Origin of the sequence: Pseudomonas citronellolis (assembly GCF_001586155.1) — a bacterium.
Classification (GTDB): Bacteria; Pseudomonadota; Gammaproteobacteria; order Pseudomonadales; family Pseudomonadaceae; genus Pseudomonas; species Pseudomonas citronellolis.
In genome coordinates, this window is the sequence record NZ_CP014158.1 from 1,575,973 (window position 1) to 1,685,770 (window position 109,798).

Genomic DNA, 109,798 nt, shown 5'->3' on the forward strand with positions numbered 1-109,798 from the left:
TGTTGTTCTACCTGCTGCACAGCACCTGGGTGGTGGGCGGGCTGTTCCTGCTCGCCGACCTGATCGCCCGCCAGCGCGGCGACAAGGCCGGGCAACTGGTGCAGGGCCCGGCGTTGCTGCAGCCGCAGCTGCTGGGCGCGCTGTTCTTCGTCGGCGCCATCGCGGTGGCCGGCCTGCCGCCGTTCTCCGGCTTCTTCGCCAAGCTGCTGATCCTGCGTTCGGCCAGCGGCGGCGAGGCGCTGGCGCTGTGGGCTGTGGTGCTGGGCAGCGGCCTGCTGGTCACCGTGACCCTCAGCCGCGCCGGCAGCGCGTTGTTCTGGAACACCGGGCGCAGCGTCCTCGGCAACGCCGAGCGTGACCCGCTGCGCCTGCTGGCTGCGGTGGCGCTACTGGCCTCGGCGGTGCTGCTGGTGTTGTTCGCCAAGCCGCTGCAGGCCTACCTGCAGGCCACCGCCGAGCAGTTGCTGGATGTCGACCTCTATCGCCGGGCGATCCTGGCCGGAGGTGGCGCATGATCCGCCGCCTGCTGCCGCATCCGCTGCTCAGCCTGTGCCTGCTGCTGGGCTGGGTGCTGCTGGTCGACGACTTCTCCTTCGGCCACTGGCTGCTCGGCGCCATGCTCGGCCTGGCCTTGCCGCTGCTGTGCCGCGACATGCTGCTGGCGCCGCTGCGCATCCGCCGCCCGGGCCTGCTGCTGCGCTTCATCGGCCTGGTGCTGTACGACATCGTCATGGCCAACCTGCAGGTCGCGCGCCTGGTGCTCGGGCCCACCGGCAAGCTGCAGCCGGGCTTCGTCGAGGTGCCGCTGGAGCTGCGCGAGGACTTGCCCATCGCCATCCTCGCCAGCGTCATCACCCTGACCCCCGGCACCGTCTCCGCCGACCTCAGCGCCGACCGCCGCAGCCTGCTGGTGCACGGCCTGGACGTGCCCGACCCGCAGGCCCTGGTGGCGGACATCAAGGCGCGCTACGAGGCGCCGCTGAAGGAGGTGTTCGAATGCTCGCCTACGTGATCCCGCTGTGCCTGGCGCTGATCGCCCTGGCCCTGCTGCTGACGGTGGCGCGCCTGGTGCGCGGGCCGAGCGCGGCCGACCGTATCCTGGCGCTGGACACCCTCTCGGTGGAGGCCATCGCGCTGATCCTGCTGTACGGCCTGTGGAGCGGCAGCCGCCTGTACTTCGAGGCGGCGCTGCTGATCGCGGTGATGGGCTTCGTCAGCACCGTGGCGCTGTGCAAGTTCCTGCTGCGTGGAGACATCATCGAATGAACCTGTTCGTGGAAATCCTCGTCAGCGTGCTGTTGCTGGGCGGCAGCCTGTTCGCCCTGCTCGGCGCCGTGGGCCTGTACCGCCTGCCGGACTTCTACACGCGCCTGCACGCGCCGACCAAGGCCTCGACCCTCGGCGTGGGCGGCGTGGCGCTGGGTTCGCTGCTGTACTTCAGCACCAGCGGCAACGGTGTGAGCCTGCACGAGGTGCTGATCACCCTGTTCCTGTTCATCACCGCGCCGGTCAGCGCCCACCTGCTGGCCAAGGCCGCCATGCAGGCGCGCCTGCCGCGCACCCCGCGTACCCGCGGGGAGCCCTGGGAGTAGGGCTTCGGCTGCGCCGGGGTGCTCTTCGTAGGATGGGTTGAGCCTTGGCGAAACCCATGCGGTTGCGCTGATGGGTATCGCTTCGCTCAACACCATCCTACGGGTCTCGTGCTTGCCGGAGAGGGTAGGAGCGGACCTTGTCCGCGATAGCCGGAGGTTCCGGCGATGAGATCCGCCTACGCTGCCCCACCCACGCCATTCCCTGTAGGAGCGCGCCCTGCGCGCGAAATCGCGGACGGAGTCCGCGCCTACGGGCGGGAGAGACGCTGGCGCAGGCCATTACAGTTTTCCCCCGGCGCTGTGCCTGTCGGCTACCCGCGGCGCGCTTCTATACTGCGGGGATTCATTTCCTGGAGCGTCCCGTGCAGCAGTCCCGGCCCTTCGCCCTGGCATGCCTGGTCCTGGCCATGGCGCTGTGGGGCAGTTCCTTCATCGCGCTGAAACTGGCCTTCGCCGAATGGCCGGCGATGTGGGTGATCTTCGCGCGCATGGCCATCGGCAGCCTGATCTTCCTGGCCGCCTGGCGCTGGCGCGGGCGGATGGACTACCAGGCGGGCGACTGGAAGTACCTGGTGGGCCTGGCGGTGTGCGAGCCGTGCCTGTACTTCGTCTGTGAATCCTTCGCGCTGCAGTACACCAGCGCCGCCCAGGCCGGGATGATCACCGCGCTGCTGCCGTTGCTGGTGGCGGTCGGCGCCTTCCTCCTGCTGCACGAGCGCATCGCCCGCAACACCTGGGCCGGCTTCGCCCTGGCGGTGCTCGGCGCGCTCTGGCTGACCCTCGCCGGCGAGCCCGACCGGCATGCGCCGCAGCCGCTGCTGGGCAACTTCTTCGAGCTGCTGGCGATGGTCTGCGCCACCGGCTACACCCTGCTGCTCAAGCACCTGTCGGCGCGCTACTCGCCGTTCATCCTGACCGCCATGCAGGCCTTCATCGGCTCGGTGTTCTTCCTGCCCCTGGCTGCCCTCAGCTCCGGCGTGCCGCCGGCGCCCAGCGGCCAGGGGCTGTTCGCCCTGGTCTACCTGGGCAGCGTGGTCACCGTCGGCGCCTACGGCCTGTACAACTTCGGCGTCAGCCGGCTGCCGGCGAGCCAGGCCACCGGCTTCATCAACCTGATCCCGGTGTTCACCCTGGTGTTCGCCTGGCTGCTGCTGGGCGAGCGCCTGAACGGCCAGCAGTTGCTGGCCGCCGGCCTGGTATTCGCCGGCGTCGCCCTCAGCCAGTGGCGCAGCGCCACGCCCGCGCCCGCCGGGGTGCTCGACTGACCGAACGAGGAACCGCCCCATGTCCATCGACATCCGTGACTGGACCCGCGAAGCCATCCGCATCATCGAGGCGGACTTCCAGCGCAGCGCCGACACCCACCTGATCCCCCTGGAGGCGCCGGGCCTGCCCGGCATCGACCTGTACTTCAAGGACGAGTCCAGCCACCCCACCGGCAGCCTCAAGCACCGCCTGGCGCGCTCGCTGTTCCTCTACGCGCTGTGCAACGGCTGGCTGAAGCCGGGGGCGCCGGTGATCGAGGCTTCCAGCGGCTCCACGGCGATCTCCGAGGCCTACTTCGCGCGCCTGCTGGGGCTGCCCTTCATCGCCGTGGTGCCGGCCAGCACCTCGAAGGAGAAGATCGCCCAGATCGCCTTCTACGGCGGCCGCAGCCACCTGGTGGACGACCCCACGCAGATCTACGCCGAATCCGAGCGCCTGGCCCGCGAGAGCGGCGGGCACTTCATGGACCAGTTCACCTACGCCGAGCGCGCCACCGACTGGCGGGCGAACAACAACATCGCCGAATCGATCTTCCAGCAGCTGCGCCACGAGCGCTTTCCCGAGCCGGCCTGGCTGGTCTCCAGCCCCGGCACCGGCGGCACCCTGGCCACCCTCGGGCGCTTCGCCCGCTACCGTCGGCACCAGACCCGCGTGCTTTGCGCCGACGCCGAGCGCTCGGTGTTCTTCGATGCCTACCGCACCGGCGACCGCAGCCTGACCCTGGACTGCGGCTCGCGCATCGAGGGCATCGGCCGGCCACGGGTGGAGGCGTCCTTCCTGCCGGCGGTGCTCGACGCCATGGTCAAGGTGCCCGACGCCTGGTCGCTGGCGGCCATGCACTACCTGGCGCAGCGCCTGGGCCGGCGCGTCGGCGGCTCCAGCGGGACCAACCTGGTGGGCGCGCTGCTGGCGGCGCGGAGCATGCTCGCGCGCGGCGAGTCCGGCTCGATCGTGGCGATCCTCTGCGATGGCGGCGAACGCTACGCGACCAGCTACTACGAGCCGCTGTGGCTGATCCAGCAGGGCTTCCAGCTGGAGCCGCTGATCGACGCGGTGCGCGCCTGCGTGGAGCAGGGCAGCGCACTGCCGGAGGCGTTGCCGGCGCTGGGCTTGTGACGGGCCGGTTTATTCCTGGTAGGCGGCGCCGGGGTAGGCGCAGCCCCGCATGACCTTGTCGTCCAGGCGCAGCTCGGCGGTGAGGTTGTTCACCGCGCCGCTCATGCTGTTGACGCAGCGCGCCGGGGCCACCCACAGCTCCAGCCTCTCGCCGTTGGCCTCGGTGGAATAGCTGCTGCTGCCGCCGGGCACGCTTTCCACCACGTAGGGCAGCACCTGGTCCGGCTGCCCCGGGCGCTGCAGCAGCAGGCCCTGGGCGTTGACCATCACGCTCCAGCCCGGCTCGTTGCCGCCGGCCTGGACGATGGTCTGCCTGAAGTTGGGGTCGTCGCAGCCGTGGCCCTCGTTCTGCAGGCGGTACAGCGAGCGCACCTCGAACTTGCCGTCGGTGTTGCTGGCCTGGCCGCCGGAATAGGCGCCGCGGGCGTCGATGAACAGCTTGCCGGCGCCGTCGGCGAACAGGTCGCGGGACTCGCGGGCCACGGCGCTGTCGGCGCCGTCCACCAGGTTGAAGCGGCGCTGCTCGTTGCACGGCCGCAGCACCAGGCCGCCGTCCTCGCGGGTGACTTCGCCCTGTACCCGCGTCGGCGCATCCAGGCGGGTGGGCTCGGGCTTCCACACCTGGCAGGCGGCGAACAGGGGCAGCAGGGCATAGAGGAAGAGGCGGGCTTGACGCATGAGATAGGGCTCCCGGAAAAATGCGCCCACGTTACCGAGCCAATGGCACCGGCTCAAGGGCTACAGTGGTAGGGACAGTCGCAAAAGGAGGCATCCGATGATTCGCTACAAGCGCGCCTACGAGGCCCCGGCCGCGGAGGACGGCTACCGGGTCCTGGTGGACCGGCTCTGGCCCAGGGGCATCAGCAAGGAAGAACTGCACATGGACGAATGGCTCAAGGATGTGGCGCCGTCCACCGAGCTGCGCCAGCGCTTCCACCACGATCCCGGCCTGTTCGAGGAATTCCGCCGCGCCTACCACGCCGAACTGGCGGCGCACCCGGAGCACTGGTGGAAGCTGCTGGGGATCGCCGGCAAGGGCGACCTGACGTTGCTCTATGGCGCGAAGGATACCGAGCACAACAATGCGCGGGTGTTGGCGGAGTTTCTGGAGGACGAGATGGAAAGGGTGGGGGAGGGGAGTTCGCCGGTTTGCTATGCGGGGAAGAAGGAGTGAGGGGGTTGGCTTTTCGTAGGAACGAGCTTGCTCGCGAACGGAGTTATCCGGTGGCTTCGGTGTTTGGGGTTGACGCCGTCCCCTCTCCCCAACCCTCTCCCTGAAGGGAGAGGGGGCTTGTCCGTGCCGAGAGAGGGTCAGGTTTCAGCCGGTAGCTTTCGGTGTTACCGGCTAACTCCAGAACATCCGTGTCTGCCCAACGGTCCCCTCTCCCTTTAGGGAGAGGGCTAGGGAGAGGGCGCTCTTGAGGATTCGCGAGCAAGAACTAGGCGTCCCCCTCGCTCCTACAAGTAGCAAGTAGCCAGCCGCCCCACACTCACCAAACCTTGTAGACCCGCCCCGTCTCCGCCCCTTCCACACTCCGCGCGAACCCCAGCGCCGCATCCGCCGCCGGCACCGGCTTGAAGCCGCGGAAGAACGGCCCGTAGCCAGCCATCGACTCCACCAGCACATTCGGGCTCACCGCATTGATCCGCTGCCCGCGCGGCAGTTCGATGGCGGCGCTGCGCACGAAGCCTTCCACCGCCGCGTTGACCAGGGTCGCCGAGCTGCCCTGGCGGATCGGCTCCTCGCTGAGGATGCCGGTGGTCAGGGTGAAGGATGCGCCGTCGTTGGCGTAGCGGCTGCCGATCAGCACCAGGTTGACCTGGCCCATCAGCTTGTCCTTCAGGCCGACGGCGTACTCGGCTTCGCCCATCTCGGCGAGCGGGGCGAAGTGCACCTTGCCGGTGGCGCTGACCAGGGCGTCGAAGGGACCCACCTGCTCGAACAGGGTGCGGATCGAGGCGCTGTCGGTGATGTCCACCCGCAGGTCGCCGCTGCTGCGGCCGACGCGGACGATTTCATGGCGCTGGCCCAGTTCGCTGGCCACGGCCTGGCCGAGGGTGCCGCTGGCGCCGACGAGGATGATCTTCATGCTGACTCCGGGAGTGGGTGGGTGACGGAGCCAGTCTAGGGACGTATTTTGTTGGGATAACCGGGGTAATCGGCAACCCGGCGTTTTCGTGGGGAAACAATCATGGGCGAACTGGAAGATCTCTCGGCTTTCGCCGTGTTGCTGGAATGCGGCAGCTTCACCCGCGCCGCCGAGCGCCTGGGTTGCAGCAAGGGGCAGTTGTCCAAGCGCATCAGCGCCCTGGAGCAGGCCCTGGGCGTGACCCTGCTGCACCGCACGACGCGGAGCCTGGCGCTGACCGCCGCCGGCCAGGCCCTGCTGCCCGAGGCCCAGGCGCTCAACGCCCAGGCGGCGCGGGCGCGGCAGGCGGTGGCGCGGTTGCAGGAGGAGGCGCGCGGCACGGTGCGCATGAGCGTGCCGGTGTCCCTCGGCGAGACCTTCTTCGACGCCTGGCTGGTGGAGTTCTCCCGCAGCCATCCGGGCATCCGCCTGGAACTGGACCTGGCCAACGAGCGCCGCGACCTGGTGGCCGACGGCTTCGACCTGGCGATCCGCTCCGGCGTCGGCGGCGACGAGCGCCTGGTGGCGCATCCGTTGTTCGCCCTGCAGGAGCTGACCTGCGCCACCCCGGCATACCTCGCCGCCCACGGCGAGCCGCAGCGGCCGGCGGACCTGGCCGGGCACAACTGCCTGCTCAACACCCACTACCCGGGCCCTGGCCCGTGGCTGTACCAGCGCCAGCACGAGCTGTTCCGCGTGGAGGTCGGCGGGGTGCTGGCGAGCAACCACTACACCCTGCTGAAGAAGGCGGCGCTGGCCGGCGTCGGCATCGCCCGGCTGCCGTCCTACATGCTACAGGACGAACTGGCCGACGGCCGCCTGCGCTGGCTGCTGCGCGACTACCAGACGCGCAGCACGCCGGTGTTCCTGGTGCACCCGTACCAGGGCGGGCTGCCGCGGCGCACGCAGTTGCTGGTGGACTATCTGCTGGCCTGGTTCGAGCGCGCCCGCCAGCGCCTGCTGCAATTGCAGGGCTGAAAACGGCTTCGTTCAGCTTCGTTCAGTGCGGGTTCAGCTGGGGTTCAGGGGGGGTTCAGTGACGAGGGAATAGGCTTTGTCCATTCCCTTAGTGACCGTCCGCGAGGACCTGAGCATGAAAACCCCGACCCCGAAAGCCTCCCGCTCCCTGCTGCTCGCCGCCTTCGTCGGCAGCGCCCTGGTGCTGTCCGGCTGTGCCTCGAACCTGTCCGGCAGCAGCTATTCCCGCGCCGATGCCCGCGCGGTGCAGAGCGTGCGCATGGGCACCATCGAATCCCTGCGCGCGGTGCAGATCGAAGGTACCAGGACACCGATCGGCACCCTGGCCGGCGCCGCCGTCGGCGGTATCGCCGGCAGCGGCATCGGGGGTGGCCGTGGCGCCGCCATCGCCACCGTCCTCGGCGGCGTCGCCGGTGGGGCCGCCGGCTCGGCGCTGGAAGAGGGCCTGACGCGTACCCAGGGCGTGGAAATCGTGGTCCGCGAGGACGACGGCATGTCCCGCGCCTACGTCCAGGCAGTGGATGCCGGCCAGCGCTTCCGCGTTGGCGACCGCGTTCGCATCATGAGCGTCAACGGCGCCAGCCGCGTGACGCTCTGAGCCGCCGTGCAGGAGGCACAGTCATGAACAAGGCGCTCATCCTGCTGGCGGCGTTGCTGCTGGCGCCCGTCGCCTGGGCCGGCGAGGGCGATTCCTGGTACCTGCAGACCAGCGTGCTCACCCGGCACTGGAACCACGACCCGCAACACAACAACCACCAGGACCTGATCGGTGTCGAGCGCAACCGCGCCGATGGCTGGGTGTGGGGCGGCGCGACCTTCCGCAATTCGTTCCGCCAGCGCTCCAACTACGTCTACGCCGGCAAGCGTTTCGACCTGGACGACTCGCCGTTCTACTTCAAGGTCACCGGCGGCGCCATCCAGGGCTACCGCGGCGAGTACCGCGACAAGATCCCGCTCAACCGCTACGGCGTGGCGCCGGCCGTCATCCCCTCGGTCGGCGCCCAGGTCGGCCGCTTCGCCAGCGAGTTCGTGGTGCTGGGCAACTCGGCCGGGATGCTCAACCTCGGGGTGCACCTGTAGCGGCGCGCCCCGTTCAGCCGGCGGTTTCGGCCAGGGCGGCGTCCAGGGTGTCGATCAGCAGGTCGGCGTGTTCCTGCTCGAAGGCCAGCAGCGGGCGGATCTTGAGGATGTTCTCCTGCGGGCCGGCGGCGCTGATCAGCACGCCGCGCTCGCGCATGGCGTTGACCACCCGGCGCGTCTGCGCGGCGGCCGGGGCCTTGCTGGCGCGGTCGGCGACCAGCTCCACGCCGAGGAACAGCCCGGCGCCGCGCACGTCGCCGATCAGTTCGTGGCGCTGGGCCAGGCGCTGGAAGCCTTCGCGCAGGTAGTTGCCGAGCCGTTCCGAGCGTTGCTGCAGGCCTTCGTCGCGGATCACGTCGAGCACCGCCTGGCCGGCGGCGCAGCTCACCGGGTTGCCGCCGAAGGTGTTGAAGTAGCGCACGCTGCGGCCGAAGCTTTCCAGCACCTCGGGGCGCGCCACCACGCCGGCGATGGGCTGGCCGTTGCCCATGGGCTTGCCCAGGGTGACCAGGTCCGGCTGCACGCCGTGGCGCTGGAAGCCCCACATGCGTTCGCCGGTGCGGGCGAAGCCGCTCTGCACTTCGTCGGCGATGTAGAGCAGGCCTTCGCTGCGGGCCACGGCCACCGCCTCGGCGAGGACGCCGATGGGACCCGCGAACACGCCGTCGCTGGCGAAGATGCCATCCACCAGCAGCGCGGCGGGCTCGATGCCGTTGGCGCGCAGGTCGGCGATAGCGGCGCGCACGTCCTCGGCGAGCAGGCGGGCGACGTTCTCCGCGCCCAGGCGGTAGGCGTCCGGCGCGCGCACGGTGCGCGCGTGGGCGGGCAGGGTGATGCCGCTGCCCAATGCCGGCGAGAGTTCGGAAATGTCGCCGGTGACGCCGTGGTAGGCGAAGCGGGTGACGATCACCCCGCTGCCGCCGGTGTGGTGGCGGGCGATGCGCAGGGCCAGGTCGTTGGCCTCGCTGCCGGTGCAGGTGAACATCACCTGGCCGAGTTCGGCAGGGAAGGTGGACAGCAGGTCCTCGGCGTAGTCGAGGATGCCTTCCTGCAGGTAGCGCGTGTGAGTGTTCAGCACCGCCGCCTGGCGGGCGATGGCCTCGACCACCCGCGGGTGACAGTGGCCGACCGAGGCGACGTTGTTGTAGGCGTCGAGGTAGCGCCGGCCCTGCTCGTCGTAGAGCCACACGCCCTCGCCGCGCACGGTGTGCAGCGGGCGCTCGTAGAACAGCCGGTAGGCCGGGCCGAGCAGGCGCTCGCGGCGCTCGATCAGGCTGCGTTCCTTGTCGCTCAGGCGCTCGGCGTCGGCCGGGCTGTAGCCATTGGTCATGGTCATGCGGGGGACTCCTCGTGGCAGGCGCGGGCGATGCGTTCGCGCGCCTCGGATCGGGACAGCCCGGCCAGGCCCTGCAGGCTGGCGCGGGCCTGGCGGGCGTTGCGCAGGATGTAGTCGCGGTTCTCCGGGTGCAGGCTGGCGCGCCAGGCGGTGATGCCCAGGGTGAGCACCAGGCGGGTGGCCATGAGGTCGCAGAGAATGTCCTGCTCGGCCTCCAGCAGCGGGTTGCGCGCGTGATAGGCGGCGATGAATTCCAGGGCCGGGGCGAGCACGTCACCCTCGCTGCCCAGCTGGTAGGCGGCGGCCACGCCGAGGTCGTTGACCAGCGGGGCGTGGACCATGTCGCCGAAGTCGAGGATGTTGCGCAGCCGCTCGGGGTGCGCGGCGTCGACTATCACGTTGTGCGGGTTGAGGTCGTTGTGGATCACCTGGGCGCGCAGCGTCGGCAGGCGCGGCAGCGCGTGTTCCTCGAAGTTGTCCAGGGCGCGTTCGACCAGGCCGCGCAGCTCGCCGTCGTCGATGTGCCGCAGCAGCGGGCGCAGGCGCTGGGCGTGCTGCAGGTCCCAGAGCAGTTCGTGGCCGGAGGCCGGGTGCTGGTAGCCGTGCAGGGCCAGGTCCAGGCGCGCCAGGGCTTCGCCCAGGTTGCGCCGCAGCGCCGTCGAGCGCTGGGGCACGCGGTGCAGCGGCAGGCCTTCGACGAAGGACATCAGCCGCGCCAGCATGCGCTGGCCGTCCACTTCCACCCAGGTCTGGTACTGGCCGTCGAGGGCCGGATAGACGCGCTGCACCGGCAGGTTCGGGTCGGCCTGCTGGACGCGCAGCAGGGCGCGGTTGTGGAAGTCCACCACCTGCGGGTCCTCCAGCGGGTGGGACAGCTTGAGCAGGCGGCTGGCGCTGTCGTGGGCGCCGATCTGGAAGTTCAGGTCGCGCTCCCCGGCCAGGCGTTGCAGCGGGCCTTCCAGGCCGAAGCAGTCGCGGGCGATGGCCGCGGCCTGGTCCGGCGTGACCTGGGCGGGCGCGGCTTCCAGCAGGGGATCGTGGGCGAGGGCGGTCAGCGGCATGCGCGGGGGCTCCGGTTCTTGTCGTGCTTGTCGTTCTTGTGGGGCTGGCGGCCATTAAAGCATAAAGAAAATATGATGCATCATATTTTATTCGGTGGCCGATTGCGTCATCATCGAACGCACTCCGCAAGCCCGAATGGATGGACACGCACATGAGCGAACCCAGGACCCTGCTGCTCACCGGCGCCAGCCGCGGCATCGGCCACGCCACCGTGAAGCACTTCAACGCCGCCGGCTGGCGCGTGTTCACCGCCTCGCGCCAGGACTGGGTGGCCGAATGCCCCTGGGCCGAGGGGCTGCTCAACCACATCCATCTGGACCTCGAGGACATCGCCAGCGTCGAGGCCGCCCTGCCAGCCATCCGCGAGAAGCTCGGCGGTCGCCTGGACGCCCTGGTGAACAACGCCGGCATTTCGCCCAAGGGCCCGGAAGGCCAGCGCATGGGCGTGCTGGAGAGCGACTACGGCACCTGGCTGAAGGTGTTCAACGTCAACCTGTTCTCCACCGCGCTGCTGGCCCGCGGGCTGTTCGAGGAGCTGAAGGCGGCCCAGGGCAGCATCATCAACGTCACCTCCATCGCCGGCTCGCGGGTGCACCCCTTCGCCGGCGTCGCCTATGCCTCGTCCAAGGCCGCGCTGGCGGCGCTGACCCGCGAGATGGCCTACGACTTCGGCCGCCACGGCGTGCGGGTGAACGCCATTGCGCCGGGGGAAATCGATACTTCGATCCTGTCGTCGGGCACCGAACTGATCGTCGAGCGCGACATCCCCATGCACCGCCTGGGCAAGCCGGAGGAGGTCGCCTCGCTGATCCACTTCCTCTGCACCCAGGGGGCTTCGTACGTGAACGGCGCGGAAATCCACGTCAACGGCGGCCAGCACGTCTGAGCCGGTGGCTGGCAATTCGCCGGCCAGCACCGCATCATCGCGCCCGGAACCTGCGAGGAGCCCATGAACTACCCCATCGACGGCCTCAACCACGCCTACCTGGGCAGCGGCGTCTACGCGCTGCTGCGCGAGGCGCTGATCACCGGACGCTTCCAGCCCGACGACCGCCTGCGCATCCGCGACCTGGCGCAGCAACTGGGCACCAGCGTGACGCCGGTGCGCGACGCCATCCTGCAACTGGCCAAGGAGCAGGCCCTGGTGCTGCGCACGCCGCGGGACATCCGCGTGCCGGTGCTGAGCCGCGAGCAATACCTGGAAATCCGCAGCATCCGCGTGGCCCTGGAGGGCCTGGCCGCCGAGACCGCGGCCAGCCGCGTCACGCCCGCGCAACTGGCGATGCTGGAGAAGAACATCCGCGACAACCTCGCGGCCATCCACGCCGACGACCTGGTGGCGGCGCTCAAGCTCAACCAGGCCTTCCACTTCGCCCTCGCCGAGATCGCCGGCATGCCGCTGCTCAAGGGCTTCCTCGACAGCCTGTGGATGCGCACCGGGCCGCTGATCGCGCGGACCTACGGCAGCTTCAACGAACGCATGGCGGTGGAGCACCACTGGGAAGTGCTGCACGCGCTGCAGCAAGGCGATGGCGTGGCAGCCCGCGCAGCCATCTGCGCCGACCTCACCGACGGCAGCCAGAAGATGCTGGAGTTCCTCGCCCAGCGCGAAGAGGACGAGGCGCGGGCGGCGGGGTGAATCCCCCCATGGGAATGGCGCGGGTGGGGCCGCGTAGGAGCGGATCTCATCCGCGAACCGCGCCGGTGGGGCCGGCTATCGCGGACAAGGTCCGCTCCTACTCGCGAACGGTGTTTACCGGCGGCAACTGTGTTTCGGATTGACTCCGCTCCCTTTCCCCAACCCTCTCCCGCAAGCGGGAGAGGGGGCTGTCCGTGCGACCGGGGAGGGAGGTTTCATCCTGCCGTTTTCGCAGCTCCGCAGAGGGCGCAGTCGTAGGATGGGTTGAGCGAAGCGATACCCATCGCCAGGACTCGACCCATCCTGCGAAGAGCCAAAGAAAAACGGCCCCGAAGGGCCGTTTTCTCTTGCCGCAAGAGGCTCAACCCCCCAGGTAGGCGTCGCGCACCTTGGGGTTGACCAGCAGGTTGGCGCCGGTGTCCTGCATCACGATGTGGCCGTTCTCCAGCACGTAGCCGCGGTCGGCGAGCTTCAGCGCCTGGTTGGCGTTCTGCTCGACGAGGAAGACGGTCACGCCTTCGCTGCGCAGCTGTTCGATGATGTCGAAGATCTGCTGGATGATGATCGGCGCCAGGCCCAGGGATGGCTCGTCGAGCAGCAGCAGCTTGGGCTTGCTCATCAGCGCGCGGCCGATGGCGAGCATCTGCTGCTCGCCGCCGGACATGGTGCCGCCGCGCTGGCTGAAGCGTTCCTTCAGGCGCGGGAACAGGCCCAGGACGCGGTCCATCTGCTCCTGGTAGTCGCCCTTGCTGGTGAAGAAACCGCCCATGGCCAGGTTTTCCTCGACGGTCAGGCGGGCGAACACCCGGCGGCCTTCGGGGACCACCGCGATGCTCTTGCGCATGATGTGCGAAGACTCCTGGCCGACCAGTTCCTCGCCGAGGTACTTGATGCTGCCGGAGGCCGCCCGCGGCGAGCCGCAGAGGGTCATCAGCAGGGTCGACTTGCCGGCGCCGTTGGCGCCGATCAGGGTGACGATCTCGCCCTGCTGCACTTCCAGGCTGACCTCGTGCAGGGCCTGGATCTTGCCGTAGAAGGTGGAGACCTTGTCGAACTTCAGCATGGCTCAGGCCTCCCCCAGATAGGCTTTGATCACGTCCGGATTGTCGCGGATCTGCTCCGGGGTACCGTCGGCCAGGGGCGTGCCCTGGTTGATCACGTAGATGTGGTCGGAAATGCTCATCACCAGCTTCATGTCGTGCTCGATCAGCAGCACGGTCACGCCGTGCTCGGCGCGCAGCATGGCGATCAGCGCCTTGAGGTCCTCGGTCTCGCGCGGGTTGAGGCCGGCGGCCGGCTCGTCGAGCATGAGGATCTGCGGGCGCGTCATCATGCAGCGGGCGATCTCCAGGCGGCGCTGCTGGCCGTAGGCCAGGGTGCCGGCCGGGCGGTTGGCGACGTCCTTGAGGTTGACCACTTCCAGCCAATGCGCCGCGTAGTCCAGCGCCTCGGCCTCGGCGCGGCGGAACCCGGGGGTCTTCAGCAGGCCGGCGAAGAAGTTGGTGTTGATGTGGCGGTGCTGGGCCACCAGCAGGTTCTCCACCGCGGTCATTTCCTTGAACAGGCGGACGTTCTGGAAGGTGCGCACCACGCCGCGGTGGGCGATCTTGTGGCCCGGCAGGCCCTGGATGGGCTCGCCGCGCAGCAGGATCTGCCCGCCGGTGGGCTGGTAGAAGCCGGTCAGGCAGTTGAACACGGTGGTCTTGCCGGCACCGTTGGGGCCGATCATCGAGACCACCTGCTTTTCCTCGACCTTGAGCGCGACGCCGTTGACGGCCAGCAGGCCGCCGAAGCGCATGGTCAGGCCGGATACTTCAAGAATCGGTCGACTCATTTACGCAACTCCAGGTGCGGGCGCTGCATCGGCAGCAGGCCCTGCGGACGCCAGATCATCATCAGCACCATGATGGCGCCGAACATCAACATGCGGTACTCGCTGAACTCGCGCATCAGCTCGGGCAGCAGGATCATCACCACGGCGGCGAGGATCACGCCCAGCTGCGAGCCCATTCCGCCGAGGACGACGATGGCGAGGATAGTGGCCGACTCGATGAAGGTGAACGACTCCGGGGTCACCAGGCCCTGGCGCGCGGCGAAGAAGCTGCCGGCGAACCCGGCGAAGCAGGCGCCGAGGGTGAAGGCGGAGAGCTTGATGATGGTCGGGTTCAGGCCCAGCGCGCGGCAGGCGATCTCGTCTTCGCGCAGCGCTTCCCAGGCGCGGCCCAGGGGCATGCGCAGCAGGCGGTTGATGACGAACAGCACCAGCAGCACCAGCAGCAGCGCCACCAGGTAGAGGAACACGACCTTGTAGTTGGAGTTGTAGGCGATGCCGAAGAACTCGTGGAAGGTCTGCATGCCCTCGGGGGCGCGGCGCTCGAAGGTCAGGCCGAGCAGGGTGGGCTTCTCGATGCTGCTGATGCCGTTGGGGCCGCCGGTCAGGCCGGTGAGGTTGCGCAGCAGCACGCGGATGATCTCGCCGAAGCCCAGGGTCACGATCGCCAGGTAGTCGCCGCGCAGGCGCAGCACCGGGAAACCGAGCAGGAAGCCGAACAGCGCGGCCATCGCCCCGGCGATCGGCAGGCAGGTCCAGAAGCCCAGGCCGTAGTAGTGCGAGAGCAGCGCGTAGCTGTAGGCGCCCACGGCGTAGAAGCCGACGTAGCCCAGGTCGAGCAGGCCGGCGAGGCCCACCACGATGTTCAGGCCCAGGCCCAGCAGCACGTAGATCAGCACCAGGGTGGCGATGTCCACCGCCCCGCGCGAGCCCCAGAAGGGCCAGGCCAGGGCGACCAGGATCATCACGATGATCACCTTGCGCTGCACCGAAGGCTGCGTCAGCGAGCGGTACAGGAAGTTGTTCTCGCCCATGTGCAGGGTACGGCCACGGCTGAAGCTGAAGCGATCGCGCACCAGTTGCCAGACGAACATGGCCACGGCGCACGCGGCGATGGTCCACAGGGTGCTGGGGCTGACGCCTTCCAGCTGCAGGCCGATGCCGATGACGCTGAGTTTCAGGCCGAGGATCGGGTAGGCCACCGCCAGCACCAGCAGGGCGCTGAAGAAAGCCGTCTTGAGTCGCTTGTTCATACCTTCTCCACCTCCGGACGACCGAGCAGACCGGTGGGGCGGAACAGCAGCACCAGGACCAGCAGGCTGAAGGCCACCACGTCCTTGTACTGGTCGCCGAACACGTCGGCGCCGAAGGCTTCGGCGACGCCCAGCACCAGGCCGCCGAGCATGGCGCCCGGGATGCTGCCGATGCCACCGAGCACCGCGGCGGTGAAGGCCTTGATGCCGGCGAGGAAGCCGATGTTCGGGTTGATCACGCCGTACTGCAGGCCCAGCAGCACCGCGGCCACGGCGGCCAGGGTGGCGCCGATGACGAAGGTCAGGGCGATGATGTTGTTGGTGTTGATCCCCAGCAGGTTGGCCATCTTGATGTCCTCGGCGCAGGCGCGGCAGGCGCGGCCCAGGCGGGAACGGGAGATGAACAGGCTGAGGCCGTACATGGCCAGCAGGGTGACGATGAAGATCAGCACCTGCATGTACGAGACGGTCACCCCGTAGGTGGGATCGCCGAAGACGAAGTTCCCCGGCAGCAGGTTGGGGATGGCCTTGTCCTTGGAATCCTGGGCGAGCAGGACCTCGTTCTGCAGGAAGATCGACATGCCGATGGCCGAGATCAGCGGGATCAGCCGGTTGCTGCCGCGCAGCGGGCGGTAGGCGATCCGTTCGATGCTGTAGCCATAGGCGCTGGTGACGATGATGGCGGCGGCGAAGGTGCAGAAGATGACGATCGGCAGGCTGACGATCCCCATCATGGCCAGGCCGGTGATCACGATGAAGGCTACGTACGAGCCGATCATGTAGACCTCGCCATGGGCGAAGTTGATCATGCCGATGATGCCGTAGACCATGGTGTAGCCGATGGCGATCAGGGCATAGGTGCTGCCAACGGTAAGGCCGTTGACCAGCTGTTGCAGGTAGTGATAGAGCTCAGGCATCACCTAACTCCTCGGGCGTCGCGTGAAGCGGCGCTTGTGGCGCGACGGACCCCCGGAATACGCGGAATAAACAAAGCCCACTGCGGGCGCAGTGGGCTCTGGACCTCAGGCGGCAGACCTTATTTGACTTCGGTCTTGGTGCCGTCCTTGTGCCACTGGTAGACCACGAAGTTGAAGTTCTTCAGGTCGCCCTTCTCGTCGAAGGCCAGGGCGCCGGTGGGCGTGTCGAAGGTGTTGCTGCGCAGGGCGGCGGCGACCTTTTCGGTATCTTCGCTGCCGGCTTTCTTGATGCCGTCGGCGATGACCTGCACGGCGGCGTAGGCCGGGAACACGAACGGGCCGCTCGGGTCCTGGTTCTTGGCCTTGAAGGCGGCGACCAGGGCCTGGTTCTTCGGATCCTGGTCGAAGGACTTCGGCAGGGTCACGTACAGGCCTTCGGAAGCGGGGCCTGCGATGGCGGAGATTTCCTTGTTGCCGACGCCTTCCGGGCCCATGAAGCCGACTTTCAGGCCTTTCTCGGAAGTCTGGCGCAGCAGCAGGCCCAGTTCCGGGTGGTAGCCGCCGTAGTAGACGAAGTCGACCTTGGCCTGCTTGAGCTTGGCGATCAGCGAGGAGAAGTCCTTGTCGCCGGCGTTGATGCCTTCGAACAGGGCGACTTTCACGCCGGCGTCTTCCAGGGTCTTCTTGACCGCGGTGGCGATGCCTTCGCCGTACTGCTGCTTGTCGTGGATGACCGCGACGATCTTCGGCTTGACGTGCTCGGCGATGAACTTGCCGGCGGTCGGGCCCTGCATGTTGTCCAGGCCGATGGTGCGGAAGATCAGCTTGTAGCCGCGGCTGGTGATGTCCGGGCTGGTGGAGGCCGGGGAGATCATCAGGACGCCTTCGTCCTCGTAGATGTCCGAGGCCGGCTGAGTGGAGCTGGAGCACAGGTGGCCGACGACGAACTTGACGCCGTCGTTGACGATCTTGTTGGCGACCGCCACGGCCTGCTTCGGATCGCAGGCGTCATCGTAGACCACGCCTTCGAGCTGCTTGCCGTCGACGCCGCCGGCCTTGTTGATCTGTTCGATGGCCATCTTGGCGCCGACGAACTCCATCTCCCCGTACTGGGCGACCGCACCGGTCACCGGACCGGCCAGGGCGATCTTGATGGTATCGGCGGCCATCGAATAGCTGGCGACGCCGGCCAGGGCCATGGCGGTCAACAGTTTGGAAAGACGTTGGGTACCCTTTTTCATAATGCTCCACTCTTTCTTGTGTTTTCGTTCTTGTGGTTCGTGGCCGCGGTTCGACGGGCTTTGCGCCCGGGGGAAGCCGCCGGCAACTGTACCGGTACAGTGTAGAGTGCCGCTTCGCCGCTTGAAAAGCCGCTGGCGGCGGGGCGTTTCGCCCCATGTCGCAAAGACGAAACAAACGTATAGAAAAACGGCGTTGTGCCAGTAGCCCTCCTTTGGTCACATCCACCCCCGCGCAACTCCCGGGAAACTTGCCTGGCGACGACCGGGCGGTATCATGGCGCCGCCTGATTTCCCGGTGAGTACCATGACTGAACAAACTAGCACCCTCTATGCCAAGCTGCTCGGCGAGACCGCGATGATTTCCTGGCAGGAGCTGCAGCCGTTCTTCGCCCGCGGCGCCCTGCTGCAGGTGGGCGAGGCCGTCGACCTGGTGGAGGCCGCGCAGGCCGTGGCCGAGGACGACCGCCAGAAGGTCGCCGCCTGGCTGGCCAGCGGCGACCTGGCGCGGGTCGACGAGGCCCGCGCCCGCGACTTCCTGGAGCGCGACCCGCAGCTGTGGGCGGTGGTGGTGGCGCCCTGGGTGCTGGTTCAGGAGCGTGCGGAAAAAAACACGCTGCATTGACCCGGGGCGGCTTGCGTTGCCCGCAGGCGAGCTAGACTTGCGTGACCACTGCAAGGAGTCACGTCATGTTCGAGCCTGGTCACCTGCATCTTCACGCCCTGCCGGGCCTTGACCAGCAGGCGCTGGATATCAACCTGTACTACGAGATTCGCCACGACGCCGAGAAGGGCGCCTACGTCCACTTCACCATGGACGGCAGCATCGACGGCAATGCCTTCAAGGAAGAGTTCGACATGCCCAAGGACCAGGCCTTCAACTTCGCCAGCGATGCCACCCGCATTGCGCAGAAGCATGGCCTGCACCCGCGCTTCGGGCCGATCGTGCGTATCCACAAGGAATACGATGCGATGTTCGAGGACATCCGCGTCAAGCTGGGCACCCAACCGGGCGACCCGGTGGACCTGGACAAGGTGCTCCATGGCGGCGAGTGAGCCGCGATACGAAGAAGCCCGGCGTGTCAGGCTGTGTGAAAACCCGAGCGGCTCTTCGAAGAGTGCGTTCCTACGTGAAATCTGAAAAGGCTTGGCTATTCAGCCAACCCAGAATCCGCGTAGAAACGCGAAATCCAGGTTGTTTTTTAACCAGCTGGACCGATCCGGAGGTTTTCACACAGCCTGGTGTGCCGGGCTTTTTCATGGGCGCGAAACCGCTGGGTTGCCACCGGTAACCGCGGACGGCGTCTCCCGCAAGGCGCAGGAGAAACACCGTCGTAGGATGGTGTTGAGCGAAGCGATACCCATCACCGCAACCGCATGGGTTTCGCAAGCTCAACACCATCCTACGAAAAGCCATGCTCGCTCATGCGGTAGGAGCGGACTCCGTCCGCGATTCGGCGGATAACGCCGTAGGTTGTCAGGCGCTGACCCACCGCTGCCGCGCCCAGGCGCTGAGGCTGTCGACGCCCAGCACCAGCACCAGCATGGCGAGGATCACCGTGGCCGCCTGGGCCTGCTGGAACAGGCTGAGGCTGAAGTAGAGCATCTGCCCCAGGCCGCCGGCGCCGACGAAGCCGAGCACGCTGGCCATGCGGATGTTGTTCTCCCAGCGGTAGAGGATGTAGGCCACCAGCTGCGGCCAGACCGCCGGCAGGGTGCCGTAGGCGAAGGCGGCGACCCGCCCGCTGCCGCCCAGGCGCAGGGCCTCGGCGGGTTCGGCCGGGGTGTTTTCCAGGGCTTCGGCGAACAGCCGGCCGAGCACGCCGCCGGTGTGCAGGGCCAGGGCCAGGGTGCCGGCGTTGGGGCCCAGGCCCGCGGCCAGCACCATGAGCGCGCCCCATACCAGTTCCGGCACCGCGCGCAGGGCGTTGAGGACGAAGCGCGCCAGGCTCTGCGCGGCGGCGCCGAAGCGGCCGGCGGCCGGCAGGGCGAAGAGCATCCCCAGCAGCGCCGCGAGCAATGTGCCCAGGGCCGACATGGCCAGGGTTTCCAGGGCGCCGCGGCCCACCGCGCTCAGGTGCGTGGCGGACAGGTCCGGCGGGAAGAAGTCGCGGGCGTAGCCGAGCATCTGCCGCAGCCCTTCGCCGCTGAGCAGGCCGTCGCTGTCGACTTGCAGGTAGACGAAGGAGGCCGCCACCGCGAGCAGGATCGCCAGGCTCCAGCCGATGGCGCGCAAGAGGCCGGCGCGGGCGCGGTTCATTCCAGCCTCCGGCGCAGGAAGCGGCTGAGCTGGTCGGCGCCCAGCACCAGCAGCAGGAAGGTCAGCAGGATGCTCGCCACCTCGCCGCCGGCGAACATGCGCAGCGACAGGTCGACCTGCTGGCCGAGCCCGCCGGCGCCGACGAAGCCCATGACCACCGAGGCGCGGATGGCGCACTCCCAGCGGTACACGGTGTAGGAGATCATCTCGCTCGCCGCCTGGGGCAGCAGGCCGTAGGCGAAGGCGCCCAGGCGCGAGCCGCCGCCCAGCAGCAGCGCGCGGGTGGGGCGCGGGTCCACCGATTCGAAGATTTCCGCGTAGACCTTGCCGAGCATGCCGCCGTAGGTGATGGCGATGGCCATGACGCCGGCAGTGGGGCCCAGGCCGACGGCGCGGACGAACAGCAGCGCCCAGACGATTTCCGGGATGCTGCGCAGCACGATCAGCAGCAGCCGCACCGGCCAGCGCAGGGCGCGCGCCCACCAGGCCGGCAGGCCGCCGCGGGGCAGGGCGGACAGCGATAGCGCGCGGGTGGCCAGCAGCGCGGCGGGGAAGGCGATCAGCCAGGCCAGGGCCATGCCGGCGGTGGCGATGGCCAGGGTTTCCAGGGTGGCGCGGCCGAGGATGGCGAGGAATTCGGCGTCGTGGGCCGGCGGCCAGAAGCCGGCGAGGAAGCCGGCCATGGTGCGCGCGTTGTCGCCAGTGAACAGGCCGGGGATGTCCAGTTCGCTCAGGCGCAGGCCGGGCCACAGCAACAGCAGCGCCAGAGCGGTCAGCAGCAGCCGCGGCAGGGCGGCGGGGTCGCGGGGTTTCAGCATCGCGGGATCTGCACCACGTGCAGGGGCTCGACCGGCGCCGGAGCATCCAGGCTCAGTTGCTCGTTGGCGTAGAGCTGCTGCAGGTCGTCCGGGCTGACGCTGGCGGCCGGCTTGTCGAAGACGATGCGGCCGTCGCGGATGCCGACGATGCGCGGGAAGTGCGCCAGGGCCAGGTCCACCGCGTGCAGGCTGGCCAGCAGCGTCAGGCCACGGTTGGCGGCCTCGCGGGTGAGCAGGTCGAGGGTGTGCCCGGCGAGCACCGGGTCCATCGCCGAGACCGGCTCGTCGGCCAGCAGCAGCTGCGGCTGCTGGTACAGCGCGCGGGCGATGCCGACGCGCTGCAGCTGGCCGCCGGAAAGCTGGTCGCAGCGCTGGAACAGCTTGTCGGCCAGGTCCAGGCTGCGCAGGGCCTCGCGGGCGCCGTCGATGTCCAGCGGGTAGAGCAGGCTGGCCAGGCTCTTCCACAGCGGCCACTGGCCGAGGCGCCCGGCCAGCACGGCGTTGACCACCCGCTGGCGCGGCGGCAGCGGCGGCGCCTGGTGGATCAGGCCGATGCGCGCGCGCAGACGCTGGCGGGCCCGGGCGCCCAGGCGCCAGGGCTGGCTGCCGAGCAGTTCGATCTCGCCATGGCTGGGCTTCAGCGCGGTGGCCAGCACGCGCAGCAGGGTGGTCTTGCCGGCGCCCGAGGGGCCGATGATCGCCACCCGCTCGCCGGCCTCGACGCTCAGGTCGATGCCGGCGAGGGCGCGCTGGCCGTTGGCGTGCTGGTGCTCCACGCCGGTCAGGCGCAGGCTCACTTCAACAGGCCGGCGGCTCGGGCCGACTCCTCGATGCCCTTGTAGTTCTCGGGCTTGGTCTCGATGAAGCGGCTGGCCGCCTGCAGGTCGAGGATGGCCTTGTCGCGCGGCTTGCTCGGGTCGAGGTCGAGGAAGGCCTGCTTGATCTTCTCGGCCAGGGCCGGGTCGAGGTTGCCGCGCACGGTCCAGTTGTAGTCGTAGTAGGTCGGGGTGGTGGCGAAGACCTTCACTTTATTGGTGTCGACCTTGCCGGCGTCCACCAGCTTCTGCCACACCGAGGCGTTGAGCACGCCGGCGTCCACCTTGCCGGCCTGGACCCAGGCCACGGTGGCGTCGTGGGCGCCGGAGTAGGCCACGCGGGAGAAGAACTGCTCGGGGACGATGCCGTCCTTCTGCATGAAGTAGCGCGGCATCAGGCTGCCGGAGGTGGAGGATACCGAGCCGAAGGCGAAGGTCTTGCCCTTGAGGTCCTGCAGCGACTTCACGTGCGGGTCGGCGCTGATGAATTTGCTGGTGAACTGCTGGTCCTGCTCGCGCTGCACCAGCGGAATGGCGTTGCCGGTCTTCAGCCGCGCCTGGACGAAGGTGAAGCCGCCCAGCCAGGCCATGTCCAGGCGGTCGGCGGCCAGGGCCTCGACCACGCCGGCATAGTCGGACACCGGGATGAACTTCACCGGCATGCCCAGGCGTTCCTGCAGGTATTCGCCCAGCGGCTTGAACTTGCGCAACAGCTCGGTGGGGGCTTCGTCGGGGATCGCCGAGACCTTGAGTTCCTTCAGGGTTTCGGCCTGGGTGAAGCTGGCGGAAAGGGACAGCGCAAAGCAGGCGGCGAGCGCCAGGGTGCGTTTCAGCATGGGAGCAGTCTCCGGTTCAATAGCGGAAAAAGCCTGGGAAGTATAGTGGCGGTCTGCCGGTGCGCGTGGAAATGACCACGGCGGGCTCGCAGGCTCGGCGAAGGCGGCGGTGGACGGTTAAGATGGCCGTCCCCGTGCCCGCCATTTTGCCCGACAGGAGCCATCCATGTCTGCCTTGCCCTCCATTGCCTTCGCCGGCCTCGGCCTGATGGGCGTGCCCATGAGCCGCCGCCTGCTGGCCGCCGGCTACCCGTTGACCGTGTGGAACCGCTCCGCCGCCAAGCGCGAGCTGCTGGCCGGGGAGGGCGCCCGCGCCGCGCAGAGCCCCGCGCAGCTGTGCGCGGATGCCGGGATCGTCATGCTCTGCCTGGCCGACACCGCCGCCGTGCGCGAGGTGGTGTTCGGCCCCGGCGGCATCGTCGAAGGGGCGAAACCGGGGCAGTTGCTGGTGGACTTCTCCAGCCTGGAACCGGCCGCCACCCGCGAGATGGCCGCCGAGCTGGAAGCCCGCAGCGGCATGCGCTGGATCGATGCGCCGGTTTCCGGCGGCACCCCGGGCGCCGAGGCCGGCAGCCTGGCGATAATGGCCGGCGGCCGGGTGGAGGACATCGAGCGCGTCCGCCCCGTCCTCGCCCACCTCGGCCAGCGCCTGACGCGCATGGGCGAGGTCGGCGCCGGCCAGGTGACCAAGGTGTGCAACCAGATGATCGTCGCCTGCAACGCCCTGGTGATCGCCGAAGTGGTGGCCCTGGCGGAGAGCGCCGGGGTCGACGCCAGCCTGATCGCCCCGGCCCTGGCCGGCGGTTTCGCCGATTCCAAGCCCTTGCAGATCCTCGCCCCGCAGATGGCCGAGAGCCGCTTCGAACCCATCAAGTGGCACGTGCGCACCCTGCTCAAGGACCTGGACACCGCGGTGAAGCTGGCCCGCGAGCAGGGCTCGGCCACGCCCATGAGCGGCCTGGCCGCGCAGCTGATGCGCCTGCACGGCAGCCAGGGCCACCTGGAGCACGACCCGGCCACCCTGGTCGAGCAGTACCGCCAACCCCGCGATTGAGGAAAGCCGCCATGCCGATCTGCGCCAACCTGTCCCTGTTGTTCACCGAACTGCCGCTGATCGAGCGCGTGCGCGCCGCCGCCGAGGCCGGTTTCGCCGGGGTGGAGATCCAGTTTCCCTACGAGGTGCCGGCCGCGGCATTGCAGGCCGAGCTGCAGCGCAGTGGCCTGCCGCTGGTGCTGTTCAATCTGCCGGCCGGCGACCTGATGCAGGGCGGCGCCGGGCTGGCCGCGGTGCCGGGGCGCGAGGTGCAGTTCGCCGCCGGGCTGCGCCAGGCCCTGGAGTACGCCGAGGTGCTGCGGCCGCAGAAGGTCAACGTGCTGGCCGGGCGCCTGGCCGAGGGCGTCGAACGCGAGCAGGCGCTGGCGCTGCTGGCCGAACACCTGCGGCAGACCGCCGAGGCCTTCGCCGGGCGCGGCATCGCGGTGCTGATGGAGGCGATCAACCTGCACGACATGCCCGGCTTCCTGCTCAACACCCCGCAGCATCTGCTGGACATGCTGGCGCGCGTCGGCCACTCGAACCTGGCGGCGCAGCTGGACTTCTACCACATGGCGCGCATGGGCCTGGACCTGGCCGACTGCGTGCGCCAGCTGCAAGGGCATATCGGCCACGTGCAGTTCGCCGACGCCCCCGAGCGCGGCGAGCCGGGCAGCGGCGAACTGGATTTCGAGCCGGCGCTGGCGGCCCTGCGGGCCCAGGGCTACGCCGGTTGGCTGGGCGCCGAATACCGCCCGGTCGGCGCCACCAGCGCTGGCCTGGGCTGGTTGCCGGCTTGGCGGGAACGTCTGAAATCGGCCTGAGCCGACAAACGTTGTATCGATTCAGTGGCAAATTTGACACTTTTTTGACTAACTGATCAGTAGATTCGGCGCGCCCGCCGCGACGGCGGGCGATGCCGTTCTTTCCGCTGCGCCCAGTCAAGGAGTGCCTCGATGTCCGAGGGCAACCGCCGCCTGTTACCCACCATCAGTTCCAACCGCCTGGTCCTGCTGTTTTCCCTGGCCCTGGTGCTGTTCTACAACCTCGCCACCTGGAAGGCCCTGGATGGCCTGGTGCCGCTGCAGGGGGCGTACCGCATCGCCTTCTTCGCTTCCTTCGGCGTCTTCCTCTGGGCCGCCTTCACCCTGTTGCTGACCCTGGTGTCGTTCCGCCCGCTGCTCAAGCCGGCGCTGACCCTGGTAGCGTTGTGCTCGGCCGCCGCGGCCTACTTCATGAACAGCTACGGCATCGCCATCGACACGGTGATGGTGCAGAACGTCTTCGAGACCAACCCGGGCGAGGCCGAGGCGCTGTTCAGCGGCCGGCTGGTGGCCTACCTGCTGCTGCTCGGGGCGCTGCCCTCGGCGCTGGTCTGGGCGCTGCCGGTGGCCTACAAGCCGTTCCTGCGCGGGCTGCTGAACAAGGTGCTGGTGGTGTTCGCCTGCGTGGCCGCGGTGGCGGTGATGGTGGGTAGCTTCTATTCCACCTACGCGCCGATCTTCCGCGAGGAAGACAAGCTGACCCACTTCATCAACCCGACCAACTACATCTACGCCGTGAGCAAGTACGGCAAGCAGCGCCTGGGCATCAAGAAGGCCGACCTGGTGGTGCAGAAGATCGGCGAGGACGCGGTGCAGAGCGCCAAGGCCGCGCAGCGGGCGAAGAAGTCGCTGTTCGTCTTCGTGGTCGGCGAGACCGCGCGGGCCGACCACTTCTCGCTCAATGGCTACGCCCGGCAGACCAACCCGGAGCTGGCGAAGCTGGACATCCTCAACTTCACCCAGGTGCATTCCTGCGGGACTTCCACCGCGGTCTCGGTACCCTGCATGTTCTCCAAGTTCCCCCGCGAGGACTACAGCGACAAGAAGGGCAAGACCTACGAGAGCCTGCTGGACGTGCTGCAGCGCGCCGGCCTGCAGGTGCTCTGGCTGGACAACAACAGCGACTGCAAGGGCACCTGCCTGCGCGTGCCGCACCGCGACATCCCGAAGAACCAGCCCGGGCCGTTCTGCGATGGCAACCGCTGCCTGGACGAGGCCCTGCTGCAGGACCTGCAGGCGTACATCGATGGCCTGAAGGACAACGCCATCATCGTCCTGCACGCCGACGGCAGCCACGGCCCGGAGTACTACGACCGCTACCCGGCGGACATGGAGCGCTTCAAGCCGGTGTGCCGCACCAACCAGTTGGGCAGCTGTTCGAAGGACGAGCTGGTGAACGTCTACGACAACACCATCCTCTACACCGACTTCTTCCTGTCGAAGGTCATCGAGCTGCTGAAGAAGAACAGCGACAGGTACGACACCTCGATGCTCTACGTCTCCGACCATGGCGAGTCGCTGGGCGAGAACGGCGTGTACCTGCACGCCGCGCCCTATGCCATTGCCCCGGCGGCGCAGACCCACGTGCCCATGGTGATGTGGTTCGGCCCCTCGACCCTGCGCGACCTGGGCATCGACCGCGGCTGCCTGGCCGGCAAGCGCGACGAGCAGGACCTGAGCCACGACAACCTGTTCCACTCGGTGCTCGGCCTGCTGGACGTGCGCACCAGCCTGTACCAGCCGGGCCTGGACATCTTCCACTCCTGCCGCGGCAACGCGGTGGCGGCGGGCGAATGACGCCGCTCCTACAGGGCGTTCCAGGTGAAAAAAAAAGGCCGTGCGGGTCACCCCGCACGGCCTTTTTCGTTTCGTGGGTTGCCGTTACTTGTCGCGGACCAGCAGCACCGGGCGGTTGCTGACGCGCAGCAGGCCCTCGGCCACGCTGCCCAGCATCAGCCGGCGCACGCCGCGGCGGCCATGGGTGCCCATGACGATCACGTCGGCCTTGGCGTCCTCGGCCTCCAGCTCGATACGCTCGGCGACTTCCTCGCTGGCGCGCTCCTGGCACACACGGTCGAACTTCGCCTTGACCTTGTCGCCGACCTGCTCGCGGGCCTTGGCCAGCACGTCGTCGGCGGCCTTCAGCGCGGCTTCGCGCAGCGGCTCGGGGTTGTAGTAGACGGCATAGTCGGGCAGGTGGCGCAGCGGGCTGTCGACGATGGTGATGACGCGCAGCTCGCCGCCAGTCAGTTGCGCCAGCTTGACCGCCTCGCCCAGCGCGCGGTCGGAAACCGGGCTGCCGTCCACTGCTACCAGAATGCGCTCGTACATGATGTATCCCTCAATGAGTGGCTTGGTGGGAAAACTCTAGCTCTCCCCGGGGTGGATTCCCTTGCGCAGCGTCAATAGTAGACCGTGAGGGCGGATGTGCCGGCGGTGGGAGGGGAATGCCTGAGTTGTAGGAGCGCGGGCCCTGCCCGCGATTCGCGCGCAGGGCGCGCTCCTACAGGGGAATGGCGGGGGTGGGGCAGCGTAGATCTCATCCGCGAATCGCGCCGGATCGTCCGGCTATCCCGGACAAGGTCCGCTCCTACGGGGAGGCATGCCGTGCTTCCCGGCGACCTGTAAGCGGGCCCTGCCCGCGAAATCGCGCGCAGGGCGCGCTCCTACAGGGGAATGGCGGGGGTGGGGCAGCGTAGGATCTCATCCGCGAATCGCGCCGGATCGTCCGGCTATCGCGGACAAGGTCCGCTACGGGGAGGCATGCCGTGCTTCCCGGCGACCTGTAGGAGCGGGCCCTGCCCGCGATTTCGCGCGCAGGGCGCGCTCCTACATGGGAATGGCGGGGGTGGGGAAGCCCCGTAGGATGGGTTGAGCGAAGCGATACCCATCGCCATGGCAGCATGGGTTTCGCAAGCTCAACCCATCCTACGAAGAGCACCTCGGCGCAGCCGGCAAGACAGTTGCTCCTACGGGGTGACGCCAATTGGGCAGGCATGAAAAAGGCCGCCGCGGTTTCCCGGGGCGGCCTCTTTGGCGTGGCGAGGATCAGCCGGCGACCAGCACGCGGATCGCCTCCAGGCGCAGCGAGGCCTTGTCCAGCAGGGCGACGCTCTCGTCGCGCTGGGTGCGCAGGGCTTCCAGCTCGCTGTCGCGCACGCTGGGGTTGACCTGCTTGAGCGCGGTCAGGCGCGCCAGTTCCTCGTCCAGGCTCGCCACCAGTTGCTGGCGGGCCTTCTCCACGCGCTCGGCGTGGCGCGGGGCGATCTTGGCCTCGCCGATGGCGAACTGCTTGGCCAGTACGTCGCGCTGGGCCTGGACGAACTTGTTGGCGCTGGCGCGCGGTACGCTTTCCAACTGCTCGTGCAGCGTCTCGAAGGCCACCCGGGCGGCCAGGTCGTTGCCGTTGGCGTCGAGCAGGCAGCGCAGCGCCACCGGCGGCAGGAAGCGGCCCAGCTGCAGCTTGCGCGGGGCCACCGCCTCGCTGACGAAGAGCATCTCCAGCAGCACGGTGCCGGGCTTGAGCGCCTTGTTCTTGATGATCGCCACCGAGGTGTTGCCCAGCGAGCCGGACAGCACCAGGTCCATGCCGCCCTGCACCATGGGGTGCTCCCAGGTGAGGAACTGCATGTCCTCGCGGGCCAGGGCCTGGGCGCGGTCGTAGGTGACGGTCACGCCCTCGTCGTCGCCCAGGGGGAAGCTGGCGTCGAGCATCTTCTCGCTGGGCTTGAGGATCAGCGCATTCTCGGAGTGGTCCTCGCTGTCGATGCCGTAGGTGTCGAACAGCTTCTCCATGTAGATCGGCAGGGCGAACTGGTCGTCCTGTTCCTCGATCGCTTCCACCAGCGCCTCGCCCTCGCCGGCGCCGCCGGAGTTCAGCTCCAGCAGGCGGTCGCGGCCGCTGTGCATTTCCGCTTCCAGGGCCAGGCGCGCGGCCTGGCCTTCTTCGAGCAGGGCGGCGAAGGCGTCGTCGTCGCCGTCTTCGAGCAGTTCCACCAGGCGCGGGCCGTAGCGGTGCTGCAGGGCGTTGCCGGTGGGGCAGGTGGCGAGGAAGGCGTTGAGCGCCTGGTGGTACCACTGGAACAGGCGCTCCTGCGGGCTGTTCTCCAGGTGCGGCACGTGGATCTGGATGGTGTGCCGCTGGCCGATGCGGTCCAGGCGGCCGATGCGCTGTTCCAACTGGTCCGGGTGGGCCGGCAGGTCGAACAGCACCAGGTGGTGGGCGAACTGGAAGTTGCGGCCTTCGCTGCCGATTTCCGAGCAGATCAGCACCTGGGCGCCGAATTCCTCGTCGGCGAAGTAGGCCGCGGCGCGGTCGCGCTCGAGGATGCTCATGCCCTCGTGGAACACCGTGGCCGGGATGCCCGAGCGCAGGCGCAGGGCGTCTTCCAGGTCCAGGGCGGTCTCGGCGTGGGCGCAGATCACCAGCACCTTGAACTGCTTGAGCATCTTCAGGGTGTCGATCAGCCATTCCACGCGCGGGTCGAAGCGCCACCAGCGGGCGTTCTCGTCGGTGTTGTCGTCGACTTGCGCCTGGAAGCTCACTTCCGGGTACAGGTCCGGGTGTTCGCCGACCGGCAGTTCCATGTACTCCACCGGGTTGGGCAGCGGGTAGCTGTGCAACTGGCGTTCGGGGAAGCCCTGCACCGCGGCGCGGGTATTGCGGAACAGCACGCGGCCGGTGCCGTGGCGGTCCAGCAGTTCGCGGATCAGGCGCGCGCGGGCATCGTCGTCGCCACTCTCGACGGCGGCCAGCAGCTCGTCGCCGGCTGCGCCGAGGAAGCCATGGATGGCCTCGCGCGCGATGGGGGACAGGCGGCCGTGGTCGATCAGTTCCTGCACCGCCTCGGCGACCGGGCGGTACTGGCTGCTCTCGCGGCGGAAGGCTTCCAGGTCATGGAAGCGGTCCGGGTCGAGCAGGCGCAGGCGCGCGAAGTGGCTGTCCAGGCCCAGCTGTTCCGGGGTGGCGGTGAGCAGCAGCACGCCGGGGATGATCTGCGCCAGGGTTTCCACCAGCTGGTACTCGCGGCTGGCCTGCTCCGGATGCCAGACCAGGTGGTGGGCCTCGTCGACCACCAGCAGGTCCCAGCCGGCGGCGCACAGGGCGTCCTGGGCGCGCTCGTCGGCGCGGATCCACTCCAGCGCCACCAGGGCCAGCTGGCTGTCCTCGAAGGGGTTGCTGGCGTCGCTCTCGGCGAAGCGCTCGCGGTCGAACAGCGCCACTTCCAGGTTGAAGCGCCGGCGCATCTCCACCAGCCACTGGTGCTGCAGGTTCTCCGGCACCAGGATGAGCACGCGGCTGGCGCGCCCGGAGAGCAGCTGGCGGTGGATCACCAAGCCCGCCTCGATGGTCTTGCCCAGGCCCACTTCGTCGGCCAGCAGCACGCGCGGGGCGATGCGGTCGGCGACCTCGCGGGCGATGTGCAGTTGGTGCGCGATGGGCTGGGCGCGGGCGCCGCCCAGACCCCAGAGCGAGGATTGCAGCAGGCGGGTGCGGTGTTCCAGGGTGTGGTAGCGCAGGGCGAACCAGGGCATGGGGTCGATCTGCCCGGCGAACAGGCGGTCGCTGGCCAGGCGGAACTGGATGAAGTTGGACAGCTGGGTTTCCGGGAGTATCTTGGCATCGTTGTGCGAGTTGATGCCGTGGTAGACCAGCAGGCCGTCGACTTCCTCGACCTCGCGGACGGTCATCTTCCAGCCTTCGAAGTGCGTCACCTCGTCGCCCGGGGCGAAGCGCACGCGGGTCAGCGGGGCGTTGCGTTCGGCGTACTGGCGGGTATCCCCGGTGGCCGGATAGAGCACGGTGAGCAGCCGTCCGTCGAGCGCCAGGATGGTGCCCAGCCCCAATTCTGCTTCACTGTCGCTGATCCAGCGTTGACCCGGTTGATACTGCGCCATGGACACCTCCCGCAAAAAGCCGGCTATGGTAACGGAACACGCGGCTTTCAGCGACGCCCGTTCGCACGCAGCGGCCGGGTGGCATCGCCGCTTCGGGGGGCGATGGGCCTGCGCCGGCTCCGCGCCGCCGGCCAGGACCGGGATGGATGCGGATTGTTCCGTGAAGTGTAGCGACGGCCCCGGCGCCTGCCGCTGCCAGCCGACAACCTGAAGCCCGCGAGGAGCCAGCGACAGCCATGATCCCGCCGATCCCCAGCGACGTACTGCCGGTCACCGCGCAGCAGGACCCGGCGCGCTCGCGCCCGGACGTCGCCCCGGTGGCGCCGGTGGTTCCTGCCACGGGCGATGCCGCCGTGGGCCTGGAACGTCGCCCGGCGGAAATGACGCCGGAGGAAGAGTACCCGCAGCACCAGCGGCGCCGGCAGCAGGCGCAGGGCGAGGAGGCTGAGCCCGAGGCGCCGGAGGAGCCCGCCGACGACGGCCTGGGCGAGGCGCCGCGCAAGGGCGTGTGGATCGACATCGAGGTCTGAGCGCGCCGCGTAGTAAGCTGTTCTTTCCGACCTGCCTCCTGTCACCGCCATGCTCTTCGCCGACGCGCCCATCCACCTCGAACACGCCGAGCTGCGCCTGATCCCGCATTGGTGCGATGAAGCCTGCGCCACGGCCTGGTTCGCCGAGCTGGTCGAGAACACTCCCTGGGAACAGCCCAGCGTGCACCTGCACGGCCGCGACTACCCGGTGCCGCGCCTGCTGGCCTGGTACGGCGATGCCGAGGCCAGCTACCGCTATTCCGGCCTGGTCCACCGGCCGCTGCCGTGGACGCCGCTGCTGGCGGAAATCCGCGAGCGCGTGCAGGCCGAGGTCGGCCAGCGCCTGAACGGCGTGCTGCTCAACTATTACCGCGACGGCCAGGATTCCATGGGCTGGCACAGCGACGACGAGCCGGAGCTGGGCCGCAACCCGCTGGTGGCCTCGCTGAACCTCGGCGGCACGCGGCGCTTCGACCTGCGCCGCAAGGGCGGCGCGGCCATCGAGCATTCCCTGCAACTGGATTCCGGCAGCCTGCTGGTCATGTCCGGCGCAACGCAGCATTATTGGCAACATCAGGTGGCCAAGACGCGGCGCCCGGTCGCCCCCCGCCTGAACCTGACCTTCCGCCTGGTGCATGCCTGATCATGAGCAACGACGACAAGCTGATCGACTTCAACGCCGAACGCGACAAGCGCATCCACGACGTCCACGAAAAGCGCCTGCAGGAAGTGCGCAAGGCCTTCGAGCAGGCCCTGCCGCTGGGCAAGGCACGCAAGAAGGGCAAGCCGAAGAAGCGCTGAATCCGCTCCGCCCGTTCCGAACATCCCGCCAGAAGCCGCCCCGCGCGGCCATGCACCGCAGCCCAACCCGCCCCGAACTTGATCTGGATCAGTTATCCGAAGCCCCGTGAACCGGGGCTTTGCGGCCATTGATCCAGGTCAATATCGCGCCCCCGGCCGACGCTAACCTGAGCCCATCTTCAAAACGCACAGGGAATCAGGAGGCCAGCATCATGTTCATCGACGAAGTGGTTCTCGCCGGCATTGTCACCGTTGGTCTGATGGTCCTGTTCTGCGGTGGAGTCGGATATTTCATCTGGAAGGACAGCCACAAGAAGGGCTGATCTCCTTCCCGATCACAGAGCACGCAAGGCACTTGGGGCGACTTCGGTCGCCCGTTTTTTTGCCTGCGATTTTTCATGGGGCCGGGTAGGGCAGGAGAAACGCCATCGTAGGATGGGTTGAGCGAAGCGATACCCATCGCCACGACCGCATGGGTTTCGCAAGCTCAACCCATCCTACGAAAAGCATCTCGGCGCAGTCGGCTACGACCGTGTGTCCCTGGAGAGTAGGGCGCATAACCGTTCGCGGTTATCCGCCGATACGCCGGGGCCACAGTCGATGCCAAGGTTGGCCCCGAAGGTGCCGGAGACCAGGGCCAGGCGGCGGATAACGCCCTAGGCGTTATGCGCCCTACGGTTGGCCAATGAAAAACGCCGCTTCCCCCTCGGGGGAAAGCGGCGTTTTTTTGTGGGCGCGGATCAGCCGATGGTGATCGGCGGCAGCGCCGGCAGTTCGATGTCCAGCTTCTGCTTCGGCGCCAGCACTTCGGCTTCGCCTTCCACCACCGCCTCGCCGTTCTGGTTGAGCACGCGGGTGCCGATGCGCACGCGGTTCTTCGGCAGTTTTTCCAGCACTTCCAGCTCCACGTCGAGCACGTCGCCGATCTTCACCGGGCGGGTGAAGCGCAGGCTCTGGCCCAGGTAGATGGTGCCCGGGCCGGGCAGGGTGGTGGCGATCGCCGCGCTGATCAGCGCGCCGCTGAGCATGCCGTGGGCGATGCGCTCCTTGAACAGGGTGGTGGCGGCGTAGTCGGCGTCCAGGTGGACCGGGTTGCGGTCGCCGGAGACTTCGGCGAAGAGCTGGATGTCGCGCTCGCCGACCGGGCGCTGGAAGCTGGCCTTCTGCCCGACTTCGAGCTCGGCGTAGGGAACGTTCTGCACCTGGGTCATGGCTTTTCCTCGTGGTTCGCGCCTTGGCCTGCGGAAAGGACTCCGTCCAGCCAGGCGATCAGGTTGCGGGTGACCTCGTCGCGGTTGGTCTCGTTGAACAACTCGTGGCGGGCCTCGGGGTAGATCTGCGTCTGCACGTCGCGCAGCCCGGCGCGGCCCAGCGCCCCGGCCAGGTCGCGCAGGCGCCTGCCCTGGCTGACCGGGTCGCGTTCGCCGCCGATGATCAGCAGCGGCAGGGCCTTGTCGATGCGCGCCAGGTGCTGCACCGGGGTGATGTCCTCCAGGCCGCCGAGCAGGTCCAGCCACAGCTGGTTGCTGCAGCGGAAGCCGCACAGCGGGTCGCTGATGTACTTGTCCACCTCGCGGGTGTCGCGGCTGAGCCAGTCGAATTCCGTGCGGTTGGGCTTGAAGGCCTTGTTGAACGAGCCGAAGGAGAGGAACTCGATCAGCGCGCTGCGCCCCAGCGGGCCCTGGCGCCAGCGCTCGAAGCGCGCCACCAGGCGCGCGGCGCGGTACAGCGCTATCGGCTGGTAGTTGGAGCCGGAGAGCACCGCGCCTTGCAGCGTGGCGCTGTGCTGCAGCAGGTAGGCGGTGGCGATGTAGCTGCCCATGCTGTGGCCGAGCAGGACCACCGGCAGGCCGGGGTGCTGTTCGCGCGCGTGGCGGTTGAGGCTGAGCAGGTCGCCCACCACCTTGCCCCAGCCGCCCTGGTCGGCGTAGTGGCCCAGGTCGCCGTGCTCGGCGGTGCGGCCGTGGCCGCGCTGGTCGATGGCCAGCAGCGACCAGCCGGCGGCGTTCAGCGCCTCGCCCAGGCGGGCGTAGCGCCCTGCGTGCTCGGCCATGCCATGGGAGAGCATCACCACGCCCTTGGCTGCGTCTGCGGTCCAATGGTGGGTGTACAGCGGGGTCTGGTCGCTGGCGGTCAGCCAGTAGGCGGCGTACGGCATGGGCAATCCTTGTGCCGGCTCGGGGTGGCGGCATTCTAGCAGCGCCTGGCGCCGCGCAGCATCCCGCCGGCGGTGGCGCAAGATTCACGAAGTAAATGGGAACGGCCGAAGTATTTGCGCTGCACCGGGCAACTGCTACTTTGCGACGGATGCCCCTGCGCCGGATGCCCGAGGGAGCCGGCCGGGAACAGCCTTGCAGGTAATAAAGAGGACAACAGCCAATGCAAGCGGAATTCTGGAACGACAAACGTCCCGCCGGCGTGCCCAGCCAGCTCGACCTGGGCGCCTACAAATCGGTGGTGGAAGTGTTCGAGCGCTCCTGCAAGCGCTTCGCCGACCGCCCGGTGTTCAGCAACATGGGCGTGACCCTCACCTACGCCGAGCTGGACCGCCTGTCCGCCGCCTTCGCCGCCTACCTGCAGCGCAACACCGACCTCAAGCCCGGCGAGCGCATCGCCGTGCAGATGCCCAACATCCTGCAATACCCCATCGCCGTGTTCGGCGCCCTGCGCGCCGGCCTGGTGGTGGTCAACACCAACCCGCTGTACACCGCCCGCGAGATGCGCCACCAGTTCAAGGACTCGGGCGCGCGGGCGCTGGTCTACGTCAACCTGTTCGGCAAGCTGGTGCAGGAAGTGCTGCCGGACACCGGCATCGAATACCTGATCGAGGCGCAGATGGGCGACCTGCAGCCGGCGCTCAAGGGCCTGCTGGTCAACGCCGCGGTCAAGTACGTGAAGAAGATGGTCCCGGACTACCGGCTGCCCCAGGCGGTGCCCTTCAAGGAGGTGCTGCGCCAGGGCCGCGGCCATGCGCTGCAGCCGGTCAAGGTCGGCCTGGAGGACCTCGCCGTGCTGCAGTACACCGGCGGCACCACCGGCGTGGCCAAGGGCGCCATGCTCACCCACGGCAACCTGGTGGCGAACATGCTGCAGGTGGACGCCTGCCTGTCGCAGCACGGCCCCGACGGCCGCCCGCTGATGAACGAGGGCGGCGAGGTGATGATCGCGCCGCTGCCGCTGTACCACATCTATGCCTTCACCGCGAATTGCATGTGCATGATGCACAACGGCAACCACAACGTGCTGATCAGCAACCCGCGGGACATCCCCGGCTTCATCAAGGAGCTGAAGAAGTGGCGCTTCTCCTCGCTGCTGGGGCTGAACACCCTGTTCGTGGCGCTGATGGAGCACCCGGAGTTCAAGGACCTGGACTTCTCCAACCTCAAGGTCACCAACTCCGGCGGCACCGCGCTGGTCTCGGCCACCGCCGAGCGCTGGAAGGCCGCCACCGGCTGCACCGTGGTCGAGGGCTACGGCCTCACCGAGACCTCGCCGGTGGTCAGCACCAACCCCTACGGCGAGCTGGCGCGCCTGGGCACCGTGGGCATCCCGGTGCCGGGCACCGCGCTGAAGGTGATCGACGACGAGGGCAACGAGCAGCCCCTGGGCGAACGCGGCGAGCTGTGCGTGAAGGGCCCGCAGGTGATGAAGGGCTACTGGCAGCGCCCGGAGGCCACCGAGGAGGTGCTGGACGCCGAGGGCTGGCTGCGCACCGGCGACATCGCGGTGATCGACGAAGATGGTTTCGTGCGCATCGTCGACCGCAAGAAGGACCTGATCATCGTCTCCGGCTTCAACGTCTACCCCAACGAGATCGAGGACGTGGTCATGGCCCACCCGAAGGTGGCCAACTGCGCCGCGGTCGGGGTGCCGGACGAACGTTCCGGCGAGGCCGTCAAACTCTTCGTCGTGGCCCGTGAGCCGGGTCTGACGGTGGAGGAGCTGAAGGCCTACTGCAAGGAGAACTTCACCGGCTACAAGGTGCCCAAGCAGATCGTCCTCAAGGAGGCCCTGCCGATGACCCCGGTGGGCAAGATCCTGCGCCGCGAGCTGCGCGAAAGCGCCTGACCGCATCAGCCCTCGCAACCCTCCGAACGGAGGCTGGTCCGCCGACCCGCCTCCGTTTTTTTCGTCTCGCTTTCCCCGGTAGTGTCTTTGTCAGACAATCCAACAAGGCCGCAGCCCTTCTGGCACGGGCTTTTCCGACCGATGGGCGGGTTGTGACCGATTTACCTGCTCTTGGTCATTTTTATGACTGGGTAGGCTGTGTTTGGTGCTGGTCGGGTTTTGGCAAAGCTGTTAATCTCGGCCCGCTTTTCGCTCCCCGACCCGGGGAAAGCGGCACAAACACAACAAAGAACCGCGTACGCGGTAAAGATAAGCTGTTGCTTAGGAGTGGGCTTCCATGATCGACAATTTCTGGAAGGACAAATACCCAGCAGGTATCGCTGCCGAGATCAATGCCGACCAGTACCCGAACATCCTCGCGGTGCTCAAGGAGTCCTGCCAACGCTTTGCCAACAAGCCTGCCTTCAGCAACCTTGGCAAGACCCTGACCTACGGCGAGCTGTACCGCCTCTCCGGTGATTTCGCCGCCTACCTGCAGAACGACACCGACCTGCAGCCGGGCGACCGCATCGCGGTGCAGCTGCCCAACGTCCTGCAATACCCCATCGTGGTGTTCGGCGCCATGCGCGCCGGCCTTATCGTGGTCAACACCAACCCGCTGTACACCGCGCGGGAGATGGAGCATCAGTTCAACGACTCCGGCGCCAAGGCGCTGGTGTGCCTGGCCAACATGGCCCACCTGGCCGAGGAAGTGCTGCCGCGCACCGGCATCCGCCACGTGCTCATCACCGAGGTAGCCGACCTGCTGCCGCCGCTCAAGCGCCTGCTGATCAACGCGGTGGTCAAGTACGTCAAGAAGATGGTCCCGGCCTACCACATCGGCAACGCCGTCAAGCTCAACGACGCCCTGGCCAAGGGCCGCGGCAAGAGCGTGCGCGAGTCCTCACCGAAGAGCGACGACGTGGCCGTGCTGCAGTACACCGGCGGCACCACCGGGGTGGCCAAGGGCGCCATGCTGACGCACCGCAACCTGGTGGCCAACATGCTGCAGTGCAAGGCACTGATGGGCGCCAACCTCAACGAAGGCTGCGAGATCCTCATCGCGCCGCTGCCGCTGTACCACATCTACGCCTTCACCTTCCATTGCATGGCGATGATGCTCACCGGCAACCACAACATCCTGGTGACCAACCCGCGCGACCTGAACGCCTTCTCCAAGGAACTGGCGCAGTGGAAGTTCACCGGCTTCGTCGGCCTGAACACCCTGTTCGTCGGCCTGTGCAACAACGAGGCGTTCCGCAAGCTGGACTTCTCCAGCCTGAAGCTGACGCTCTCCGGCGGCATGGCCCTGCAACAGGCCGCGGCCGAGCGCTGGAAGGAAGTCACCGGCTGCTCCATCTGCGAAGGCTACGGCATGACCGAGACCAGCCCGGTGGTGTCGGTGAACCCGTTCCAGAACATCCAGATCGGCACCATCGGCATTCCGGTTCCGTCGACCCTGTGCAAGGTCGTCGACGACGCCGGCAACGAGTTGCCCCTGGGCGAGCGCGGCGAGCTGTGCGTCAAGGGCCCGCAGGTGATGAAGGGCTACTGGCAGCGCCAGGAGGCCACCGACGAGATCCTCGACAAGGACGGCTGGCTGCGCACCGGCGACGTGGCGATCATCCAGGAAGACGGCTACATGCGCATCGTCGACCGCAAGAAGGACATGATCCTGGTCAGCGGCTTCAACGTGTACCCCAACGAGCTGGAAGACGTCCTCGCCACCCTGCCGGGCGTGCTGCAGTGCGCCGCCATCGGCGTGCCGGACGAGCGTTCCGGCGAGGTGATCAAGGTGTTCGTGGTGCCGCGCCCGGGCGTGACCCTGACCAAGGAGCAGGTGGTCAAGCACATGCACGACAACCTGACCGGCTACAAGCGTCCGAAGTACGTGGAGTTCCGCGAGAGCCTGCCGACCACCAACGTCGGCAAGATCCTCCGTCGCGAATTGCGCGACCAGGAGCTAAAGAAGGCCCAGGCCTGAGCCGATAACAAGAAACCCGCCCCACGGCGGGTTTTTTGATGCCGTCGCCCCTGCCTATGGAGGCTGCCACCGTGATTCCCTCCCTGCGCCTGCGCGCCAAGGTCCTGAGCCTGGCGCTGATTCCCATCCTGCTCCTTACCCTGGTGCTCTGCGCCGTGACCCTGGTGGCGCTGCAGCGGCTGTCCGGCCAGCAGGAAGAACAGATCCGCCAGAGCCTGATCGAAGACCGCCAGGTCCAGCTCAAGCAGTTCGTCGACGTCGCCCTGGCGGCGGTCGGCCCGCAGTACCAGGCCGCGGCCGAAGGCGATGCGGCGGCGCGCGAGGCCGGGGTGGCGCTGCTCAAGCGCCTGGCCTACGGCAACGGCGGCTACTTCTGGGGCTACGACACCCGCTCGGTGCGCGTCTTCCAGGGCACCAGCGAAGAGCGCATCGGCGAAGACTTCAGCAGCTTCCGCGACCCCAACGGCGTCTACGCCATCCGCGAGCTGGTGCGCGCCGGCCAGGACGACAGCCACTACGTGCACTACAGCTTCACCCGCCCGGGCAACAGCGCCGTCGTGCCGAAGATCGGCTACGCGCAGTACCTGCCGAAGTGGAACCTGGTGTTCGGCACCTCGCTGAACCTGGACGACATCGAGGAAGACGTGGCCAAGGCCCGCGAACAACTGCACGGGCAGATCAACAGCCTGCTGACGCTGATGATTGGCTCGGCTCTGGCGCTGCTGGTGATCATCGCCCTGGTGGCGGTGCCCACCGGCAACGCCATCGTCCGCCCGTTGCTGCGCGTCAAGGCCAACCTCGACGACATGGCCGCCGGCGACGGCAACCTGACCCACCGCCTGCCGGTGGAAAGCCGCGACGAACTGGGCGAGCTGGCGCAGTCGTTCAACCGCTTCGTCGAGAAGATCCACACCCTGGTGCAGCAGGTGGCCGGCACCACCGGGCAACTGTCCGGGCTGGTCGGCAACGTCGCCCAGCAGGCGCAGCGCTCGGAGCAGGCGATGGCCGGCCAGCGCAGCGAGACCGACCAGGTGGCCACGGCGATCAACGAGATGACCGCCGCTGCCCAGGAAGTGGCGCGCAGCGCCCAGCGCGCCGCCGACGCCGCCCGCGACACCGACCGTGAGGGCCAGGCGGCCAAGCGCGAGGTGGACCTGTGCGTGGCGCAGATCAACGACCTGGCCGGCGAGGTGAGCAGCAGCAGCGAGGCCCTGGACACCCTCAGCCAGGACGTGCGCGGCATCGTCGGCGTGCTGGAAGTGATCCGCTCCATCGCCGAGCAGACCAACCTGCTGGCGCTCAATGCCGCCATCGAGGCGGCGCGGGCCGGCGAGGCCGGGCGCGGCTTCGCGGTGGTCGCCGACGAAGTGCGCGCGCTGGCCAGCCGCACCCAGCAGAGCACCGGCGAGATCCAGCAGATGATCGACCGCCTGCAGGCCACCACCGCCGGTTCCGTGCAGGCCATGCAGCGCGCCAGCGAGATGGCCGGGCGCACCCGCAGCCAGGCCGACCAGGCCGGGCAGTCGCTGGACGCCATGGCCAACCTGATCGGCACCATCAACTCGATGAACGCGCAGATCGCCAGCGCCGCCGAGGAGCAGACCGCGGTGGCCGAGGAGATCAACCGCAGCGTGCACCAGATCGCCGACGGCGTGGACCGGGTGGCCGAGGACGCCGTGCAGGGCGCGCGCACCGCCAGCGAGCTGAGCGGCCTGGGCGAGCGCCTGCGCCAGCTGGTCGGCCAGTTCCGCATCTGATTCGCGCCTGAAACCCCGCCGCCACGCACTGGGCGTGGCGACGCGGGGCGTTACTCTGCGACAATCCCGTCTTTGCCCCTTTCCGGAAGCAGCCGCCGCCAGGCGCGCGGCCGCCTTTCGCACAGACGCCAGCGCAGCCGATGACCGACGTAACGCCCAGCCCCGAACAGCTCCTGCAACGCCTCGACCACGCGTTGATCCGCGACCGCCACCGCCTGCGCCGGCAGTTCCACGAACTGCGCAAGCACCCCGACGACGGCAAGCTGGCGCAGTGGGTGGAGCGCTTCCAGGCCTCCTGCGCCAAGGTCGAGGCGCGCCGCGCCAGCGTCCCGGCGATCCGCTACGACGACAGCCTGCCGATCGCCGCCAAGCGCGACGAGATCAAGGCCGCGCTGCTGAAGAGCCAGGTGGTGGTGATCGCCGGCGAGACCGGCTCGGGCAAGACCACCCAGCTGCCGAAGATCTGCCTGGAGCTGGGCCGCGGCAGCCACGGCCTGATCGGCCACACCCAGCCGCGCCGCCTGGCCGCGCGCAGCGTCGCCACGCGGGTGGCCGAGGAGATCGGCACACCGCTGGGTTCGCTGGTGGGCTACCAGGTGCGCTTCGAGGACCAGAGCGACGACAGCACCCTGGTCAAGCTGATGACCGACGGCATCCTGCTGGCCGAGACCCAGCACGACCGCTACCTGGAGCGCTACGACACCATCATCGTCGACGAGGCCCACGAGCGCAGCCTGAACATCGACTTCCTGCTCGGCTTCCTCAAGACCCTGCTGCCGCGCCGGCCGGACCTGAAGCTGATCATCACCTCGGCGACCATCGACCTGGAGCGCTTCTCGAAGCACTTCGGTGACGCGCCTATCGTCGAGGTTTCCGGGCGCACCTACCCGGTGGAAACCTGGTACCGCCCGCTGGCCGCCGAAGTGGACGAGGACGGCGAGGCGCTGTTCGACGACCTCTCGGTGGACGAGGGCATCCTCCGCGCCCTGGACGAAATCGCCGCCCACGAGCGCGAAGTCGGCAAGCGCCCTGGCGACGTGCTGGTGTTCCTCCCCGGCGAGCGGGAAATCCGCGACGCCGCGGACATGCTGCGCAAGGCCAACCTGCGCCACACCGAGGTGCTGCCGTTGTACGCGCGGCTGACCCCGGCGGAGCAGCAGAAAATCTTCGCGCCCATGCCGGGACGCAAGATCGTCCTGGCCACCAACGTTGCCGAGACCTCGCTGACGGTGCCGGGCATCCGCTACGTGATCGACAGCGGCACCGCGCGCATCAGCCGCTACAGCTACCGCGCCAAGGTCCAGCGGCTGCCCATCGAGGCCATCTCCCAGGCCAGCGCCAACCAGCGCAAGGGCCGCTGCGGGCGGGTCGAGCCGGGCATCTGCGTGCGCCTGTACAGCGAGGAGGATTTCAACGGCCGGCCGGCCTTCACCGACCCGGAAATCCTGCGTACCAACCTGGCGGCGGTGATCCTGCAGATGCTCCACCTGCGCCTGGGCGACATCGAGGCCTTCCCCTTCATCGAGCCGCCGGACGGCAAGGCGATCAAGGACGGCTTCACCCTGCTGCAGGAACTCTCGGCGGTGAACCGCGAGGGCCAGCTGACCCCGCTGGGCCGCCAGCTGGCGCGCCTGCCGGTGGACCCGCGGCTGGGCCGCATGCTGCTGGAAGCGGCCCACCAGGGCAGCCTGAACGAAGTGCTGACGGTGGCCAGCGCGCTCTCCGTGCAGGACCCGCGCGAACGCCCGATCGAACGCCAGCAGGCCGCCGACCAGGCCCATGCCCAATGGAAGGATCCGGATTCGGACTTCGCCGCGCTGATCAACCTCTGGCGCGGCTTCGAGGAACAGCGCCAGGCCCTGGGCTCCAACGCCCTGCGCGCCTGGTGCCGGAAGAACTTCCTGAATTACCTGCGCCTGCGCGAATGGCGCGACGCGCACCGCCAGCTCACCCTGATCTGCCGCGAACTCAAACTCCCCTTCGGCAAGCCGGAAGGCTCTCGTAGGAGCGAGGGGGGCGCCTCAGCCATTGCTCGCGAACAACCCAACGCTGCGAAACCCCAGGCGACCAAAGACGCGAAGAGCGTTCGCGAGCAAGCTCGCTCCTACAAGGAAGTTGAACCGCCCAAGCGCGACATCGACTACGCCGCCGTGCACAAGGCCATCCTCTCCGGCCTGCTCAGCCAGATCGGCCAGAAGTCCGAGGACGGCGACTACCTGGGCGCGCGCCAGAGGCGCTTCTGGGTCCACCCCTCCAGCGTCATCGGGCGCAAGAAGCCGCAGTGGATCATGGCCGCCGAACTGGTGGAGACCACCAAGCTGTTCGCCCGCATGGTCGCCAGGATCGAGCCGGATTGGCTGGAACCCCTGGCCGGCCACCTGGTGAAGAAGAACCACCTGGAACCGCACTGGGAGAAGAAGCGCGGCCAGGTGGTGGCCTACGAGCAGGTGACCCTCTATGGGCTGATCGTCGTCGGCCGCCGCGCCGTGCACTATGGCCCCATCGACCCGCCGGTGGCCCGCGAGCTGTTCATCCGCGAGGCCCTGGTGCGCGGCGAGATCAACAGCCGCTCCAGGTGCCTTGCCGCCAACCGCCAGTTGCTGGAAAAGCTCGACGAGCTGGAAGCCAAGGCGCGCCGCCGCGACATCCTCGCCGACGAGGAAACCCTGTTCGCCTACTACGACGCGCGCCTGCCGGCGGACATCTACCAGACCGCCAGCTTCGAGAAGTGGTACGAGCGCGAGCACAAGCAGCAGCCCGACCTGCTGATCATGCGCGAGGAAGACGTGCTGGCCCGCGACGCCAGCGAAGTCACCGCCGGCCTCTATCCGGACCGCCTGCGCCTGGGCGAGCTGCAGCTGCCGCTGAGCTACCACTTCGAGCCGGGCCACCCGCGCGACGGCGTGACCCTGCGGGTACCGGCGCCGCTGCTGCCGCAACTGCCGGCCGAGCGCCTGGAATGGCTGGTGCCGGGCCTGCTGGAAGCCAAGTGCGTGGCCCTTGTGCGCAACCTGCCCAAGGCCATCCGCAAGAACTTCGTGCCGGTGCCGGACTTCGTCCGTGCCGCGCTGGGCAAGATGACCTTTGCCGAAGGCGCGCTGCCCGAGGCCCTGGGCCGCGAGCTGCAACGCATGACCGGCAGCCGCGTGCCCGAGGAAGCCTGGGCCGAGGCCGAAACCCAGGTGGAAAGCCACCTGCGCATGAACATCGAAGTGGTGGACGCCCGCGGCAAGTTCCTCGGCGAAGGCCGCGACCTCGCCGAACTCACCGCGCGCTTCGCCGAAGCCAGCCAGGCCGCGCTGGCCATCCCCCAGGCCGACAAGCCGCAGAAGCCGGTGGAAGCCAAGGGCTTCGCCGAAGTGGCGGAAAAGGCCCAGCAGAAGATCGCCGGGCTGTCGATGACGGTCTACCCGGCGCTGGTGGAAGAGGGTGGGGTGGTGAAGGAAAACCGCTTCCCGACCCAGGCCGAAGCCGAGTACCAGCACCGCCGCGCCCTGCAGCGCCTGCTCCTGCAACAGCTGGCCGAGCCGGCGAAATTCCTCCGCGGCAAGCTGCCGGGGCAGACCGAGATGGGCCTGCTGTACCGCGAACTGGGCCGCGTCGAGGCGCTGGTGGAAGACATCCTCCTGGCCAGCCTGGACGCCTGCATCCTCGAAGGCGAGGCCAGCCTGCCCCGCGATGGCGCGGCCCTGGCTTCGCTGGCGGAGAAAAAGCGCGGCGCCTGGACCGAACACGCCGAACGCATCGCCCGCCTGGTGCTGGACATCCTCAAGCTCTGGCACGGCCTGCAGAAGCGCTTCAAGGGCAAGGTCGACCTGGCCATGACGGTGCCGCTCAACGACGTGAAGGGGCAACTGGCCAACCTGGTCTACCCCGGCTTCGTCCGCGACACTCCGCTGGAATGGCTGAAGGAATACCCGCGCTACCTCAAGGCCGTGGAACAGCGCCTGGACAAGGTCGCCGGCCAAGTCCAGCGCGACCGCGTGTGGAGCGGCGAGATGGCCGGCTACTGGGACCAGTACAAGGCCCGCCAGGCCAAGCACGCCCAGGAAGGCAAGCGCGACCCGGAACTGGTGCTGTACCGCTGGATGCTGGAGGAATACCGCGTATCGCTGTTCGCCCAGCAACTGGGGACCAAGGTGCCGGTGTCGGACAAGCGGCTGAGCAAGCAGTGGAGCCAGGTCGAGGCCTGACGAGGTTTTTCGTAGGAGCGAGGGGGACGCCTAGTTCTTGCTCGCGAACAGTGTTTCCCGGCTGCTCCGGTGTTCGAGAGGGACTCCGCTCCCTCTCCCTAACCCTCGGCTGCGCGCCCCGCCCTGAAGGGAGAGGGGACCGTTCGGCGTGCTCGGGTGTTTCGGCGTTAGCCGGAAGAGGGGGCGTTGGGCCGAACGGGATGTTTTGGAGTTAGCCGGCAGCACCGAAGGTTTCCGGCTGAAACCATTCCCTCTCTCGGCACGGACAAGCCCCCTCTCCCTTCAGGGAGAGGGCGGGGGGAGAGGGCTGCGGACTTCGACACCGCTCCGTAGCCAAGCTGGACACCATCGTTCGCGAGCAGCCCAACCCCAACCTCAACCCCGCTGCGGAATCCCCAACCCCCGCTGCACCGCCGGCCGCGCCAGGAACGCCTCCAGCACCCGCTTCACATTGCCGAAGCGCTCGAACTGCACCAGGTCACCCGCCTCGTAGAAGCCCACCAGGTTGCGCACCCAGGGGAAGATGGCGATGTCGGCGATGCCGTACTCCTGCCCCATCACCCAGTCGCGCCCTTCCAGGCGCTGGTCGAGCACGCCGAGCAACCGCCGGGACTCCTCCACATAGCGATTCAGCGGCCGCTTGTCCTCGATCTCGCGGCCGGCGAACTTATTGAAGAAGCCCAACTGGCCGAACATCGGCCCGATGCCGCCCATCTGGAACATCAACCACTGGATCGCCTCGTAGCGCCGCGCCGGGTCCTGGGGCAGCAACTGGCCGGTCTTGTCGGCCAGGTAGATGAGGATGGCGCCGGACTCGAACAGCGCCAGCGGCTGGCCGCCGGGGCCGTTGGGGTCGAGGATGGCGGGAATCTTGTTGTTCGGGTTCAGCGAGAGGAATTCCGGGCTGAACTGGTCGTTGCGCTCGAAGCTGACCAGGTGCGGCTCGTAGGCCAGGCCGGTTTCCTCCAGCATGATCGAGACCTTCACCCCGTTGGGCGTGGGCAGCGAGTACAGCTGCAGGACGTCGGGGCGGGTGGCGGGCCATTTGCGGGTGATCGGGAAGTCGGCGAGCGAAGGCATGGGAACTCCGGTCTGAAAGTCGAACGCCCAGCATACGCCGCCGATTGCGCAGGGGGGAGGTGCCAGCGGCGCCGCGAGCCGGTATGGTGCCGTCTCCGATCCACCGCTCAAGGACAGCGCCATGAGCCTGCAAGGCACCTATGACCCGCAGAACATCTTCGCCCAGATCATTCGCGGCGACGCCCCCTGCTACAAGCTGTACGAGGACGATGACGTGCTCGCCTTCCTCGACCTCTTCCCGCAGTCCCACGGCCATGCGCTGGTGGTGCCCAAGCGCAGCGCCGCGCGCAACATCCTCGAAGTCGACTCCGATGCGCTGTGCAAGGTGATGGGCGTGGTGCAGCGCCTGACCCGCGTGATAGTCGAGGAGCTGAACCCCGACGGCGTGCAGGTGGCCCAGTTCAACGGCGCGCCCGCCGGGCAGACGGTGTTCCATATCCACGTGCACATAGTGCCGCGCTACGCCGGCCAGGGCCTGGGCATCCACGCCGCGCAGAAGGCCGACCCCGCCGAGCTGGAGCAGCTGCAGGCGCGCCTGGTGCGACGCATCAACGGGTAAGCCGGGGAGGGGCGGGGCCGTGGCCCCGCCCGGGCGTCAACGCTGGGCCGGGAGGATGTCGAAGCCTTTGTTGGCGTCGCTGAGGATGCGGAACTGCGCGGTCTCGCCGGCGGCGAGGTCCACCAGCAGTTCGCGGCGCAGCAGGCCCTTGCTGCACAGGCCCTCGCCCTGTTCGTCGGCGCCGATGCCGACGATGTGCTGGCCGGGCGGCAGCTGGAAGCTGGCGGCCTCGCCCACGGCGATGCGCGCGGCCAACTGGCGGTCGATCTTGAAGGCGACCATGCAGCCGCCGCCGAGGAAGCCCAGGTCGCGCTCGACCTCGACCTTGGCGTCGCCCTGGGCCTCCTGCTGGAAGCCCAGCAGACGGTCGGCGGGCACCGGGCCGGTTTCCCTGGCCTGGTAGGACGAGCAGCCGGCCAGGGCCAGCAGGGACAGCGAAGCGATCAATGCGCGCATGGGCGCCCTCCGTGGTTGGGGTTCCTCGAAGGCTAGCGCAGCGGCGATGAAGCTGCCGTGAATTCACGGCGTTGGTCGCCATGCTTGCACCGTCCGGCGGGCGACGACCGGCTGTGCTGCCGGGCGGGCGGACTGGCTAGACTCCATCCACGCGGATGGGCGGTCGTTTCGTCCAGCGCTCCGCCATGCCTGGCGGGGCCAGGGAAAGGTAGCCATGCACGACAAGGCCAAAGCCAATGCGCCGGGGGAGCCGGCAGCCAGCACCAGCGGACTGGACCTGGCCGACCAGCGCCTGCTGATGCGCCTGATCTTCTTCTGCACCGGCCTGACCCTGGGGATCTTCTCGGTGCTCCAGTGCCTCAACGGCAACTACCTGCTGGCGGGTCTGGAGGCGCTGGTCTGCGCGCTGCTGCTGTGGGCCACCTGGCGCCTGGCGCGGGTGCGCGACCTGACGCCGTGGATCTACGCCTACCTGCTGCCCACCTTCTGCTTCCTGGTCTACATCATCATCATGCCGCAGGCCTCGGCCACGGCCTTCGTCTGGCTCTACCTGATGCCGGTGATGGCCTACCTGCTGCTGGGCGCGTGGCGCGGCTTCCTGCTCTCGGTGCCCTTCGTCGGCGTGGCCGCGCTGCTCTACCTGCGCCAGCACCCGCTGCGCCTGGACGCCCCGGGCATGATCGACCTGGGCAACGCCATCCTCTGCGGCCTGCTGATCATGGCCTTCGTGCACATCTACGAAACCCGCCGCGCCCAGGCCCAGCAGTTGCTGCAGCGCCTGGCGCTGAGCGACGCGCTGACCGGCGTGGCCAGCCGCGAGGCGTTCCAGCGCGCGGTGCTGCGTTGCCTGGAGGATTCCCACGGCAACGGCCAGCGCTGGGTGCTGGTGCTGCTGGACGTGGACCACTTCAAGGACGTCAACGACCGCTGGGGCCACGACGCCGGCGACAAGGCCCTGCAGTACCTCTGCGCCCGGCTGCGTCTGCACCTGCGCGCCGGCGACATGATCGGCCGCCTGGGCGGCGAGGAATTCGCCCTGCTGCTGCGCAACACCGTTCGCTTCGACGCCGCGCCGCTGGTGGAGCGCCTGCGCACGGACCTGGCGGCCAACCCGCTGCTGTACCGCGGCCATGTCATCCCGCTGTCGGCCACCTTCGGCCTGGCCGAGTGGCCGGTGGACGGCGACGACGCCGAGGCCCTGTACCGTTGCTGCGACCACCGCCTGTACCGCGGCAAGGCCCAGGGGCGCAACCGCCTGGTCTGCAGCGACGGCTAGGCCGTGGCCGGGCGCGGCGCCCAGGCCCGCTTCAGGCGTCGGCCCAGGCGCAGTTCCACCCATTCGTAGCTCAGCCAGGACAGCAGCAGGATAGCCGGCAGGCACAGCGCCAGCGTCTGGTACGGGCCCAGGCCCAGGCGCTGGTGCAGCCAGTAGCTGGCCAGCCACAGCACTATCACGTGGACCAGATACACCGAATAGCTCCAGTCGCCCAGCGCCTTGAGCGGGCGGCAGCCGGCGAACCATGGCTCCAGCGCCACGCAGGCGGCCACCAGCGCCGCGCTGGGCAGGCCCCAGGTCAGCGGGCGCCAGGGATGGTCGGCGGGGAAGTGCAGCAGCACCAGCACCGCGCCCAGCGCCAGCGGCAGTGCCACCGATGCCCGCAGGCGCAGCAGGTCGCGGCGGTACAGCTCGGCCAGCAGCAGGCCGAAGAGGAATTCGCAGACGATGGGGTTGCGGTAGAAATTGCTCAGCCACGGCGCCTTCGCCAGCACGCCGCTGACCAGCGCCAGCAACGCGCCCACCAGCCAGGGGCGCCAGCGTTCGCCCACGGCGAAGGAGAGGGCGAACAGCAGGTAGAAAAGCATCTCGAAGTTCAGCGTCCAGCCCACCGGCAGTATCGGGTAGAAGCCGAAGCCGCCGGGGTTCTGGCTGGGCAGGAAGAGCAGCGACAGCAGCAGCTGCGGCAGGGCCACGCCGTAGACCGGCATCAGGTTGCCGAAGGCGTAGAGGATCAGCGCGGTGATGGCGGTGTACAGCCAGTAGGCCGGAGCGATGCGCGCCAGCCGCTGGGCCAGGAAGGTCAGGCCGGGCACCTGGCGCCCGGCGCAGGACAGCTGGATGACGAAACCGCTGAGGACGAAGAAGATGTCCACCCCGACCTGGCCGCGGGTGGACAGCAGGCGCCCGCCGAGGCTGTCGGCGCGAAAATCGAAGAACACCTGCATGAAGTGATGGAACACCACCAGCCAGGCGGCCAGGGCCCGCAGCGCCTGAAGGGAAACCAGCATCGCTACCTCTGTGCTTGCCAATGAAAAGGGGCGCCGGCGGGCGCCCCTTTCCTCGACAGCGGTTTTCCCGCCGGGGTTCAGCGCAGCTGCCCGGTGGCATGCGGGTATTCGCCCCAAGGGCATTTGCGCAAGAGCGCAGGGCGCTTCCGCCAACTCGCCTGGATGGCCTGGCTATCGGGGCTTTCGGGAATTTCAATCACCGGCCGGTACAAGGTCTGTATGCTGGAAAACTGCGCCGCGGTAGCGGCATTTCCCGGCGATTTGCCGCATAATCGGCGGTTATTCGAGCGCCGCGCAGCGCCGTCGCCGTTGGGCGGTGGAAGATGCCGGCGCGCCACCTTCGATGGCACACTGCCTGGTCATCAGGCCGTGCCCTCAGGCCCATGCGGGCCGAACCCCTTTTGCAGTGCCGGCCCGCGGGCGGGCACATCGATGCCTAACCATGCTGCCGGGGCCGGCAGCCAGATTGAGAAGAGGATTGACCGTGCATAAAGTCGTCATCAGCGGAACCGGTCTCTATACCCCGCCGTTCAGCATCTCCAACGATGAACTGGTGGAGTCCTTCAATGCCTACGTCCGCCAGTACAACGACCAGCACGCCGAAGCCATCGCCAAGGGCGAACTGGAAGCGCTGAGCGAATCCAGCTCGGCGTTCATCGAGAAGGCCTCCGGCATCAAGAGCCGCTTCGTGGTCGACAAGCAAGGCATCCTCGACCCGCAGCGCATGGTCCCGCGCATCCCCGAGCGCAGCAACGACGACTGGGGCATCCTCTGCGAGATGGCCGTGCACGCCGCCAAGGAGGCGTTGCACCGGGCCGGCCGCAGCGCGGGGGACATCGACGGCGTCATCGTCGCCTGCTCCAACCTGCAGCGCGCCTACCCGGCGGTGGCCATCGAGGTCCAGGCCGCCCTCGGCATCCAGGGCTTCGGCTTCGACATGAACGTCGCCTGCTCCTCGGCCACCTTCGGCCTGCAGGCCGCGGCCAACGCCGTGCAACTGGGCCAGGCCCGCGCCATCCTGATGGTCAACCCGGAAATCTGCACCGGCCACCTGAACTTCCGCGACCGCGACAGCCACTTCATCTTCGGCGACGCGGCCACCGCGGTGATCGTCGAGCGCGCCGACCAGGCCATCGGCAAGCAGCAGTTCGACATCGTCAGCACCAAGCTGCTGACGCAGTTCTCCAACAACATCCGCAACAACTTCGGCTTCCTCAACCGCGCCGCGGAAGAGGGCATCGGCCAGCGCGACAAGCTGTTCGTCCAGGAAGGCCGCAAGGTGTTCAAGGACGTCTGCCCGATGGTCGCCGAGCTGATCGGCGAGCACCTGGCGCAGAACGACATCCCGGTCGGCGACGTCAAGCGCTTCTGGCTGCACCAGGCCAACCTCAACATGAACCTGCTGATCACCCGCAAGCTGCTCGGCCGCGACGCCGAGGCCCACGAGGCGCCGGTGATCCTCGACACCTACGCCAACACCAGCTCGGCCGGCTCGGTGATCGCCCTGCACAAGTACCACGAGGACCTGCCCGCCGGTTCCATCGGCGTGCTCAGCTCCTTCGGCGCCGGCTACTCCATCGGCAGCGTGATCCTGCGCAAGCGCTGACCGGGTGGGCGAAGCCGACGGCGAACTGCTGGCGCGCCTGCGCGCCGGCGAGGACGCGGCCTTCCGCGAGATGGTCGCGGCCTACCAGGGCGCCATGCGCGCCGTGGCCCTGGCCATCGTCGGCAGCGCCCACGCCGACGAGGTGGTGCAGGACGCCTGGCTCGCCGTGGTGCGCCACCTGGACGGCTTCCAGGGCCGCTCCAGCCTCAAGACCTGGCTGCTGACCGTTACCGCCAACACCGCCAAGAGCAAGCTGCGCCAGGTGCGCCGGGAAGTCTCCCTGGACGACCTGCCGGCGCCCCACGGCAGCATCGACGACAGCCGCTTCGCCGCCGACGGCCACTGGAGCGCCGCGCCCCTGGCCTGGCATTCGGACTCGCCCGAGGCCCTGCTGGCCGAGGACGAACTGCGCGAATGCCTGGAAAAGACCCTGCTGAGCCTGTCGGACCTGCAGCGCAGTGTGGTCCTGCTGCGCGAGCGCCAGGGCCTGGAATTGCAGGAAATCTGTAATCTTCTGTCGCTTTCCCTCTCCAATGTCCGGGTGCTGCTGCACCGCGGGCGGCTGAAGCTGTTCGCCACCCTGGAGCATTTCGAGGAGACCGGCCAATGCTGACCTGCAAGGAACTGGTGGCCCTCTCCAGCGACCTGCTGGACAGCCAGCTCGGCCTGCGCGAGAAACTCGCGGTGCGCCGCCACCTGCTGCTGTGCCGCCACTGCCGGCGCTTCATCCGCCAGATGCGCCTGACCCAGGCCAGCGTGCGCCGCCTGCCGGAAGACCGCGCCACCGGCCTGGACCTGCTGGCCGCCCGCCTGGCCGAACTGCGCCGGGACCATTCGCGGCGCTGAGTACAATCGCGCCGGGATGACCGGCTATCGCGGACAAGGTCCTCTCCTACGGGGGAGAAATACAGTGCCTCCCGGCTACCTTGTAGGAGCGGGCCCTGCCCGCGATTCGCGCGCAGGGCGCGCTCCTACAATGGGAATGGCGCGGGCGGGGCAGCGTAGGCGCGGATCTCATCCGCGAACCGTGCCGGAGGTTCCGGCTATCGCGGACAAGGTCCGCTCTACATGGGAATGGCGCAGGTAGCACACCGTAGAATGGGTTGAGCGAAGCGATACCCATCACCGTGACCGCATGGGTATCGCAAGCTCAACCCATCCTACGAAAGCCCATCGGCCCGCCCTTGGCTCGCCTGCCATGCCTCCAGCCCGCCGGACAGCGCCCAGGCGCGCGGGTAGCCGTGCTTGCGCAGGCGCTCGGCGAGCATGGCCGCGGAGAGTTCGTTGGGGCAGGCGCAATAGATGACCACGTCGGCCTGGCCGAGGCTGTCGGCCAGGCCATCCAGCGGGGTGTCCAAGGTCATCGGGATGGCGCCGGGGATGCCGTCCTCGCCGGCCTCGGCGCGCACGTCGAGGATCAGCGGGGTGTCGCCCTGGTCCAGGCGTTCGCGCAGTTCCTCGACGCTGATCCTGGGAATCCGCGCGGTGCGTCGCAGCAGGCTGTAGCGCTGCCACAGGCGCCAGGCGATGAACAGCGCGAAGGCCGCCAACAACAACAGCAGGCCGCGGGTGGCGTAGTCGTGCAGCCAGCCCAGCAGGCTGTCGACGGTGTCGCTGAAGACGGCGCCCAGCAGCAGCGCCGAGCCCACCCACAGCGCCGAGCCGGCGAAGTCGTAGCCGAGGAAGCGGCGCAGCGGCGTGCCGGTCATGCCGGCCAGGCTGGTGGACAGTGCGCCGGCGCCGGGCAGGAACTTGCTGATCAGCAGCGCGCGCGGGCCGATGCGCAGGTACAGGCTCTGGCTCTGGCGGATGCAGCTGTCGCGCGACAGCGACACCCTGCAGATGCTGCGCAGCAGGAAGCCGCCGTAGCGGCGGCCAGCGAAGTACCAGGCGGTGTCGGCGATCAGGCAGGCCAGGGTGGCCACCGCCAGCGCCTCGCCCAGGGACACCCCGTGCCCCTGCAGCGCCAGGGCGCCGGCGACGATCAGTGCCGGGTAGGCCGGAATCGGCAGGCCCAGCTGCTCCAGCAGCACATTGAGGAAGAGCAGGGCGGGGCCGTAGCGTTCGATCAGCGGTTGCAGTTCCTGCATGGAATGGGCGCGGTGGCGGAGGGGGGAGGCGACAGCATACTGCCGCTCGTCCGGTGCGTCAGTCCCCGCTGACAGCCGCTGCTGTCAGCCCATGACCGCGTAGTCGAGTTTTTCGGAAAAGTTCGGCTGTAACAAAAAGTTTATATCTATGCAGTCGATCTGAAATAACCCCCCGCCAAGATTCCCCGCAACACAGAAGAGCCGCCAAACGGCTGCGCGAGACCATGGGGGCCGCGCCCTGCATGCCAGGCGCTCAGCGTGTTCAACGCTTAAAACACCATAAGGGGAATCCTGATGATCCGTAAGAACTACGCCGGTTTTGCCATGGGCGGCCTGGCGCAGGCCGTGCTCGGCGCCAGCATTGTCGTACCCGCAGTCGCTCACGCCGACTTCATTGCGGACAGCAAGGCCAACGTTGAACTGCGCAACTTCTACTTCAACCGCGATTTCCGCAGCTCCACCCAGGCGCAGCAGAGCAAGCAGGAAGAGTGGGGCCAGGGCTTCATCCTGAAATTCGAGTCGGGCTACACCGACGGCACCATCGGCGTGGGCGTCGACGGCATCGCCGCGCTGGGCCTGAAGCTGGACTCCAGCGCCGACCGCACCGGCACCGGCCTGCTGCCGAAGACCGCCGATGGCGACGCGCCGGACGACTTCAGCAAGGGCGGCGCGACCCTCAAGCTGCGCTACGAGAAGAACACCCTGAAGATGGGCACCCTGACGCCCAAGCTGCCGGTCGTGGTGACCAACGACAGCCGCCTGCTGCCGCAGCTCTTCGTGGGTAGCGCGGTCAACTCCACCCAGCTCGACGGCCTGAACTTCGACGCCGGCCGCCTGAACCAGACCAACCGCCGCGACTCCTCCAACTACGAGGAAATGACCGTCACCACCGGCGGCAAGAAGAACATCACCGTGCGCAGCGGCAACACCACCAACGAGTTCGACTACGCCGGCGCCACCTACAACTGGACCAAGAACTTCAGCACCGGCTACCACTATGGCCAGCTGGACGACTTCTACAAGCAGCACTACCTGACCCTCGGCTGGACCCTGCCGATCGCCGAAGGCCAGTCGCTGAAGTCCGACGTCCGCTGGGCCAAGTCCACCGACGATGGCGGCAGCAACGTCGACAACAAGGCGTTCAACGCCATGGTCACCTACAACCTGGGCTACCACGCCTTCGGCGTCGGCTACCAGAAGATGAGCGGCGACACCGGCTTTGCCTACATCAACGGTACCGACCCCTACCTGGTGAACTACATCCAGATCCTGGACTTCGCCAACAAGGACGAGAAATCCTGGCAGGCCCGCTACGACTACAACTTCGCCGGCATCGGCATTCCTGGCCTGACCTTCATGACCCGCTACGTGAAGGGCGACAATGTCGACCTGCTGAACGCCAGCGGCGACGACGGCAAGGAATGGGAACGCGACACCGACATCGCCTACGTCGTCCAGGAAGGCGCGCTCAAGGGCTTCGGCATCAAGTGGCGCAACGCGACCACCCGCAGCGACTTCGCCCGCAACAGCGCCTCGTCCAACAAGGCCGACGAGAACCGCCTGATCCTCAGCTACACCATGCCGCTGTGGTAATGGCGGGCTGAAGCAAGACGTCACTCCTATGGTTTGAGCCCCGCCGCCTGGCGGGGCTTTTTTTATCCGCCGAACCGCCCATCGCGGACGGAGTCCTCCTACAGGGGGAACACCGCGATTTTCCAGCTGCGGGCCCTGCCCGCGATTCGCGCGCAGGGCGCGCTCCTACAGGGGAGCGGCGCGGTTGGGGTAGCGTAGCGGATCTCATCCGCGATCCGCGCCGATACATCCGGCTATCGCGGACAAGGTCCGCTCCTACGCCCTCCGGCAAACACAAGACCCGTAGGATGGCGTTGAGCGAAGCGATACCCATCAGCATGGCCCGATGGGTTTCGCACGCTCAACCCATCCTGCGAAGGGCGCCTCGGCGCACCGTCAATGCTGGCTGCCGTCCAGGCATGGCGCCTGACCGAAAGCGTCAATCCAGGCTGAGCGCTGCCGTCATTGAGGCGTGGCGGGGCTGGCACCTAACCTGCCGGCACTTCCACCGACCAGGATTCGCCAGCATGCAGCGCATACACTTCGAGACCGAGCACAACCTGTTCCGCGATGCCTTCGCCGCCTTCCTCGCCAAGGAAGTGGTGCCGCACCAGGAGGCCTGGGAAGAGGCCGGGGTGGTCGACCGCAGCGTCTGGCTGAAGGCCGGCGAGCTGGGCTTCCTGCTGCCCTGGGCCGACGAGGAATACGGCGGCGCCGGGCTGAAGGACTTCCGCTACGAGCAGATCATGTGCGAGGAGCTGGCGCGCATCAACGAGCCGGGCTTCATGATCCCGCTGCACTCGGCGCTGTGCGGGCCCTACATCGCCGAATACGGCAACGCCGAGCAGAAGGCGCGCTTCCTGCCCGGGATCATCCGCGGCGAGACCATCCTCGCGGTGGCCATGACCGAGCCTGCCGCCGGTTCCGACCTGGCCGGCATGCGCACCACCGCCGTGGACAAGGGCGACCACTACGTCCTCAACGGCTCCAAGGTGTTCATCTCCAACGGCCTGCTGGCCGACCTGGTGATAGTCGCGGCCAAGACCGACCCGAACAACAAGCACGCCATGGGCCTGTTCCTGGTCGAGCGCGGCATGCCCGGCTTCGAGCGCGGGCGCAACCTGAAGAAGCTGGGCATGAAGAGCCAGGACACCGCCGAGCTGTTCTTCAACGACGTGAAGGTGCCCAAGGAGAACCTGCTGGGCGACGCCAAGGGCGGCTTCTACTACCTGATGAACATGCTCGCCCAGGAACGCCTGACCAACGCCTGCGGCGCGGTGGCCGGGGCCGAGGCGGCGCTGCAGGCCACCCTCGACTACGTGAAGGAGCGCAAGGCCTTCGACCGGCCCATCGCGCACTTCCAGAACACCCGCTTCAAGCTCGCCGAGATGCGCACCCAGGTGGACGTGGCCCAGGTGTTCACCGACCGTTGCGTGATGGACCACAACCAGAAGAAGCTCAGCCCCGAGGTGGCCGCCGAGGCCAAGCTGTTCACCACCGAACTGCTCGGCAGGGTGGTCGACGAGGGCGTGCAACTGCACGGCGGCTGGGGTTACATGTGGGAATACCCGATCTGCCGGATGTACGCCAACGCGCGCATCCAGCGCATCTTCGCCGGCACCTCGGAGATCATGAAGGAGATCATCAGCCGCGGCATGAAGCTCTGAGGCGCGGCTGCTTCGCTGGGGCCCTGCGAGCGCGGGGCCCCGGAAAACCACACCCAGGAGTTCCCCATGAACGGCCCGCTCGCCTCGCTGAAAGTCCTCGACTTCTCCACCCTGCTGCCGGGGCCCTTCGCCTCGCTGCTGCTGGCCGACATGGGCGCCCAGGTGCTGCGGGTGGAATCGCCCACGCGCATGGACCTGGTGCGCGTGCTGCCGCCCCATGACGACGGCGTCTCGGCCAGCCACGCCTACCTCAACCGCAACAAGCGCAGCATCGCCCTGGACCTGAAGCGGCCCGAGGCGGTGGAGGTGGTGAAGCAACTGGTGCGCGAGTACGACATCGTCCTGGAGCAGTTCCGCCCCGGCGTCATGGACAAGCTGGGCGTCGGCTACGAGGCACTCAAGGCGATCAACCCGAAGCTGATCTACGTCTCCATCACCGGCTACGGCCAGACCGGGCCCTATCGCGACCGCGCCGGGCACGACATCAACTACCTGGCCTTGGCCGGCGTGGCCAGCTACACCGGTCGCCGCGACACCGGCCCGCTGCCCCTGGGCGTGCAACTGGCGGATATCGCCGGCGGCTCGCTGCATGGGGTGATGGGCTTGCTCGCGGCAGTCATTCACCGGCAGCAGACCGGCGAAGGCCAGCAGGTGGACATCAGCATGACCGACTGCGCCTTCAGCCTGAACGGCATGGCCGGCGCCGGCTACCTGGCCTGCGGCGTGGAGCCGGGCATGGAGGCCCAGGCGCTGAACGGCGGCAGCTTCTACGACTACTACCGCACCCGTGACGGCCGCTGGTTCTCGGTCGGCAGCCTGGAGCCGCAGTTCATGCAGCAGTTCTGCGCCGCCATCGGCCGCCCGGAACTGGCCGCCCGCGGCCTGTCGCCCAAGGCCGAGGACCAGCGACTGCTCAAGCGCGAGATCGCCATCGAGTTCGAGAAGCGCGATTTCGCCGACTGGCGCGAACGCTTCGCCGCCGTGGACGCCTGCGTGGAGCCGATGCTGCCGCTGTCCGAGGCGGTGGAGCACCCGCAGATCCAGGCCCGCGGCCTGGTCACCGAAGTGCCCCGCGGCGATGGCCGCAGCCAGCGGCAGATGGCCTGCCCGATCCGCTTCTCCGCCGGCCTGCCGGCGCCGAAGCACATAGGCGTAGCGGCGGGGGCGCACAGCGCCGAGGTCCTGGCCGAACTGGGCTATAGCGACGAGCAGGTGGCGGCGCTGAAAGCCGCGGGCGCGGTGGGCTGAGGCTACTCGCGGACCACTTCCCCGGTGAACACCAGGGTGGTGCGGCAGCGCCGGCAGTAGTAGCGGCGGCCCTGGGCCACCAGGTTGTGGCGCTGGGCGGAGAAGGGGAAGTCGGGGTTCTCGTCGCAGCGGCAGCGGTAGATGTAGCGCGTGGCGCGGCGCCGCTTGATCTCGTAGGTGTGGCAGCGGTCCGGCGGCAGGCCGTAGACGCCGCGCATGATCAGTTGCCACTCCTCGCCATGGGGGCGGATGCGCGGGCCGAACATCTGGTGCGCGATCAGGTGGGCGACCTCGTGGGCCACGGTCTGCTTGAGGAAGTGCTCGCGGTTCTCGCGGTAGAGCTGGGGGTTGAAGCGCAGCAGGTTCTCGTCCAGGTGCGCCACCCCGGCCTTCTGCCCGCGCAGGCGGAAGCTCACTTCCGGACGCGGGAAGCGGCGCTGGAAGAAGCTTTCCGCCAACTGGTAGCAGGCTTCGACACGGGCGTTGAGCTGTTCGGGCATACAGTGTTTTCTCCGACGGCTGCCGATTATGCCGCAGGCGCCGGCGTTGTGCAGGCCGCTCGTCTGCTGTGCAGGTTCGGGCAAGCGGGGTGGAGTTTCAGGCAAGGCTGGCAGGTTGCTCTGCGTAGGAGCGAGCTTGATCGCGAACGGAGTTTGCCGGTGGCGTAGGTGCCAGGTTCAAGAGCGCCCTCTCCCCAGCCCTCGGCTGCGCGCCCCGCCCTGAAGGGAGAGGGGGCTTGTCCGTGCCGAGAGAAGTGATGGTTTCAGCCGGAACCTGCCGGGCTGACCGGCTGACGCCATAACACCAGATTCTGCCCAACGGTCCCCTCTCCCTTCAGGGAGAGGGTTAGGGAGAGGGGCGGACGTCGACAACGCTCTGTGGCCAAGCCAGAAACCGCCCCCCCACAAACGAAAACCGGGCCCCCAGGGCCCGGTCTGCATTTGCCAGTCAAGCCTCAGGTATATTCCGGCCCCACCCCGCTCCCCCAGAGGATCACCGACAGCGCGATCATCGCCACCAGCACCACCAGGCCCACCGCCAGCACCGAGCTGGAGAACAGGAAGCCTTCGTCCTTGGGAATGTTCATGAAGGTCGGGATGCCGACGTAGAGCAGGTAGACCGTGTAGCAGATCGCCGCGGTGCCTATGACCATGCCCAGCCACAGGTGCGGGTAGAGCGCGGCCACGCCGCCGATGAACAGCGGGGTCGCCGTATAGGCGGCGAACACGATGCATTGGGTCATGCTCGGAGTGGCGTCGTAGGTGCGCGCCATCCAGTGGATGAAGGCGCCCATGACGGCGACGCCGGCGAGCATCGCCACGTAGGTGAGCACGGTGAGCTGGATCGCGCTCGCTGGTGTCAACTTGACCGGTCCCGCGCTGCCTAGCACCCAACCCACCTGGGTGGTGCCAATGTAGGCGCAGATGACCGGGATGGCAGCCAATATCAGCACATGGGTCAGGTACATGTGGCTGATGCTTTCTTCTTCGCCGCGGATTTCCTGCCATTCCTGATCGGGATGGGTGAAGAGCCCCCACACATGATGGATCATCTCGGCAACCTCCTCGTTATTATGCAGGCCGCCTCCCAGCGCCGCGCCGGGGACGCATGGCCAGCGCCTTCCGGTGCCCGTCAGACTCGTGCGACCTTGTGTCGCAGTATAGGAAAGCCCCGAAGGCCGCGTCCTGCCTGGGGTTAGAGCAAATCGGAGCTTCATGGGCGGCTGTAATAGCGCTCGAGAATTTCCATCGCCTTGTTGATCGACTGCAGGCGCGTGGTGCTGCCGCCGCGGTCCGGGTGGTGCTGGCTGACCAGTTGGCGGTAGCGCAGCTTGATCAGCGCGTAGTCCACCGGGCCGTCTTCCAGCTCGAACAGGGCCAGCGCGGCGGCCTTCTCGCCGTCGCCCTGCATGCGCGTCCAGAAGCTTTCCAGCAGCTTTTCCACGTCGCGCTCGGTGGTGTCGCGCAGGTTGCTTTCGTCCAGGTAGTAGTCGCGCAGCGGGTCGCTCTCCACCAGGCCCGGCGCGCCGGGTTGCCAGGGCAGCAGGCGGATCTGCAGCGGGCCGATCTGCAGGAAGCCGGCTTCTTCGGCGCAAAGCTGGTCGCGCAGGCGGTAGAGGGCGTTGAACACCAGGAAGTGGGTGCGGAACAGCACCAGCTTGTCCAGCAGCGGCAGGTGCGGGACATGGGTGGAATGCCGCGCCTTCAGTTGCTGGATCAACTGATATTCGGAAAGGCCTTCAGGGGCCTCGCGCAGCAGTTCGAGCAACTGCCCGGCGAGGTCGAGGCGGGCGTCGAGGTCGGGAGTCATGGGCATGAGCCTAGCATCAGGCTACCGATGAAGGCGGGGTGCGCGTAAAATAACCAGCTTTTCGTCTTCCCCCCGGATTCCACAGCACCATGGCCAGCACCCTTTCGGTCAACCAGAACAAACTGCAGAAACGCCTGCGCCGCCAGGTCGGCGAGGCCATCGCCGACTTCAACATGATCGAGGACGGCGACAAGGTCATGGTCTGCCTGTCCGGCGGCAAGGACAGCTACACCCTGCTCGACATCCTGCTGTACCTGCAGAAGGTCGCGCCGATCCAGTTCGAGATCGTCGCGGTGAACATGGACCAGAAGCAGCCCGGCTTCCCCGAGCACGTGTTGCCGGCCTACCTGGAATCCATCGGCGTGCAGTACCACATCATCGAGAAGGACACCTACTCGGTGGTGAAGGAGAAGATCCCCGAGGGCAAGACCACCTGCTCGCTGTGCTCGCGCCTGCGCCGCGGCACCCTCTACACCTACGCCGACGAAATCGGCGCGACCAAGATGGCGCTGGGGCACCACCGCGACGACATCCTCGAGACCTTCTTCCTCAACATGTTCTACGGTGGCACCCTCAAGGCCATGCCGCCCAAGCTGCTGTCCGACGACGGCCGCAACGTGGTGATCCGCCCGCTGGCCTACTGCAACGAGAAGGATATCGAGGCCTACTCGGTGCTCAAGGAATTCCCGATCATCCCCTGCAACCTCTGCGGTTCGCAGGAGAACCTGCAGCGCCAGGTGGTCAAGGAAATGCTGCTGGAATGGGAGCGCAAGACCCCCGGCCGCACCGAGATCATGTTCCGCGCCCTGCAGAACGTGGTGCCCTCGCAACTGGCCGACCGCAACCTGTTCGACTTCGCCAGCCTGCGTATCGACGACACCGCCACGCCGCGCTTCGTCGACGTGATGAACCTGTAATACCTGTAATAAAGGAAGGGCGATGCGCGACTACCCATGGCTGCACGAATACTGCCTGAACCGCTTCGGTTCGGCGGCGGCGCTGGAAGCGCGCCTGCCGCAGCCCAAGAGCCCGGCCGAACTGGCCGCGGTGAGCGATGACCGCTACCTGTCGCTGATCAGCCTGCGCATCTTCCGCGCCGGCCTCAAGCACAGCCTGGTGGACGCCAAGTGGCCGGCCTTCGAGGAAGTGTTCTTCGGCTTCGACCCGCAGAAGGTGGTGCTCATGGGCGGCGAACGCCTGGAGAACCTGATGCAGGACACCCGCCTGATCCGCCACCTGGGCAAGCTCAAGAGCGTGCCGCGCAACGCCCAGATGATCCTCGACATCGCCCATGAGCATGGCAGCTTCGGCAAGCTGCTGGCGGACTGGCCGGTGACCGACATCGTCGGCCTGTGGAAGCTGCTGGCCAAGCGCGGCAACCAGCTCGGCGGGCTGTCGGCGCCGCGCTTCCTGCGCATGGCCGGCAAGGACACCTTCATCCCCAGCGACGACGTGGTCGCCGCGCTCAAGGCCCAGGAAATCGTCGACAAGGCGCCGACCAGCCAGAAGGACCTCGCCGCCGTGCAGGCCGCCTTCAACACCTGGCACGAGCAGAGCGGGCGGCCGCTGTGCCAGCTCTCGATGATGCTGTCGTACACCGTCAACCACTAGAGCCCCAGGCGGCCGCTGCCGACCATCCATAGCGCGATCAGCGCCAGGGCCAGCACCAGCGCGCCCAGCGCCCGCTCCCCGGCGTTGCCGAAGGCCGCCAGGCCGCGCTGGCGCCGGGCGTGGACGAAGAAGCCCAGCCCCGGGGCGTAGAGAATCATCGACAGCAGCAGGTACTTCAGGCCGGCGGCATACAGCAGCCAGACGCCGTAGAGCGTGCCCAGCGTCGCCATCGCCAGCAGCGCCGGGCTCGGCTGCCGCAGCACGCGTTTGAGGCAGAAGCCGGCGCACAACAGGTAGGGGATCAGCGCCATCGAGGTGGCCAGCTGGATCAGCGCGTTGTAGCCGGAGGCGTTGAGGAAGGCGACCAGCAGCAGCGCCGAGATCAGCGCGTTGGTCAGCCACAGCGCCGGGGCCGGCGTATCCACGTCGTTGGTCCTGCCGAACAGCGCCGGCGCGGTGTGCCCTTCGCCGCGGCTGGCCAGGTAGAGCATCTCCACCGCCAGCATGGTCCAGGCCAGCAGGGCGCCGCCCACCGAAACGATCAGGCCGACGTTGATCAGCGTGGCGCCCCAGGGGCCCACGGCCGCGGCCATCACCTGGGCCATCGACGGGTTCTTCATCTGCGCCAGCTCGTGCTGCGGCACCACCCCCAGCGACAGCACCGAGACGCAGACCAGCAACAGCAGAGTGATGACGAAGCCGAGCAGGGTGGCCCGGCTGACGTCGGCCGCGCGCCGCGCGTGGCTGGCATAGACGGTGGCGCTTTCGATGCCGAGGAAGACCCACACGGTGTACAGCATGGTGGTTTCCACCTGGCGGGTGATGCTGCCCAGCGCCGGGCTGCCCCAGAAGTCCAGACGGAACACCTCGACGCGGAAGGCCAGGGCGACGCAGAGGATGAACAGGGCGATGGGCACCACCTTGGCCAGGGTGACGATGGCGTTGGTGATGGCCGCGTTGTGCGCCCCGTGCAGGACGAAGGCGTGCATCAGCCAGAGCACCGCCAGCTCGCCGAGCAGCGCCGGCCAGGTGGCGCCGTCGCCGAAGAAGGCCAGCGCGCCGAACGAACCCAAGGCGCTGAACAGCACGACGAGGTAGCCGGCGTTGCCGACCCAGGCGGAAATCCAGTAACCCCAGGCGGCATTGAAGCCCAGGTACTCGCCGAAGCCCTCGCGGGCGTAGCCGTAGACGCCGTCGTCCAGTTCCGGGCAGGTGGTCGACAGCCACTGAAAGACCCGCGTCAGCGTCAGCATGCCGACGAAGGTGATGCCCCAGGCGATGAGAATGGCCCCGGCGCCGGCGCCTTCGGCCATGTTCTGCGGCAGGCTGAAGATACCGCTGCCAATGATGCCGCCCACCACCAGGGCGGTCAGCGCCGGCAGGCCGAGTTTTCCTTTATCCGAAATCGACATCTTGCGCCTCCGAAACGGCAACCGGTGGCGTGGCGGCACTTGCCGCCACGCATGACGCCGACGAAGGGGAGGGGGCCCGCGCCGGCGCGACGGGCCGGCAGGCCCGCCGCTGGAGCGGCCGTTCAGAAGCGCAGGGACATGCAGCTGACGCCGCCGTCGATCTTGCGGTACTCAGAGGTGTCGACCTCGATCACCCGGTAGCCGAGGTCGGCGATCTTCTGCCGCGTGCGCGGGTAGCCGGCGGGCATGATCACCCGTTCGTTGACCCAGATGCAGTTGGCCGCGTAGGCCTCCTCCTCGGGGATCTCGACGATGTTCAGGTGCTGGAACTCCGGCTTGTCGATGAACTCGCCGGCAGCCAGCAGGTTGCCGTGTTCCAGGTAGGCCAGCCCGGTCTTCAGGTGCAGCACCTTTTCCAGGCGCACCACCGAGCCGGTGAAGCCGTGCTTGGCGAGGAGGGCGATCATCTGCCGGGCGCCCTCGGCGTTGGTCCGCGCCGATTCGCCGATGTAGAAGTGCTCGCCGACCATCATGATGTCGCCGGCCTCCACCGTGCCGGGCGCCTCGATGCGCTCGACCTTGCCCGGATAGAAGCGCTGGATGGTCTCCTCGATGATCGCGGTCTCGCCGCGCCGCGACTCGGCGCCGGGGCGGGTGATGATGGCGCAGCGCGAGGTGCAGAGCACCGGGTCCTCGACGAACACCGAGTCGGGGAAGCGCTCGTCCGGCGGCAGCAGGGTGATGTCCAGGTCGCAGGTCTGCAGCGCGCGGATGTAGGCGTTGTGCTGCTCCAGGGCCCTGGCGAAGTCCGGTTTGCCCAGATGGCTGGAGGTCAGGCCGTCGACCAGGCTGCTGGCCGGGGTGCGGGCGATGATGTGCTTGAACATGGCGTTTCCTCTTGCAGGTGGATGCTTGCCGTGTTGCAAGGCGTGCGCCAGGCGGGTCGGCGCGCAGCGGACGATTTTCCTGGCCTGGCGTTGACCCGCAGCGGGGCGGGCTCGCGCGCTTTCGTCGAAACTGGGACAGTTGTCGAAAACCCGACGGATATAAAAGGCTGGGCTGCCATGGCTGTTGTCGAGAACGCGACGGTTCCTACGGAAAAGGACGAATTGCGCTGGCTGGTGGACAGCCTGGCGCCGATCTTCGATGGGCTGCGGCAACCGGTCACGGTGGTCGATACCCAGGGGCGTTTCGTCTACTACAACCAGGCCAGCGGCCTGCTCGACGGCCTCGACCCGCGGCAGGCGCTGGGCATGCACGTGCTGCAGAGCGCGCCCTGGCTGCAGGCGGAACAGAGCACCTTGCTGCGCTGCCTGGCCCAGGAGCGGCCCTCCATCGATACGCTGCAGGCCTATGTCGGCGCCGGCGGCGAGTTGCTGCAGTACCGGCACCGGGCGATCCCGCTGCACGGCCGCGGCGGCCAGTTGCTCGGGGCGATGGAGGTGGGTGAGGTGGTGGCGGAATGCGCTGCAACGGACGACGAACCGGACTGCCCGCCGATCCTCAGCGTCACCCCCGGCCTGCAGCGGCAGTTGCAGCGCCTGGACATCTTCGCCGCGACCGACCTGCCGCTGCTGATCCATGGCGAGACCGGCACCGGCAAGGAACTCTTCGCCCGCCGCGCCCACGCCCTCAGCCCGCGGCGCAACGGGCCGATGATCAGCCTGAACTGCGCGGCCATCCCCGAGACTCTGCTGGAGAGCACCCTGTTCGGCACCACCCGCGGCGCCTTCACCGGCGCCGAGAACCGCAAGGGCATGTTCGCCCTGGCCGAAGGCGGCACGCTGTTCCTCGACGAGATCAACTCCATGCCCATGGCTCTGCAGAGCAAGCTGCTGCGCGTGCTGCAGGACGGCAGCTACCTGCCGCTGGGCGGCCTGCGGCCGTTGCGCGCGGACGTGCGCCTGGTCGCTGCGAGCAACCAGGCACCGCGCCAGGCGATCGCCGAGGGGCGCTTGCGCGAGGACTTGTATTACCGGCTGGAGGTCGGTTGCCTGAGCATTCCGCCGCTGCGCGAGCGCCCCGCTGACGTCGAATTGCTGGCCCGGGCCTTCGTGCGCCGCGACGCGCGCAGCCTGAACCCGCGGGTGACGGCCCTGGGGCCGCGGGCGCTGGCGCGCCTGCAGGCCTGCGCCTGGCCGGGCAACGTGCGCCAGTTGGAAAACGTGATCCGTCGCAGCCTTCTGCTGCATGGCCGGGGCGGGGCGCTGCTCGACGAAGTGGTCTTCGCCGACGAGGAGCCACGGGACATGGCGGTGGCCGGAGACGAGCCGCCGGCGCTGGGCCTGCGCGAGAGGCTGGCGGAACAGGAGCGCAAGCTGATAGAAGAGGCCTTGCGCCGGGCGCGGGGCAACCTCTCGCAGGCCGCCGCCAGCCTGCGCATCCCACGGACGACGCTGCTGGGGCGCCTGCAGCGCCTGGCCATACAACACCCACCCGCTGGCGACACGCCGGCCTGACAGGAACCCGCCCATGGACCCATCAATGGCCGCGCTCGTCCAAGCCGTGCAGGCCGCCGAACGCATCTTGGTGATCACCGGCGCCGGCCTCTCGGCGGATTCCGGCATGCCCACCTATCGTGGCCTGGGCGGCCTGTACAACGGCGTGACCGAGGAGGGCATCGCCATCGAGCAGGCCATCTCCGGGCCCATGCTGCGGCGTGACCCGGCGCTGTGCTGGAAGTACCTGGCACAACTCGGCCGGGCCTGCCTCGCGGCAGCGCCCAACGCCGGCCACGCGGCCATCGCCGAACTGCAGCGGCGCAAGCCGGAGTGCTGGGTGCTGACGCAGAACATCGACGGCTTCCACCGCCAGGCGGGCTCGCCGCTGGAGCGGCTGATCGAGATCCACGGCGAGCTGCGGCCGCTGTACTGCCAGTCGTGCGGGGCCGAGAGCGATGAGCTGGAGGAACACCTGCAGCGTCCGCTGCCACCGCGATGCGCGGTCTGTAGCGGTGTACTGAGGCCGCCGGTGGTGCTGTTCGAGGAGATGTTGCCGGAGGCGGCGATCGACAGCCTCTACGGCGAACTGCGCAAGGGCTTCGACGTGGTGCTGCTGGTGGGGACCACGGCGAGCTTCCCCTACATCGTCGAGCCGGTGCTGCGCACCCGGGCCGCCGGCGGCTTCGTCGCCGAGGTGAATCCGGCGCCGACCGACCTCAGTTCGAGGGTCGATGTAAAAATTGCAGGACGAGCCTTAGACATTCTGCCGCAACTGATAGGTCACATTTCGCGATAAAAAACTTGCATCGGCTCGATCGAGCGGGCAAATTAGCGCGCTAATGGAACTAATGAGACACGGTCGTGCCCATGCTTAGACGCTTCGCACCCCTCGTGCCCATGAGTTTCGTCTTGCTGCTGGCCGCTTGCGCCAGCCATTCGCCAGAGTCCCAGCCGGGTCAACAGCAGGTCGCCGTAGAGCAGGCCACCCGCAGCTGGGCTCAGATTGACCACCATCAGGCAACGCTGGCGGATGTAGAAGACGAGGGGGCAGGAAATGATAACGGGAACCCGTCAGGGCGGGTTTCCAGCATTCTGGATCGCGCATTCGAACTGATCGGCACGCCGTATCGCTTCGGGGGCCGTTCGGAAAAAACCGGTTTCGATTGCAGCGGCTTCGTCGGCTATCTGTTCCGCGAAGAGGCTGGGATCAAGCTGCCGCGTTCCACGCGGGAGATGATCACCATGGACGTCCCGCTGGTCTCCAAGGAAGACCTGCAACCGGGCGACCTGATCTTCTTCAACAACCGTGGTCGTGGGCGCGTGAGCCACGCCGGCATCTACATCGGCGATGGCCAGTTCATCCACTCCGCCAGCCGCCGTGGCGGTGGTGTGCGGGTGGACAACCTGGACGACAGCTACTGGCGCCTGAGCTACATGGAAGCCAAGCGCGTCCTGGAACCGGGTTACCAGGCGCAACAGACGGTAACGCGCTAATCTTAAAGTTTTACTTTAAGTATTGCGCTTAAGCGTTTGACGGTGCAAAGTGATGGCATTCCTGAACAGGGGATGCCATCACATGCATACCTCCCTCCGCATCATCACCCTCGCACTCGTTTCCCTGCTGGCCGCCTGCGCCAGCCATACGCCGCCCGCGCCGCCTCCGGTGGTCTACGCGCCCTCGAACAACTTCAGCGATTCCCAGGCTGCGGACGACGTGCTGATCCGTGCCATCGGCCTGGTGGGTACGCCCTATCGCTGGGGCGGCAACACCCCGGATGGCGGGTTCGACTGCAGCGGCCTGATCGGCTACGTCTACCGCGACGCCACTGGCCTGCAGCTACCGCGCTCCACCCGCGAGATGATCGGCATGCGCGCCCCCGTGGTCGGCCGCGAAGGTCTGCAGAGCGGCGACCTGGTGTTCTTCGCCACCAACGGTGGACGCAACGTCAGCCATGCGGGTATCTATGTCGGCGAGGGGCGCTTCGTGCATGCGCCCAGAACGGGCGGGACCGTGCGCCTGGACAGCCTGGACAGCCCCTACTGGCAGCGGGCCTTCCTGGAAGCCAAGCGCGTCCTCGCGGTACAGAGCCTCGCCCTCCACCCCTGATCTCCAGGAGGGCCACATGACCACCCGTACGCTCAACCTCGACGACGCGCTCTACCAATACCTGCTCGACACCTCCCTGCGCGACACCCCGCTGAAGGCGCGCCTGCGCGAGGAAACCGCCGCCCTGCCCACGGCGCGCTGGCAGATCGCCCCCGAACAGGGCCAGTTCCTCGCCCTGCTGGTGAAGCTGACCGGCGCCCGGCGCATCCTCGAAGTGGGCACCTTCACCGGCTACAGCGCCCTGTGCATGGCCGAGGCGCTGCCCGAAGACGGCCATATCCTCTGCTGCGACCTGCCCGGCGACTACAACGCCACGGCTCAGTCCTACTGGCGCGACGCCGGCGTCGAAAGCCGCATCGAACTACGCCTGGGCCCCGCGCTGGACACCCTGGCCGGCCTGGAAAGGGCAGGCCAGGCGGGCAGCTTCGACCTCGCCTTCATCGACGCCGACAAGGCCAACTACCCACGTTACCTGGAACACGCCCTGACCCTGCTGCGCCAGGGTGGCCTGGCGATCTTCGACAACGTGCTGTGGAGTGGCCGGGTGCTCGAAGCCAACCCGCAAAGCGCCGACACCCGCGCCATCCAGCAACTGAACCTGGCACTGAAAAGCGACGCGCGGGTGGACTATTCGCTGCTGCCGCTGGGCGATGGCATGGGGTTGTGTCGCAAGCGCTGAGCACCCGCGCAAGGGGCATTGCCTGGCGCCGCCGGCTGGGCTAGATTCTGCCTACCTCGGGCCGATAGCTCAGCTGGGAGAGCGCCGCGTTCGCAATGCGGAGGTCGGGAGTTCGATCCTCCTTCGGTCCACCAGACGAATGAAAAAGGGCACGCAAACGCGTGCCCTTTTTCGTTTCGCCACGGCCCTCAGGCAACATCCACCAGAATCACCTCGCTGTCCTCCAGCGCCGTCACCTTCACCACCGCTTCCTCGGCGATGGCTGCGCCGTCGCGGGCTTCCAGGACCACGCCGTTGACTTCCACCTTGCCAGCCGCCGGCACCAGGTAGGCGCGGCGGTCGTTGCCCAGGGCGTATTCGGCGCTCTGGCCGGCCTTCAGGGTGGCGGCGGCCAGGCGGCCGTCGGCGCGGATGCGCAGGGTGTCTTCGTCGTTTTCGTCGCCGCTGGCGAGGATCACGAAGCGGCCGGCGCGGTCGCCTTTGGGGAACGGCTTGGCGCCCCAGGACGGCGTGCCGCCGCGTTGCGTCGGCAGGATCCAGATCTGGAAGATCCTGGTCACGTCCTGCTCCAGGTTGTACTCGGAGTGGACGATGCCGCTGCCGGCGCTCATCACCTGCACGTCGCCCGCCTCTGTGCGGCCCTTGTTGCCCAGGCTGTCCTGGTGGGTGATCGCCCCCTGGCGCACGTAGGTGATGATTTCCATCTCGCGGTGCGGGTGCGGCGGGAAGCCGGTGCCCGGGTCGATCTCGTCGTCGTTCCAGACGCGCAGGTTGCCCCAGCTCATGCGCTCGGGGTCGTAGTACTCGGCGAAGGAGAAGTGGTGCTTGGCGTTCAGCCAGCCGTGGTGGGCGCCGCCGAGCTGGGCGAAGGGTCTGCGTTCGATCATGGGATCAGTCCTCTTGGGGCGCCGGGCCGGCGAGTCGGCCGGCCTGCGCGGTTCATGGAGGCTATGTTGATCCCACTTTAGTCGATATAAAAGCGCAAATATCCGAGCTGATTTATCGAATTTGCAGATTTATTCAGGGCGACCCTGGTCGGGGTTGAGGAACTTGCTGAGGAACTGCCGGGTGCGTTCCTCGCGGGGCTGGGCGAACAGCGTCTTGGCGTCGCCCTGTTCGACGATCACCCCCTTGTCGATGAAGATCGCCCGGTTGGCGACGTCGCGGGCGAAGCTCATCTCGTGGGTGACGATGACCATGGTGCGCTTTTCCTGGGCCAGGCCGCGGATGGTCGCCAGCACTTCGCCGACCAGCTCCGGATCGAGCGCCGAGGTGGGTTCGTCGAAGAGGATCACGTCCGGCTGCATGGCCAGGGCCCGGGCGATGGCCACGCGTTGCTGCTGGCCGCCGGAGAGGCGCTTGGGATAGGCGTCTTCCTTGCCGGCCAGGCCGACCTTCGCCAGCAATTGGCGGGCGCGTTGCACGGCGCTGTCGCGGGGCTCCTTCTTGACGATCACCGGGCCTTCGATGACGTTTTCCAGCGCGGTGCGGTGGGGGAACAGGTTGAAGTTCTGGAACACGAAGCCGACGTGCTGGCGCAGCTTGCGGATCAGCCCCTGCTGCGGCTTGAGCGGGCGCGAGGCGTCGATCTCGATGTCGCCGACGCGGATGGTCCCGCCGTTGGGGATTTCCAGCAGGTTCAGGCAGCGCAGCAGGGTGGTCTTGCCCGAGCCGCTGGGGCCGATGATCGCCACCACCTCGCCGGCCGCGACCGACAGGTCGATGCCCTTGAGCACTTCCTGGCCGCGGAACTGCTTGGTGAGCTTGCGTACCTCGATCATGCCTCGTGCTCCCGGTCATGGCGGTTGACCCGCTCTTCCAGGCGGTTCTGCAGGTGCGCCAGGACGCTGGCGAGCACCCAGTAGATGAGCGCGGCGGTGAGGTACATGGTGAACACCTCGAAGGTCCGCGCGGTGATCAGCTGCGCCTGGCGGAACAGCTCCGGCACCTGGATGGTGGCGGCCAGGGCGGTGTCCTTGACCAGCGAGATGAAGCTGTTGCCCAGCGGCGGCAGGGCGGTGCGCGCGGCCTGCGGCAGCACCACCCGGCGCAGCGTCTGGGCGCGCGTCATGCCGATGCTGGAGGCCGCCTCCCACTGGCCGCGATCGATGGAGCCGATGGCGGCGCGGAGGATCTCGCAGACGTAGGCGGCCATGTTCAGCGAGAAGCCGATCAGCGCCGCCGGCAACGGGTCCAGCTCCAGGCCCAGCTGCGGCAGGCCGTAGTAGATCATGAACAGCTGCACCAGCAGCGGCGTGCCGCGGAAGAACGACACGTAGATGCGCGCCAGCCAGTTGAACAGCGCATGGCCATACAGCCGCGCCAGGGCGAGGATGAACCCCAGCAGCAGGCCGAAGAACATCCCGCCGATGCTGAGGACTACGGTAAAGACCGCGCCCTTGAGCAGGAAGGGCGCGGAATCCAGAGCGAGCTGCAGGCTTTCGTCGATCATTGGGTGACGTCAGCCTGGAACCACTTCTCCGAGAGCTTTTTCAGCGAGCCATCGGCCTTGAACTTCTCGATGGCCTTGTTCAGCGCGCCGAGCAGCTCGGGGTTGCCCTTGCGCAGGGCGATGCCGGCTTCCTGGCGGGCGAAGGGCGCGCCGGTCAGGGCCATGGCGCCCTTGGTCTTGTTGACCATGTCGAAGGCGGCCAGGCGGTCCACCAGGATCACGTCGATGCGCCCGCTGCGCAGGTCCTGGAACTTGGTCGGGTCGTCCTCGTAGGTGCGCACGTCGGCCTGCGGCACGTTCTGCTTCAGCCACTGCTCGTAGTTGGTGCCCAGGCCCACGCCGACCTTCACCCCGGCGAGCTTCTCGGGCGTGTCGTACTTGCTTTCGTCGCCCTTGCGCACCAGGGCCTGGATGCCGGAGACGGTGTAGGGCTCGGAGAAGTCGTACTTCTTCTTGCGCTCCTCGGAGATGGTCACCTGGTTGATCACCACATCCAGGCGCTTGGACTCCAGGGCGGCGAGGATGCCATCCCACTTGGTCGGCTGGAGCTTGGCCTTCACCCCCAGTTCTTTGGCCAGCAGCTCGGCGAAGTCCACTTCGAAGCCGGACAGCTTGCCGTTCTCGTCGACGAAGCTGAAGGGCGGGTAGGTGCCTTCCAGGCCGACCTTGATCGCGCCGTTACCCTGGATCTGTTTGAGCAGGTCCTCGTCGGCCGAGGCCTGCTGGCCGAGGAAGCTGGCGCCGAGGGCCAGGGTCAGGCCGGCGAAGATGAAACCGCGTCGCAGGATGGAGAAGTTCATGGTTGCCCTCGTTCTTGGTGTTTCAAGCAGGTTAGTAGGCTGCGCGACTATAGGGGGTCAATGGTTATGCAATAAAATAATGAAATATCCTGTTCATATAACTTGAATGAATTCACAGCCGCGACGGGTAGGCGAACAGCGCCGGGGCGCCGCCGGTGTGCAGGAACAGCAGCGGGCCTTCGGCGAAGCGGCCGTGGGCCACGCCATCGAGCAGGCCGGCCATGGCCTTGCCGGTGTAGACGGGGTCCAGCAGCAGGCCTTCGGTCGCGGCGAGCAGGCGCACCGCGTCGAGGGTGCCGGCGTTGGGCTCGCCATAGCGCGGGCCGAAGTAGGCGTCCCACAGGTGCACGGCGAAGTGCGCCGCCAGCGGCCGGCCGAGCAGGTCCGCGGTGCGCTGCGCCAGGCCTTCCACCTTGGGTCGCTGGGTGGCGTCGGGACGCGAGACGGTGACGCCGATCACCGGGGTTTCCGGCAGCGCTTCGGCCAGCGCCAGGGCCAGCCCGGCGTGGGTGCCGGCGCTGCCGGAAGCGAGCACCACGGCGGCGAAGTGCCGGCCGCCGGCGCGCACCTGCTCGGCCAGTTCCAGGCCGGCGCGCACGTAGCCCAGGGCGCCGAGGGCGTTGGAGCCGCCGATGGGCACCAGGTAGGGCTTGCGCCCCTGGGCGCGCAGGCGCTCGCAGGCGTCCTGCAGCAGGGCGTCTGCGTCGTCGAGGTTGGCGACCGCTTCCACCTGGGTGCCGAACAGGTCCAGCAGCAGGCGGTTGCCGTTGCCCAGGTAGTTGGCGTCGTCCGTGCCGATGGGGTTTTCCAGCAGGGCCAGGCAACCCAGGCCCAGGCGTGCGGCCAGCGCCGCGGTCTGGCGCACGTGGTTGGACTGGATGGCGCCGGCGGTCACCAGCACGTCGGCGCCGGCGGCGAGGGCATCGGCGGCGAGGTACTCCAGCTTGCGCACCTTGTTGCCGCCCATGGCCAGCGGGGTGAGGTCGTCGCGCTTGACGAAGAGCTCCCGGCCCAGCTGCGCCGACAGGCGCTCCAGCTTGTCCAGCGGGGTCGGGGCGCCGATCAGGTCGAGGCGGGGGAAGCGGGCGAGGGCGTCGCGCAGGGAGCTCATCGGGAGGGGACCTCGGCGGTACTTGAACGATCCGCCAAGATAGAACGGGGCAGGGGCGCGCGGCAATTCGCCGGCGGGGCTTTTCTTTGCGCCGCGTCTCGACGAGAATTTCACGCCGGTTGTTATAAGGTTACATTTTGTTTCCCTGCGCGCCGATGTACCGGCTGGCCCCCTGGCCGCCTCTGGAGTTGTGATGCGAGTCGACCTGGACACCGCGGGCGAGGACCTGCAGGCGCTGCCGCGCTTCCAGCAGGCTGCGGTGCATGCCCGGCGCCTGTTCGCCCTGGCCCTGGGCAGTGGCGTGCTGGCCGCGCTGCTGTTCCTCCTGGCGATTCTCATTGGTCTGTTTGCCGCTCGCTCGCCCTGGCTGCCGCTGTTGTGCAACAACGCCGCGGCCTTGCTGCTGCTGGCCGCGGCGGCGCAGTCGGCCTGGCGCGTCGACGCCTGGCGGGCGCGCGCCCTGGGGCAGGAGCCTTCGCTGCGCTGGTTCGGCGGGCGTGAGACGGCGGAAGAGCCGGTAGCCCCCGAGGCGTTGAGCGCCTATGACCGCTTCCTCGACAGCATCGGCCGTGGCATCCGTTCGCTGCTACAGCGTATCGGCCCGGGCGCGCTCTGGCTGGCGGGGCTCTGCGTCGCCGCGCTGCTGGTGATCCGCGCCGGCTGGAGCCTGGCGCTGCCGGGCGCCGACCTCGGCCAGGCGGCCTATATCGGTGCCGGCCTGTTGCTGCTGGGCGCCTTCGGCCTGCTGGTGCTGGAGCGTCACTTCGCCGCCAGCGGCGAGGCCCAGTGGCCGGAAGCCGCCGCCCTGGCGCCGCTGCTGCGGCTGGTCATCGCCGTGCAGCTGCTGTCGCTGCCCGGCCTGCTGTTCGCCAGCGCCGACAACCTCTGGCCGGTGCGCCTGCTAGTATTGCTCGGCTTGCTGCCCGCCGCGGTGGCCGTGGAGCTGCTGGCGCGCGCGGTGTTTTCCGCCTTCCTGCCGCAACGCGAGCGCGAGGAGCCGCGCCTGGTCGCCCGCAGCCTGGTGGCCGGGCAACTGCGCTGGCCGCCGCGGCCGCTGCAGTTCCTGCAGGACGAGCTGCAGCAGCGCTTCGGCATCGATCTGCGCCAGGTCTGGGCGTTCGCCTTCATGCGTCGCGCCTTTCTGCCGGTGGCCGCGCTGGTGGCGCTGGTCGGCTGGCTGCTCAGCGGCATACACGAGGTGTCCCTGGACGGCCGCGGTGTCTACGAGCGCTTCGGCAAGCCCGAGGCGGTGCTGCAGCCGGGCCTGCATGTTGGCTTGCCCTGGCCGTTCGGGCGGGTGATCGTGGTGGAGAACGGCGTGATCCACGAACTGGCCACCTCCGGCGATTCCGCCGTCGCCGACCCGCCGGGCCCGGCCGAAGGCCCCGCGCCGGACAGCGCCAACCGCCTGTGGGATGCCTCCCACCGCAGCGAGAAATCCCAGGTGATCGCCAGCGCCGCCGAAGGCAAGCAGAGCTTCCAGGTGGTCAACATGGACGTGCGCTTCGTCTACCGCATCGGCCTGGACGACGCCGCGGCCCTGGCGGCGACCTACAACAGCGCCGACGTGCCGGCGCTGATCCGCAGCACCGCCAGCCGCGTGCTGGTCCACGATTTCGCTTCGCGCACCCTGGACGGCGTCCTCGGCGGCGAGCGCGAGGCCCTGGCGCAGGACATCGGCAAGGCCGTGCAGGCCGACCTCGACGAGCTGCACAGCGGCGTGGAAATCCTCGCCACCGTGGTCGAGGCCATCCACCCGCCGGCCGGCGCGGCGAACGCCTACCATGGCGTGCAGGCGGCGCAGATCACCGCCCAGGCGCTGATCGCCCGCGAGCGCGGCAAGGCCGCCGAGCAGGGCAACGAGGCCCGCCTGGCGGCCAGCCAGGCGGTGGACAAGGCCAATGCCGATGCCCGCGAGACGCTGGCCGCGGCGCGGGCCGCCGACCTGCGCTTCGGCGCCGAGCGCAAGGCCTGGCAGGACGCCGGCCAGTCGTTCCTGCTGGAACAGTATTTCGCCCGCCTGGGCCAGGGCCTGGGCAATGCCAACGCCCTGGTCATCGACCATCGACTGGGCGCCGGCGATGCGCCGACCCTCGACCTGCGCGGCTATTTCACCGCGCCCTTCGACCCGGCGCGCAAGCCGGCCAAACAGGAGCTCGCCCCTTGAGTTCGTCGCACTGCCACGACCACGCGCACCACGACCACGACCATGAGCACGGCCACCACCCTCACGAGCATGAGCACGGCGGCGCCGGGCCCTGGCCCTGGCGGCGCATCGGCCTGGCCGCGCTGCTGGTGCTGTTCGCCGTCGCCACCGCCTGCCTGGTACAGGTGCGCTCCGGCGAGGCGACCGTCGTCACCCGCTTCGGCAACCCGGTGCGCGTGCTGCTGCAGCCAGGCTTGGCCTGGCGCCTGCCGGTGCCGTTCGAGGCGGCCATCCCGGTGGACCTGCGCCTGCGCACCACCTCCAGCGGCCTGCAGGACGTCGGCACCCGCGACGGCCTGCGCATCATCGTCCAGGCCTACGTGGCCTGGCAGGTGCAGCCCGACGCGGACGACGTGCAGCGCTTCATGCGTGCGGTGCAGAACCAGCCCGACGAGGCGGCGCGGCAGATCCGCACCTTCGTCGGCTCGGCCCTGGAAACCACCGCCAGCGGCTTCGACCTGGCCGACCTGGTGAATACCGACGGCAGCAAGGTGCGCATCGCCGACTTCGAACAGCGCCTGCGCGGGCAGATCGACAAGACCCTGCGCGACACCTACGGCGTGCGTGTGCTGCAGGTGGGCATCGAACGCCTGACGCTGCCCTCGGTGACCCTCGGCGCCACCGTCGACCGCATGCGCGCCGAGCGCGAGACCATCGCCACCGAGCGCACCGCCGAGGGCAAGCGCAAGGCCGCCGAGATCCGCTCCGCCGCCGAGCGCGACGCGCGCATCCTGCAGGCCGACGCCACGGTCAAGGCCGCCGACATCGAGGCGCAGTCCCGCGTCGAGGCGGCGGACATCTACGCCAAGGCCTACGCCGGTTCGCCCGAGCTGTACAACCTGCTGCGCTCGCTGGATACCCTGGGCACCATCGTCAACTCCGGCACCCGCCTGGTCCTGCGCACCGACGCCGCGCCCTTCCGCGTGCTGGTGGACGGCCCGCCGCAACTGCCGGCGCCCAAGCCGGGTGCGCAGCATGAGTGAGCGCGCCGAGGGCGGCAGCCCCTGGCTGCAGGCCGGGCGCCTGGCGTTCGTCGCGCTCTATGGTGTGACGCTGCTGGCGGCGCTCGGCTGGGCGCTGTCCAACGTCCGCGAGATCGGCCCGGACAGCCGCGCCGTGGTGCTGCGCATGGGCGCCCTGCAGCGCATCGCCAACCCCGGCCTGCTGCTGGCCTGGCCGCGGCCCTTCGAGCAGGTGGTGTTGCTGCCGGCGGCCGAGCGCGTCATCGAGCGCCGGGTGGAAACCCTGCTGCGCTCGGCCCAGGCGCAGAAGGCCGACCTCGACGTCAGCCTGGTCAACGACGCCACGGCCGGCTCCGGCTACCTGCTGACCGGCGATGCCGGTGTTGTGCAACTGGACGTGCGGGTGTTCTACAAGGTGGTCGACCCCTACGCCTACGTGCTCCAGGGCGAGCACGTACTGCCGGCGCTCGACCGCCTGGTGGCGCGCAACGCCGTGAGCGTGTGCGCGGCCCGCGACCTGGACACCATCCTGGTCGCCCGCCCCGAACTGGTCGGCAGCGACAGCGCCGTGGCCGAGCGCCGCGAGCGCCTGCGCGGCGACCTGCAGCAGGGCATCAACCAGAGCCTGGCGGCATTGGCCGCCGCCGGCAGCGGGCTGGGCATCGAAATCGAGCGGGTGGACGTGCAGTCCTCGCTGCCGCGCGAGGCGGTGAGCGCCTTCAACGCCGTGCTCACCGCCAGCCAGTTGGCCGAGCAGAACGTCGCCAGTGCGCAGAACGACGCCGCGCGGCAGACCCAGGCGGCCACCCAGGCCGCCGACCGCACCCTGCAGGTGGCCCGCGCCCAGGCCGGCGAGCGCCTGGCCAAGGCCCATGCCGACACCGCGACCATCACCAGCCTGGCCGCCAGCCAGGACCCCGGCCTGCTGCTGCGCCTGTACCGCGAGCGAGTGCCCGGCATCCTCGGCAAGGCCGGCGCGGTCACCACCGTCGACCCCCGCGACGCCGGCCGCCTGATCCTCCAGGGGCCGCAGCCGTGAAGCAATGGGCGGACAGATGTCACACGGACGCGCTAGGCTCACCGAGGGCCGCAGGCCCGACACCCACATTCCGAGAAAACACCTAGGGCGGGACACTCCATGAACGCTGTCGCTTACCGGCACTCTTCCACTTCGTCGCGGGGCAACCGCTGGCGCCCCCTGGGCGCGCTGCTGCTGGCCCTGGGCCTGCTGCTCGGCGCCGGCAGCGCCGAGGCCGGCCGCGAACTGCCCTCGGGCATGCTGGTGGGCGTGGTGGACAGCGCCAGCTTCCCGGTCATCACCCTCAAGCGGCCCAAGCCCAACCTGCTCAAGCAAGTGGTCAGCCTGGGCCTGTACCAGAAGACCGTGAGCTACCCGGTGGCGGTCTCGGTGCGCATCCGCAACGAGAACAACCTGTTCATCGTCAATGGCCTGATGCCGCAGCTGAAGGACAAGTTCGTCGCCCTGAAGAGCGGCCTCAGCGGCCAGGTCAACCAGATCTGGGTGCTGACCGAGGCCGAGGCCGAGGAATACGTACAGCGCCCGGACACCCGCTTCCCGCCCCGGGCCACCCTCCTCAAGGACGACGAGACCGCGTCGAGCCAATGACCTGAGCGATAGATGAGCGCACACCACCACCACGGCCATCACCATGGCCACAGCCACGGCCACCTCACGGGGGCCATGCTCAGCCGCGACGAGCAGCGCGCCGCCGCCCGCCAACTGAGCCTGGCCATGCTCGCCCTCGGCCTGCTGCTGCTCGGCCTGCTCTGGCGCTGGCTGGCGCCGCAGCAGGAGGGCGTGGCGCAGATGCTGCTGGGCGTCGCCTCGCTGCTGGTGGCGGTGCCGGTGCTGCGCTCGGCCGCCGCCAGCCTGCGCCACCCCAGCCTGCACGGCATCACCGACCAGTTGATCGCCCTGGCCATGCTCGGCGCCTGGGCCACCGGCGACCTGCTGACCGCAGCGCTGCTGCCGATCATCATGATCTTCGGCCACGTGCTGGAAGAGCGCAGCGTGATCGGCTCCCAGGAAGCCATCGAGGCCCTCGGCCGCCTGACCCGCAGCCAGGCCCGGCGCATCCGCGCCGACGGCGCCGTGGAGGAAGTGGACAACGCCCAACTGCGCGCCGGCGACCAGGTGGAAGTGCGCGCCGGCGACCGCGTGCCGGCCGACGGCCGGGTGCTGGACGGCCAGGCCAGCCTGGACACCGCGCCCATCACCGGCGAGTCGGTGCCGCTGGAGGCGCAGGCCGGGATGGAGGTCTACGGCGGCGCCATCAACCTCGACGGCCTGCTGCGCATCGAGGTGACGCGCACCGGCGAGGAATCCACCCTGGGCAAGGTGATCGCCCTGATGCAGCGCGCCGAGCGCGCCAAGCCGCCGATCACCCGCCTGCTGGAACGCTACGCCGGGCGCTACATGGTGCTGGTGCTGCTGATCGCCGCGGTCACCTGGTTCGTCACCAACGACCCCCAGGCCATGCTCGCCGTGCTGGTCGCCGCCTGCCCCTGCGCCCTGGTGCTCTCGGCGCCGGCCACGGCCATCGCCGGCATCGCCGTGGCAGCACGCCACGGCATCCTGATCCGCAGCTCGGCCTTTCTCGAGGAACTGGCCGACCTGACCTCGCTGGTGGTCGACAAGACCGGCACCCTGACCCACGGCAGCCTGCGCCTGCAAGCCCTGCGCGGCGAGCCCGGGGAAGACCCGGCGGCGCTGCGCCAACTGGCCGCCAGCCTGGGCGCGGCCAGCAGCCACCCGGTCAGCCGCGCGTTGGCTGCGCTGGTGCCCCACGATGCCTACCACCCGCTGGAGGACATCCGCGAACGCCAGGGCCTGGGCGTCATCGCCCACACCCCGCAAGGCGAGGCAGCTCTTGGCCGGCCCGAACTGTTCGCCCAACTGGGCATCGCCACCGCGCCGGTGCCCGAGCACGACGGCCCCATCGCCGGCCTGGCCCTGGGCGGGCGCTTCCGCGCCTGGCTGCTGCTGGCCGACAGCCTGCGCCCGGAAGCGCCGCAGGCCATGGCCGAGCTGCGCGAACTGGGCCTGGGCCGCCAACTGCTGCTCACCGGCGACCGCCAGAGCGTGGCCGAAGGCGTGGCGCGCGAGGTGGGCATCGCTGAAGTCAGCGCCCAGGCGCTGCCGGAAGACAAGCTGCACCGTGTCGGCGAGGAAATCGACAAGGGCTTCCGCCCGCTGGTGGTGGGCGACGGCATCAACGACTCGCTGGCGCTCAAGGCCGGCGTGGTGGGCGTGGCCATGGGCGCCGGCGGCGCCGACATCGCCCTGGCCTCGGCCGACGTGGTGCTGATCGGCAGCGACCTGCGCCGCCTGGGCACCTGCGTGCGGCTGAGCCGCCAGTGCCGGCGCACCCTGCAGGTGAACGTGGCGATCGGCCTGGGCTGGACCCTGGCCATAGTCGCGGCGGCTGCCTTCGGCCTGCTCGGCGCCGCCGGGGCGATGATCGCCGCCGTGCTGCACAACCTCAGCACCCTGCTGGTGCTGGGCAACGCCGGGCGCCTGCTGCGCTTCGACGAAAGCCTCGGCCAGGCGCGCCCGGAGGGGGCGTCCGGCCAGCCGGTCGGCGCCTGAGGAGCAGCGGGCACGGTGCCTATCGGGTATGATGGGCGCCGTTTCCGCATCTTTCACCCGGTCTCTATCATGACTTCCTCGCAACAGCCGCCGCGCGACGACAGCGCGGACACCCCGGCCCAGGCCCCGCTATCCCTGGCCGAACTGACCCGCGCCGCCCTCGCCGCGCAGAAGGACGCCGCCGCCGGCTACCAGCCGCGCAAGGCCCACGACAAGGATGTACGCCGCCCGCCGGCGCCCCGCGGTTCGCGCCGCTCCATGGGCAAGCGCTGAGCGCCCCGGCGGGGAGCAAATGGCCGCCGGGCTTGTCGAAACAGGCCCGACATCCTCAGAATGACCGGCTCGCACCTTTGCCGGTCGCAGACAAGGAGAGGCAATGAAAGCGATTCCCCTGTTGCTCGGCGCCAGCCTGCTGGTGCTGGGCGGCTGCAAGACCTTCGGCGGCCACTACGAGATAGACGCCGTCGACGCCAACGGGCAGAAGCTCAACAAGAAGTCCTTCCTGGCGCAGGGCAGCGGCATCTACACGGTGCGCAACGCGCTCTGCTCCAGCTATCCCAAGGCCACGGTGATCATCCGTGACATCGACGCCGACCAGGAACTGGAAGGCGAAAGCCCCTACCATTGCAAATGACCATGAAACGACTGCTGCTGATCGGCGTGGGCGCCGGCGACCCCGAGCAACTGACCCTCCAGGCGGTCAAGGCATTGAACCGCGCCGACGTGTTCTTCCTGCTCGACAAGGGCGCCAGCAAGACCAAGCTGCTCGACCTGCGCCGCGACATCTGCGAGCGTTACGTCGAGCGCGGCGATTACCGCGTGGTGGAGGCCGAACTGCCGGAGCGCGAGCGCGGCGTGGCCGACTACGCCGGCAGCGTGGTGGACCTCAACGCGGCCAAGCAGGCGCTGTTCGAGCGGCTGATCGACGAGCACGTGGCCGAAGACGAATGCGGCGCCTTCCTGGTCTGGGGCGACCCGGCGCTGTACGACAGCAGCATCCGCATCCTCGACGCCATCCTCGCCAGCGGCCGGCTGCGCTTCGACTACGAAGTCATCCCCGGCATCACCAGCGTGCAGGCCCTGGCCGCGCGCCACCGCATCCCGCTCAACCACATAGGCGGCGCGCTGCAGATCACCACCGGCCGCCGCCTGGCCCGCGAAGGCCTGCCCGCCGGCGTGCAGGACGTGGTGGTGATGCTCGACGCCCAGGACAGCTACACCGGCCTGCGCGGCCAGGACCTGGAAATCTTCTGGGGCGCCTACGTCGGTACCCCGGACGAACTGCTGATCGCCGGCCGCCTGGACGAAGTCGCCGAACGCATCCGCGACACCCGCCTGAAGGCCCGCGAGGCCAATGGCTGGATCATGGATACCTATCTGTTGCGGCGGGTGGAGAACCAATAACGTGCGCTCGGTGTTTGCCACGGGTGGCAGTGCCGTCAATGTACGCACTATCGCTTCGGATGCCTGCGCAGACTCGGACCCGATATCGCCATGAAGGCCTATGAACCACCGCTTGCCCTTTCCGCTTCACTGCTGCGATTGGTCGGTGAAATCTGCGAGCGGGTCGGCCGGCTTTCGGTGGGTGGCGACTCGGCATTGACGCCTCAACTACGGCGCGGCAACCGTATCCGTACCATCCAGGCCTCTCTGGCCATCGAAAACAACACCCTCAGCGTCGAGCAGGTCACTGCCGTACTGGAGGGGAAGCGGGTGCTGGGATTGCCCCGTGAAATCCAGGAAGTGCGCAATGCCTTTCGCGCCTATGAATACCTGCCTTCCTGGCACCCGACCTCTCAACCCGATCTATTGGCAGCCCACGCCAGCCTGATGGAAGGGCTCATCGACGACGCGGGGCATTTTCGACAGGGTGGTGTCGGTATCTACCGGGGTGACCAACTGCTACACATGGCGCCGCCGGCCAACCGTGTCCCGACGCTGGTGGGGCAGTTGCTGGAGTGGCTGGGCCATACGGACTGGCACCCGCTACTGGCGACTTGTGTTTTTCATTACGAGTTCGAATTCATTCACCCGTTCGCCGATGGCAACGGGCGCATGGGACGACTCTGGCAGACCTTGATACTCAGTCGCTGGAATCCGCTGTTGGCTTACTTGCCGGTGGAGACGGTCATCCATGCCCAGCAGGAGGCCTACTACGCGGCCTTGGCCGAGGCCGATCATGTTGCACAGGCGACGCCTTTCGTTGACTACATGTTGCGGGCATTACTGGCAGCCATGGACGAAGTCGCGCAGACCGAACAAGTAAGCGATCAAGTTACCGACCAAGTAAACGAGAGCGTGCAACAGCTGTTGCAGGCTTTCAACAAGGGAGAAGCCCTCAAGTCCTCGGAAATCATGCGCAGGTTGGGGTTGTCGCACCGGCCAACCTTCCGGAAGAACTACCTGGGGCCGGCGATGGCGTCCGGATTGCTGGAAATGACCCAACCGGATTCTCCGCGCAGTCCCCTGCAGTGTTATCGCTTGACCGATCCGGGTCGGCGCAGGCGGGTTTCCGACTAGCCGTGGCGATGGGTATCGCTTCGCTCAACCCATCCTACGAAAGGCGCTCCGTAGGGCGTACAACCGTTCGCGGTTATACGCCGATACGCCGAGGCTACAGCCAACGCCAAGGTTGGCCTCGGAGCCGCCGGGAACCGAGGCCAAACGGCGGATAACGCCGTAAGCGTTATGCGCCCTACGTGCCATGGAGTGCGGTCTTTCACCGCTCGAACTTCTGCGCCTGCCCCTGCTGCAACGTCCAGCCCACCACCTCTGCCGCCAGGCGGTCGGTGGCCTGGCCGAAGGCGCTGACCACTTCCGGCACCTTTTCCCCGGCGGCCGGCTGGCGGACCTCGAAGCGTCGCGTCGCGACGATGCGCTGGGTGGTGCTGCGCACCAGGCGGGCTTCGAGGATGACCACCGCTTCCACGCCCTTGTCGCGGTATTCGGCCTGGAAGGCGCGCAGGTCGCCGCCCAGTTCCAGGTCGGCCTGCAGGCTGACCTCGTCGCTGCTCAGGGCCTGGATGCGGCCGTCGGCGCGGAAGGCGTCGAGCAGTCGGTCGCGCAGCAGCGGCGGGGCGCCGTCGGCCCAGCGCGCGCCCTTGTAGACGCTGAGCAGGTCGCCCCTGGGCTGCACGGCGATGCGGTTGCTGTCCAGCACCTGGCTGGTCCTGGGCGCCAGCACCCGCAGCGACCAGTCCACCGCCGGCGTGGCGCGCGGCGGTTGCTGCTGCGCCGGCAGCAGGTAGATGTCCGGGGTCTCCGCCCTGGGCAGGATCGAGCAGGCCCCGAGCAGGGCGGCGAGGGCGCTGTAGCCGAGCAGGCGCAGGGGGGCCTTCATGGTTGGAACTCCTTGGTGCGGTTGCCGCCGAACAGGTAGTTGGTCGGGTTCTCTTCCAGGCGCCGGGTGACCCGCTGCAGGTTCTCCAGGGTGGCGCGCAGTTCGCGCACCGCCGGGCCTATCTCGCCCAGGCCGTTCAACCCGCCGTTGACCGAGTCGTAGTTGCTGTCGAGCAGGCGCTCGACCTTCTCGCTGCTGCGTTGCAGCGCGGCGAGGGTCTGCTGGGCGCTGACCAGCGAATCCTTGCCCTGGCTGCCGAGCAACTGGTTGGCGTTGCCCAGCAGCTGGCTGGCGTTGGCCAGGGTCAGCTTGGCCTGTTCGCTGGCCGCGGCCAGTTCCTGCACGGTGCGGCGGATGTCGCCGCGCTGCTCGGCGATCACCGCGGTGGCCTGGTCGATGTGGTCGAGGGTGCGGCTGATGCGGTCGACGTTCTCCTGGGAGAACATGCGGTTGACGTTGTTGATCAGGTTGCTGACGTTGGTGGCGATGTCCTCGCCGTTGGCCAGCAGCTTGCTCAGCGGCGAGGGGATGGTCTTGATCACCGGCACCTGGCCGTCCTTGCCCACCAGCGGCGGGCTTTCCGGCGAGCCGTTGCTGAGCTGGATGATGGCGGTGCCGGTGACCCCGGTGATGGCCAGCTTGGCGCGGGTGTCCTGGCGGATCGGCGTCTGGTCGAAGACGCGGATGCGCGCCAGCACCTTGCGCGGGTCGCGCGGGTCCAGCCGCAGGCTGACCACGTCGCCGACCTTGATCCCGCTGTACTGCACGGTGCCGCCCTGGGACAGGCCGGTCACCGCCTCGGTGAAGATCACGTCGTAGTAGTTGTACTGCTGGTCGCTGCTGTTCTTGGCCAGCCACAGGCCGAAGAGCAGGCCGCCGGCCGCCACCAGCACGGTGAACAGGCCGATGACCACGTGATGGGCGCGGGTTTCCATTCAGTTCTCCTCCCGCAGGCGGTCCGCCGCCTGCTGCGCGGCACGGCCGCGCGGGCCGTGGAAATAGTCCTGGACCCAGGCGTCGGGGTTGGCCGCCACCTCGTCGAGGCTGCCGACCACCAGCACGCGCTTCTGCGACAGCACGGCGACGCGGTCGCAGATGGTGTAGAGGGTGTCCAGGTCGTGGGTGACCAGGAACACGGTGAGGCCGAAGGCCTCGCGCAGGGTCAGGATCAACTGGTCGAAGGCCGCCGCGCCGATCGGGTCGAGGCCGGCGGTGGGCTCGTCGAGGAACAGGATGTCCGGGTCCAGGGCCAGGGCGCGGGCCAGGGCTGCGCGCTTGACCATGCCGCCGGACAGCTCCGCGGGATACTTGTCGCCGGCCTCCGGCGGCAGCCCGGCCAGGGAGATCTTCACCTTGGCCAGGTACTCGGCGTCGTCGCGGGTGAGCCCGGCGTGCTCGATCAGCGGCAGGCAGACGTTCTCGCTGACGGTCAGCGAGGAGAACAGCGCGCCGTTCTGGAACAGCACGCCGAAGCGCCGTTCGATCTTCGAGCGCTGCTCCGGCGGCAGTTCCAGCAGGTTCTGCCCGAACACGTGGATCTGCCCCTCCTGGGGCCGGCGCAGGCCGATGATGGCGCGCAGCAGCACCGACTTGCCGGTGCCGGAGCCGCCGACCACGCCGAGGATTTCGCCGCGGCGCACGTCCAGGTCCAGGTGCTCGTGCACCGCGTGGTCGCCGAAGCGGTTGCACAGGTCGCGGACCTGGATGATGGCTTCTTCGCTCACCAGCCCATCTCCATGAAGAACAGCGCGGCGATGGCGTCGATGAGGATCACCGCGAAGATCGACTGGACCACCGCCGAGGTGGTGTGCTCGCCCACCGACTGCGCGCTGCCGCTGACGCGGAAGCCTTCCAGGCAGCCGATCACGGCGATCACGAAGGCGAACACCGGCGCCTTCACCAGGCCCACCAGGAAGTGCTGCACGGCGATGTCGTTCTGCAGCATGACCATGAACATGCGCGGCGAGATGTCCAGCGACAGCGCGCAGACCACGCCGCCGCCGACGATGCCCGAGAGCATCGCCAGGAAGGTCAGCAGCGGCAGCACCAGCAGCAACGCCAGCACCCGCGGCAGCACCAGCAGTTCCATCGGGTCCAGGCCCAGGGCGCGGATGGCGTCGATCTCCTGGTTCGACTTCATCGAGCCGATCTGCGCGGTGAAGGCGCTGGCGGTGCGCCCGGCGAGGAGGATGGCGGTGAGCAGCACGCCGAACTCGCGCAGGAACGAGAAGCCCACCAGGTCGACGGTGTAGATGGCCGCGCCGAACTTGTTCAGCACGGTGGCGCCGAGGAAGGCCACCACGGCGCCGACCATGAAGGTCAGCAGGGCCACGATGGGCACGGCGTCCAGGCCGGTCTGCTCCATGTGCGCGGCCAGCGAGGTGGGCCGCCAGCGCCGTGGGTTCAGGGCGCAGCGCGCCAGGCTTTCGAGGGTCAGGCCGATGAAGCCGAGCACGCCCACCAGGTCCTTCCAGAAGACCTCCATGGCGCGGCCGATGCGTTCCAGCAGGTCGACCAGGGCGTTGCCTGGCGGCGGCTTCTTCTCGTGCAGGCGGCACTGGGTGATGGAGCTGCCCACCGCGCGCAGCAGGTCGCGGCGCTCCCTGGGCACCTCGGCGGCGATCTCGTCCAGGCGCTGCAGGCCGCTGGCGCCGATCAGGTCGGCGAGCAGGCTGGCGCCGGCGGTGTCGAGGGCGCCGAGCCGGCTGAAGTCGAAGCCCCCGGCGTGGGTCCGCTGGCCGTCGAGGGCGCCGACCTGGCGCTGCAGGTCGGCGAAATGGGCGAGCGTCCAGTCGCCGCTGACTTGCAGCAGGGGCGGGGAGGCGGAGGTGTCCAGGCGCAGCTGGCCGGCTTGAGCGGTTTCGGTCATCCCACGGAGTCTAGCGGAGTTGTGTGACGAGACCATCCGTCGCCTTCCACTCAGGGCGGTTACAGGATGTTTCTTGACATTGTTAGCAAGCTATTTAATAGTTCGGTCAACGATTTTGCCGGTATGTCTGCATGCCTGCCTTCCTCTCGCTGTTCACCGAGTTCTTTCGCGCCGTGCTGCGCCCGCGTCGCACGGACCTGCAGTTCGCCAGCAAGTCGCTGATGGCCGGCATTCTCGCGCTCTACCTGGCGTTCCGCTTTGAGTTGCAGCAACCGCAGTGGGCGCTGGTCACGGTATTCGTGGTCAGCCAGCCGCTGAGCGGCATGGTGCTGGCCAAGAGCGTGTTCCGCCTGCTCGGCACCTGCATCGGGGCCGTGGTTTCGGTGGCGCTGATCGCCCAGTTCGGCCAGGCGCCGCTGCCATTCCTGCTGGCCATGGCCGCCTGGCTGGCGTTCTGCACCGCCGGCGCTTCGCTGCTGCAGAACTTCTCTTCCTACGGTTTCGTGCTCGCCGGCTATACCACGGCGATCATCGCGCTGCCTTCCAGCGCCGCGCCCATGACGGTGTTCGACCAGGCCGTGGCGCGCTGCTCGGAGATCGGCCTGGGCATCCTCTGCGCATCGCTGGTGAGCATCGTGCTCTGGCCGCGGCGCGTGCAGCAGCAACTGGCGGAGCAGGGCAGGGGCGCCTGGGAAACCGGCCTGCAGGCGGCCGCTGCCGAACTGACCGGCGCCGACGAGCGCGGCCCGCTGATCCGCGCCATGGGCCGCATCGTGGCGGTGGACGCGCAGCGCGAACACGCCTGGTTCGAGGGCGAGAGCGGCCGGCGCCGGGCCCAGGCGCTGCGGGTGCTGAACGCCGACCTGCTGGGCCTGCTGCGTGCGGCGCGCAAGGTGGCGCGGGAATGGCGGCTGCTGGACCAGGCCGCGGCGGCCGCGCTGGAGCCCTGGCGGCGCGAGGTCATGGTGCTGCTGGAGAAGGCTGAGTACCGCGCCTTCGAGGACTGCCGCGAACGCCTCGGCGCCGCCGCGCGGGAACGCGACAACGCCCAGCAACGCCTGTGCCTGGAATGCCTGGCGCGCACCCTGGAGATGGCCGGCGAGGCCCAGCGCAGCATGCAGGCGCTGGTCTACGGCGAGGCGCCGCGCAACGCGCCGGGGGTGATCGTCTGGCACCGCGACATCGAACGCGGTCTGCTCTACGGCCTGCGCAGCGCCCTGGCGTTCCTCTGCGTGTCGGCCTTCTGGCTGGCCACGGCCTGGCCCAGCGGCCTGGGCGCGGTGTCCATCACCGGCGTGGTGCTGAGCCTGTTCGCCAGCCGCGACAACCCGGCCGGCGCCGGGCTGAACTTCCTGCGCGGCATCGTCCTGTCGGTACCTTTTGCCGGCGTCGCAGGCCTGGTGATACTGCCGTTGTGCGATGGCTTCCCGGCGTTGGCGCTGGTGCTGGGCGTGCCGCTGTTCATCGCCGCGCTGTGCATGACGCGGCCGCCGATCGCCGCCATCGCCTCGTCCTTCTGCATCTTCTATGTGAAGAACATCGGGCCGAGCAACGCGATGAGCTACGACCTCGGCCACTTCCTCAATTCGGCGCTGGCCACCGTGATCGGCGTGGCCTTCGCCGTGCTGGTGTTCAACCTGGTGCGCCTGGCGCCCGGGCAGCGCCATTACCGCCGCGTGCTGGCGGCCATCCTCGCCGACCTCGCGCGGCTCACCCGCGGTCCGTTGCCGCCGCTGGAGGTCTGGTTCGACGGCCGCAGCGCCGACCGCCTGCTGCGCCTGGCGCAGTTCTACAAGAACCTGCCGGCCGAGCGCCGCGCGCGCTGGCGCGGCGGCCTGCTGGCGCTGGACCTGGGCGACGAGCTGCTGTTCCTGCGCGCGCGCCTGACCGCTGCCCGCGGCCCCGTGCGCCGGGCCCGCGACGCCTACCTGCTGTGTTTGCACGACCTGCTGCTCGCCGGCGGCCCGCGCGCCGGCCGCGAGCAGGCCCTGCAGGCGGCCAGCGTGGCGCTGTTCAAGGCCCTGGAAAACGACCACCGGCTGCCGGCCGAGGACCGCGAACTGGCTCGCGCCACCCTGGTCCAGCTGCAGTTCATCTGGCTGCGCTGGTGCCGCCAGGACCCGGCCGCCGCGCCCGCGCAGCAGGCGCGACCCATCGCCGCCTCCGATTGACCGGCCACCCCGCCTGCCTCTAAGCTGCGCGCCTGCTACAGGTGCCCTCGGCCATGGCCGAAGGTGAAACAGGGAAGCCGGTGCAACCGAGCCAATTCGGTCATTCCGGCGCTGCCCCCGCAACGGTAGGCGAGTCACGCGGACGCAACAGCCACTGTGCCAACGGCATGGGAAGGCGCAGCCGCAGAGGTCCGGTGACCTTCACTCGCGAGCCCGGAGACCGGCCCGTAGCGACGACGACGCGCAGGAAGCCGTCGGGCGCTGCCCAGGCCGCGCTCCGATCGCCCCGCGTCATCCCGGTTTACTAGCCGCGCGGGTGAGAGCGGTGGAGCGATCAGGCAGATGAGCATTCTCCTTCCAGCCACGGCCCCGCGCCGCGCGGCTACTTTCCGTCGTCCCTCCCGCACGCCCCTTCAGCCCCGGTGCCTTGGCATCGCGAGCACGGCCGCCTTCGGCCAGGAGACCCAACGATGAGCGAATCCCCGGAAAAGGACGAGCGCCACCGCGCGCGCATGCAGCGCAAGAAGGACGTGATCGACGAGAAGATCGCCCAGGCCCGGGACGAGCGCGGCGTGCTGCTGGTGCTCACCGGCAACGGCAAGGGCAAGAGCAGCTCGGCCTTCGGCATGCTCGCCCGCGCCCTCGGCCACGGCATGCAGGCCGGCGTGGTGCAGTTCATCAAGGGCGCCGCGAGCACCGGCGAGGAAGCCTTCTTCCGCCGCTTCCCCGAGCAGGTGCGCTACCACGTGATGGGCGAGGGCTTCACCTGGGAGACCCAGGACCGCCGGCGCGACATCGAGAAAGCCCGGCAGGCCTGGGACGTGGCCCGCGAGCTGCTGGCCGACCCGGCCGTCGGCCTGGTGCTGCTGGACGAGCTGAACATCGCCCTCAAGCACGGCTACCTGGAGCTGGACGCCGTGCTGGCCGACATCGCCGCGCGCCCGGCGCACCAGCATGTGGTGGTCACCGGCCGCGCCGCCCAGCAGGGCATGATCGACGCCGCCGACACCGTCACCGAGATGGGCCTGGTCAAGCACGCCTTCAAGGCCGGCATCAAGGCGCAGAAAGGAGTGGAGTTCTGATGCCCCAGGCGCGCCAGTGCCCGGCGCTGCTGATCGCCGCTCCCGCCTCGGGGCAGGGCAAGACTACCGTCACCGCCGCCCTGGCCCGCCTGCACGCGCGCCAGGGGCGCCGGGTGCGGGTGTTCAAGGTCGGCCCGGACTTCCTCGACCCGATGATCCTCGCCCGCGCCAGCGGCGCGCCCGTGCACCAGCTCGACCTGTGGATGGTCGGCGAGGCGCAGAGCCGCCGGCTGCTCTGGGAAGCGGCAGGGGAGGCCGAGCTGATTCTCATCGAAGGGGTGATGGGCCTGTTCGACGGCACGCCCTCGGCGGCCGACCTGGCGCGCACCTTCGATGTGCCGGTGCTCGGCGTGATCAACGGCCAGGCCATGGCGCAGACCTTCGGCGCCCTGGCCGTGGGCCTGGCCACCTACCAGCCGGGCCTGCCGTTCTCCGGCGTGCTCGGCAACCGCGTCGGCAGCCAGCGTCACAGCGACCTGCTGCGCGACAGCCTGCCGGAGTGGATCCGCTGGTACGGCGCGTTGCCGCGCAGCGCCGACCTGGAGCTGCCCAGCCGCCACCTGGGCCTGGTGCAGGCCGAGGAACTGGCCGACCTGGACGCGCGCCTGGACGCCGCCGCCGACGCCCTGGCCGCCAGCAGCGCGGTGGACCTGCCGCCGCCGGTGAGCTTCGCGGCGCCCACCGAGCACGAACTGCAAGCGTCCCTGGCCGGCGTGCGCATCGGCGTGGCGCGGGATGCCGCCTTCGCCTTCCTCTACCAGGCCAACCTCGACCTGCTGCGCGAGCTGGGCGCCGAGCTGAAGTTCTTCTCGCCGCTCACCGACGAATACTTGCCGGAGGTGGATAGCCTCTATCTACCCGGCGGCTATCCGGAACTGCACCTGGCGCAGCTGGAGAACAACCGCGCCATGGCCGAGGCCATCCGCGCCCACCATGCCGCCGGCAAGCCGCTGCTGGCCGAGTGCGGCGGCATGCTCTACCTGCTCGATGGCCTGACCGACGCCGAGGGCCGCAGCGGTCGGCTGCTCGGCCTGCTGCCCGGCCGCGCCACCCTGCAGAAGCGCCTTGCCGCCCTGGCCCTGCAGGAGGTGGAACTGCCGGAAGGCCCGCTGCGCGGCCACACCTTCCACCATTCGCTGCTGGACAGCCAACTGGAGCCGGCCCTGCGCGGCACCTGCCCGAACGCCAAGCCGGTGGCCGAGGCGGTGTTCCGCCTGGGCCGCCTGACCGCGTCCTATATCCACTTCTACCTGCCGTCGAACCCGGCGGCCGCCGCCGCGATCTTCCGCCCATGAACGAGCACGCCTACAGCCCCGAGGAACGCGCGGCCATCTACCGCGCCATCGCCGAGCGCCGCGACATGCGCCACTTCAGCGGCGGCGAGGTGGCCCCGGCGCTGCTGGCGCGGCTGCTGGAAGCGGCGCACCAGGCCCCCAGCGTCGGCCTGATGCAGCCCTGGCGCTTCATCCGCATCACCCGCCCGGCACTGCGCGAGGCCATCCACGGCCTGGTGGAGGCGGAGCGGGTGAAGACCGCCGAGGCCCTGGGCGAGCGCTCTGAGGAATTCATGCGGCTGAAGGTCGAGGGCATCCGCGACTGCGCCGAGCTGCTGGTGGCGGCCCTGGCGGACGGCCGCGAGGCCCACGTCTTCGGCCGCCGCACCCTGCCGCAGATGGACCTGGCCTCGCTGGCCTGCGCCATCCAGAACCTCTGGCTGGCGGCCCGCGCCGAAGGCCTGGGGCTGGGCTGGGTGTCGCTGTTCGATCCCGCCGCCCTGGGCGAACTGCTCAGCCTGCCGGCGGGCAGCGAGGCGGTGGCGGTGCTCTGCCTGGGCCCGGTGGCGGAGTTCTACCCGGCGCCCATGTTGGCCCTGGAAGGCTGGCGCCAGCCGCGCCCGCTGAACGAACTGCTTTACGAAAATCACTGGGGAGAACGCCCATGAGTCTGGCCCTGCTGAGCGTTGCCGGCGTGGCCCTGGACGGCCTGCTGGGCGAGCCGAAGCGCTGGCACCCGCTGGTGGCCTTCGGCCGCCTGGCTGACCGCCTGGAGCGCCGCTTCAATCGCGCCCGAGTGCCATTGTCGACGGTTAGCACGGATAGCCCCCTCTCCCTTCAGGGGGGGCCGCCTTCCGGAGAGGGCCGGGGAGAGGGCGCTCTTCTTCCAACCTCCCCAACCTCCGATAACCACACCCCCGGCCTAGGCTGGCGCAGCCACGGCGTCACCGCCTGGGCCCTGGCCGTGCTGCCGCTGACCTTCCTCACCTGGCTGCTGACCCTGGTCCCGCACCTCGGCTGGCTGGTCTCCGCCATCGCCCTCTACGCCGCCATCGGCCTGCGCAGCCTGGGCGAGCACGCCGAACCCGTGGCCCTGGCCCTGCGCGACGGCGACCTGCCCGAGGCGCGCAAGCGTGTGGGCTACATGGTCAGCCGCGAGACCGCCGAACTGGACGACAGCGCGGTGGCCAAGGCCGCCACCGAATCGGTGCTGGAGAACGGCAGCGACGCGGTGTTCGCCGCGCTCTTCTGGTTCGCCGTGGCCGGCGCGCCGGGCGTGGTGCTGTACCGCCTGAGCAACACCCTGGACGCCATGTGGGGCTACCGCAACCCGCGCTTCGAACGCTTCGGCTGGGCCGCGGCGAAGATCGACGACGCCCTCAACTACATCCCCGCGCGCCTGGTCGCGCTGACCTACGCGCTGCTCGGCAACACCCGCCTGGCCCTGCGCAGCTGGCGCCGCCAGGCGCCGCAATGGGACAGCCCCAACGCCGGCCCGGTGATGGCCGCCGGCGCCGGTGCGCTCGGCGTGGCCCTGGGCGGCAACGCCGTCTACCACGGCGAACTGCATGAGCGCCCGCAACTGGGCGAAGGCCCGGCGCCAGGCGCCCGCGACATCTGGCGGGCCCTGGCCCTGGTGCGCCAGGGCGTGCTGCTGTGGCTGCTGGCGATCCTCGGCCTGGGGGCGCTGCTGCATGCTTGAGCACGGCGGAAAGCTGCGCGCGGCCGCGCAGCGCTACGGCATCGCGCTGGAGGGCTGGCTCGACCTGTCCACCGGCATCGCGCCCTGGCCCTGGCCGCTGGCGGACATCCCTGCCAGCGCCTGGCAGCGCCTGCCGGAAGAGGATGACGGCCTGGAGCAGGCCGCGCGCGATTACTACGGCTGTGACTCATTGCTGCCGCTGCCCGGCAGCCAGGCGGCGATCCAGGCCCTGCCGCGCCTGCGCGCACCGGGCCGGGTCGGCGTGCTCGCGCCTTGCTACGCCGAACACGCGGCGGCCTGGAAACAGCATGGCCATGAGCTGCTGGAACTGGCCGACGATGAGGTGGACGGCCTGGTCGACCAGCTCGACGTGCTGCTGCTGGTCAACCCCAACAACCCCACCGGCCGACGCTTCGACAGCCAATGCTTGCTGGCCTGGCACGAGCGCCTGCGCGCCCGCGGCGGCTGGCTGGTGGTGGACGAGGCCTTCATGGACTGCACCCCCGGCCACAGCCTGCTGCCCCTGGCCGGCGGCCAGCCGGGCCTGGTGGTGCTGCGTTCGCTGGGCAAGTTCTTCGGCCTGGCCGGCGCGCGCCTGGGCTTCGCCTTCGCCGAGCCGGCGCTGCTGCGGGGCCTGGCCGAATTGCTCGGGCCCTGGGCGGTGAGCGGGCCGACGCGCTGGGTGGCCCGGCACGCCCTGGCCGACCATGCGCGGCAAGGTGAACGCCGCGCAGCGCTGGAGCAGGCCGGCGCACGCCTGGCCGCGCTTCTGAAAACGCACCGGTTGCTGACCCAGGGCACCGCGCTGTTCCAGTGGCTTGCCTACCCTCGGGCCGGCGAACTGCACGAGCACCTGGCCCGCCGCGGCATCCTCGTGCGCCTCTTCGACAGTCCGCCGAGCCTGCGCTTCGGCCTGCCCGCCGACGAAGCCGGCTGGCAGCGCCTGGACCAGGCCCTCGGCGAATGGAGCCCGACATGACCACCGGCACTACTTTAATGGTGCAGGGCACTACTTTAATGGTGCAAGGCACCACCTCCGACGCCGGCAAGAGCACCCTGGTGACCGCGCTGTGCCGCTGGCTGCGCCGCCAGGGCGTGGCGGTGGCGCCGTTCAAGCCGCAGAACATGGCGCTGAACAGCGCGGTGACGGCCGATGGCGGCGAGATCGGCCGCGCCCAGGCGGTGCAGGCCCAGGCTTGCCACCTGGCGCCGCACACCGACATGAACCCGGTGCTGCTCAAGCCCAACAGCGACGTGGGCGCCCAGGTCATCATTCACGGCCGCGCGGTGACCAGCATGAACGCCGCCGCCTATCACGATTACAAAAGGGTCGCCAAACAGGCTGTGCTGGAGTCCCACGAGCGCCTGCTCGACGCCTACCAGGTGGTGATGGTGGAAGGCGCCGGCTCCCCGGCGGAAATCAACCTGCGTGCCAACGACATCGCCAACATGGGCTTCGCCGAGGCGGTGGACTGCCCGGTGATCCTCATCGCCGACATCGACCGCGGCGGCGTCTTCGCCCATCTGGTAGGCACCCTGGAACTGCTTTCCGAGAGCGAGCGGGCGCGGGTGAAGGGCTTCGTCATCAACCGCTTCCGCGGCGACATCGCCCTGCTGCAGCCGGGCCTGGACTGGCTGGAGGAGCGCACCGGCATCCCGGTGCTGGGCGTGCTGCCCTACCTGATGGACTTCCACCTGGAAGCCGAGGACGCCATCGACACCCGCCAGGCCGCCAAGGCCGGGGAAAGCCTGAAGGTGGCGGTGCCGGTGCTGCCGCGCATCAGCAACCACACCGACTTCGACCCGCTGCGCCTGCACCCGCAGGTGCAACTGATTTTCGTCGGCCCCGGCCAGCCGCTGCCGGCGGCGGACCTGGTCATCCTGCCCGGCTCCAAGAGCGTGCGCGCCGACCTGGCCTTCCTCCGCGCCCAGGGCTGGGACGCCGCCATCGAGCGCCACCTGCGCTATGGCGGCAAGCTGCTGGGTATCTGCGGCGGCTTGCAGATGCTCGGCCGCACGCTGTCCGACCCCCACGGCCTGGAAGGCGCCGCCGGCGGCAGCGCCGGCCTCGGCTGGCTGGAGCTGGACACGGTGCTGGAACCGGAGAAGCAACTGCGCAACGTCCGTGGCCGACTGGCCCTGGAAGACGCCGAGGTCGGCGGCTACGAAATCCACGCCGGCGTCACCAGCGGGCCGGCATTGGAGAGCCCTGCGGTGCGCCTGGACGATGGCCGCTGCGACGGTGCGCTCAGCGCCGACGGCCAGGTCATGGGCACCTACCTGCACGGCCTGTTCGAATCCCCCGCCGCCTGCGCCGCGCTGCTGCGCTGGGCCGGCCTGGGCGAAGTGCAACAGCTGGACTACCACGCCCTGCGCGAGCGCGACATCGAGCGCCTGGCGGACCAGGTGGAGGCGTATCTGGACACGCAGAAGCTGAAATCCCTATGTAGCCTTTGAGCCGGGGGCAATCGATGGGTATCGCTTCGCTCCACCCATCCTACGAAAAGCGTTCCGTGCGGAGAAAACCCATGCTTGAACTCATCCTCGGCGGCGCCCGCTCCGGCAAGAGCCGCCTGGCCGAGCGCCTGGCCCGGGACAGCGGCCTGCCGGTCACCTATTTCGCCACCGCGCAGGCCGGCGACGGCGAGATGGGCGAGCGCATCCGCCAGCACCGCGACCGCCGTCCCGCCGAATGGGGCCTGGTGGAGGAGCCGCTGCATCTGGCGCGGGCCCTCGCCGAGCACGCCGCGCCGGACCGCTGCCTGCTGGTGGACTGCCTGACGCTCTGGCTGACCAACCTGCTGCTCGCCGACGACGGCGCGCACCTGCAACACGAAGTGAACGAACTGCTGGCCACGCTGCCGGCCCTGCCGGGCCGCATCCTCCTGGTCAGCAACGAAACCGGGCTGGGCGTGGTGCCCCTGGGCGAGCTGACGCGGCGCTACGTCGACGAGGCCGGCTGGCTGCACCAGGCCCTGGCCGAGGCCAGCGAGCGGGTGGTGTTCACCGTCGCCGGCCTGCCCATGACCCTCAAGGGAGACCCCGTATGAGCCTGCAATGGTGGCGCGAAGCCTGCCAACCCACGGACCGCGTGGCGCGCGACAAGGCCGCCGCGCGCCAGGACCAGTTGACCAAGCCGCGCGGCGCCCTGGGCCGCCTGGAAGAGGTGGCCGTGCACCTGGCCAGCCTGCAGGGCCGCGAGCGGCCGAGCCTGGAGCACCTGTGGATCGCCCTGTTCGCCGGCGACCACGGCGTGGTGGAGGAGGGCGTCTCGGCCTACCCGCAGGCGGTGACCGGCGAGATGCTACGCAACTTCGTGCGCGGCGGCGCGGCCATCAGCGTGCTGGCCCGCGACCTGGGCGCGCGCCTGGAAGTGATCGACCTGGGCACCGCCGTGCCCCTGGAACCGCTGCCCGGCGTGCTGCACCTGATGGTCGGCGCCGGCACCCTGAACTTCGCCCGCGAGCCGGCGATGACCGCCGCGCAGTGCCTGATCGCCCTGGAAGCCGGGCGCGAATCCGTGCGCCGCGCGCAGCAGGCCGGCAGCGAGCTGTTCATCGGCGGCGAGATGGGCATCGGCAACACCACCTGCGCCGCGGCCCTGGCCTGCGGCCTGCTGGGCGAGCGCGCGGCTGCCCTGGTCGGCCCCGGCACCGGGCTGGATGCGCAAGGCGTGGCGCACAAGGCCGAGGTCATCGAGCGCGCCCTGGCCTTGCATGGCGGGCACTGCGCCGAGCCCTTCGAGGCCCTGTGCCGCCTCGGCGGCTTCGAGGTGGCGGCCCTGGCCGGCACCTACCTGGCCTGCGCGCAGAAGGGCATCGTCGCCCTGGTGGACGGCTTCATCTGCAGCGTCGCGGCGCTCTGCGCGGTGCGCTTCAACCCGCAGTGCCGCGACTGGCTGCTGTTCGCCCACAGCGGCGCCGAGCCCGGCCACCAGCGCGTGCTCCAGGCCCTGGAGGCGCAGCCGCTGCTGGACCTGGGCCTGCGCCTGGGCGAGGGCAGCGGCGCCGCCCTGGCCGTGCCGCTGCTGCGCCAGGCCTGCCGGCTGCACGCCGGGATGGCCACCTTCGCCGAGGCGGCGGTGTCGGACCGCCCGGCATGAGCCTGCGCCTGGACCTGCTGCGCCACGGCGAAACCGAACTGGGCGGCGGCTTCCGCGGCCGCCTGGACGACGCCCTGACCGCCGCCGGCTGGGCGCAGATGCAGGCCGGCCTGGGCCTGGAGCAGCCCTGGGAGGCCCTGGTCAGCTCGCCGTTGCGCCGTTGCGCCGCCTTCGCCGAGCGCCTGTCGGCCGCAAGCGGCCTGCCGCTGCAGCTGGAACCGGACCTGCGCGAGATGGATTTCGGCGAGTGGGAAGGGCTTTCCGCAGCTAAGCTGATGGAGACTGATAGCGATGCGCTAGCCCGCTTCTGGAACGACCCCTACGCCTTCACCCCGCCGGGCGGCGAACCGCTCGCGGCCTTCGAGGCGCGGGTGTTCGCCGCTCTGCAGCGGCTGTACGCGACGCATGCCGGAAAGCACCTGCTGCTGGTGACCCATGGCGGCGTGATGCGCCTGCTCGGCGCGCGCGCCCAGGGCCTGCCGCGCGAGCAGTTGCTGCAGGTGAGCGTCGCCCACGGCGAACGGCTGGCGCTGCGCATCGAGCCGCAGGCCGGCGGCTGGAGCATCCAACCGGTCGAGTCCGCCGTGAGCGCGCCCCGATGAGCAACCTGTTCCTGCCGTTGATCGCCCTGCAGTTCCTCAGCCGCATCCCGATCCGCCTGGGCGAGGTGCCCACGCCCGAGCAGTTCGGCCGCGCCACCTTGTTCTACCCGCTGGTAGGCGCGCTGATGGGCGGCGGGCTCTACGCCCTGGGCTACTTCTTCGGCGAGACCTACCTGCTGCTGCACGCCGCGCTGCTGCTGGCCGTGTGGGTGGCTTTCAGCGGCGCCCTGCACCTGGACGGCCTGGCCGACACCGCCGACGCCTGGGTGGGCGGCCTGGGCGACCGCGAGCGCACCCTGGCGATCATGAAGGACCCGCGCAGCGGCCCGGTGGCGGTGGTGGTGCTGGTAGTGCTGTTGCTGGTGAAGTTCTGCGCCATCGCGGCGCTGCTCGACGCCCACCACTTCTGGGCCCTGCTGCTGGCGCCCTGGCTAGCGCGGGTGGCCCTACCGCTGCTGTTCCTCACCACCCCCTACGCCCGCCCCGGCGGCCTCGGCCAGGCCCTGGCCGACCACCTGCCGCGCCGCGCGCTGCCCTGGATGCTGGCGCTCAACGCCGCGCTGATGCCGCTCACCGGCCTGAGCGGCCTGGTGGCGCTGGTGGTGGCGCTGGCGGTGTTCCTCTGGTGGCGCAACCGGCTGATGGCGCGGCTGGATGGCACGACCGGGGATACGGCGGGGGCTTTGGTGGAGTTGGTGGAGTGTGCGGTGTTGGTGGCTCTGGCGATCTAATCAGCCGGGACCCTGTGGTGTGTGATTCGACCGCGTAGCCCTCTCCCTAACCCTCTCCCTGAAGGGAGAGGGGACTGTTGGGCAGGGTTTGATGTTCTGGAGTCAGCCGGCAACACCGAGGGTTTCCGGCTGAAACCATTCCTTCTCTCGGCACGGACAAGCCCCCTCTCCCTTCAGGGAGAGGGCTGGGGAGAGGGAGCGGACTTCCCGCCGGGCACCTCACCCCAAGGCGAACACCCTCACCCCAACGTCTCCGGCGGCGCCTCGTAGCTCCCCGACTCATAGCTCACCCCATGCCGCATCTTCGGCGGCGCATCCCCCGCATGCAGGCTGGTGACCGTGTCGATGATGGTCTTGTCCTCCAGCGTCATGCGGTCGAGCATGCGCAGGTGGGCGATCCAGTTGTCCACCAGGAACACCTCCTGCCAGGCCTCCTTGTCGCTGATGTCGCGGTACAGCGCCCAGCGTTCGGCGCCGTTGCGCAGGCGCAGGCGGCGCAGCGCCTTGGCCGCGCGGACGAAGTCGCGGGTGCGTTCGGCCGGGATGCGGTATTCGATGGTCACCAGCACCGAGCCGCGCTGGGTGTCGAAGACGAAGGTCGGCTCCCCCGGCAGGGTGCTGGGCGCGCGGGCGATGCTGCCGGGGTTGAGCTCAGGCAGGCGCGAGTTGTACAGCAGCGCCACCGACACCAGCAGCAGGCAGCCGGCGGCCAGCAGCGCGCCCTGCACGCCGAGGGTGCCGGCGAAGTGGCCCCAGAGGAACGAGCCCAGCGCCAGGCCGCCGTAGATGGCGGTCTGGTACAGCGCCAGGGCGCGCGCCTTGACCCAGTCCGGCACCAGTATCTGCACCGCCGAGTTGTAGCTGGCCACCGCGGCTATCCAGCAGCTGCCGCCGAGGATGAGAGCGGGGAACAGCACCCAGAGGCTGTCCACCGTGCCGAGGATCAGCAGCACCAGGCCGAGGGTGCCGCCGCCCAGGCTGATCAGCCGGCTGGTGCCGATCACCTTGCGCAGGCGGCCGACCAGGGTGCTGCCGAGGATGGCGCCCAGGCCCAGGGCGCCGAGCATGTAGCCGTACACCGAGGCGTTGCCGTCGGGGTTGCGGTGCGCCAGCAGCGGCAGCAGCGCCCAGACCGCGCTGGCCGACAGGCCGAACACCGCCGAGCGCAGCATCACCAGGCGGGTGACGCTGGAGTACTGGGTGAAGCGCAGCGCCGCCACCACCCCTTCGACGATGTGCTCCGGCGGCAGGGTGCGCTTGGGCACCTCGCGGCGCCATTGCCAGATGGCCCAGATCAGCGCGGCGTAGCACAGGCAGTTGAACAGGAACACCCAGGGCGCGCCGGTGGCCGACAGCAGCAGGCCGCCGATGGCCGGGCCCACTGCGCGGGCGACGTTGTAGTTGACGCTGTTGAGCAGCACCGCGTCGCCCACCAGGCGCGCCGGCACCTGCTCGTTCACCGCCGCCTGCCAGGCCGGGATGGTGATGGAGCTGCCCAGGGACAGCCAGAGGATGGAAGCGATCAGCAGCAGCGGGTCGAGGTAGCCGAGGAACGCCAGCAGCGTCACCAGGGCGGCGCCGGACAGTTCGATGGACAGGCCGACGAGCATGATCTTGCGCCGGTCGTGGTTGTCCGCCAGCACCCCGGAGAGGATCGACAGCAGCACCAGCGGCAGCGCCGAGGCGACCTGGATCATCGCCACCATCAGCGGGCTGGCGTGGGCCTCGGTGACCACCCAGGCGGCGGCCACCGACTGCGCCCAGGTGCCCAGGTTGGCGAACAGGTTGCAGATCCAGATGATGCGGAAGGCGGCGATGCCGAACGGGGCGAGCACGCCGCTGCGCTGGGGATCGGCCTCGTTCTTCAGCGGCAGGTCGTTCTTCGGTGAAACGGATTGCAGCATGGGGAACGCCTTTTGCAGTGGCCGGCGGCAACGGCGCTATGCCGGCAGGTCATGCCCGGCAAGTGTAGTGGCTGGCCCCGCGGGCGCCATTGATGATGGTCAGCCTGGCCTTATCGGTGAATCGCCCTGGCCCCCTGCGACAGTGCCCCGCGGCGCCGGGGTTGCTAGGCTGCGGGGCATCGTCCGAGAAGAGTGGAGGTCCCATGAGCCACCGGTTGCGCATTTGCCTGCTGCTGTCCCTGCTGATCCTGCCGCGTTGCCTCTGGGCCTGGTCCAACCATGCCTTGGGCAGCTACCTGGCCCTGGCGCAATTGCCTGCCGTGGCCACTGCGCCGGCGGTGCCCATGGAGCCGCTGGAGACCTTCCTCGCCGCCGAGCGCGAGGGCCTGGTGCCATTGCTCGACGAGCAGGAGCGCTTCGCCCGCGAGCACTTCCGCAAGTACCCGGCGCGGCCCGACGCGCTGCGCTTCACCGGCGCGGAGCAGGACCTGCGCCTGGCCTTCCTCGCGGCCCTGCGGCTGAACCCGGAGATCAAGCTGGCCAACGTCATCCAGCCCGCGCCGGGGCACGACCAGCCCGCGCGGCCGCACCTGAAGGCGTCCGACGTGCTGGTGTTCCACGACCTCGCCGGCTGGGCGCGCTGGCGCTTCATCGCCCTGCAGCCGGGCGAGCCGGTGCCGGCCCTGGCGGTGCTGGCCAGCGCCACGGACGAGCCGGACTTCGGCCACGACATCCACCTGTTCAGCGACAACCCTGGAACGGCCGGCCAGCGCTACGGCTTCGGCCCGCAGCCGTTCGGCGACCCGGGCTACGAGTTCAGCTCCCAGGCGCCGTTCCACATGGGCTTCTACCACGAGTCGCCGATCATCTTCGCCGGTGCGCCCTACCTGCAGCGCAGCTGGCCGGAATGGCGCGCCTACCAGTTCCACGGCCTGGCGCGCTATGCCTTCGAGCATGGCCACCCGTACTGGGGCTACCGCTTCCTCGGCTGGTCGATGCACTACATCCAGGACCTGACGCAGCCCTACCACAGCACGCCATTACCCGGCGAAACCACCGCCAGCATGCTGTGGACCGCGCTCAAGGCCATGGCCGGCTTCGACGCCGACAAGAAGGCCGCCATCAGCCGCGTGGCCAGCCGCCACCTGGGCGTGGAGCGCTACCAGCTGGACTGGCTGCTGGAATCGCTGCGCAAGCCGCAGGGTTCGGCGTTGCTCGCCGCCTATGCCGATACTTCCGGCGACGAACGCTATCCGGCTTATTCGGCCGATTACCCGCGGGAGGTGGTGGCGGCCGAATCCCATGCCCATGCGGCGGCCTTCGATGCGGCGATCGGTCATTGGCTGGCGACGGTCCCGGCGGATGCCGGCGTCGGTTTCAGCGCCGGCAACGAACTGGCGCCGCTGCAGCACGATGCGCAGCTGGACGAACAGCTATTGGCGTTGATCCGGGCGTTCGGGGCGCACAGCCGCAACCTGGCGAGGTCGGTGCTGCAGCGTTAGGGAAGGGGGAGGGGAGAGAACCTGCAACGCGCCGCGAAGGGGGCGTGGACCCTTCGCGGTTGCGTTCCGGATGGGCCTAGCCGCCAGTGCAGCCGTTGCCCCAGACCTGGTACTCGATGGTGTGACGCTCGCCCTTCGAGTCTTCGTAGGTCATCTGCGCGGGCACGACCCCGCACTGGTTGGAGACGTCGGTGGTGGAAACCACGTGGGCGACGTCCAGGTTCATTCCGTAGGTGTATTGCTCCACTGCCGGACTCTGAGGTTGGGCAGCCTCGTCCGCTTGCGCAGCGAGGGCGAGCGAGGAGAAGCCGGCCAGGGCCAGAACGACTAGGGCTTTCATGAATTTTCCTGCCTTTTTCCCGAGCGGGAGCCGCATCCGGGCGCACGCGGCCAGGACGAAGTTCATCGGCTTCATCGGGAAGATGTCTTTAGGGATGTTGCGATCGGGTTCTTGGGTGTTGCGGCGCGCTTCAACAGCAAGCAAATGGTAGGTCCGCGGCGGGCATATTCATATGCCTGGAAGCCAGAAATACCTCGTACTAATAGGCAACAATCCAGCAGCGGCACGGGTTTGCGGGGAGCGCGCGGGCATAATGACGCTGCGCGGTCGTGTCGCAGCCGTTGCGCGATAGGGGCTGGTGTAGGAGCGGGCCCTGCCCGCGATTTCGCGCGCAGGGCGCGCTCCTACATGGAATCGCGCCGGTGGTTCCGGCTATCGCGGACAAGGTCCGCTCCGACCGTGCTTCCTGGAATCGTGGGAGCAACTGTCTGTGGGCCGCACCGAGACGCTCTTCGTAGGATGGGTTGAGCTTGCGAAACCCATGCGGTTGCGGTGATGGGTATCGCTTCGCTCAACACCATCCTACGAAAAGCCACGCTCGCTCATGCGGTAGGAGCGGACTCTGTCCGCGATTCGCGCGCAGGGCGCGCTCCTACAGGTGGGGCGCGGCGCGCGGCTTCCTCAACCCCGCGAGCTCTCCCGCAGCGGCGAGCTGGGGTCGAGCAGCGAGGTGCGGATGAAGTGCAGGTAGCTGCACATGCGCCGCAGCGGCGAGGTGTCGAAGTGCGGCGGGCGCGGCTCCTGGGTGCTGCGGGTGCTGTGGATGGCGTGCTCCACCGCCGCCAGGGCGCGCAGGCGGTTGTGCTCGCTGGGCTGGATGAACAGGCGGATCAGTGCCCGGCCCATGGCGCGGATGGCGCGGCGCCAGGGCATGTGCTCGGCGTACCAGGGCTCGTCGGGTAGTACCGCCTGTTCGCGGCGCAGCTCGATGATCGCCAGGCCCACTTCCTGCACCTGGAACATCCAGCGCAGCAGCCGGCGCTGCACGTCGGGGCGGCCGCTGGCCAGGCCGTAGGCCTGGTTGAGCAGGTCGCGGGTGCCGCTTTCGAAACCGGCCGACAGGCCCTTCAGCGGGTCGCTGATGGTGTGCACCACGCGCATGCGCAGTTCGGCCTCCAGGCGTTCCCACAGCCAGGGGCGGTTGGGCGGCAGTATCACCATCGCCGCCACCACCGCCATGCCCATGGACAGCAGCATGGCCAGGTATTCGTTGATGAAGGTGTAGGCGTCGTAGCGCGCCAGGTTGGCCGGCAGCGAGGCGATGCAGAACCACACCAGCAGGCCCACGCCGTAGCCGCTCCACTGCGGGCGGGTGATGAGGAAGGCGCCGAGGGCGAACACCGGCGCCAGCGCCATGCACAGCAGCGGGAAGCCATCCAGGTGCGGCAGCACGCGGAAGGTGAGGATGAAGCCCAGCGTGGCGCCCAGCAGGGTGCCGAAGGTCAGCTGCAGCGACAGGCGCTTGGGGTTGGGCGAGGCCGAGGACAGCGCGGCGATCAGCACCGAGGTGAGGGTGAAGGTGGCGCCGCTGAGCCACGAAGTCTCGATCCAGAACACCCCGCCGACCAGCACCAGCAGCGCGCAGCGCAGCCCGGCGACGGCCGCGGCCACAGCGTTGGCCTTGGGCGTGAAGCGTTCCTTCCACTGCTCGCGGATGTGCTTGTGGGCGGCCAGGGAGGCGTGGGTCTGGGCGTAGTCGTGGAGGTCGCCGGCGAAGCGGAACAGCAGCTCGGCGGCGGTCTCGAAGTCCAACTGGTCGGCCTCCCGCGGGCAGGCGTGGGCGAGTCTGGCGCGGGCCTCGCGGATCTGCGGCATCAGCTGCTGGCGGCAGTGTTCCAGCTGGGCGGCGAGAAAGGCCGCGTCGGCGTCGCGCAGCGGCCGGCCATGCCAGCCGGCGAGCAGCCCGCCGACTTCCACCAGGCACGGCATCAGCACTTCCAGCACGGCGCCGGCCTGGCGTTCGCGCAGGCGGTCGAGCAGGCGCTGCAGGGCGTGGAAGCGCGTGGTCAGTTGCATGAACTCGCTGTTCAGGCGCGCCAGGCGGCCGCTGCGCAGGCGCATGTGCGGGTCTTCGAAGGCGGTGACGTTGCGCAGGTTCTCCAGGCCCACGGCCTCGGCGGCGATGCGCGCGGCGGCCTGCTCGAAGCGGGCGTGGTCGAGGGTGCCTTCCAGGCCGGCGGCGGCCAGCCCGGCGAAGTCGCCGAAACGCGTGTCCAGGGCGTTGCGCAGCGCGGCGCTGCTGGTCTGCGGCAGCACCAGGGCGCTGACCAGGCCGGTGCAGAAGATGCCCAGGGTGATCTCCAGCACCCGCCACAGCGCTGCCATGAAGGCGCCCTCCGGGTGCAGGGTGGCGGGGATGCCGATCATCACCGCGGTGTAGCCGGCCAGCAGGCAGGCGTAGGCGCGGAAGTCGCGGTAGCGCGCGGCGCCGGCGGTGCACAGGCCGACCCAGATCGACACGCAGAGCAGGAACAGCACGCGCTCCTGGGCGAACAGGGCGATGAAGGTGACCATCACCGTGAGCCCGGCCAGGGTGCCGAGGATGCGGTAGAAGCTCTTGGCCAGGACCTGCCCGCTCTGCGGCTGCAGCACGATGAAGGCGCTGACCAGCACGGTGTTCGGCTGCGGCAGCTCCAGGCGGTAGGCCAGCCACAGGGCGAGGAAGGCGGTGAGCAGGGTCTTGCCGATGAACACCCAGGTCACCCCGTCGCTATGGGCCCAGGCGGACGCCGCCTGGCGCAGCGCGTCGGCGCCGGGCAGGCGCGCGCTGATGCGGGTGAGGCTGTTCATCGGGGCAGCGGCGAGTCGGGAGCTGTGCAACCGCAGGGCTGCGGGAAGGGCGACGGAGCAGGGGCGAAACGAGCCTGGCGCGTATGGCGGAACACAGCTGTGAATCCTGGGAACTGCGGAGGGGCCGCGGTGGGGAGGCGATTCTAGAAAACCGCCGGAGGCAGGATAAGCTGACAGTTGGGCGAATTATTTTTGCCTGAAAAACAACAATTCGCCGTGGGCAGTTATGCGACAATTCGCCGCCTGTCGTGAATCTGTAACAAGACTTTGCTGTAGCCGGCATCGCCCGGCACGGCGCGCGGACAGGCTCTCAGGAGAAATGATGGACCTGCTGCACAACATGCGTGCCTTCGTCTGTGTCGCCGAGACCGGCAGCTTCACCGCCGCCGCCCAGCGCATGGACCTCACCACGGCCTACGTCTCGCGTACCGTGGCCAAGCTCGAAGCCCACCTGCGTACCCGCCTGCTGCACCGCACCACCCGCCGCATCGCCCTCACCGAGGCCGGCCAGCGCTACCTGCTGCGCTGCCAGCAGATCCTCGGCTACATCGAGGAAGCCGAGGCCGAGGCCAGCGACGCCCATTCGCGCCCGGCCGGCAAGCTCAAGGTGCATGCCATGACCGGCATCGGCCAGCACTACCTGATCAAGGCGATCTCCCAGTACTGCGAGATGTACTCGGAAGTCAGCTTCGACCTTACCCTGGCCAACCGCACCACCGACATCCTCGACGAGGGCTACGACATCTCGGTGGTGATCGCCCCCGAGCTGCCCGACTCCGGCTTCGTCTCCAAGCGCCTGGGGCAGACCCACAGCGTGCTCTGCGCGGCGCCCGCCTACGTGACGCGACATGGCTCGCCCAAGGTGCCGGCGGAACTGGCCGCGCACCGCTGCCTACGCCTGGTGAACAGCGTGATGTCGCTGGACAAGTGGCTGTTCCACGGCCCGGACGGCGAGGAGCTGGCGCACATCGACCACACCCACTTCCAGGTCAACACCGCCGATGCCCTGACCGAGGCGGTGGTGGCCGGCATGGGCATAGGCGCGCTGCCGGTGTACTCGGCGGTGGAGGGCCTGCGCAACGGCAGCCTGGTGCGGGTGATGCCCGGCTACAGCCTGTTCCACCTGAACATCTACGCGCTCTACCCGTCGCGGCAGTTCCTCGATGCGAAGATCCGCACCTGGGTCGAATTCCTCCGCGACTGCATCCCCGGCATGCTCGCCGAGGACGAGCAACTGATGCTCGAACACAGCGCGCGCCTGCCCAACTGAGGCGCCAGACCGCCTGAATCGCGCCGCCCGCCCGGGCGGCGTGCTTTTTCACAAATGCCTCACCACGGCCGGTTGTGGGACTTTTCGTAGCCGCATTCCAATCTGCCGAACGCTGCCTTGGGAAAAGGTGAATTCACCGAACGCTGCCGCTGCGTCAGTCTGGGTTGCCCAGGCCGCCCGGCGGCCGGTCTCACCGATACAAGAACAAACCGAGGGTGAAGCAATGTTTGGTTCGAAGCTGCGGGCGCTGCTGGGCGCCCTGATGGTGCTTGGCGCCGCTATGGCGCACGCTGCCGATGCCCCTGTGGTCATCAAGTTCGCCCATGTGGTCGCGGACAACACGCCCAAGGGCCAAGGCGCGCTGCTGTTCAAGAAGCTGGTCGAGGAGCGCCTGCCCGGCAAGGTGCGGGTGGAGGTGTACCCGAACTCCTCGCTGTTCGGCGACGGCAAGGAGATGGAGGCGCTGCTGCTGGGCGACGTGCAGATGCTGGCGCCGTCGCTGGCCAAGTTCGAGCAGTACGCCAAGCCGTTGCAGATCTTCGACCTGCCGTTCCTGTTCGACGACATGGCCGCCGTCGACCGCTTCCAGGCCGGCCCGGCCGGACGCAAGCTGCTGACCTCGATGGAGGACAAGGGCATCACCGGCCTTGCCTACTGGCACAACGGCCTGAAGGTCATGTCGGCCAACAAGCCGCTGCGCGAGCCCCGCGATGCCCGCGGCCTGAAGTTCCGCGTGCAGGCCTCCGCGGTGCTGGAGGAGCAGTTCAAGGCGGTGCGCGCCAATCCGCGCAAGATGTCCTTCGCCGAGGTCTACCAGGGTCTGCAGACCGGCGTGGTCAATGGCACCGAGAACACCTGGTCGAACTACGAGAGCCAGAAGGTCAACGAGGTGCAGAAATACATGACCGAGTCCGATCACGGCCTGATCGACTACATGGTCATCACCAACACCAGGTTCTGGAACGGCTTGCCGGCGGACATCCGCACCCAGTTGCAGGCGATCCTCGACGAGGTCACGGTGTCGGTGAACCAGCACGCCGAGAAGCTCAACCAGGACGCCAAGAAGGCGATCGCCGCCTCCGGCACCTCCGAGATCATCGAACTGACCCCGCAGCAGCGCGCCGACTGGCGCGAGGCGATGCAGCCGGTGTGGAAGAAGTTCGAGGGCGACATCGGCGCCGACCTGATCAAGGCCGCCCAGGACGCCAACCAGGGTTGAGCCACGCGCGGGCCGGGCAGCGTTCGCCGCCCGCGCCCGCAGCACCCGCACGAGCCCACCACCACAGCCTACGGAGACTTCCATGACGGCCCTTCGGCGCGCCTGGGATCACTTCGAGGAGGGCTTCATCGCCTTCCTGCTGGCGGCCATGACCCTGGTCACCTTCGTCTACGTGATCCTCAACAACCTCTACACCCCGTTCTACAGCCTGGCCGACCGCTGGGAGGCCGGCAGCGAGGCGCTGTTCGCCATCGGCGACTTCATCATCGGCCTGGCCCAGTCCATGACCTGGAGCGTCGCCCTGACCAAGGCGCTGTTCGCCTGGCTGATCTTCTTCGGCCTGGCCTATGGCGTGCGCACCGCCGGCCACATCGGTGTCGACGCCCTGGTCCGGCTCGCGCCGCGCCCGCTGCAACGCCTCATCGGCCTGGTCGCCTGCCTGTGCTGCCTGGGGTATGCCGGGCTGATCGCCGTCGGCAGCTTCGACTGGGTGCGCACTCTGTTCATCGCCGGCATCGGCGCCGAGGACCTCGGCCACTATGGCATCCGCCAATGGCACATCGCGTTGATCGTGCCGCTGGGCTACGCCCTGGTGTTCATCCGCTTCCTCGAGATCCTCGTGCGCATCCTGCGCGGCCAGCAGACCGGCCTGGGGCTCGCCGACGAAGCCGCCGACGCACTGAAGGTCAAGGAAGACGAGGGCCGCAGCCAATGACCGTTCTGTTCCTGTTCCTCCTGCTCTTCGTACTGATGTTCATCGGCGTGCCGATCGCCGCTTCGCTCGGCCTGGCCGGCTCGATCACCATCATGCTGTTCAGCCCCGACTCGGTGCGCTCGCTGGCGATCAAGCTGTTCGAGACCAGCGAGCACTACACGCTGCTGGCGATCCCGTTCTTCCTGCTGTCCGGCGCCTTCATGACCACCGGCGGCGTGGCCCGCCGGCTGATCGACTTCGCCAATGCCTGCGTCGGCCACATCCGCGGCGGGCTGGCCATCGGCGCAGTGCTGGCGTGCATGCTGTTCGCCGCCTTGTCCGGCTCGAGCCCCGCCACCGTGGCCGCGGTCGGCTCCATCGCCATCGCCGGCATGGTCCGCTCCGGCTATCCGCAGGCGTTCGGCGCCGGCATCATCTGCAACGCCGGCACCCTGGGCATCCTCATCCCGCCGTCGATCGTCATGGTGGTGTACGCCGCCGCCACGGAACAGTCGGTGGGCAAACTGTTCATGGCCGGCGTGATCCCCGGGGTGCTGCTGGGCGTGGTGCTGATGGTGGCGATCTACCTGGTGGCGCGCTACCGCAAGCTGCCGGCGCTGCCGCGGGCCAGCCTGGGCGAATGGCTGCGCTCGGCCCGCGAGGCGCTGTGGGGCCTGCTGCTGATCGTGATCATCCTCGGCGGCATCTACACCGGGATGTTCACCCCGACCGAGGCGGCCGCGGTGGCGGCGGTCTATGCCGGCCTGGTGGCGATCTTCGTATACCGGGACCTGCGCATCCGCGAAGTGCCGCGGGTGCTGCTGGAGTCGGGCAAGCTGTCGATCATGCTGATGTTCATCATCGCCAACGCCATGCTCTTCGCCCACGTGCTGACCACCGAGCAAATTCCCCAGCAGATCACCGCCTGGGTCCTGGACCAGGGCTTCAGGCCCTGGCAGTTCCTGCTGGTGGTGAACCTGGTGCTGCTGGTGGCCGGGGCCTTCATGGAACCCTCGGCGATCATCCTGATCCTGGCGCCGATCCTGTTCCCGATCGCCATGCAGCTGGGCATCGACCCGATCCACCTGGGCATCATCATGGTGGTGAACATGGAGATCGGCCTGATCACCCCGCCGGTCGGCCTCAACCTGTTCGTCACCTCGGCGGTGACCGGCATGCCGCTGACCGGGGTGGTCCGCGCGGCGACGCCCTGGCTGATGATCCTGCTGCTGTTCCTGATCCTGGTCACCTACGTGCCCTTCATCTCCCTCGCGCTGCCGCAGGCGCTGGGTATGTGACGCATTGCCGCAGGCCCCGTCAGCCGGGCTGATGGGGCCTATCACTACGACTAAGGATTGGTAAGACCATGGTCGTATGGTCCCTGCGCACCCCGGCCGTTACAACTTGGTCCCAACAAGAACAACACTCCGAACCGAGGTAATGCGTCATGAGTGCGGCATCCGTGTATCCCGTGCGTCCCGAAGTGGCCGCCAATACCCTGACCGACGAAGCCAGCTACAAGAAGCTGTACCAGCAGTCGGTGGTCAACCCCGACGGCTTCTGGCGCGAGCAGGCCCAGCGGGTGGAGTGGATCAAGCCCTTCACCAAGGTCAAGCAGACCTCCTTCGACGACCACCACGTCGACATCAAGTGGTTCGCCGACGGCACGCTCAACGTTTCCTACAACTGCCTGGACCGGCACCTCGCCGAGCGCGGCGACCAGTTGGCGATCATCTGGGAAGGCGACGACCCGTCCGAGCACCAGGAAATCACCTACCGCCAGCTGCACGAGCAGGTCTGCAAGTTCGCCAACGCCCTGCGCGGCCAGGACGTGCACCGCGGCGACGTGGTGACCATCTACATGCCGATGATCCCGGAAGCCGTGGTGGCCATGCTCGCCTGCACCCGCATCGGCGCCATCCACTCCGTGGTGTTCGGCGGCTTCTCCCCCGAAGCCCTGGCCGGGCGCATCATCGACTGCCGCTCGAAGATCGTGATCACCGCCGACGAAGGCGTGCGCGGCGGCAAGAAGACCCCGCTCAAGGCCAACGTCGACGATGCCCTGACCAACCCGGAAACCAACAGCGTGCAGAAGATCATCGTCTGCAAGCGCACCGGTTCGGACATCAAGTGGAACGCGCACCGCGACGTCTGGTACGAAGACCTGATGAAGGTCGCCGGCACCACCTGCGCGCCGAAGGAAATGGGCGCCGAGGACCCGCTGTTCATCCTCTACACCTCCGGCTCCACCGGCAAGCCCAAGGGCGTGCTGCACACCACCGGCGGCTACCTGGTGTACGCCTCGCTGACCCATGAGCGGGTATTCGACTACCGTCCCGGCGAGGTCTTCTGGTGCACCGCCGACATCGGCTGGGTCACCGGCCACAGCTACGTGGTCTACGGCCCGCTGGCCAACGGCGCCACCACCGTGCTGTTCGAAGGCGTGCCGAACTACCCGGACATCACCCGCGTCGCCAAAATCGTCGACAAGCACAAGGTCAATATCCTCTACACCGCGCCCACCGCCATCCGCGCCATGATGGCCGAGGGCAAGGCCGCGGTCGAAGGCGCCGACGGTTCCAGCCTGCGCCTGCTGGGCTCGGTGGGCGAACCGATCAACCCGGAAGCCTGGCAGTGGTACTACGAGACCGTCGGCCAGTCGCGCTGCCCGATCGTCGACACCTGGTGGCAGACCGAGACCGGCGCCTGCCTGATGACCCCGCTGCCGGGCGCCCACGCGCTGAAGCCGGGCTCCGCCGCCAAGCCGTTCTTCGGCGTGGTGCCGGCGCTGGTGGACAACCTGGGCAACATCATCGAGGGCGCGGCCGAGGGCAACCTGGTGATCCTCGACTCCTGGCCGGGCCAGGCGCGCACCCTGTTCGGCGACCACGACCGCTTCGTCGACACCTACTTCAAGACCTTCAAGGGCATGTACTTCACCGGCGACGGCGCCCGCCGCGACGAGGATGGCTACTACTGGATCACCGGCCGCGTCGACGACGTACTCAACGTCTCCGGGCACCGCATGGGCACCGCCGAGATCGAGAGCGCCATGGTCGCCCACCCGAAAGTGGCCGAGGCCGCGGTGGTCGGCGTGCCGCACGACATCAAGGGGCAGGGCATCTACGTCTACGTCACGCTGAACGCCGGCGAGGAAGCCAGCGAGCAACTGCGCCAGGAACTCAAGGCCTGGGTGCGCAAGGAGATCGGTCCGATCGCCACCCCGGACGTCATCCAGTGGGCCCCGGGCCTGCCGAAGACCCGTTCGGGCAAGATCATGCGCCGCATCCTGCGCAAGATCGCCACCGCCGAGTACGACGCCCTGGGCGACATCTCCACCCTGGCCGACCCGGGCGTGGTGCAGCACCTGGTGGACACCCACCGGGCGATGAAAGCCGCCTGATCCGCCTCCGCAACGAAAAACGCCCCGGCTTGCCGGGGCGTTTTTCTTTGTTCGTCGAAGTGATTTCCTACGAGGACATCTTATTCGGTCGATCGACCCGCTCGTGTGTGGCCATGCAATCTGTGGGTTCAAAAATATACGTTAATAGCGCATATAATATGAAGGCCACATTCGTTGAGCTATCCCCGTTCGAGCGTAATCGCCGTCATTACCTGGATGACGAGGCGTTTCGGTTGTTCCAGCAGCTTCTGCTGGCACGGCCCGACGCTGGCGACGTGATCGCCGGTACCGGCGGCCTGCGCAAGGTCCGTTTCGGTGATCCCAGGCGTGGCAAGGGAAGACGGGGAGGGTTGCGAGTGATCTATTACTGCTGGCTGGGGGGCGCCCAGTTCTGGTTGTTCACCCTGTACGACAAGGATGAGCAGGATGATCTGAACGAACGGCAGAGAAACCAGTTGGCCGTGCTGCTGCAGGCGGAATTGAAATTGAGAGGAATGGTGCGATGAGCAAGCGTGACATCTTTGCCGAGTTGCTGGAGGGCTTCGACGATCTGGCGGCGGAGCGGCAGGGCAAGATCACCCTGCGAACCCACAAGGTCGAATCGGCGCCACTGCTGCCTGCCACCGGGGAGGAGATAGCTGCCTTGCGCGAACGCCTGAACATGTCCCAGCCGGTCTTCGCCCGCATCCTCCATGCCGCACCGGCGACCTTGAAGAACTGGGAGCAGAATCGTTCGCGCCCCAACGATCAGGCCACCTTGCTGATCCGTCTGTTGGCCAGGCACCCGGAAACCCTGGACTTGATTATCGAGTTGGCCTGAGTGTCGGTGTGGCTTTGGTGTGCGGTAACACCTCCCGCCACGCTGCGACAAAATGAGGCGCCTGGAAACATTTCGCACGCTTTCTATGCGCCTTTTCTGAACTCCAGAAAACTACCCCCAGGCTGGAGGCCGCGTATTCATTGAGGTGTCCATTAATTGGCTCGATACCTGCAATGAAAATTGGTTTTACTCTTCCCGCCTTGATCACCTAAAATCCGCCCCGTCAAGATGTCGGAGCCCGCTCTCCGGTGCTTCTATAATTAGTTGTCGCATTGAAGAAATAACCGCCCAGGGGCTGTCGCTAGAATGCCGCTCACCCTGGATGGCGTGGTTTTCCACGAGAAACCCGCCACGGCAATGCGCGCAGACGACAATAACCTTCACTTCTGCACGGGCAGCCTGGGCCAACCCCTTTCTCCTGCCAA

At 68.5% G+C, this 109,798-nt stretch carries 106 protein-coding genes, 1 tRNA gene and 1 riboswitch (1 of these 108 cut by a window edge); of the genes, 69 read left to right on the plus strand and 38 right to left on the minus strand.

The genetic code is table 11. The features are described 5' to 3' along the window. The 6 genes from PcP3B5_RS07145 to PcP3B5_RS07170 form a co-directional block, all read left to right on the plus strand. Window positions 1-515 carry the 3' portion of a monovalent cation/H+ antiporter subunit D gene (locus tag PcP3B5_RS07145; protein WP_061560899.1) on the plus strand. It extends 985 nt beyond the left edge of the window, so the window shows 515 of its 1,500 coding nt (coding positions 986-1,500); the start codon falls outside the window, past its left edge; it ends in the stop codon at window positions 513-515. Further along, entirely contained in the window at window positions 512-1,012 is a 501-nt protein-coding gene (locus PcP3B5_RS07150) for a Na+/H+ antiporter subunit E (protein WP_061560900.1), read from the plus strand. Before PcP3B5_RS07145 ends, PcP3B5_RS07150 begins: the two co-directional genes overlap by 4 nt. After that, window positions 997-1,266, plus strand: a complete 270-nt coding sequence (locus PcP3B5_RS07155) for a K+/H+ antiporter subunit F (protein ID WP_061560901.1) — start codon at window positions 997-999, stop codon at window positions 1,264-1,266. Before PcP3B5_RS07150 ends, PcP3B5_RS07155 begins: the two co-directional genes overlap by 16 nt. After that, window positions 1,263-1,592, plus strand: coding sequence for a Na+/H+ antiporter subunit G (locus tag PcP3B5_RS07160; RefSeq protein WP_058488733.1), 330 nt, complete (start codon window positions 1,263-1,265; stop codon window positions 1,590-1,592). The genes PcP3B5_RS07155 and PcP3B5_RS07160 overlap by 4 nt, the downstream gene beginning before the upstream one ends. A gap of 407 nt (window positions 1,593-1,999) precedes the next feature. Beyond that, the gene (locus tag PcP3B5_RS07165; RefSeq protein WP_420820166.1) at window positions 2,000-2,857 is read left to right on the plus strand and encodes a DMT family transporter; all 858 of its coding nucleotides are present in this window, start codon (window positions 2,000-2,002) and stop codon (window positions 2,855-2,857) included. Window positions 2,858-2,876: 19 nt separating this feature from the next. Next, on the plus strand, window positions 2,877-3,974 hold the full coding sequence (locus PcP3B5_RS07170) for a PLP-dependent cysteine synthase family protein (RefSeq protein WP_061560903.1): 1,098 nt from the start codon (window positions 2,877-2,879) through the stop codon (window positions 3,972-3,974). Between the two features lie 9 nt (window positions 3,975-3,983). On the opposite strand, the gene PcP3B5_RS07175 is transcribed toward PcP3B5_RS07170, so the two are convergent. Next, window positions 3,984-4,652 (minus strand): COG3650 family protein, encoded by a 669-nt coding sequence (locus tag PcP3B5_RS07175; RefSeq protein WP_061560904.1) that lies wholly within the window; start codon window positions 4,650-4,652, stop codon window positions 3,984-3,986. A 97-nt stretch (window positions 4,653-4,749) separates the two neighbouring features. Here PcP3B5_RS07175 and PcP3B5_RS07180 point away from each other — a divergent pair, with 97 nt between their 5' ends. After that, window positions 4,750-5,148: a DUF488 domain-containing protein gene (locus tag PcP3B5_RS07180; RefSeq protein WP_009620653.1), complete on the plus strand. Its 399-nt coding sequence runs from the start codon at window positions 4,750-4,752 to the stop codon at window positions 5,146-5,148. 316 nt (window positions 5,149-5,464) lie between these two features. Here PcP3B5_RS07180 and PcP3B5_RS07185 read toward each other — a convergent pair whose 3' ends face one another. Next, on the minus strand, window positions 5,465-6,064 hold the full coding sequence (locus tag PcP3B5_RS07185) for a short chain dehydrogenase (RefSeq protein ID WP_061560905.1): 600 nt from the start codon (window positions 6,062-6,064) through the stop codon (window positions 5,465-5,467). Window positions 6,065-6,166: 102 nt separating this feature from the next. On the opposite strand from PcP3B5_RS07185, the gene PcP3B5_RS07190 reads away from it, so the two are divergent. The 3 genes from PcP3B5_RS07190 to PcP3B5_RS07200 all read left to right on the plus strand — a co-directional run bounded on the left by PcP3B5_RS07190 (window position 6,167) and on the right by PcP3B5_RS07200 (window position 8,161). Then, complete coding sequence (locus tag PcP3B5_RS07190) at window positions 6,167-7,081, plus strand: LysR family transcriptional regulator (RefSeq protein WP_061560906.1); 915 nt, start codon at window positions 6,167-6,169, stop codon at window positions 7,079-7,081. A gap of 115 nt (window positions 7,082-7,196) precedes the next feature. Next, the gene (locus PcP3B5_RS07195; RefSeq protein WP_058070179.1) at window positions 7,197-7,679 is read left to right on the plus strand and encodes an outer membrane lipoprotein; all 483 of its coding nucleotides are present in this window, start codon (window positions 7,197-7,199) and stop codon (window positions 7,677-7,679) included. A 23-nt stretch (window positions 7,680-7,702) separates the two neighbouring features. Then, entirely contained in the window at window positions 7,703-8,161 is a 459-nt protein-coding gene (locus PcP3B5_RS07200) for a hypothetical protein (protein WP_061560907.1), read from the plus strand. Window positions 8,162-8,174: 13 nt separating this feature from the next. On the opposite strand, the gene PcP3B5_RS07205 is transcribed toward PcP3B5_RS07200, so the two are convergent. Together PcP3B5_RS07205 and PcP3B5_RS07210 are read right to left on the minus strand one after the other, a co-directional pair. Further along, window positions 8,175-9,497, minus strand: a complete 1,323-nt coding sequence (locus PcP3B5_RS07205; RefSeq protein ID WP_061560908.1) for an aspartate aminotransferase family protein — start codon at window positions 9,495-9,497, stop codon at window positions 8,175-8,177. Then, a complete protein-coding gene (locus PcP3B5_RS07210; protein WP_061560909.1) occupies window positions 9,494-10,558 on the minus strand; it encodes a phosphotransferase in 1,065 nt (354 codons plus the stop codon). Before PcP3B5_RS07210 ends, PcP3B5_RS07205 begins: the two co-directional genes overlap by 4 nt. A 152-nt stretch (window positions 10,559-10,710) precedes the next feature. On the opposite strand from PcP3B5_RS07210, the gene PcP3B5_RS07215 reads away from it, so the two are divergent. Then, entirely contained in the window at window positions 10,711-11,445 is a 735-nt protein-coding gene (locus tag PcP3B5_RS07215; protein ID WP_009620642.1) for an SDR family NAD(P)-dependent oxidoreductase, read from the plus strand. Between the two features lie 63 nt (window positions 11,446-11,508). Then, window positions 11,509-12,198: a GntR family transcriptional regulator gene (locus PcP3B5_RS07220; RefSeq protein ID WP_061560910.1), complete on the plus strand. Its 690-nt coding sequence runs from the start codon at window positions 11,509-11,511 to the stop codon at window positions 12,196-12,198. A gap of 361 nt (window positions 12,199-12,559) precedes the next feature. On the opposite strand, the gene PcP3B5_RS07225 is transcribed toward PcP3B5_RS07220, so the two are convergent. The 5 genes from PcP3B5_RS07225 to PcP3B5_RS07245 all read right to left on the minus strand — a co-directional run bounded on the left by PcP3B5_RS07225 (window position 12,560) and on the right by PcP3B5_RS07245 (window position 17,440). Then, window positions 12,560-13,261, minus strand: a complete 702-nt coding sequence (locus PcP3B5_RS07225) for an ATP-binding cassette domain-containing protein (protein ID WP_009620638.1) — start codon at window positions 13,259-13,261, stop codon at window positions 12,560-12,562. 3 nt (window positions 13,262-13,264) lie between these two features. Then, window positions 13,265-14,032, minus strand: a complete 768-nt coding sequence (gene livG / locus PcP3B5_RS07230) for a high-affinity branched-chain amino acid ABC transporter ATP-binding protein LivG (protein WP_009620637.1) — start codon at window positions 14,030-14,032, stop codon at window positions 13,265-13,267. Beyond that, window positions 14,029-15,282, minus strand: a complete 1,254-nt coding sequence (locus PcP3B5_RS07235; RefSeq protein ID WP_058488743.1) for a high-affinity branched-chain amino acid ABC transporter permease LivM — start codon at window positions 15,280-15,282, stop codon at window positions 14,029-14,031. Before PcP3B5_RS07235 ends, livG begins: the two co-directional genes overlap by 4 nt. After that, a complete protein-coding gene (livH, locus tag PcP3B5_RS07240) occupies window positions 15,279-16,199 on the minus strand; it encodes a high-affinity branched-chain amino acid ABC transporter permease LivH (RefSeq protein ID WP_009620635.1) in 921 nt (306 codons plus the stop codon). The genes PcP3B5_RS07235 and livH overlap by 4 nt, the downstream gene beginning before the upstream one ends. Before the next feature lie 119 nt (window positions 16,200-16,318). Further along, window positions 16,319-17,440, minus strand: a complete 1,122-nt coding sequence (locus PcP3B5_RS07245) for a branched-chain amino acid ABC transporter substrate-binding protein (RefSeq protein ID WP_009620634.1) — start codon at window positions 17,438-17,440, stop codon at window positions 16,319-16,321. A gap of 304 nt (window positions 17,441-17,744) precedes the next feature. Here PcP3B5_RS07245 and PcP3B5_RS07250 point away from each other — a divergent pair, with 304 nt between their 5' ends. Together PcP3B5_RS07250 and PcP3B5_RS07255 are read left to right on the plus strand one after the other, a co-directional pair. Beyond that, entirely contained in the window at window positions 17,745-18,062 is a 318-nt protein-coding gene (locus PcP3B5_RS07250) for a DUF2288 domain-containing protein (RefSeq protein ID WP_043272537.1), read from the plus strand. A 65-nt stretch (window positions 18,063-18,127) separates the two neighbouring features. Further along, window positions 18,128-18,493, plus strand: a complete 366-nt coding sequence (locus PcP3B5_RS07255) for a DUF5064 family protein (protein ID WP_009620632.1) — start codon at window positions 18,128-18,130, stop codon at window positions 18,491-18,493. Window positions 18,494-18,914: 421 nt separating this feature from the next. Here PcP3B5_RS07255 and phnE read toward each other — a convergent pair whose 3' ends face one another. Genes phnE through PcP3B5_RS07275 form a run of 4 tightly spaced genes read right to left on the minus strand, consistent with a single transcriptional unit; the run spans window position 18,915 to window position 22,166 of the window. Continuing rightward, entirely contained in the window at window positions 18,915-19,697 is a 783-nt protein-coding gene (phnE, locus tag PcP3B5_RS07260; RefSeq protein WP_061560911.1) for a phosphonate ABC transporter, permease protein PhnE, read from the minus strand. Continuing rightward, entirely contained in the window at window positions 19,694-20,515 is an 822-nt protein-coding gene (locus PcP3B5_RS07265; RefSeq protein ID WP_061560912.1) for a PhnE/PtxC family ABC transporter permease, read from the minus strand. Before PcP3B5_RS07265 ends, phnE begins: the two co-directional genes overlap by 4 nt. Continuing rightward, window positions 20,509-21,312: a phosphonate ABC transporter ATP-binding protein gene (locus PcP3B5_RS07270; protein ID WP_009620628.1), complete on the minus strand. Its 804-nt coding sequence runs from the start codon at window positions 21,310-21,312 to the stop codon at window positions 20,509-20,511. Before PcP3B5_RS07270 ends, PcP3B5_RS07265 begins: the two co-directional genes overlap by 7 nt. Then, a complete protein-coding gene (locus PcP3B5_RS07275) occupies window positions 21,309-22,166 on the minus strand; it encodes a putative selenate ABC transporter substrate-binding protein (RefSeq protein WP_061560913.1) in 858 nt (285 codons plus the stop codon). The genes PcP3B5_RS07270 and PcP3B5_RS07275 overlap by 4 nt, the downstream gene beginning before the upstream one ends. A gap of 166 nt (window positions 22,167-22,332) precedes the next feature. Between PcP3B5_RS07275 and PcP3B5_RS07280 the strand changes: the two genes are divergently transcribed. From PcP3B5_RS07280 to PcP3B5_RS07290, 3 genes are all read left to right on the plus strand, one after another. Next, the gene (locus PcP3B5_RS07280) at window positions 22,333-23,220 is read left to right on the plus strand and encodes an NAD(P)-dependent oxidoreductase (protein WP_061560914.1); all 888 of its coding nucleotides are present in this window, start codon (window positions 22,333-22,335) and stop codon (window positions 23,218-23,220) included. A gap of 11 nt (window positions 23,221-23,231) precedes the next feature. Beyond that, window positions 23,232-24,023 carry a hydroxypyruvate isomerase family protein gene (locus PcP3B5_RS07285; RefSeq protein ID WP_061560915.1) on the plus strand — a complete coding sequence of 264 codons (792 nt, stop codon included), beginning with the start codon at window positions 23,232-23,234 and terminating at the stop codon, window positions 24,021-24,023. 132 nt (window positions 24,024-24,155) lie between these two features. Further along, window positions 24,156-25,820, plus strand: coding sequence for a phosphoethanolamine transferase (locus tag PcP3B5_RS07290; RefSeq protein ID WP_061560916.1), 1,665 nt, complete (start codon window positions 24,156-24,158; stop codon window positions 25,818-25,820). An 84-nt stretch (window positions 25,821-25,904) separates the two neighbouring features. Here the strand turns inward: PcP3B5_RS07290 and PcP3B5_RS07295 are convergent, their stop codons facing one another. Together PcP3B5_RS07295 and rapA are read right to left on the minus strand one after the other, a co-directional pair. After that, window positions 25,905-26,354: a universal stress protein gene (locus tag PcP3B5_RS07295; RefSeq protein ID WP_009620619.1), complete on the minus strand. Its 450-nt coding sequence runs from the start codon at window positions 26,352-26,354 to the stop codon at window positions 25,905-25,907. 717 nt (window positions 26,355-27,071) lie between these two features. Continuing rightward, complete coding sequence (gene rapA, locus PcP3B5_RS07300; RefSeq protein ID WP_203228541.1) at window positions 27,072-29,927, minus strand: RNA polymerase-associated protein RapA; 2,856 nt, start codon at window positions 29,925-29,927, stop codon at window positions 27,072-27,074. A gap of 230 nt (window positions 29,928-30,157) precedes the next feature. Between rapA and PcP3B5_RS07305 the strand changes: the two genes are divergently transcribed. From PcP3B5_RS07305 to ccoM, 4 genes are all read left to right on the plus strand, one after another. Then, window positions 30,158-30,451 (plus strand): hypothetical protein, encoded by a 294-nt coding sequence (locus PcP3B5_RS07305; protein ID WP_043314185.1) that lies wholly within the window; start codon window positions 30,158-30,160, stop codon window positions 30,449-30,451. A gap of 49 nt (window positions 30,452-30,500) precedes the next feature. Then, window positions 30,501-31,094: an alpha-ketoglutarate-dependent dioxygenase AlkB family protein gene (locus tag PcP3B5_RS07310; protein WP_061560918.1), complete on the plus strand. Its 594-nt coding sequence runs from the start codon at window positions 30,501-30,503 to the stop codon at window positions 31,092-31,094. 2 nt (window positions 31,095-31,096) lie between these two features. Next, the gene (locus PcP3B5_RS31940) at window positions 31,097-31,252 is read left to right on the plus strand and encodes a hypothetical protein (RefSeq protein WP_203228543.1); all 156 of its coding nucleotides are present in this window, start codon (window positions 31,097-31,099) and stop codon (window positions 31,250-31,252) included. A gap of 212 nt (window positions 31,253-31,464) precedes the next feature. Continuing rightward, window positions 31,465-31,575: a cytochrome c oxidase subunit CcoM gene (ccoM, locus tag PcP3B5_RS32420; protein WP_009618523.1), complete on the plus strand. Its 111-nt coding sequence runs from the start codon at window positions 31,465-31,467 to the stop codon at window positions 31,573-31,575. A gap of 417 nt (window positions 31,576-31,992) precedes the next feature. Here the strand turns inward: ccoM and PcP3B5_RS07315 are convergent, their stop codons facing one another. Both PcP3B5_RS07315 and PcP3B5_RS07320 read right to left on the minus strand, forming a co-directional pair. Beyond that, the gene (locus tag PcP3B5_RS07315; protein ID WP_009618521.1) at window positions 31,993-32,463 is read right to left on the minus strand and encodes a MaoC family dehydratase; all 471 of its coding nucleotides are present in this window, start codon (window positions 32,461-32,463) and stop codon (window positions 31,993-31,995) included. Next, window positions 32,460-33,410 (minus strand): alpha/beta hydrolase, encoded by a 951-nt coding sequence (locus PcP3B5_RS07320; RefSeq protein ID WP_043267843.1) that lies wholly within the window; start codon window positions 33,408-33,410, stop codon window positions 32,460-32,462. The genes PcP3B5_RS07315 and PcP3B5_RS07320 overlap by 4 nt, the downstream gene beginning before the upstream one ends. Before the next feature lie 221 nt (window positions 33,411-33,631). Between PcP3B5_RS07320 and fadD2 the strand changes: the two genes are divergently transcribed. From fadD2 to hrpA, 4 genes are all read left to right on the plus strand, one after another. Next, window positions 33,632-35,320, plus strand: a complete 1,689-nt coding sequence (gene fadD2, locus PcP3B5_RS07325; RefSeq protein ID WP_043267841.1) for a long-chain-fatty-acid--CoA ligase FadD2 — start codon at window positions 33,632-33,634, stop codon at window positions 35,318-35,320. A gap of 337 nt (window positions 35,321-35,657) precedes the next feature. Continuing rightward, complete coding sequence (fadD1, locus tag PcP3B5_RS07330; protein ID WP_061560919.1) at window positions 35,658-37,343, plus strand: long-chain-fatty-acid--CoA ligase FadD1; 1,686 nt, start codon at window positions 35,658-35,660, stop codon at window positions 37,341-37,343. 71 nt (window positions 37,344-37,414) lie between these two features. Next, complete coding sequence (locus PcP3B5_RS07335; protein WP_061560920.1) at window positions 37,415-39,100, plus strand: methyl-accepting chemotaxis protein; 1,686 nt, start codon at window positions 37,415-37,417, stop codon at window positions 39,098-39,100. Between the two features lie 140 nt (window positions 39,101-39,240). Further along, window positions 39,241-43,293, plus strand: coding sequence for an ATP-dependent RNA helicase HrpA (hrpA, locus tag PcP3B5_RS07340; RefSeq protein ID WP_061560921.1), 4,053 nt, complete (start codon window positions 39,241-39,243; stop codon window positions 43,291-43,293). Window positions 43,294-43,668: 375 nt separating this feature from the next. On the opposite strand, the gene PcP3B5_RS07345 is transcribed toward hrpA, so the two are convergent. Further along, window positions 43,669-44,373, minus strand: coding sequence for a glutathione S-transferase N-terminal domain-containing protein (locus tag PcP3B5_RS07345; RefSeq protein ID WP_043314190.1), 705 nt, complete (start codon window positions 44,371-44,373; stop codon window positions 43,669-43,671). Between the two features lie 121 nt (window positions 44,374-44,494). On the opposite strand from PcP3B5_RS07345, the gene PcP3B5_RS07350 reads away from it, so the two are divergent. Beyond that, on the plus strand, window positions 44,495-44,932 hold the full coding sequence (locus PcP3B5_RS07350) for an HIT family protein (protein ID WP_061560922.1): 438 nt from the start codon (window positions 44,495-44,497) through the stop codon (window positions 44,930-44,932). A gap of 36 nt (window positions 44,933-44,968) precedes the next feature. Here PcP3B5_RS07350 and PcP3B5_RS07355 read toward each other — a convergent pair whose 3' ends face one another. Next, window positions 44,969-45,388, minus strand: coding sequence for a hypothetical protein (locus tag PcP3B5_RS07355; RefSeq protein ID WP_061560923.1), 420 nt, complete (start codon window positions 45,386-45,388; stop codon window positions 44,969-44,971). 214 nt (window positions 45,389-45,602) lie between these two features. On the opposite strand from PcP3B5_RS07355, the gene PcP3B5_RS07360 reads away from it, so the two are divergent. Beyond that, the gene (locus tag PcP3B5_RS07360) at window positions 45,603-46,664 is read left to right on the plus strand and encodes a GGDEF domain-containing protein (RefSeq protein WP_061560924.1); all 1,062 of its coding nucleotides are present in this window, start codon (window positions 45,603-45,605) and stop codon (window positions 46,662-46,664) included. Here the strand turns inward: PcP3B5_RS07360 and PcP3B5_RS07365 are convergent. Continuing rightward, window positions 46,661-47,674, minus strand: coding sequence for an acyltransferase family protein (locus PcP3B5_RS07365; protein ID WP_061560925.1), 1,014 nt, complete (start codon window positions 47,672-47,674; stop codon window positions 46,661-46,663). The genes PcP3B5_RS07360 and PcP3B5_RS07365 overlap by 4 nt on opposite strands. 484 nt (window positions 47,675-48,158) lie before the next feature. Here PcP3B5_RS07365 and PcP3B5_RS07370 point away from each other — a divergent pair, with 484 nt between their 5' ends. The 3 genes from PcP3B5_RS07370 to PcP3B5_RS07380 all read left to right on the plus strand — a co-directional run bounded on the left by PcP3B5_RS07370 (window position 48,159) and on the right by PcP3B5_RS07380 (window position 50,126). Further along, the gene (locus PcP3B5_RS07370) at window positions 48,159-49,280 is read left to right on the plus strand and encodes a beta-ketoacyl-ACP synthase III (RefSeq protein WP_061563214.1); all 1,122 of its coding nucleotides are present in this window, start codon (window positions 48,159-48,161) and stop codon (window positions 49,278-49,280) included. Between the two features lie 70 nt (window positions 49,281-49,350). Next, the gene (locus PcP3B5_RS07375; RefSeq protein ID WP_236695171.1) at window positions 49,351-49,893 is read left to right on the plus strand and encodes an RNA polymerase sigma factor; all 543 of its coding nucleotides are present in this window, start codon (window positions 49,351-49,353) and stop codon (window positions 49,891-49,893) included. Then, a complete protein-coding gene (locus tag PcP3B5_RS07380) occupies window positions 49,887-50,126 on the plus strand; it encodes an anti-sigma factor family protein (protein ID WP_009618502.1) in 240 nt (79 codons plus the stop codon). The genes PcP3B5_RS07375 and PcP3B5_RS07380 overlap by 7 nt, the downstream gene beginning before the upstream one ends. A gap of 314 nt (window positions 50,127-50,440) precedes the next feature. On the opposite strand, the gene PcP3B5_RS07385 is transcribed toward PcP3B5_RS07380, so the two are convergent. Next, window positions 50,441-51,370: a DedA family protein/thiosulfate sulfurtransferase GlpE gene (locus PcP3B5_RS07385; protein WP_061560926.1), complete on the minus strand. Its 930-nt coding sequence runs from the start codon at window positions 51,368-51,370 to the stop codon at window positions 50,441-50,443. A 294-nt stretch (window positions 51,371-51,664) separates the two neighbouring features. Here PcP3B5_RS07385 and PcP3B5_RS07390 point away from each other — a divergent pair, with 294 nt between their 5' ends. From PcP3B5_RS07390 to PcP3B5_RS07400, 3 genes are all read left to right on the plus strand, one after another. Next, on the plus strand, window positions 51,665-52,963 hold the full coding sequence (locus tag PcP3B5_RS07390) for an OprD family porin (protein WP_082816267.1): 1,299 nt from the start codon (window positions 51,665-51,667) through the stop codon (window positions 52,961-52,963). 506 nt (window positions 52,964-53,469) lie between these two features. Further along, on the plus strand, window positions 53,470-54,609 hold the full coding sequence (locus PcP3B5_RS07395; protein WP_061560927.1) for an acyl-CoA dehydrogenase family protein: 1,140 nt from the start codon (window positions 53,470-53,472) through the stop codon (window positions 54,607-54,609). A 66-nt stretch (window positions 54,610-54,675) separates the two neighbouring features. Then, entirely contained in the window at window positions 54,676-55,857 is a 1,182-nt protein-coding gene (locus tag PcP3B5_RS07400; protein WP_061560928.1) for a CaiB/BaiF CoA transferase family protein, read from the plus strand. Between the two features lie 2 nt (window positions 55,858-55,859). Here the strand turns inward: PcP3B5_RS07400 and PcP3B5_RS07405 are convergent, their stop codons facing one another. From PcP3B5_RS07405 to PcP3B5_RS07415, 3 genes are all read right to left on the minus strand, one after another. Then, window positions 55,860-56,357, minus strand: a complete 498-nt coding sequence (locus PcP3B5_RS07405; RefSeq protein ID WP_009618490.1) for a SprT family zinc-dependent metalloprotease — start codon at window positions 56,355-56,357, stop codon at window positions 55,860-55,862. A 455-nt stretch (window positions 56,358-56,812) separates the two neighbouring features. Beyond that, a complete protein-coding gene (locus PcP3B5_RS07410) occupies window positions 56,813-57,409 on the minus strand; it encodes a Yip1 family protein (RefSeq protein WP_009618488.1) in 597 nt (198 codons plus the stop codon). A 161-nt stretch (window positions 57,410-57,570) separates the two neighbouring features. After that, a complete protein-coding gene (locus tag PcP3B5_RS07415; RefSeq protein WP_043314250.1) occupies window positions 57,571-58,167 on the minus strand; it encodes a DNA-J related domain-containing protein in 597 nt (198 codons plus the stop codon). A gap of 89 nt (window positions 58,168-58,256) precedes the next feature. Here PcP3B5_RS07415 and ttcA point away from each other — a divergent pair, with 89 nt between their 5' ends. After that, entirely contained in the window at window positions 58,257-59,084 is an 828-nt protein-coding gene (ttcA, locus tag PcP3B5_RS07420; protein WP_009618484.1) for a tRNA 2-thiocytidine(32) synthetase TtcA, read from the plus strand. A 22-nt stretch (window positions 59,085-59,106) separates the two neighbouring features. Beyond that, on the plus strand, window positions 59,107-59,778 hold the full coding sequence (locus PcP3B5_RS07425; RefSeq protein ID WP_061560929.1) for a DNA-3-methyladenine glycosylase I: 672 nt from the start codon (window positions 59,107-59,109) through the stop codon (window positions 59,776-59,778). Here PcP3B5_RS07425 and PcP3B5_RS07430 read toward each other — a convergent pair. Further along, on the minus strand, window positions 59,775-61,190 hold the full coding sequence (locus PcP3B5_RS07430; protein WP_061560930.1) for a basic amino acid/polyamine antiporter: 1,416 nt from the start codon (window positions 61,188-61,190) through the stop codon (window positions 59,775-59,777). The two genes, PcP3B5_RS07425 and PcP3B5_RS07430, sit on opposite strands and share 4 nt — an antisense overlap. 122 nt (window positions 61,191-61,312) lie before the next feature. Beyond that, window positions 61,313-62,077: a dimethylargininase gene (gene ddaH / locus PcP3B5_RS07435; RefSeq protein WP_061560931.1), complete on the minus strand. Its 765-nt coding sequence runs from the start codon at window positions 62,075-62,077 to the stop codon at window positions 61,313-61,315. Window positions 62,078-62,254: 177 nt separating this feature from the next. Between ddaH and PcP3B5_RS07440 the strand changes: the two genes are divergently transcribed. The 6 genes from PcP3B5_RS07440 (at window position 62,255) to PcP3B5_RS07465 (ending at window position 66,551) form a co-directional block, all read left to right on the plus strand. Then, window positions 62,255-63,649 carry a sigma-54 interaction domain-containing protein gene (locus tag PcP3B5_RS07440; protein ID WP_061560932.1) on the plus strand — a complete coding sequence of 465 codons (1,395 nt, stop codon included), beginning with the start codon at window positions 62,255-62,257 and terminating at the stop codon, window positions 63,647-63,649. 13 nt (window positions 63,650-63,662) lie between these two features. Continuing rightward, window positions 63,663-64,427 (plus strand): NAD-dependent protein deacylase, encoded by a 765-nt coding sequence (locus PcP3B5_RS07445; protein WP_061560933.1) that lies wholly within the window; start codon window positions 63,663-63,665, stop codon window positions 64,425-64,427. A 65-nt stretch (window positions 64,428-64,492) separates the two neighbouring features. Then, window positions 64,493-65,125: a C40 family peptidase gene (locus tag PcP3B5_RS07450; protein WP_089391873.1), complete on the plus strand. Its 633-nt coding sequence runs from the start codon at window positions 64,493-64,495 to the stop codon at window positions 65,123-65,125. An 82-nt stretch (window positions 65,126-65,207) separates the two neighbouring features. Next, window positions 65,208-65,738 (plus strand): C40 family peptidase, encoded by a 531-nt coding sequence (locus PcP3B5_RS07455; protein WP_043314203.1) that lies wholly within the window; start codon window positions 65,208-65,210, stop codon window positions 65,736-65,738. 16 nt (window positions 65,739-65,754) lie between these two features. Then, complete coding sequence (locus tag PcP3B5_RS07460) at window positions 65,755-66,417, plus strand: class I SAM-dependent methyltransferase (RefSeq protein WP_061560934.1); 663 nt, start codon at window positions 65,755-65,757, stop codon at window positions 66,415-66,417. Between the two features lie 58 nt (window positions 66,418-66,475). Then, window positions 66,476-66,551 (plus strand) — tRNA-Ala (locus PcP3B5_RS07465). Window positions 66,552-66,605: 54 nt separating this feature from the next. On the opposite strand, the gene PcP3B5_RS07470 is transcribed toward PcP3B5_RS07465, so the two are convergent. From PcP3B5_RS07470 to PcP3B5_RS07490, 5 genes are all read right to left on the minus strand, one after another. Further along, a complete protein-coding gene (locus tag PcP3B5_RS07470; protein WP_058488771.1) occupies window positions 66,606-67,304 on the minus strand; it encodes a pirin family protein in 699 nt (232 codons plus the stop codon). Between the two features lie 129 nt (window positions 67,305-67,433). Continuing rightward, window positions 67,434-68,198 carry an L-cystine ABC transporter ATP-binding protein TcyN gene (gene tcyN / locus PcP3B5_RS07475; protein WP_009618464.1) on the minus strand — a complete coding sequence of 255 codons (765 nt, stop codon included), beginning with the start codon at window positions 68,196-68,198 and terminating at the stop codon, window positions 67,434-67,436. Then, window positions 68,195-68,866 carry a cystine ABC transporter permease gene (gene tcyL, locus PcP3B5_RS07480; protein ID WP_203228558.1) on the minus strand — a complete coding sequence of 224 codons (672 nt, stop codon included), beginning with the start codon at window positions 68,864-68,866 and terminating at the stop codon, window positions 68,195-68,197. Before tcyL ends, tcyN begins: the two co-directional genes overlap by 4 nt. Continuing rightward, entirely contained in the window at window positions 68,866-69,669 is an 804-nt protein-coding gene (gene tcyJ, locus PcP3B5_RS07485; RefSeq protein WP_009618462.1) for a cystine ABC transporter substrate-binding protein, read from the minus strand. The genes tcyL and tcyJ overlap by 1 nt, the downstream gene beginning before the upstream one ends. 112 nt (window positions 69,670-69,781) lie before the next feature. Next, a complete protein-coding gene (locus PcP3B5_RS07490; RefSeq protein WP_061560936.1) occupies window positions 69,782-70,780 on the minus strand; it encodes a D-cysteine desulfhydrase in 999 nt (332 codons plus the stop codon). A gap of 193 nt (window positions 70,781-70,973) precedes the next feature. On the opposite strand from PcP3B5_RS07490, the gene hflK (PcP3B5_RS07495) reads away from it, so the two are divergent. From hflK (PcP3B5_RS07495) to PcP3B5_RS07535, 9 genes are all read left to right on the plus strand, one after another. Continuing rightward, window positions 70,974-72,947 (plus strand): protease modulator HflK, encoded by a 1,974-nt coding sequence (gene hflK / locus PcP3B5_RS07495; protein WP_061560937.1) that lies wholly within the window; start codon window positions 70,974-70,976, stop codon window positions 72,945-72,947. Further along, window positions 72,944-73,969 carry a protease modulator HflC gene (gene hflC, locus PcP3B5_RS07500; protein WP_061560938.1) on the plus strand — a complete coding sequence of 342 codons (1,026 nt, stop codon included), beginning with the start codon at window positions 72,944-72,946 and terminating at the stop codon, window positions 73,967-73,969. The genes hflK (PcP3B5_RS07495) and hflC overlap by 4 nt, the downstream gene beginning before the upstream one ends. Then, entirely contained in the window at window positions 73,962-74,987 is a 1,026-nt protein-coding gene (hflK, locus tag PcP3B5_RS07505; RefSeq protein WP_058488775.1) for a protease modulator HflK, read from the plus strand. Before hflC ends, hflK (PcP3B5_RS07505) begins: the two co-directional genes overlap by 8 nt. A gap of 99 nt (window positions 74,988-75,086) precedes the next feature. Further along, window positions 75,087-75,575: a hypothetical protein gene (locus PcP3B5_RS07510; RefSeq protein WP_009618457.1), complete on the plus strand. Its 489-nt coding sequence runs from the start codon at window positions 75,087-75,089 to the stop codon at window positions 75,573-75,575. Window positions 75,576-75,587: 12 nt separating this feature from the next. Further along, a complete protein-coding gene (locus PcP3B5_RS07515; RefSeq protein WP_009618456.1) occupies window positions 75,588-77,558 on the plus strand; it encodes a cation-translocating P-type ATPase in 1,971 nt (656 codons plus the stop codon). 69 nt (window positions 77,559-77,627) lie between these two features. Beyond that, window positions 77,628-77,831: a hypothetical protein gene (locus PcP3B5_RS07520; RefSeq protein WP_009618454.1), complete on the plus strand. Its 204-nt coding sequence runs from the start codon at window positions 77,628-77,630 to the stop codon at window positions 77,829-77,831. 103 nt (window positions 77,832-77,934) lie between these two features. Further along, a complete protein-coding gene (locus PcP3B5_RS07525; RefSeq protein ID WP_009618451.1) occupies window positions 77,935-78,192 on the plus strand; it encodes a hypothetical protein in 258 nt (85 codons plus the stop codon). A 2-nt stretch (window positions 78,193-78,194) separates the two neighbouring features. Next, a complete protein-coding gene (gene cobF, locus PcP3B5_RS07530; protein WP_058070233.1) occupies window positions 78,195-78,962 on the plus strand; it encodes a precorrin-6A synthase (deacetylating) in 768 nt (255 codons plus the stop codon). Between the two features lie 90 nt (window positions 78,963-79,052). Continuing rightward, the gene (locus PcP3B5_RS07535; protein WP_061560939.1) at window positions 79,053-80,078 is read left to right on the plus strand and encodes a Fic family protein; all 1,026 of its coding nucleotides are present in this window, start codon (window positions 79,053-79,055) and stop codon (window positions 80,076-80,078) included. A 199-nt stretch (window positions 80,079-80,277) separates the two neighbouring features. Here PcP3B5_RS07535 and PcP3B5_RS07540 read toward each other — a convergent pair whose 3' ends face one another. Genes PcP3B5_RS07540 through PcP3B5_RS07555 form a run of 4 tightly spaced genes read right to left on the minus strand, consistent with a single transcriptional unit; the run spans window position 80,278 to window position 83,767 of the window. Beyond that, window positions 80,278-80,898, minus strand: a complete 621-nt coding sequence (locus PcP3B5_RS07540; RefSeq protein ID WP_061560940.1) for an ABC-type transport auxiliary lipoprotein family protein — start codon at window positions 80,896-80,898, stop codon at window positions 80,278-80,280. Beyond that, window positions 80,895-81,833, minus strand: coding sequence for an MlaD family protein (locus tag PcP3B5_RS07545; protein ID WP_009618444.1), 939 nt, complete (start codon window positions 81,831-81,833; stop codon window positions 80,895-80,897). Before PcP3B5_RS07545 ends, PcP3B5_RS07540 begins: the two co-directional genes overlap by 4 nt. Further along, on the minus strand, window positions 81,834-82,622 hold the full coding sequence (locus PcP3B5_RS07550) for an ABC transporter ATP-binding protein (RefSeq protein ID WP_009618442.1): 789 nt from the start codon (window positions 82,620-82,622) through the stop codon (window positions 81,834-81,836). It lies immediately after the preceding gene. After that, on the minus strand, window positions 82,619-83,767 hold the full coding sequence (locus PcP3B5_RS07555; RefSeq protein WP_024128234.1) for an MlaE family ABC transporter permease: 1,149 nt from the start codon (window positions 83,765-83,767) through the stop codon (window positions 82,619-82,621). The genes PcP3B5_RS07550 and PcP3B5_RS07555 overlap by 4 nt, the downstream gene beginning before the upstream one ends. Before the next feature lie 131 nt (window positions 83,768-83,898). On the opposite strand from PcP3B5_RS07555, the gene PcP3B5_RS07560 reads away from it, so the two are divergent. The 11 genes from PcP3B5_RS07560 (at window position 83,899) to PcP3B5_RS07610 (ending at window position 95,431) form a co-directional block, all read left to right on the plus strand. Beyond that, complete coding sequence (locus PcP3B5_RS07560; RefSeq protein ID WP_061560941.1) at window positions 83,899-85,938, plus strand: FUSC family protein; 2,040 nt, start codon at window positions 83,899-83,901, stop codon at window positions 85,936-85,938. 22 nt (window positions 85,939-85,960) lie between these two features. Further along, window positions 85,961-86,181: riboswitch (cobalamin riboswitch) on the plus strand. A gap of 227 nt (window positions 86,182-86,408) precedes the next feature. Then, a complete protein-coding gene (gene cobO / locus PcP3B5_RS07565) occupies window positions 86,409-87,020 on the plus strand; it encodes a cob(I)yrinic acid a,c-diamide adenosyltransferase (protein WP_009618438.1) in 612 nt (203 codons plus the stop codon). Further along, window positions 87,020-88,315 (plus strand): cobyrinic acid a,c-diamide synthase CobB, encoded by a 1,296-nt coding sequence (locus tag PcP3B5_RS07570; RefSeq protein ID WP_058070221.1) that lies wholly within the window; start codon window positions 87,020-87,022, stop codon window positions 88,313-88,315. The genes cobO and PcP3B5_RS07570 overlap by 1 nt, the downstream gene beginning before the upstream one ends. Next, window positions 88,312-88,962, plus strand: a complete 651-nt coding sequence (bluB, locus tag PcP3B5_RS07575; protein ID WP_058070222.1) for a 5,6-dimethylbenzimidazole synthase — start codon at window positions 88,312-88,314, stop codon at window positions 88,960-88,962. Before PcP3B5_RS07570 ends, bluB begins: the two co-directional genes overlap by 4 nt. Further along, window positions 88,959-89,996 carry an adenosylcobinamide-phosphate synthase CbiB gene (gene cbiB, locus PcP3B5_RS07580; protein ID WP_009618435.1) on the plus strand — a complete coding sequence of 346 codons (1,038 nt, stop codon included), beginning with the start codon at window positions 88,959-88,961 and terminating at the stop codon, window positions 89,994-89,996. Before bluB ends, cbiB begins: the two co-directional genes overlap by 4 nt. Continuing rightward, window positions 89,989-90,975: a threonine-phosphate decarboxylase CobD gene (gene cobD / locus PcP3B5_RS07585; protein ID WP_058070223.1), complete on the plus strand. Its 987-nt coding sequence runs from the start codon at window positions 89,989-89,991 to the stop codon at window positions 90,973-90,975. Before cbiB ends, cobD begins: the two co-directional genes overlap by 8 nt. A 17-nt stretch (window positions 90,976-90,992) precedes the next feature. Continuing rightward, complete coding sequence (locus PcP3B5_RS07590; protein WP_058070224.1) at window positions 90,993-92,453, plus strand: cobyric acid synthase; 1,461 nt, start codon at window positions 90,993-90,995, stop codon at window positions 92,451-92,453. A 71-nt stretch (window positions 92,454-92,524) separates the two neighbouring features. Next, on the plus strand, window positions 92,525-93,046 hold the full coding sequence (gene cobU / locus PcP3B5_RS07595; protein WP_043267738.1) for a bifunctional adenosylcobinamide kinase/adenosylcobinamide-phosphate guanylyltransferase: 522 nt from the start codon (window positions 92,525-92,527) through the stop codon (window positions 93,044-93,046). Beyond that, entirely contained in the window at window positions 93,043-94,098 is a 1,056-nt protein-coding gene (gene cobT / locus PcP3B5_RS07600) for a nicotinate-nucleotide--dimethylbenzimidazole phosphoribosyltransferase (protein ID WP_058070225.1), read from the plus strand. The genes cobU and cobT overlap by 4 nt, the downstream gene beginning before the upstream one ends. Next, the gene (gene cobC, locus PcP3B5_RS07605; protein WP_043314229.1) at window positions 94,095-94,700 is read left to right on the plus strand and encodes an alpha-ribazole phosphatase family protein; all 606 of its coding nucleotides are present in this window, start codon (window positions 94,095-94,097) and stop codon (window positions 94,698-94,700) included. The genes cobT and cobC overlap by 4 nt, the downstream gene beginning before the upstream one ends. Beyond that, entirely contained in the window at window positions 94,697-95,431 is a 735-nt protein-coding gene (locus PcP3B5_RS07610) for an adenosylcobinamide-GDP ribazoletransferase (RefSeq protein ID WP_043267732.1), read from the plus strand. The genes cobC and PcP3B5_RS07610 overlap by 4 nt, the downstream gene beginning before the upstream one ends. A 239-nt stretch (window positions 95,432-95,670) precedes the next feature. On the opposite strand, the gene PcP3B5_RS07615 is transcribed toward PcP3B5_RS07610, so the two are convergent. Further along, entirely contained in the window at window positions 95,671-97,335 is a 1,665-nt protein-coding gene (locus tag PcP3B5_RS07615; protein ID WP_061560942.1) for an MFS transporter, read from the minus strand. A 203-nt stretch (window positions 97,336-97,538) separates the two neighbouring features. Here PcP3B5_RS07615 and PcP3B5_RS07620 point away from each other — a divergent pair, with 203 nt between their 5' ends. Then, window positions 97,539-98,837: a phospholipase C/P1 nuclease family protein gene (locus PcP3B5_RS07620; protein WP_061560943.1), complete on the plus strand. Its 1,299-nt coding sequence runs from the start codon at window positions 97,539-97,541 to the stop codon at window positions 98,835-98,837. Window positions 98,838-98,913: 76 nt separating this feature from the next. Here PcP3B5_RS07620 and PcP3B5_RS07625 read toward each other — a convergent pair whose 3' ends face one another. Together PcP3B5_RS07625 and PcP3B5_RS07630 are read right to left on the minus strand one after the other, a co-directional pair. Beyond that, window positions 98,914-99,177 carry a DUF2790 domain-containing protein gene (locus PcP3B5_RS07625; protein ID WP_009618416.1) on the minus strand — a complete coding sequence of 88 codons (264 nt, stop codon included), beginning with the start codon at window positions 99,175-99,177 and terminating at the stop codon, window positions 98,914-98,916. A gap of 621 nt (window positions 99,178-99,798) precedes the next feature. Further along, a complete protein-coding gene (locus PcP3B5_RS07630) occupies window positions 99,799-101,967 on the minus strand; it encodes an FUSC family protein (RefSeq protein WP_058070228.1) in 2,169 nt (722 codons plus the stop codon). Between the two features lie 322 nt (window positions 101,968-102,289). Between PcP3B5_RS07630 and PcP3B5_RS07635 the strand changes: the two genes are divergently transcribed. From PcP3B5_RS07635 to PcP3B5_RS07665, 7 genes are all read left to right on the plus strand, one after another. After that, window positions 102,290-103,237, plus strand: a complete 948-nt coding sequence (locus tag PcP3B5_RS07635; protein ID WP_043267728.1) for a LysR family transcriptional regulator — start codon at window positions 102,290-102,292, stop codon at window positions 103,235-103,237. Between the two features lie 223 nt (window positions 103,238-103,460). Beyond that, the gene (locus PcP3B5_RS07640) at window positions 103,461-104,456 is read left to right on the plus strand and encodes a TRAP transporter substrate-binding protein (protein ID WP_058070229.1); all 996 of its coding nucleotides are present in this window, start codon (window positions 103,461-103,463) and stop codon (window positions 104,454-104,456) included. 82 nt (window positions 104,457-104,538) lie between these two features. Next, entirely contained in the window at window positions 104,539-105,171 is a 633-nt protein-coding gene (locus PcP3B5_RS07645; protein ID WP_043267726.1) for a TRAP transporter small permease, read from the plus strand. Beyond that, on the plus strand, window positions 105,168-106,448 hold the full coding sequence (gene dctM / locus PcP3B5_RS07650) for a C4-dicarboxylate TRAP transporter large permease protein DctM (RefSeq protein ID WP_061560944.1): 1,281 nt from the start codon (window positions 105,168-105,170) through the stop codon (window positions 106,446-106,448). Before PcP3B5_RS07645 ends, dctM begins: the two co-directional genes overlap by 4 nt. Window positions 106,449-106,597: 149 nt before the next feature. Then, the gene (gene acs / locus PcP3B5_RS07655) at window positions 106,598-108,553 is read left to right on the plus strand and encodes an acetate--CoA ligase (protein ID WP_061560945.1); all 1,956 of its coding nucleotides are present in this window, start codon (window positions 106,598-106,600) and stop codon (window positions 108,551-108,553) included. 158 nt (window positions 108,554-108,711) lie between these two features. Further along, complete coding sequence (locus PcP3B5_RS07660) at window positions 108,712-109,059, plus strand: hypothetical protein (protein ID WP_061560946.1); 348 nt, start codon at window positions 108,712-108,714, stop codon at window positions 109,057-109,059. Beyond that, window positions 109,056-109,373, plus strand: a complete 318-nt coding sequence (locus tag PcP3B5_RS07665) for a helix-turn-helix domain-containing protein (protein ID WP_061560947.1) — start codon at window positions 109,056-109,058, stop codon at window positions 109,371-109,373. The genes PcP3B5_RS07660 and PcP3B5_RS07665 overlap by 4 nt, the downstream gene beginning before the upstream one ends. Window positions 109,374-109,798 lie beyond the last annotated feature (425 nt).

Bases quoted from the DNA above. Each gene is read 5' to 3' on its own strand.
- PcP3B5_RS07355 (WP_061560923.1), bottom strand. From the start codon at position 45,388: ATGCGCGCATTGATCGCTTCGCTGTCCCTGCTGGCCCTGGCCGGCTGC.
- PcP3B5_RS07345 (WP_043314190.1), bottom strand. From the start codon at position 44,373: ATGCCTTCGCTCGCCGACTTCCCGATCACCCGCAAATGGCCCGCCACC.
- PcP3B5_RS07525 (WP_009618451.1), top strand. From the start codon at position 77,935: ATGAAAGCGATTCCCCTGTTGCTCGGCGCCAGCCTGCTGGTGCTGGGC.
- PcP3B5_RS07320 (WP_043267843.1), bottom strand. From the start codon at position 33,410: ATGCCGTACGCCGCCTACTGGCTGACCGCCAGCGACCAGACCCCGCTG.
- PcP3B5_RS07625 (WP_009618416.1), bottom strand. From the start codon at position 99,177: ATGAAAGCCCTAGTCGTTCTGGCCCTGGCCGGCTTCTCCTCGCTCGCC.
- PcP3B5_RS07620 (WP_061560943.1), top strand. From the start codon at position 97,539: ATGAGCCACCGGTTGCGCATTTGCCTGCTGCTGTCCCTGCTGATCCTG.
- PcP3B5_RS07440 (WP_061560932.1), top strand. From the start codon at position 62,255: ATGGCTGTTGTCGAGAACGCGACGGTTCCTACGGAAAAGGACGAATTG.
- hflK (WP_058488775.1), top strand. From the start codon at position 73,962: ATGAGTGAGCGCGCCGAGGGCGGCAGCCCCTGGCTGCAGGCCGGGCGC.
- PcP3B5_RS07385 (WP_061560926.1), bottom strand. From the start codon at position 51,370: ATGCAGGAACTGCAACCGCTGATCGAACGCTACGGCCCCGCCCTGCTC.
- PcP3B5_RS07415 (WP_043314250.1), bottom strand. From the start codon at position 58,167: ATGACTCCCGACCTCGACGCCCGCCTCGACCTCGCCGGGCAGTTGCTC.
- PcP3B5_RS07350 (WP_061560922.1), top strand. From the start codon at position 44,495: ATGAGCCTGCAAGGCACCTATGACCCGCAGAACATCTTCGCCCAGATC.
- livG (WP_009620637.1), bottom strand. From the start codon at position 14,032: ATGAGTCGACCGATTCTTGAAGTATCCGGCCTGACCATGCGCTTCGGC.
- cobD (WP_058070223.1), top strand. From the start codon at position 89,989: ATGCTTGAGCACGGCGGAAAGCTGCGCGCGGCCGCGCAGCGCTACGGC.
- PcP3B5_RS07395 (WP_061560927.1), top strand. From the start codon at position 53,470: ATGCAGCGCATACACTTCGAGACCGAGCACAACCTGTTCCGCGATGCC.
- PcP3B5_RS07180 (WP_009620653.1), top strand. From the start codon at position 4,750: ATGATTCGCTACAAGCGCGCCTACGAGGCCCCGGCCGCGGAGGACGGC.
- phnE (WP_061560911.1), bottom strand. From the start codon at position 19,697: ATGAACCGCGCCCGCGCCGGCCTCTTGCGCGCCATCGGCTGGAGCCTG.
- cbiB (WP_009618435.1), top strand. From the start codon at position 88,959: ATGAGTCTGGCCCTGCTGAGCGTTGCCGGCGTGGCCCTGGACGGCCTG.
- PcP3B5_RS07360 (WP_061560924.1), top strand. From the start codon at position 45,603: ATGCACGACAAGGCCAAAGCCAATGCGCCGGGGGAGCCGGCAGCCAGC.
- PcP3B5_RS07510 (WP_009618457.1), top strand. From the start codon at position 75,087: ATGAACGCTGTCGCTTACCGGCACTCTTCCACTTCGTCGCGGGGCAAC.
- PcP3B5_RS07460 (WP_061560934.1), top strand. From the start codon at position 65,755: ATGACCACCCGTACGCTCAACCTCGACGACGCGCTCTACCAATACCTG.
- PcP3B5_RS07405 (WP_009618490.1), bottom strand. From the start codon at position 56,357: ATGCCCGAACAGCTCAACGCCCGTGTCGAAGCCTGCTACCAGTTGGCG.
- cobO (WP_009618438.1), top strand. From the start codon at position 86,409: ATGAGCGAATCCCCGGAAAAGGACGAGCGCCACCGCGCGCGCATGCAG.
- PcP3B5_RS07205 (WP_061560908.1), bottom strand. From the start codon at position 9,497: ATGACCATGACCAATGGCTACAGCCCGGCCGACGCCGAGCGCCTGAGC.
- PcP3B5_RS07425 (WP_061560929.1), top strand. From the start codon at position 59,107: ATGCGCGACTACCCATGGCTGCACGAATACTGCCTGAACCGCTTCGGT.
- PcP3B5_RS07150 (WP_061560900.1), top strand. From the start codon at position 512: ATGATCCGCCGCCTGCTGCCGCATCCGCTGCTCAGCCTGTGCCTGCTG.
- PcP3B5_RS07295 (WP_009620619.1), bottom strand. From the start codon at position 26,354: ATGTACGAGCGCATTCTGGTAGCAGTGGACGGCAGCCCGGTTTCCGAC.
- dctM (WP_061560944.1), top strand. From the start codon at position 105,168: ATGACCGTTCTGTTCCTGTTCCTCCTGCTCTTCGTACTGATGTTCATC.
- livH (WP_009620635.1), bottom strand. From the start codon at position 16,199: ATGCCTGAGCTCTATCACTACCTGCAACAGCTGGTCAACGGCCTTACC.
- PcP3B5_RS07280 (WP_061560914.1), top strand. From the start codon at position 22,333: ATGTCTGCCTTGCCCTCCATTGCCTTCGCCGGCCTCGGCCTGATGGGC.
- PcP3B5_RS07190 (WP_061560906.1), top strand. From the start codon at position 6,167: ATGGGCGAACTGGAAGATCTCTCGGCTTTCGCCGTGTTGCTGGAATGC.
- PcP3B5_RS07235 (WP_058488743.1), bottom strand. From the start codon at position 15,282: ATGAACAAGCGACTCAAGACGGCTTTCTTCAGCGCCCTGCTGGTGCTG.
- PcP3B5_RS07445 (WP_061560933.1), top strand. From the start codon at position 63,663: ATGGACCCATCAATGGCCGCGCTCGTCCAAGCCGTGCAGGCCGCCGAA.
- PcP3B5_RS07170 (WP_061560903.1), top strand. From the start codon at position 2,877: ATGTCCATCGACATCCGTGACTGGACCCGCGAAGCCATCCGCATCATC.
- PcP3B5_RS07310 (WP_061560918.1), top strand. From the start codon at position 30,501: ATGCTCTTCGCCGACGCGCCCATCCACCTCGAACACGCCGAGCTGCGC.
- cobT (WP_058070225.1), top strand. From the start codon at position 93,043: ATGAGCCTGCAATGGTGGCGCGAAGCCTGCCAACCCACGGACCGCGTG.
- PcP3B5_RS07430 (WP_061560930.1), bottom strand. From the start codon at position 61,190: ATGTCGATTTCGGATAAAGGAAAACTCGGCCTGCCGGCGCTGACCGCC.
- PcP3B5_RS07635 (WP_043267728.1), top strand. From the start codon at position 102,290: ATGGACCTGCTGCACAACATGCGTGCCTTCGTCTGTGTCGCCGAGACC.
- fadD2 (WP_043267841.1), top strand. From the start codon at position 33,632: ATGCAAGCGGAATTCTGGAACGACAAACGTCCCGCCGGCGTGCCCAGC.
- hrpA (WP_061560921.1), top strand. From the start codon at position 39,241: ATGACCGACGTAACGCCCAGCCCCGAACAGCTCCTGCAACGCCTCGAC.
- PcP3B5_RS07225 (WP_009620638.1), bottom strand. From the start codon at position 13,261: ATGCTGAAGTTCGACAAGGTCTCCACCTTCTACGGCAAGATCCAGGCC.
- tcyJ (WP_009618462.1), bottom strand. From the start codon at position 69,669: ATGAACTTCTCCATCCTGCGACGCGGTTTCATCTTCGCCGGCCTGACC.
- PcP3B5_RS07290 (WP_061560916.1), top strand. From the start codon at position 24,156: ATGTCCGAGGGCAACCGCCGCCTGTTACCCACCATCAGTTCCAACCGC.
- fadD1 (WP_061560919.1), top strand. From the start codon at position 35,658: ATGATCGACAATTTCTGGAAGGACAAATACCCAGCAGGTATCGCTGCC.
- bluB (WP_058070222.1), top strand. From the start codon at position 88,312: ATGAACGAGCACGCCTACAGCCCCGAGGAACGCGCGGCCATCTACCGC.
- PcP3B5_RS07560 (WP_061560941.1), top strand. From the start codon at position 83,899: ATGCCTGCCTTCCTCTCGCTGTTCACCGAGTTCTTTCGCGCCGTGCTG.
- PcP3B5_RS07265 (WP_061560912.1), bottom strand. From the start codon at position 20,515: ATGCTGAAACCCCGCGACCCCGCCGCCCTGCCGCGGCTGCTGCTGACC.
- cobF (WP_058070233.1), top strand. From the start codon at position 78,195: ATGAAACGACTGCTGCTGATCGGCGTGGGCGCCGGCGACCCCGAGCAA.
- PcP3B5_RS07570 (WP_058070221.1), top strand. From the start codon at position 87,020: ATGCCCCAGGCGCGCCAGTGCCCGGCGCTGCTGATCGCCGCTCCCGCC.
- PcP3B5_RS07210 (WP_061560909.1), bottom strand. From the start codon at position 10,558: ATGCCGCTGACCGCCCTCGCCCACGATCCCCTGCTGGAAGCCGCGCCC.
- PcP3B5_RS07555 (WP_024128234.1), bottom strand. From the start codon at position 83,767: ATGACCGAAACCGCTCAAGCCGGCCAGCTGCGCCTGGACACCTCCGCC.
- PcP3B5_RS07610 (WP_043267732.1), top strand. From the start codon at position 94,697: ATGAGCAACCTGTTCCTGCCGTTGATCGCCCTGCAGTTCCTCAGCCGC.
- PcP3B5_RS07175 (WP_061560904.1), bottom strand. From the start codon at position 4,652: ATGCGTCAAGCCCGCCTCTTCCTCTATGCCCTGCTGCCCCTGTTCGCC.
- PcP3B5_RS07540 (WP_061560940.1), bottom strand. From the start codon at position 80,898: ATGAAGGCCCCCCTGCGCCTGCTCGGCTACAGCGCCCTCGCCGCCCTG.
- PcP3B5_RS07315 (WP_009618521.1), bottom strand. From the start codon at position 32,463: ATGACCCAGGTGCAGAACGTTCCCTACGCCGAGCTCGAAGTCGGGCAG.
- cobC (WP_043314229.1), top strand. From the start codon at position 94,095: ATGAGCCTGCGCCTGGACCTGCTGCGCCACGGCGAAACCGAACTGGGC.
- PcP3B5_RS07660 (WP_061560946.1), top strand. From the start codon at position 108,712: ATGAAGGCCACATTCGTTGAGCTATCCCCGTTCGAGCGTAATCGCCGT.
- cobU (WP_043267738.1), top strand. From the start codon at position 92,525: ATGCTTGAACTCATCCTCGGCGGCGCCCGCTCCGGCAAGAGCCGCCTG.
- PcP3B5_RS07185 (WP_061560905.1), bottom strand. From the start codon at position 6,064: ATGAAGATCATCCTCGTCGGCGCCAGCGGCACCCTCGGCCAGGCCGTG.
- PcP3B5_RS07200 (WP_061560907.1), top strand. From the start codon at position 7,703: ATGAACAAGGCGCTCATCCTGCTGGCGGCGTTGCTGCTGGCGCCCGTC.
- PcP3B5_RS07220 (WP_061560910.1), top strand. From the start codon at position 11,509: ATGAACTACCCCATCGACGGCCTCAACCACGCCTACCTGGGCAGCGGC.
- PcP3B5_RS07305 (WP_043314185.1), top strand. From the start codon at position 30,158: ATGATCCCGCCGATCCCCAGCGACGTACTGCCGGTCACCGCGCAGCAG.
- PcP3B5_RS07515 (WP_009618456.1), top strand. From the start codon at position 75,588: ATGAGCGCACACCACCACCACGGCCATCACCATGGCCACAGCCACGGC.
- PcP3B5_RS07520 (WP_009618454.1), top strand. From the start codon at position 77,628: ATGACTTCCTCGCAACAGCCGCCGCGCGACGACAGCGCGGACACCCCG.
- PcP3B5_RS07455 (WP_043314203.1), top strand. From the start codon at position 65,208: ATGCATACCTCCCTCCGCATCATCACCCTCGCACTCGTTTCCCTGCTG.
- PcP3B5_RS07400 (WP_061560928.1), top strand. From the start codon at position 54,676: ATGAACGGCCCGCTCGCCTCGCTGAAAGTCCTCGACTTCTCCACCCTG.
- PcP3B5_RS07630 (WP_058070228.1), bottom strand. From the start codon at position 101,967: ATGAACAGCCTCACCCGCATCAGCGCGCGCCTGCCCGGCGCCGACGCG.
- PcP3B5_RS07615 (WP_061560942.1), bottom strand. From the start codon at position 97,335: ATGCTGCAATCCGTTTCACCGAAGAACGACCTGCCGCTGAAGAACGAG.
- ttcA (WP_009618484.1), top strand. From the start codon at position 58,257: ATGGCCAGCACCCTTTCGGTCAACCAGAACAAACTGCAGAAACGCCTG.
- PcP3B5_RS07410 (WP_009618488.1), bottom strand. From the start codon at position 57,409: ATGATCCATCATGTGTGGGGGCTCTTCACCCATCCCGATCAGGAATGG.
- PcP3B5_RS07255 (WP_009620632.1), top strand. From the start codon at position 18,128: ATGTTCGAGCCTGGTCACCTGCATCTTCACGCCCTGCCGGGCCTTGAC.
- tcyN (WP_009618464.1), bottom strand. From the start codon at position 68,198: ATGATCGAGGTACGCAAGCTCACCAAGCAGTTCCGCGGCCAGGAAGTG.
- PcP3B5_RS07545 (WP_009618444.1), bottom strand. From the start codon at position 81,833: ATGGAAACCCGCGCCCATCACGTGGTCATCGGCCTGTTCACCGTGCTG.
- hflK (WP_061560937.1), top strand. From the start codon at position 70,974: ATGCGAGTCGACCTGGACACCGCGGGCGAGGACCTGCAGGCGCTGCCG.
- PcP3B5_RS07535 (WP_061560939.1), top strand. From the start codon at position 79,053: ATGAAGGCCTATGAACCACCGCTTGCCCTTTCCGCTTCACTGCTGCGA.
- PcP3B5_RS07470 (WP_058488771.1), bottom strand. From the start codon at position 67,304: ATGATCGAACGCAGACCCTTCGCCCAGCTCGGCGGCGCCCACCACGGC.
- PcP3B5_RS07155 (WP_061560901.1), top strand. From the start codon at position 997: ATGCTCGCCTACGTGATCCCGCTGTGCCTGGCGCTGATCGCCCTGGCC.
- PcP3B5_RS07215 (WP_009620642.1), top strand. From the start codon at position 10,711: ATGAGCGAACCCAGGACCCTGCTGCTCACCGGCGCCAGCCGCGGCATC.
- PcP3B5_RS07275 (WP_061560913.1), bottom strand. From the start codon at position 22,166: ATGCTGAAACGCACCCTGGCGCTCGCCGCCTGCTTTGCGCTGTCCCTT.
- PcP3B5_RS07590 (WP_058070224.1), top strand. From the start codon at position 90,993: ATGGTGCAGGGCACTACTTTAATGGTGCAAGGCACCACCTCCGACGCC.
- PcP3B5_RS07245 (WP_009620634.1), bottom strand. From the start codon at position 17,440: ATGAAAAAGGGTACCCAACGTCTTTCCAAACTGTTGACCGCCATGGCC.
- PcP3B5_RS07645 (WP_043267726.1), top strand. From the start codon at position 104,539: ATGACGGCCCTTCGGCGCGCCTGGGATCACTTCGAGGAGGGCTTCATC.
- PcP3B5_RS07285 (WP_061560915.1), top strand. From the start codon at position 23,232: ATGCCGATCTGCGCCAACCTGTCCCTGTTGTTCACCGAACTGCCGCTG.
- PcP3B5_RS07640 (WP_058070229.1), top strand. From the start codon at position 103,461: ATGTTTGGTTCGAAGCTGCGGGCGCTGCTGGGCGCCCTGATGGTGCTT.
- PcP3B5_RS07165 (WP_420820166.1), top strand. From the start codon at position 2,000: ATGGCGCTGTGGGGCAGTTCCTTCATCGCGCTGAAACTGGCCTTCGCC.
- PcP3B5_RS07375 (WP_236695171.1), top strand. From the start codon at position 49,351: ATGGTCGCGGCCTACCAGGGCGCCATGCGCGCCGTGGCCCTGGCCATC.
- PcP3B5_RS07365 (WP_061560925.1), bottom strand. From the start codon at position 47,674: ATGCTGGTTTCCCTTCAGGCGCTGCGGGCCCTGGCCGCCTGGCTGGTG.
- PcP3B5_RS07380 (WP_009618502.1), top strand. From the start codon at position 49,887: ATGCTGACCTGCAAGGAACTGGTGGCCCTCTCCAGCGACCTGCTGGAC.
- PcP3B5_RS07490 (WP_061560936.1), bottom strand. From the start codon at position 70,780: ATGAGCTCCCTGCGCGACGCCCTCGCCCGCTTCCCCCGCCTCGACCTG.
- PcP3B5_RS07390 (WP_082816267.1), top strand. From the start codon at position 51,665: ATGATCCGTAAGAACTACGCCGGTTTTGCCATGGGCGGCCTGGCGCAG.
- PcP3B5_RS07195 (WP_058070179.1), top strand. From the start codon at position 7,197: ATGAAAACCCCGACCCCGAAAGCCTCCCGCTCCCTGCTGCTCGCCGCC.
- ddaH (WP_061560931.1), bottom strand. From the start codon at position 62,077: ATGTTCAAGCACATCATCGCCCGCACCCCGGCCAGCAGCCTGGTCGAC.
- PcP3B5_RS07250 (WP_043272537.1), top strand. From the start codon at position 17,745: ATGACTGAACAAACTAGCACCCTCTATGCCAAGCTGCTCGGCGAGACC.
- PcP3B5_RS07665 (WP_061560947.1), top strand. From the start codon at position 109,056: ATGAGCAAGCGTGACATCTTTGCCGAGTTGCTGGAGGGCTTCGACGAT.
- PcP3B5_RS31940 (WP_203228543.1), top strand. From the start codon at position 31,097: ATGAGCAACGACGACAAGCTGATCGACTTCAACGCCGAACGCGACAAG.
- PcP3B5_RS07160 (WP_058488733.1), top strand. From the start codon at position 1,263: ATGAACCTGTTCGTGGAAATCCTCGTCAGCGTGCTGTTGCTGGGCGGC.
- acs (WP_061560945.1), top strand. From the start codon at position 106,598: ATGAGTGCGGCATCCGTGTATCCCGTGCGTCCCGAAGTGGCCGCCAAT.
- ccoM (WP_009618523.1), top strand. From the start codon at position 31,465: ATGTTCATCGACGAAGTGGTTCTCGCCGGCATTGTCACCGTTGGTCTG.